Source organism: Aeromonas sp. BIGb0405 (assembly GCF_024807335.1).
GTDB lineage: Bacteria > Pseudomonadota > Gammaproteobacteria > Enterobacterales > Aeromonadaceae > Aeromonas > Aeromonas rivuli.
In genome coordinates, this window is the sequence record NZ_JANUEP010000003.1 from 230,687 (window position 1) to 346,029 (window position 115,343).

Consider the following 115,343-nt stretch of genomic DNA (forward strand, 5'->3'; position numbering starts at 1 on the left):
ATTGGAAAGATCGGCATGGGGCGCGCAGTGGGCCAGCAGCCGGAAGTGGCGCTGGGCATCGATGCGTCCCTGGGGAATATGCAACTCTTCCCGGGCTATCCCGGCAGCAAGGAGGAGCGAGGCGGGATCCCGGCCCTGGGCCTGCCAGCGGGCGAGGCAGTGCAGGGCAATCCGGTTGGAAACACTTTTCACGGCTGAACTCCTTGTCGGCGGTACCTGTTCATCATGGCCCGCCATCATCCCCGGTTGGGGATCCATTGCCGTGATCCCGGCGCAATTTCTCGTCCTGCTTGTGTAACCAAAGGTAACCCTGCAAGGCTTTTCACACTTTTGCAACCTGCTCCCAACCGTCAAGTTCCTGCACCCGGCGGGCAAGTGTGGGCGGCGGCCTTTGCATAGAGTGGCCAGACTCATACACACAAGGAAGGTCACAATAATGAAATACCCTGGTCTCGCCCTGACAATCAGCGCCCTGCTGCTGACGGGCTGTAACGACAATGACTCCTCCCCCAAGCCCAGCCAACCCGAATTGGGCCACCGTACCGCGAGTCTGATTGAACAAGATGGCCTGCAATTCAAGGATCTGGATGGCAGCGGCACCTTGACCCCTTACGAGGATTGGCGTCTGGGCGCCGCCGAGCGCGCCCAGGATCTACTGAGCCGACTGAGCCTGGCTCAGAAGGCCGGCCTGATGATGCATGGCACCCTGGTGCTCGACGACAAGGGGCGGGTCAATCTGAGTGCCATGGACAAGATGCTGCGCATCGATGGGGTCAACACCTACATCACCCGGATGGCCGGGGATCCGGCGGCCATCGCCGAGGACAACAACAAGCTGCAGGCGGTGCTGGAAGGGGTGGGGTTGGGCATTCCCCTGACCATCAGTACGGATCCCCGCAACCACTTCACCCACGATCCCAACGCGACCAGCATCGGTGCTGGTGCCTTCTCCCAGTGGCCGGAGACCCTGGGGCTCGCCGCCATCGGGGATGCGGCACTGGTGCAGCACTTTGGTGACATCGCCCGCCAGGAGTACAGGGCGGTCGGCATCCACGAAGCCCTCTCCCCTCAGGCTGACTTGGCGACCGAGCCACGTTGGGGTCGCATCAATGGCACCTTTGGCGAAAACAACCTGCTCGCCAAGTCACTGGTACGCGCCTACATCGAGGGCTTCCAGCACGGCAGCGAGGGAATAGGCAAAGATAGCGTGATCACCGTCGTCAAGCACTTCGCTGGCGCAGGCCCCCAGAAGGATGGACTGGATGCCCACAACCCCTGGGGCAAGGAGCAGGTCTATCCGGGGGATCAGTTTGCCTATCACCTGGTGCCGTTTGAAGGGGCCTTCGAGGCCAAGGTCGGCGCTGTCATGCCTTACTATGCCAAGCCGGAGGGATTGACCTATGCAGGGCAGCCCATCGAAGAGGTGGGCTTTGGCTTCAACCGCCAGATCCTCACCGACCTGCTGCGCGGCCACTTTGGTTTTGACGGCGTGGTGCTCAGCGACTGGGGCATCGTCAATGACTGCGACACCACCTGCGAGGATGGCCTGACCGCGGAGCAGCTCACCGCAGGGGTGAGTCCCTGGACGGTGCCCTTTGGCATGTCCTGGGGGGTCGAGAACCTGACCAAGGCCGAGCGTTACGCCAAGGCGATTGACGCCGGGGTGGATCAGTTTGGCGGCGTCGAGGATCCCGCGCCCTTGTTGGCGGCGGTGCAGGCGGGGCTGGTGACGGAAGCGGCGCTCTCGACCTCTGCCCTGCGCATTCTGGTGCAAAAGTTCGAGTTGGGACTGTTTGAAAACCCCTATGTCGATGCCCAGGCCGCGGTGGCGCTGGTGGGCAAGGCCGAGTTCCAGGACGCGGCTCAGGCGGCCCAGGCGGCGGCCCACGTGCTGCTGAAAAATGAGGGCAAGATGCTGCCACTCCAGGCACAGGGCAAGCGGGTCTATCTCTATCAGGTCAATGAGGCGGTGGCGACGGCCAACGGCTTCACCGTCGTGACCGATCTGGCCCAGGCCGATCTCGCCATCGCCCGGGTCAACACCCCGAATGAGCAAGATCCGCGCTTCCCCTTTGGCAACATCCACTTCGGTCAGCTTGGCTTTGCCAGTGCGGGCCAGGCGGAGCAGGAGACGGCCCATGAGGGGGTCTACCATGGCAGCGAGGATCTGGCCGCCATCCAGGCCATACAGCAGGCCGGCGTGCCCCTGGTACTCTCCGTCTATCTGGACAGGCCTGCCATCCTGACCGAGGTGGCTCCGGCCGCCCAGGTGCTGTTGGCCAACTTCGGCGCCCTGGATCAGGCCCTGTTTGACGTCATCAGCGGCAAGGCCAAGGCGCGGGGCAAGTTGCCCTTCGAGCTCCCTTCCAACTGGCAGGCGGTATTGAACCAGCACCCGGATGTGGCGAGCGACTCAGTCAATCCGCTCTATCCCTATGGGGCGGGTCTGGCCTATTAAGTCCAGCAACAGAGACCTTCAAGGCGCCTGCGGGCGCCTTTTCTATGGCCGCTATCGACAAAGCCGGTTTGGCGCGGCTGGGCCTCTTGGGCATAATGTCCCCCTATCTCGGAGATGCCATGACATCCACCAACTAGGCCCTGCTGTGCCGGGGCGCACTGGTGTTGCATGATGAGAATCCACAGAACAGAGGAGATTCAATGAAGTATATCGGAGCCCATGTCAGTGCCGCTGGCGGCGTAGAGAACACCATAGCCCGCGCCAAGGCCATCGGGGCCAACGCCTTCGCCCTGTTCACCAAGAATCAGCGTCAGTGGCAGGCCGCCCCCCTGACCGCCAAATCCATCGATGCGTTCAAGCTCGCCTGCGAGCGGGAGGGCTTTGGCCCAACGCAGATCCTGCCCCATGACAGCTACCTCATCAACCTGGGCCACCCGGATCCCGATGCGCTGGCCAAATCCCGTGATGCATTTTTGGATGAGCTCAAACGCTGCGAGCAGCTCGGGCTCTGTTATCTGAACTTCCACCCCGGCAGCCACTTGAAGCAGATACCCGAAGCGGTCAGCCTGAAGCTGGTGAGCGAGTCCATCAACTGGGCGCTGGAACGCAGCCAGGGGGTAACGGCGGTGATCGAGAACACGGCGGGGCAGGGTACCAACCTCGGCTGGTCCTTCGAGCATCTGGCCACCATCATCGAGGGCGTCGAGGACAAGAGCCGGGTCGGCATCTGCTTCGACACCTGCCACGCCTTTGCCGCCGGTTACGATCTGCGCACCCCCGAGGGCTGTGCCCAGGTATTCGGGGACTTTGACCGTCAGGTGGGTTTTCAATATCTCAAGGGGATGCACATCAACGGCGCCAAGAGCAGCTTCGGCAGCCGGGTCGACAGGCACCATAGCCTGCAGCAGGGCAATCTGGGGGAGGCGGTGTTCCATCACATCATGAAGGACGCCCACTTCGACGGTATCCCCTTGATCCTGGAGACCATCGACGAGTCTATCTGGGCTGACGAGATCCGCTGGCTGCGCAGCCTGGCCGCCTGATCCCGAGGCCAGCGGCCTCTGGCGAGTGCTCAAAAACGTCGGCGACGCATCCGAAACAGAGGCCCCAATCCGGGGCCTCTTGTTATGGTGCAATCTTGATGACTGGCGGACAACCGCGAGCGAGGAGGCCTGCTCAGCCTGAGTGCGCGGCCAGATCCTTTAGCAGGCCTTCCACCCGCTGCAAGCGGGTGACTCTGTCCTGGGTCGGTACCTGGAAGCGCAAGCGGGTCGGCCCGTCCATCTTGAACACTCGGGGCTGCTCGGAGAGCAGCTTGACCAGGTAGCCGGGGTTGACCCGGGTATCCTGATTGAAGTCCAGGTAGCCGCCGCGCTCGCTCATCTCCAGACGCTTGATGCCAAGCGCCGCCGCCTGCTGGCGGAAGCTGGCAATGTCGAACAGCGTCTTGGCGGCATCGGGCAGCAGACCGAATCGGTCGATAAGCTCCACCTTCAGCTCGCGCAGCTCAGCCTCATCACTGGCACTGGCTATGCGCTTGTACATGGAGAGCCGCATGTTGACGTCCGGGATATAGCCTTCTGGCAGGAGGGCGGGCAGGCGCAGCTCCACCTCGGTGTGGTCGCTCATCAGCTGCTCGAGGGAGGGCTCCTTGCCACTCTTGAGTGCCTCGACCGCCTGCTCCAGCATCTCCATATAGAGGGTGAAGCCGACCGACTCTATCTGGCCGCTCTGATCGTCTCCCAAGAGCTCGCCCGCGCCACGGATCTCCAGATCATGGGTGGCCAGGGCGAAACCGGCGCCGAGATCTTCCAGGGATGCAATGGCATCGAGCCGCTTGGCTGCATCCTTGGTCATCAGCTTGGGGGGCGGGGTGAGCAGATAGGCATAGGCCTGATGGTGGGAGCGCCCGACCCGGCCCCGCAGCTGGTGCAACTGGGCCAGGCCAAGGTGATCGGCCCTGTCCATGATGATGGTGTTGGCGCTCGGCACGTCTATGCCGGTCTCGATGATGGTGGTGCAGACCAGCAGGTTGAAACGCTGGTGATAAAAGTCCGACATGATCCGTTCGAGATTGCGCTCCGGCATCTGGCCATGGGCGATGCCGATGCGCGCCTCCGGGATGAGCTCGGCAAGATCGTTGGCACACTTGTCGATGCTGGCCACGTCGTTGTGCAGGTAGTAGATCTGGCCGCCCCGTTTGAGCTCACGCAACACCGCCTCGCGGGTGACCGCGGGCTCTTGCTGGCGCACGAAGGTCTTGATGGCGAGCCGCTTGGCAGGGGGGGTCGCGATGATCGACAGATCCCGCATCCCGGCCATGGCCATGTTGAGGGTGCGCGGGATAGGCGTGGCGGTGAGGGTGAGGATATCCACGTCGGCGCGCAGTGCCTTGATCTTCTCTTTTTGACGCACCCCGAATCTGTGCTCCTCATCGACGATCAGCAGCCCCAGATCCTTGAAAGTGAGATCGGAGCCGAGCAGCTTGTGGGTGCCGATGATGATGTCCACCTTGCCATCGGCCAGCTCCTTCAAGACGCTGGTCTGCTCCTTGGCGGAGCGGAAGCGGCTCAGCACCTCGACCCGCACCGGCCAGTTGGCGAAGCGATCCCGGAAGTTGTCATAGTGCTGCTGGGCCAGCAGGGTGGTGGGCACCAGCACGGCCACCTGCTTGCCGCCATGGACCGCCACGAAGGCGGCGCGCATCGCCACTTCCGTCTTGCCAAAGCCCACGTCGCCGCACACCAGCCGGTCCATGCTCTTGGCCTGGCACATGTCGCCGAGCACCGCATTGATGGCATTGAGCTGATCGTCGGTCTCCTCGAACGGGAAACCGGCGGCGAACTGGCGGTAGTTCTCCTTGTCGTGCTTGAAGGCAAAGCCGCTGCGTGCCGCGCGCAGGGCATAGACATCGAGCAGCTCGGCCGCCACGTCGCGCACCTTCTCGGCCGCCTTGCGCCTGGCCTTGACCCAGGCCTCGCCGCCGAGCTTGTGGCTGGGGGGATTGTCGGAGCCGGTGTAACGGCTGATCAGGTGCAAGTTGGTGACGGGGACGAACAGCTTGTCGCCACCGGCGTACTCCAGGGTCAGAAATTCGGTGGGCAGGCCACCGGCGTCCAGGGTCTCCAGGCCCAGGTAGCGGCCGACCCCGTGATCCAGATGCACCACCGGCTGACCCTGGGTCAGCTCGCCGAGGTTGCGGATCACCGCATCGGAGCTGAGGTTTTTGCTCTTGTCTCGCTGGCGCTTGCTGCGGATCTTGCCGCCGAGCAGCTCGCCTTCGGTGATGAAGGCAAGGGGGGCCAGCTTCGGCTCGCGCAGCAAGAAGCCACGCTCGAGGGGCCCGACCAGAATACCCTGCTCGCTGTGGCTTGCGAGAAACGCGGCCAGGCTGGCAAATTCCGGCGGATTGAGACCGATACGGGCCAGCAAGTCGCGCAATACCTCGCGGCGCCCCTCGGTTTCGACCGCAAAGAGGGTTCGCCCCGCAAAGTCTTGCAGGAACTGCTCCAGGGCGAGCAGGGGGCGCTCCTTGCTGTTGTCGAGTTGCAGCTCGGGCAGGGGCTCGACCGGCAGATTGATCTGGCCGGCGCCCTGGGGAGTCGGCTCTTCTTGCAGGCGCACGGCGCCATATTGGCCGAGGGCCTGGAACAGCTGCTCCACCGGCAGATAGAGACGGGCGGGCTCGAGCAGGGGGCGGCTGGTGTCCCAGCGCCGCTCTTCAAAGCGTTGACCTATGTCGTTCCAAAACCCCTGGGCGGCGGGGTAGATGTCGCCGACCGTGATGAGCTGGGTCTGGGCGGGCAGGTAGTCAAACAGGCTGGCGGTCTGCTCGAAGAAGAGCGGCAGATAATATTCGATGCCGGCCGGCCAGCGCCCCTTGCTCACCTCCTGATAGATGGATCCGTCGGCCCGCGACAGCTCGAACAGCTCGCGGAATTGGCCGCGAAACAGCTCGATGGCTCCTTCGTCGGTGGGGAACTCCCGGGCGGGCAACAGGCTGACGCTCTTGACCGGTTCGCTGGAGCGCTGGGTCTCGGGGTCGAAGGGACGGATGGAGTCCACTTCATCATCGAAGAAATCGATGCGATAGGGCGCTGTGCTGCCCATGGGGAAGAGATCGAGCAGGGAGCCGCGGGCGGCAAACTCCCCATGCTCCAGTACCTGCTCCACCGCCACATAACCGGCCTCGGCCAAACGGCCGCGCAGTTGTTGCAAATTGAGGCGCTGACCCGCCTTGACCATCAGGCTGTACTTGTCGAGATAGACCCGGGGAGCACAGCGCAGCATCAGGGTCGAGATAGGGACTATCAGGGCGCCGCGTTGCATCTGCGGTAGCTTGTAGAGGGTCTCGAGCCGCTGGGAGATGATGTCCTGATGGGGAGAGAAGGTGTCGTAGGGCAGGGTCTCCCAGTCCGGGAACAGCAGCACCGGGCAAACTGGTTCGTCGGGTTCGACCTGGCTGAGCAGATAGCGCAGCTCCTGCTCTAGGCGCAGGGCGCTCGGGGTATCGGCGGTCACCAGCAGGGTGGGGCCATCGTTTGACCGGGTGAGTTCGGCGGCCACCAGGGCCAGGGCGCTGCCATGCAGTTGGCCCAAGGTGCTCTTCTGGCCCGCTTTGGCGGGCAGTACGGGTAGGGTTAGGGATCTCATCACTCTGTCTTTAGCCTTGGCCCGTGCGGGCTCGGTGTCTGGTCGACTCGAAAGATGTCACATCGTTCGGGCCACATACTGGCGCGCAGGTTAACGAAGTCGCTCCTGGGCGCGTGCCTTGAGCTGGCGGGACTGGACATGGAGGCTGGCTCGTACCAGCAGTTCGCGATCTTCCTCACGTATGCGGGCGTAGTCGAGGGCGACATGCTGGCCATGCTCGCCGGTCGTGACTTCGCGTACTCTGGCGTAGCAGTAGACGGCGGAGGCCTCGTCACGCAAAAAAATCTTGAGGCGCACCAGCTGCGCCTTGGCGGGCGCCTGGCCATGCCCCTGGGCCGGGTGCAGATAGGTGAGCTGACCCGCGCCAAAGGTGAGGGTGTGGAAGCGCTGCTCGGGGTGATCCTGGGCGGCCAGCACATAGCTCATGATCATGTCGATCTTGTGGGACTGCTGGTTGATGATCTCGACCAGATCCTGCATGGCGTCATTCTGGCTGCGAATGAGCCGGGTGGTCGCCATGTCGATGGAGCTGATGGCGGCGGCGATGCGAAAGGGCTCGGGCAGCTCGGCCTCCAGCGCCTGTTCGCTCGGTAAAAGATAATCATCCGGCAGGAGGATAACATTGACCGGCGTGGCATGGGTGACGCTGAAGAACTGTTCCTGCATGGAGGCTATCCCTTGTTGTCATGGACGGTTTCCCTTTATTATCCGGTATCTTATTTTGTTGGCAACGTGCATATCCTTGAAGACCGGACTTTTTCAGCCCCTTTCGCTGGCCATTGGCCTGCGATATGCAGGGTCACGGCGCAGTAATCGCTTCGTCTCTTTCATCTCTCTGTTTTCCACCTTTGGCATCGCCATCGGGGTCGCGGCCCTGATGGTGGTCATCTCCGTCATGAATGGCTTCGAGGGGCAGCTCAAGGGCCGCATCCTGGGGGTGATCCCCCATGTGGTGCTGACCAGCGAGGCCGGGCGCATCGATGCCGCCCCCGAGGGGCTGCCTGATCTGGCCAAATTGCCCCATGTGGTGGCGGTGGCCCCCATGCTCGATAGCGAGGGCATGCTGCAGAGCCCGGGTCAGCTGACCGGGGTGAGCGTGCAAGGCATCGATCCCGCCCATTGGCCCAAAGATGACATTCTGCACTCCCAGATGCTGGGGGGGCGGCTCGCCTCCCTCAAGGGCGGTGAGTACCAGATTGTCTTGGGTCAGGGGGTAGCGCGTCGCCTCGGCGTCGGTCTGGGGGATGAGGTGCGACTCATCCTGACCGAAGGCACCCGCTTCACGCCCTTTGGCCGGGTACCCGCGCAGCGGCTCTTTACCGTGTCGGGCATCTTTGGCGTCGGCGCCGATGTGGATGACCAGATAGCCCTGATCGCCATTCAGGATGCCCAGCGCCTGCTGCGTCTGCCGAGCAATCAGGTGGGCGGTCTGCGGCTCTGGCTCGATGATCCCTTCGCGGCCGACGCCGTGATCAAGACGCCACTGCCGGACGGTTACCAGTGGCAAGATTGGCGACGGGAGCGTGGCGAGCTGTTCCAGGCGGTGGCCATGGAAAAACGGATGATGGGACTGATGCTGGTGCTCATCATCGCGGTGGCGACCTTCAATATCCTCTCTGCCCTGGTCATGGTGGTCACCGACAAGGAAGGGGAGGTGGCCATCTTGCGTACCATGGGCATGAACGAGTCTGGGATCATCAAGATCTTCATGGTGCTGGGGGCGTCCAGCGGGGTGATTGGTGCCCTGTTCGGTGCCCTGGCGGGCCTTGGCCTCTGCCTGGGCCTCAATCCGTTGCTCAACGGGCTGGGACTCAACCTCTATATGGCGGCGGGGGGCAGTGGCCTGCCCGTCATCGTCGAGCCGATGCAGGTGGTCACCATACTCGGTGGCGCCGTCTTGCTGAGCTTTGCTGCCACCCTGTATCCTGCTGCCCGCGCGGCACGGGTGCGTCCGGCCGAGGCACTGCGTTATGAATAATTCATCTTCTGTATCTACCCCCGATGTGAGTGGAGTCCCTGTTATGAATGAGCCCTTGTTGCAAGAACCCCTGCTGCGTTGCCAGGGGCTCAATCACGTCTATCAAGAGGGGGAGCTGGAGACCCAGGTGCTCAAGGGGATCGATCTCTGCGTCGCCCCCGGCGAGATGCTGGCCGTGGTGGGCAGCTCGGGCTCGGGCAAGACCACCTTGCTGCACCTGATGGGCGCCCTTGACAACCCATCGAGCGGCTCAGTGCAGTTCAAGGGGCAGGATATTCATCACTGGGACAGCCATACCCAGGCGAAATTCCGCAATCAGGAGCTGGGCTTCGTCTACCAGTTCCACCACCTGCTTGCCGAGTTCACGGCCCTGGAGAACGCCGCCATGCCGCTGCTCATCGCCGGTGAATCCGTTGCCACGGCCAGTGACAAGGCGAGCAAGATGCTGGCCCGGGTCGGGCTCTCCCATCGTCTGCATCACAGACCCTCCGAGCTGTCGGGTGGTGAGCGCCAACGGGTGGCCATCGCCCGTGCCCTGGTCAATGAGCCCAGCCTGGTGTTGGCGGATGAGCCGACCGGCAACCTGGATCACGCCAGTGCCACCGCCGTCTATGAGCTCTTGTGCGAGTTGAACCGCGAACTCGGCACCGCCTTTGTGGTGGTGACCCATGATCTCAGCCTGGCGGCCAAGTTGCACCGCCGGGTGGATCTGGTGAACGGTGTCATGGCGGAGGTCGCCTGATGTTCAAGCCGCTGCCCCTGTTTCTGGGCCTGCGCTACAGTCGCTCCCGCCGTCGTAACGGTTTTATTGCCTTTATCTCCGCCTCGTCACTCATCGGCATCGCCCTGGGGGTGATGGCGCTGATCCTGGGGCTCTCGGCCATGAACGGCTTCGAGCGTGAGCTCAAAGACCGGGTACTGGCCGTCATTCCCCATGGGGAGCTGGATGCGGTGGAGACACCGCTGCCCGACTGGCCCAGGCTGCGCGATTATCTGCTGGCTCAGCCCGGCATCGAGGCCGCAGCCCCGGTCATTCGCCTCAACGGCCTGCTCGAACATGGCAGTGCCCTCAAGGGGGTGCAGCTGCGCGCCGTGCTGCCCGAGCTCGAAGCCAATCTCTCCGATGCGGGCAACTTCATGACAGGGCGGGGTTTTCGCGAACTCAAGGCCGGTGAGCGTGGGGTCATCCTCGGCAAGACCATCGCGGACAAGCTGGGGGTCGGCATCGGCGATCAGGTGGCCATCTTGCTGCCCCAGGGCGGCGACGCCGCCGGCATCAAGAACCCGAGGCGCGAAGCGTTGCACGTGGTCGGCCTGCTCGAACTCGGCGGTCAGCTCGACGGCCTGCTCGGCTTCATGCACCTCAATGATGCCCAGGCCATCTCCGGCATGGGCACGAACGTAGAGGGCTTCAGCCTCAAGGTGGATGATGTGCTCAAGGCGCAGTCCATCACGGTGGCGGCGGCCCAGCGTTTCCCCCATCACGTCTATATCCGCAGCTGGATGAACAGCCAGGGCTATCTCTATCAGGACATCCAGATGGTGCGCACCGTCATGTATGTGGTGATGTTGATGGTGGTGGCGGTGGCCTGCTTCAATATCGTCTCCACCCTGGTGATGGCGGTGAACGAGAAGCGCAGCGAGATTGCCATCCTCAAGACCATGGGGGCGAGCCCCGGCCAGATCCGGCTCACCTTCGTCATCCAGGGCATGGTGAACGGGGTGCTGGGGGCGCTGTTGGGGGCGCTGCTGGGTGGCCTGCTGTCGAGCAAGCTGACCCAGATCCTGAGTGCCATCGAGGGAGTGATCGGCCATCGCTTCCTCAACCCCGATATCTATTTCATCGATTTTCTGCCCACCGAGCTGCATTGGCAGGACATGGCCATCGTCACCGGGGCGGCCATCTTGATGAGCCTGTTGGCGACCCTCTATCCGGCCTGGCGGGCGAGCGCTCTGGTGCCGTCCCGGGAGCTGGGGCACTGATCGAACGATACGTGATAAACCGCGTTGCTCACGAATAGCAATGGCGGAAATGAAGAAGGGCCCGGCAGGGCCCTTCTTCTATTTGCAGCGCAGGCGGGTCAGTGACCGCTGAGTTCATCGAGAGGAAGGGAGAAGCTGGGCACGAACACATCGATAAAGTAGCGCATGGCCGGGCTCATGCGCTGCTCAAGCATCTGTTCCAGGCGTTTTCTGGCGGGCTCAAATTCCCGGTTGCCGGCGTTGATCTCCTCCAGGCACTTGGTATAGGCACAGAGGGTATCGGCATCCTTGACCAGCCGACCGAGCGCGCTGTCCTGGGCGGCGGAATCGAGCAGGGGACGAAAATCCTCGACCAGTTCGGGGGGTAAAAGAGCCAGCAGTCTCTGCTCGGCGGCCAGCTCTATCTTCTTGTATTCCTTGGCTATCTGCGGGTTGAAGTACTTGACTGGCGTGGGCAGGTCCCCGGTCAACACCTCGCTGCTGTCGTGATAGAGCGCCATGACGGCGGCGCTGTTGGCATCGAACTGACCGTCGAACAGGCGGTTATGGATGAGCCCCAGCGCATGGGCCACCATGGCGACCTGCAAGCTGTGCTCGGCGATGTTCTCCGGCTGTATGTTGCGCATCAAGGGCCAGCGATATATGAGTTTCATGCGGGAGAGATTGGCAAAGAAGTGGCTGGGCAGCATGGATGACCTCGAGCTATGGCAATAAAAAAGGGCAGACCTTAGTCTGCCCTTTTTTTACCCCGCAGGCATCGCCTGCATGGTGATTCTTCATCAGCGAATATAACGACCGGATTCCGCTTCCTGGTTGGTGACCACCATCTGGCCTATGGGGGCCAGGGCAATCAGTGCCAGCTTCAGATGCTGTATGCCAAAGGGAATGCCGATGATGGTCACGAAGCACGCCAGCGCCGAGGCGATGTGGCCGATGGCGAGCCAGATGCCGATCACCAGGAACCAGATGATGTTGCCAATGAGGCCGAGCGTCCCGGTGCCTATGTCTCCCTGGCCCATCATGCTCTTGCGGCTCACGGCCTGCTTGCCGAAGGGGAAGAAGGTAAAGGTGCCGATCACGAAGCAGGAGCGGCCCCAAGGAATGCCGATGAGCGAGATAAAGCAGATCAATCCCGCCAGCCACCAGGCCAGTCCCATGATGACACCACCGAGCAAGAACCACAGCAGGTTGAACACAACGCGAAAAAAGCCCATCAGTTTGACTCCAAATCCAGATTGGCTGCCACCATAGCTGCGCGGGGCGGGGGACGCAATATGTGAATAGGCGCCTCGCCATACTGAACGGTCAATTAGAGTCGCAGCCTGTGGCGCAGCGGGGGCATTTTCGTTAGATTTATCGAAGAAAAAGTGAGCCAGTGCAAATTCTTCTACCCTTTACCCTTGAAGTTGGCCCCAGCTTGCCCCATATCCACCACAGAATTGCACTCATTGCCGCTTCAGGGGCAGGGATGTGGGGCTCTGCGGCTCGACGTGACCAAAGTGCGCCGCTATAATGTCGCGTCATATTTTCTCATCACAAAGACAGTCGTTGTCTTTATAAACAGGAAGACTCCGGGTCTCGACCCAGGGGCAATAAAGGGTCAGCACACAGTGCTGAGTTGAACGAGGTAAAAGAATGCAAGTTTCTGTAGAGACAACCCAAGGTCTGGAACGCCGTCTTACCATCACTGTACCGGCTGCCGCTGTTGATGCCGCCGTGCGTAAAGAGTTGAATGGCCTGGCCAAGACTCGTCGCATCGACGGTTTCCGTCCTGGCAAGGCTCCGGTAGCCATCATCAAGAAGATGTTCGGTGCCATGGCTCATGCCCGCGTTGCCGATGAGATGATGCAGAACAACTTCATCAAAGCCATCATCGAGAGCAAATTGAGCCCGGCCGGTGCCCCGACCATGGATCCGAAAGAGATCAAGGAAGGCGAAGATTTCGAATTCACCGCCACCTTCGAAGTCTACCCGGAATTCGAAGTTGCCGGTCTGGAAGCCATCAAGGTTGAGAAGCCGGTTGCCTCCGTCAAGGACGCCGACCTGGCCAACATGATCGAGACCCTGCGCAAGCAGCACGCCACCTGGGCTGATGTTGACGCAGCGGCCGCCAGCGGCATGCGTGTCACCATGGACTTCGTCGGTTCCATCGACGGTGAAGAGTTCGACGGTGGCAAGGCTGAAGGCTTCACCCTGGAGCTGGGCGCTGGCCGCATGATCCCGGGCTTCGAAGACGCCATCCTTGGCAAGAAAGCGGGCGACGAGTTCACCATCGAGGTGACTTTCCCGGCTGACTACCACGCTGAAAACCTCAAAGGCAAGGCGGCCAAGTTTGCCTCCAAGCTTAACAAGGTTGAAGAGCAGGTGCTGCCTGAGCTGACTGAAGAGTTCGTCAAGCGTTTCGGTATCGAAAGCGGTTCCGTGGACGACCTGAAAGCCGAAGTGCGTAAAAACATGGAACGCGAACTGACTCAAGCCCTGAAAAACAGCGTGAAAGAGCAAGTGCTGAACGGCCTGGTTGAAGCCAACCAGATCGATCTGCCTAAAGCAGCTGTCGAGCAAGAGATCGATGCCCTGCGTGAGCAGGCACTGAAGCGTTTCGGTGGTTTCCAGGGTGGTCAAGCCCCCGAGCTGCCGGCTGAGCTGTTCCAGGCTCAGGCTGAGCGCCGCGTGCGCGTCGGTCTGCTGCTGGGTGATGTCATCCGCACCAACGAGATCAAGGCTGATGACGCACGCGTTACCGCACTGATCGAGTCCATGGCCACCGCCTACGAAGATCCGAAGGAAGTGATCGAGTACTACCAGAAGAATGAGCAGATGCTGAATGGCGTTCGCAACCTGGCAGTAGAAGATCAAGCCATCGACCTGATCCTCTCCAAGGCGCAAGTGACCGAAAAAGAAGTGGCCTTTGACGACGTGATCAACAAGTCTGGCGCCGCTGCCTAAGAAGATTTGACTTAAGGTCAACACTGTTAAGTATAATGGCTCGTGTGATGTCCACTCGGGCCATTTTATTTTAGGGACAATGCCTTATGTACAAAAACTATAACGACGTGACAGATTCTCCCCGCAATGCCCTGATCCCCATGGTGGTCGAGCAGACTGCCAAGGGCGAGCGTTCGTATGATATCTACTCCCGTCTGCTCAAGGAGCGGGTCATCTTCCTGACCGGTCCGGTTGAAGATCACATGGCCAATCTGGTCGTAGCCCAGCTCTTGTTCCTCGAGTCCGAGAGCCCGGATAAAGACATCTCCATCTATATCAACTCTCCAGGCGGCGCGGTGACGGCAGGCATGTCTATCTATGACACCATGCAGTTCATCAAGCCGGATGTGAGCACCGTCTGTATGGGGCAAGCCTGCTCCATGGGCGCCTTCCTGCTGGCGGGGGGTGCCAAGGGCAAGCGTTTCTGCCTGCCCAATGCCCGGGTGATGATCCATCAACCGCTGGGCGGTTTCCAGGGCCAGGCATCGGACATCCAGATCCATGCCCAGGAGATCCTCAAGATCAAGAATACCCTGAACGAGCGGTTGGCTTTCCACACCGGCCAGGACATGGCGACCATAGAGCGTGACACCGACCGTGACAATTTCATGTCGGCAGAGCAGGCAATGGCCTATGGCCTGGTGGATGGCGTGTTTAACCAGCGCGCCTAAAGCAGGGTACACCGGTCTGTTGTAAACTCAGCAGACTGATCATCCTCTATTGATACAACGAGGTTGCTGAATGACAGAGAAACGCAAGGGTGAAGGTGACAAGCTGCTCTACTGCTCTTTTTGCGGCAAAAGCCAGCATGAAGTGCGCAAGCTGATCGCTGGCCCTTCCGTCTACGTTTGCGATGAGTGCGTCGAGCTGTGCAATGACATCATCCGTGAAGAGATCCGCGAGATCTCTCCCAAGCGTGATGGCGATGCCCTGCCGACCCCTCACGAAATTCGTGCGCACCTGGATGACTATGTCATCGGTCAGGAGTATGCCAAGAAGGTATTGGCGGTCGCCGTCTACAACCACTACAAGCGTCTGCGTAACAGCGGCGATGGCAGTGGTGTCGAACTCGGCAAGTCCAACATCCTGCTGATTGGCCCGACCGGTAGCGGCAAGACCCTGCTGGCCGAGACCCTGGCCCGCCTGCTGGATGTGCCTTTCACCATGGCCGATGCCACCACACTGACCGAAGCCGGTTATGTGGGGGAGGACGTGGAGAACATCATCCAGAAGCTGCTGCAAAAGTGCGACTATGACGTGGAGAAGGCCCAGCGTGGCATCGTCTACATCGACGAGATCGACAAGATCTCCCGCAAGTCGGACAACCCCTCCATCACCCGCGACGTGTCCGGGGAAGGGGTACAGCAGGCCCTGCTCAAGCTGATCGAAGGCACCGTTGCCTCTGTTCCGCCGCAAGGGGGCCGCAAGCATCCGCAGCAGGAGTTCCTGCAGGTTGATACCTCCAAGATCCTCTTCATCTGTGGCGGCGCCTTTGCCGGCCTGGACAAGGTGATCGAGCAGCGCTCCCACAAGGGCGCGGGTATCGGCTTTGGCGCCGAGGTCAAATCCAAGGATGCCAAGGCTTCCTTGAGCGAGACCTTTGCCAAGGTGGAGCCGGAAGATCTGATCAAGTACGGTCTCATCCCCGAGTTCATCGGCCGTCTGCCGGTAGTGGCGACCCTGACCGAACTGGATGAAGCGGCCCTGATCCAGATCCTCAAAGAGCCGAAGAACGCGCTGACCAAACAGTACGCGGCCCTGTTCGATCTGGAAGGGGTGGAACTGGAGTTTCGTGACGATGCCTTGAACGCCATTGCGCGCAAGGCAATGGAGCGTAAAACCGGTGCCCGGGGTCTGCGGTCTATCGTCGAAGCCGTGTTGCTCGATACCATGTATGACTTGCCGTCCCTGGACGGGATCAGCAAGGTGGTGATCGACGAGACGGTGATCAAGGGGGATTCTGCGCCCCTGATGATCTACGAAAATAACGATACCCAGGCGGCTGCATCAGAGTAACAGACTGATTTTTAATCAGATGAAAGGGGCATTTAGCCCCTTTCTTGCTTTTTACGGCCAAGGCGATTGAATCTCATCTTTACGCCCCCATATACTCAGCCAAGCGCTTTGCCAACGGTATAACAAGCCGAGAGGACATATATGAACCTAGAGCGTTCAGAACGCATCAAGATTCCCGTCCTGCCTCTTCGTGACGTGGTGGTTTACCCCCACATGGTCATTCCACTCTTCGTGGGGCGGGAAAAATCCATTCGCTGTCTTGAAGCGGCCATGGAGCAAGACAAGAAAGTCCTGCTCATAGCCCAGAAAGATGCGTCAACCGATGAGCCAACCGTCGAGGAGATCTTCTCGGTCGGGACTGTGGCCAACATATTGCAGATGCTCAAGCTGCCGGACGGTACCGTCAAGGTACTGGTCGAAGGCGGCCAGCGTGCGCGTCTCGAGCAGATGATCGATGATCAGGACTTCTTCGTGGGGGAGGCCGAATACATCGCTTCCACACCTATCGAAGAGCAGGATCAGGAAGTGCTGGTGCGCTCCGCTATCGGTCAGTTCGAAGGCTATATCAAGCTCAACAAGAAGATCCCGCCCGAGGTGCTCACCTCGATCTCGGCGATCGACGATGCGGCGCGCCTGGCCGATACCATGGCTGCCCACATGCCGCTCAAGCTGGAAGACAAGCAGAAGGTGCTGGAAATCGCCTCTGTGTCCGAGCGCATCGAGTTTCTGATGGCCATGATGGAGTCGGAGATTGACCTCTTGCAGGTCGAGAAACGCATCCGCTCCCGGGTCAAGAAGCAGATGGAGAAGAGCCAGCGCGAGTACTATCTGAACGAGCAGATGAAGGCCATCCAGAAAGAGCTGGGTGAGCTGGAAGACTCGCCGGATGAGTTCGAGGCGCTCAGTCGCAAGATTGAAGAGGCGGGGATGCCTGCCGATGCCCATGACAAGGCTCAGGCAGAACTTGCCAAGCTGAGAATGATGTCGCCGATGTCGGCCGAAGCCACCGTAGTGCGCAGTTATGTGGACTGGATGGTGCAGGTGCCCTGGCGTACCCGCTCCAAGGTCAAGAAAGACCTTGGCAAGGCGCAAGAGGTGCTGGATGCGGATCATTATGGCCTGGAGAAGGTCAAGGATCGCATCCTCGAATATCTGGCGGTACAGGCGAGAGTCAACAAGCTCAAGGGTCCCATCCTTTGCCTGGTTGGGCCTCCCGGTGTGGGCAAGACCTCGCTTGGTCAATCCATTGCCAGGGCGACCGGCCGCAAATATGTGCGCATGGCGCTCGGCGGCGTGCGAGACGAGGCCGAGATCCGCGGTCACCGTCGCACCTATATCGGCTCCATGCCCGGCAAGCTCATCCAGAAGATGGCGAAAGTCGGCGTGAAGAACCCGCTGTTCCTGCTCGATGAAATCGACAAGATGAGCTCGGACATGCGCGGTGATCCCGCTTCCGCCTTGCTGGAAGTGCTGGATCCCGAGCAGAACAACAGCTTCAACGATCACTATCTGGAAGTGGATTATGACCTGTCGGACGTGATGTTCGTGGCCACCTCCAACTCCATGAACATCCCGGGTCCCTTGCTGGATCGGATGGAAGTGATCCGTCTGTCCGGTTACACCGAGGACGAGAAGCTCAATATTGCCAAGCAGCATCTGGTGGCCAAGCAGATCCAGCGCAATGGCCTGAAACCGGCGGAGATCACCATAGAGGATTCCGCGCTGGTCGGTGTCATTCGCTACTATACCCGCGAAGCCGGGGTACGTAGCCTGGAGCGCGAGATCTCCAAGATCTGCCGCAAGGCGGTCAAACGCATCCTGCTGGACAAGAGCATCAAGCATATTCTGGTCAATCAGGACAACCTCAAGGAGTACCTGGGGGTGCAGCGTTTCGATTACGGCAAGGCCGCCGATCAGAACCAGATTGGTCAGGTATGTGGTCTGGCATGGACCGAAGTGGGCGGCGATCTGCTCACCATCGAGACCACCAATGTGCCAGGCAAGGGCAAGCTCACTTACACAGGTTCCCTGGGTGATGTGATGCAAGAGTCCATCCAGGCCGCCATGACGGTGGTGCGGGCTCGCGCCGAGAAGTTGCGTATCAACGCCGACTTCCACGAGAAGCGCGACATCCATGTGCACGTACCCGAGGGGGCAACCCCGAAAGATGGTCCGAGCGCCGGTATCGCCATGTGCACGGCGCTGGTTTCCAGCCTGACCGGCAACCCGGTCCGTGCCGACGTGGCCATGACGGGGGAGATCACCCTGCGCGGCGAAGTGTTGCCCATCGGTGGCCTCAAAGAGAAGCTGCTGGCAGCCCATCGCGGTGGCATCAAGCGGGTGCTGATCCCGAAAGATAACGAACGAGACCTGGAAGAGATCCCGGCCAACGTCAAACAAGATCTTGAAATCTATCCGGTTCGCTGGATTGATGAGGTGTTGGAACTGGCGTTGCAGGACAATCCACAGGGTTTCGAACGCGTTTCTGTCGTATAAAAGTTGATGCGCCGCAAACTTGGCGCACGTGCTCGGGGGTTAAGGCTTGCAAGCGCCGGATAACGGCAGTAGCCTTGACCCCCGATCCGGTACTCATGATCAGTCGCAATGCGTGATGTGGCGCGGGTTTGCGCCATATTGTCACTTGCAACTGGCCAGGAGGCTTGCTATAAAACCTCCACTTGTTGTGGCCAGGGAAATCACTGCCGCAGCGATGTTCGATAAAAGGGGAATATAAGAGTGAATAAATCTCAACTGATTGACAAAATTGCAGACGGCGCTGATATCTCCAAAGCCGCCGCTGGCCGTGCGCTGGATGCTTTCATTGATGCCGTAGGCGAAGCCCTGAAAGAGGGTGACCAGGTTGCTCTGGTTGGTTTCGGTACTTTCGCTGTTCGTGAGCGTGCTGCCCGTTCTGGCCGCAACCCGCAAACTGGTGCGACCATCGAGATCGCTGCAGGCAAAGTGCCTGCTTTCAAGGCCGGTAAGGCTCTGAAAGACGCTGTTAACTGAGTCGGTTGCTGATCCTGTCGGCTCCGTCCTTGGTCGCAGACCAGACAAAGTTAGAGGGCTCTCCCTCATACTGATTGACCAAGGCGCATCGCAATCGGTGCGCCTTTTCATTATTCATGCCCATCGAGTTCGGGAGCATAAGTACACACATGATGTTGGACAAACTACGCGAAGGCGCGCAGGGTACGGTCGCCAAGGTAATCCTGGGCCTGATCATCCTCTCCTTCGCCTTGGCCGGGGTAGGCAGCTACCTCAATGGCCCTGCTCGTACCGCACCCGCTATCGTCAACGGGACTGAAATCAGCCAGCAGGCGCTGGAAAATGCCTATCGCAACGAGCGGGCCCGCATGGAATCCCAGATGGGAGAAGCCTTCAACCAGCTGGCCGCCAACCCTGACTACATGAAACAGTTCCGCCGCAGCGTGCTCGATCGCCTGATCGATCAGGCGCTGGTCGATACCAAGGCCCATGAGCTGGGTTTGCGAGTCAGTGACGAACAGATCAAGCAGGCCATTGTCGCCATGCCGGAATTTGCCAAAGAGGGCAAGTTCGATAACGACCTCTATCTGCAACTCATCCGCCGCGCCAACATGACGCCCGAGATGTTCCGCGACTCCCTGCGCCAGGACATGGTACGCCAGCAACTGGTCGGCGCCCTGTTGGGCACTGAATTCGCCCTCAAGAGTGAAGCCGAGCAGCTCGACAAACTCTATAACCAGACCCGGGATCTGCGTCTGGTGCGCCTGGCCGCCGACAAGTATCTGGGCGAGGTCAAGGTGAGCGATGAAGAGGTGGCACAGTTCTACAAGAGCAACAGCACCCGCTTCATGAGCGATGAGAAGGTCAAGGTCGATTATCTGCTGCTCGATGCCGCCAGCTTGAGTAAAGAGATCAAGGTGACCGAGCAGGAAGCCAAGGATTACTACGATCAGCATCAGGACTTGTTCCAGCGTGCCGAGCGTCGCCATGTGGCTCATATCCTGATCCCCCTTGGCAAGGATGAGAAAGCCGCCGAGCAGAAAGCCGCGGGCTTGCTGACCGAGCTCAAGGGCGGGGCCGATTTTGCAGCCCTGGCCAAGGCCAACTCCTCTGACACCTTCTCCGCCAAACAGGGCGGCGAACTGGATTGGTTCGAGAAGGGCGTCATGGATCCGGCCTTCGAGCAAGCCGCCTTCGCCCTGAACAAGGCAGGGGATCTCTCCAACCTGGTCAAGAGCCCGTTTGGCTTCCACATCATCAAGCTGCTGGGCGTGCAAGCCGCACAGACCAAGCCGTTTGAGGATGTGATGAGCGACACCATCGCTCGTCTGCAGGCAGACAAGTCGAAGGAGCAGTTCTTCAATCTGCAGCAGAAGATGGCCGATACCAGCTTCGAGAACCCGGACTCGCTGGACATGACAGCCGATGCCCTGGGTCTCAAGGTGCAGTCGGTTGACTACTTCAGCCAGGCCGATGCCCCGGCGCCGCTCAATGATGGCAAGGCGCTCAATACCGCCTTCTCCGAACAGCTGCGCGAGGAGAACACCAACTCGGACGTGATCGAGCTGGCCGATGGCAAAGCGCTGGTGCTGCATGTGACCGGTCATCAGCCCAAGGCTGCCAAGCCGCTGGCCGAGGTGAAGGATCTGGTCGTTGCTGCCATCACCCACGACAAGGCGAGCGAGATTGCCCGTGGCAAGGCCCAGGGTCTGCTCGAGCAGATCAAGGCCGGGGAAGAGATCAGTGCCAAACTGACGGCGCTGGGTTTGAAGTCTGAAACCCACAAGGGTGTCGCCCGTTTCGCTCAGGATCTGGATCAGAACCTGCTGGCCGATGCCTTCCGTCTGCCCCATCCGACCGACGGCAAGCCGAGTGTGGATCTGGTGACCGAGGCCAATGGTGACCGTGTCATCGTTGCTCTGGACCAGGTCAACGTACCTGCCGAGGCGTCCCAGATGCTGACCATGCTGCAAGGGCAGCTCGGTCAGGGCAAGGCGCAGGCGAGCTACAAGTCTCTGGTCGATGGGCTGCGCAAGTCCGCCAAGATTGAGTACTTCACTGATGTGGAGTCTGCGGTAGAGTAATCACCCGCCTCGGACAACATGAAAAGGGCCCGCAATAGCGGGCCCTTTTTTATGCTGACAGATACTGCGGGGCAGAACCAAAAAAGGGAGCCTGATAGCGGATCAGGCTCCCTTTTGACAGGTTGTGACGGGGGTTAGACTGCCTGGTATTCCAGCTCGACCTTGCCCAGGGCCTTGAGCACCGATCTGGCCGCATCTTGCTGGCTGATCTGGCCCTTGCTGTTCTCCACCAGGACGGCCCGGCGCACCTCAGCGAGATCGGCGCCATTGAGCACCGCATGGGCGCAGGCCATCTGCATGGGGGGCAGACTGGGGTTGAAGGCGGCGTTCTCGGCATAGCGACCACAGAAGATGCGTCCGTCATTGAACTCCAGTGCGACGGCGGCGTAGCCCTGGCTGTAGGGAGCATAACTCTGGCGGGCGGCGGTCAGGGCGGCGAGCACCAGGGCATCGTCACTGCAGAGGGACAGATCATGATGCTGGGGGCTCATCAGGGCATCGCTGATCTCGAGATCTGCCGGGCCGAAGGAGTGGGGCAGGAAGGCCTGCAGGGTGCTGATGGCATCGGGCAGAGAAACTTTCATCTCCTTGGCGGTGCTCAGCTCGTTCATGAACTGGCGGCAGTGGCCGCAGGGGGTGTAGTTGACCGTGATCTCGCTGATCCCGGTCTCGCCACCTAACCAGGCATTGGAGATAGCGGACTGCTCGGCGTGGACCGAGTGGAACAGCCCTTGCCCTGCAAACTCCATGTTGGCACCCAGATACCAGCGACCGCTGAGGCCACAGGCGATGGCGCCGACGAAAAAGCGGGAGATGGGAGCCACCGAACAGGCGGCGGCCAGCGGCAACAGGGCCAGGCGCAGCTCGCGCTCGGCCAGCTGGCTGGCTGCTAATAACTGCTGGATCTGCGCCGGGCTGAAGCTGGCGGTAAAGTCATCCCCAAGCATGGGGGTCACGGCGTCTCTCAGAGAGGTCGGCAGCTGGTCGAGTATCTTGGCAAAGCGGGGATGCATCTATCTGTCCTCATGGGCCAATTGGGAGGACATTGTAGGGAGTGGTTGAGGTCATTTGTGTGAACTAACTCACAGCTTGCTCGTGCTGCCAGGGTTACGGGGAAGGGGAAACGTTTGCTTTGCCAGTGGTTTGTCGGCGGCCAGGGTTAACGTGCCTCTAAAGCGTGCTAAGAGTGGGGCAGACAAGTCTGGACAGAATGACGGGGGGAGAGCCGCCGCGACTCATTGGGGGTTATGGAACAGCGATGGCGGCCTGGCAAGCCGCCATCAGATTTAAGGGATCAGCCAGTGATAGAGGGCGAACAGCAGCGGCGCCACGGCGGCAGTCAGAATGCCGCACATCACCATGGCGAGGGAGGCGAAGGCACCCTGGCTAATGCCCTGCTCGGCGGATGCGGCGGTGCCGATGGCATGGGCGCAGGCCCCCATGGCGAGTCCCTGAGCCTCGGGATCCGTAACGCGCAGCAGTTTGAGCAGGGGATAGCCGATGAGGGCACCTATGATGCCGACCACCACCACCACGGCGGCGGCGATGGCCGGTATGCCCCCCAAGGATTGGCTGACGCTCATGGCCAGGGGGGTGGTGATCGATTTGGTGGCCAGCGACGCCAGCAGGGCCGGCTCTGCCCCCATGCAGTAACCGATCCCTAAGGTGGTACACACCGAGATCAAGACCGAGGCCAGGGTGCAGATCAGAATGGGCTTGAGCCTGGCCTGGATCTGGCGTGCCTGTTGATAGAGCGGCAGGGCAAGGGCCACCACGGCGGGCTCGAGCAGGGCCGTGATGGGGCGGGTGCCTTGCTGATAGTCGCTGAAGGGGAGGTCGAATCCGAGGATGATCCCCATGATCACCAGGGTCGGGATCAGCACAGGGTTGATGATGGGCCAGGGCAGACGGCGATAGAGGACCCGGGTCAGAAAGTAGAGCGCGAGGGTCAGGGGCAGGGCCAGCCAGATCATGAGTCCACCCCCTGTTTGATTTTTTGATTCATCTGTCGATTCATGTGCTGATAGAGGCGTCCCACCACGGCCAGGATCAGCACGATGCCAACCACGACGCACAGCAAGATAAGTTCGATGGACTGACTCAGTGGCGCTAGCCAGGCGACCAGACCGACGGCCACGGGCACGAACAGGACGCCCATATGACGCAGCAGCAGGCCGGCACCCTGCTCGACCCAGCCTAGTTTGACGATTTGCAGGGAGAGCAGCACGAACAGGATCAGCAGCCCCAGTATGCTGCCGGGGAAGGCGAAGGGCAGCAGGGCCGCCAGGGCTTTGCCTGTCAGCAGGCAGGCGATGATGACCATGAAGTCGCGAAGGTAGATCAAGGCGCGTTGGGCTAGCACTTGAGCCTCATTGGATAGCTGTGAGCGAGGTCGCAGTTTAGCAGAGTGCAGGGGCCGCAGGACAGGGCCAACTGACCCACTTATGGTACAAGCAGGGTTGGGCTCTCACGCCGCGCATGCTGAACGACCTTTGGCGCAGCACCATGAGTGCCACTCCCTGCACTTATCCAAGGAAACCGCCATGTCATCATCACTCCTCGCCCGGTTACGGGCGCTGCCCGCGGATCTGGCCCAATCCGGCAGCATGCTGCAGACCCGGCAGTGGGAGGGGCCCCTGTGCCGGGTACGGCTGGATAACCTGGGGCCTGAGCCTGCGGCAGTCGATGAGTGGTTGTTGTTTGATGGCTCGCTCGGCATCTCGCTGGATGCGGCCATCTATGGTGAGGGGTTCCAGATGCTGGCCCAGACGATGGGTCGCTGGCAGTCGCCCGAGCCGGTGGGGCGCTGCCCGGATGCCGATGTCTATCGCATCACCCAGGATGACGGCTTTCACACCATTCACAATCTCTTGCTGGTTGCCCATCCCGAGGGGTGGCTGCTGCTGGCCTTTACCAGCTGCATGCAATTTGGTGGCGAATTTCGCCTCTACCCCGACGGTCGCCTGCAGATCTTGATGCGGACCGAGGGGCGGGCGCTGGGGCCCGGCCAGCACTGGCAGAGTGAGGGGCTGCTCTGCCTGACGGGGCCGGATCGCGAACGGCTGCTGGCGGAGCTGGCCGACAGGATCTGCGCCGAGCATGGCACCCTGGTTTCGCCGATGCAGGCGCGGCCAACGGGTTGGTGCTCCTGGTATCACTACTACAGCGAGGTGGGTGCCGAGGACATCCGCGAGAACCTGGCGGTGCGGGGCGCGCGCTTCCCTGCGTTGAAATACGTGCAGATCGACGACGGCTATCAGGCCCGGATGGGAGACTGGCTGATACCTTCTGCCAAGTTCGAACAAGGGGTTGCCCCCTTGGCGGCAGAGATCCGCGCCAGCGGCTGTGAGCCGGCGCTCTGGGTCGCCCCTTTTATCGCCGAGCCAGGCTCCCGGGTGTTTCAAGAGCACCCTGAGTGGTTCGTGCAAGGAGACGATGGGCGACCGCTCCCTGCCGAGCGGGTGACCTATGGCGGCTGGCGTTGTACCCCCTGGTATGTACTCGATGGCACTCACCCCGAGGTACAGGCTCATCTCCAGCACCTCTTTCGCACCCTGCGCGAGCAGTGGGGGATCCAGTATTTCAAGCTGGATGCCAACTTCTGGGGGGCCATTCATGGCGGCCATTTCTTTGACCAGGCAGCGACCCGTATCCAGGCCTATCGCCGTGGCATGACAGCCATACTGGCGGGTGCCGGGGAGGGAGCCTTCCTGCTTGGCTGCAATGCGCCGCTGTGGCCGAGCCTGGGGCTGGTGCATGGCATGCGGGTGGGCGATGACGTGGAGCGCAGTGGTCACCGTTTTCGCCAGATAGCCAGGGAGAGCTTCTGCCGTGGCTGGCAAAATGACAGGTTGTGGGCACTGGATCCCGACTGCGTCTGTCTGCGGGATCTGCCGGGGCAGCAGGCAAAGCCCCATGACTATGAATTCCACCTGGCGGCCCTGGTGGCCAGCGGTGGCCTGGTGCTGGCTGGCGACCGGTTACAGGATCTTGCCCAGCAACAAGCGGCAGCCCTGCAAAAACTGTTGGCGCTGAGCGCGATGCGCGCCCCCGGCGCTTGCTTCGACACCATGGCATTTCGCCGCGGCTGGGTCGCCTTGCCCGGGGGAGGCAGATTGCTCTGTCTGTTCAACTGGCGCGATAAACCAGAGAGGGTGACTGTGCCGGCAGGGGGCGTGGATTTCTGGCAAGTGAGCGGGGTGGATGAGTGGCTTATTCTGGAGGCCGGTCGGGGGAGAGTGATCCGCTACGCCTGAACCCGCGCCAGGATGACATCAGGCTCCCGTGGGAGCCTGATTGTTGAGCGGTATTCGACTCAGTAGCGCCACTCGATGCCGAGGGCGTAGTTGGCTTGACCGTAACCTGGGATCTGATTGGTGGAGGCGAGGGCCTTGACGGTGAGCATGGGGCTGAGCGGGACCCCCAGACCCATGCCAACGGCCATCTGATCGTTCGGGTTGCCTATCATATCTGCCCGCAGCATGCGATAGAGAGACATGTCCTGGCTCATGTGCACATAACTTTGAGAGGCGAGGTTATAGAGCTGGCCAAACACTTCCAGCTGAAAACCGGCCTGGGGGGTGATGGCCAGGGGCACCCCGACAAACTTGTAGAGATCCGAATAGTTGAAGTAACTGTTGGTGATGGAGGGCGTGAAGTTGGTCTGCTGGTAGAGGGAGCTGAAACTCTGCTGTATCAACTGATAGCTCTGGCGTGGTAACTGCAACAGGTATTCGGGCACCTCGAAGCGAGGGGCAGCGAAGACGGTGGGCGTCAGCAGTGTCAGGCCAAACAGGCTGGCAGTAAGCAGGTTAGCGCGCATCTTGTTATGGGGTATCCCTCTGGGTGGATCTGGTTGCCCTGTCATCAAGGCCTGTTGCCATTATGGCGTGAGCAGGGCTGGGCGACAGGGCTTTAACTGTGAAACTAGTCACAAGTTACAGATTTTCAAGGTAATGGTAGAGGGACTTCAGGATGATAAAGTTCCGTTCGTTACCCTGATTCTGCTCCGCCAGCGCCTCTAGCCTGGGCAGATAGTCCGGCAGTTGGGATTCAAAATAGTCGCTGCAATGCTGGCGCCAGCGTTTGAGTTCAGGCTCGCTCAGGGTCTGTGGCCAGTTACGGGCACGATAGCGGAACAGCAGCTCGGGCAGGCGCTTGTCGCTGAAGGAAAATTCCCGTTCCCCAAGCAGCTCCGGGGCCGTGGCGCGCACCATGTCCATGGCCGCTTTGTCACCCTGGCCGAAGAAACCGGCGTAGAGCTGGGTGTCGGGGTCGAGGTCGCGGCTCCCCTCAAACTCCTGATTGAAGACCTCGACCAGCTTCTCGCGCACTTGTGGGTGAGCACGCAGCAGGTCAAGGCTCTTGCGGCACTGTTCCCTGTCAATCCCCAGTGCGTCGGCCCGCTCCGGGGTCAGGGTGGCCGCGGGGGCCAGCACCGGGCACTTGTTGATGTGCACCAGCTTGACCGGAATGCCTGCCAACTCTCCCAGCTCATCCTTGCGGGTATAGAGCCGTTCGCGGATCTCCTCGCTGCTGAGTGTGATGAGGGGGGTGGGATCCCGGGTCAAATCGACCATGATGACGGCGTTCTGGTTATGGGGATGCCATGCCAGGGGGGATACCCAGCTCACGCAGCCCTGCCAGGGGGAAAACATGCCCGAGACGTGCACCAGGGGTTTCATGGTGACCAGATCGAGGAGCGCCTTCACCTTGTTCTTGTTGCGCAGGGCAAACAGGTAATCGAACAGCTTGGGCTGCGCCTCCTTCACCTTCTTGGTCATGGCGATGGTGGCCAGTACATCCGAAAGGGCATCGTGAGCATTGGCATGGCTGATGCCATTGGCTTCGGTCAGCTTCTCCAGGCGAAAACTCGGTTTGCCCTCCTCATCGAAGGCCCACTCAATCCCTTCTGGCCGCAGCGCGTAGCAGGCGCGCAGCATGTCGAGGATGTCCCAGCGAGAGTTGCCGTTTTGCCAAGCATAGGCGTAAGGGTCATAGAAGTTGCGATACAGGGTGTAGCGCGTCACCTCGTCATCGAAACGGATGCTGTTGTAGCCGAGAATGCAGGTGTCCGGCTTGGCGAATTCGGCGTGGATCTGGGCGATGAAGTCCGCCTCGCACAGGCCATCTTTCATCGCCTTTTGCGGCGTGATCCCCGTGATGAGGCAGGCTTCCGGGCTTGGCAGGTAATCGGCTGGCGGCTTGCAGTAGATGACCAGGGGATCGCCAATCAGATTGAAATCCGCATCGGTGCGCACCCCGGCAAATTGCGCCGGTCGATCCCGGGCCGGGCTTATCCCGAATGTCTCGTAATCGTGGAAGTAAAATGTTGGCTGTGTCATGGGTCTCTACTGGTGCTGCACGGTGAAACATGGCCCCTGAGGCCTTGGGCCGCCAATGCTGGCACAGATGGGGAACCCACTGCAACGCTGGCGGGGCAAGGGGAGGGCGTCTGCTGCATTATTGGTCGCCGTTCTCTCTCATTCGAGACGCTGATTGCCATTCGACTATGGTTTACTATAAGTTGAAATATCAAATCGATAGGGTGTGTTCAGGCTCGGAGGAAACCGCATGATCGGAGGAAACCGCATGATGAGCAGAGTCGCACGCAGGGGGGCTGTGGGCGGGACACGGGCGCAGGCAAGGAGCGAGCCAGGGGCACCAGGAGCAGGAGATGAGCATCATGCTCAGTGACGAGAGCGGCCGCGCGCGCGGTCGCGGTGCAGTGTTTGGCCAGGGCCTTGGCAAGACTGCCTCAGATGAACACCGGGGGCGGGCCCCTCGCGACGCGGGGCAAGGAGGACGATGGGCACCTCTTGCTCAAGACTCGCAGGCTGGCCCCGCGCCTGGCAAGCACCCCTGCCATCGTCAGAGAGGGCGGCAAATGACTCAGCGCGAGACCCAATAGCATGGTGCGCGGCAAGTTTGCCTCCCTGGCCCTGATCCTGGTGGCCTTTCTCGGGGTCACTATCTGGTCGGCCTGGAGCAATGATCGCGCCTTCACCCTGCTGGTGCGCTACACCCAGCTCTCTGCTTGGTCGTTGGCCCAGCTGGAGTTTGAAATGCAGAGCTTCCAGGAGGGGGTAATCCTCTATCAGAGCGGGGATCTGGATGAGCGCGAGCTGAACAAGCGTTACGATCTGGCCTGGAATCGGCTGGAGATTTTTCTCAATGGGGACGAATCGAGTATCATCCGCCAGCACTTTGACGCACAAAGCAAGGTGGGACGCATCTTCACGCTGATCAAGGCCCATGAGCAGGATGTGCTGGATCCCCATCCGGGGTCTGCGGGCCTTGATAAGCTGGCACTGGGACTCAAGGAGATGATGCCGGACATTCGCGGCCTCATGGTGGAGAACTTCACCGGCCCGAGCGCCATTCGTCAGCGAGTCTCATTATTGCAATCCAAACAGAGCAATTTCTGGTTGCTGAGTGGCCTGTTGCTGGTGGGCCTGGTGATGCTCTACATGCTTTTCCGGGAAACCCGCCGCCATCAATTCCTGGCCTGGAACGATCCTCTTACTCGATTGCCCAATCGCGCCGCCTTTATCCGGGAGCTGGAGCAGGCTGCGCGACGCGATGTCAATCAGCAGCGCCCGCTGACGCTCTGCCTGCTCGAACTCAATCACTTCAAGGAGGTCAATGACAGCCTGGGTTATGCGGCGGGGGATGCCCTGCTGATGACGGTGGCCCGGGCCATCGAGGAGTTCGTCGCAGGCAGGGCCTTCGTGGCGCGTATTGGCGGTGATGAGTTTGCCCTGTCGTACTTCGGTGAACAGGAGCCGGATTACCCGGATCGCCTGCTGGCTCACCTGCAGCAACTGGTGTTTCAGGCCGATCCGGCCCACAGAGTCAAGGTGAGCATGGGGATCAGCCAGGGCCTGACTGCCAGCCACCAGGTTGAAGAGATCATGCTGTTTGCCGACATTGCGCTGGACAATGCCCGCCAGCAAGGAGTCCGCAGCCAGCTGTTCAATCAGGCCATGCTGAGCCGTTATGAGCGCAGCCGTCAACTCGCGGCCGAGTTGCGTGATCATCTGGATGGGGATGGGAGTGATCAACTCAGTCTCTACTATCAACCCATCATCAAGCGGGAGGGGCGTCACCTGCTCGGCGCCGAGGCCCTGCTTCGCTGGCAACATCCTCAATACGGCTTCATCAGCCCGCCGGATATCATCAGCCTGGCCGAAGACAATGGCCTGGGAGAGCGCCTCGGCGACTGGATCTTCAATCAGGTCAGCCAGGACTTGGCACCACTGCCGCCCAGCAAGATGATGAAGCTGGAGATCTCCATCAACCTTTCCAGCTCCATGTTCAATGAGGAGTTGCCCTCGCGGGTGGCGCGCATGCTGCTGACGAGTCCACTGTGTGCCGATCAGTTGATTTTGGAGTTGACCGAAACCATAGCCCTGGACGATCTCGAGCTCAGCCAGCGTATTCTGACCGCTTTGCAGCAGCTGACGGTGCGCATTGCCCTCGATGATTTTGGCACCGGCTGGTCCTCCTTTGCCTACCTCAAAGAGCTCAACTTCAACAAGATCAAGATAGACAAGTCCTTCATATGCGATATCGACAGCCACGCCCGCCAACAGCTGTTCGTCAGCAGCATCACGGATCTGGCCCACAAGCTGGCGGTGCCCGTGGTGGCCGAAGGGGTGGAGACGGCGGCTGAGCTGGCGGTGGTCTACGATCTCGGCGTCGATGAGATCCAGGGGTTCTTCTACGCCAAGCCGATGCCCGCTGCCGATTTTCGTGCCTTCTGCCAACGCTACCTTGCCCATCAACCACATGCTGTCTCACTCATGGGCTGACGCCCGTCCCCGCCTCGGGTATAGTCCTGCGCCAGGAAACGCCTTGAGGAGTGCGAGATGAAATTCAGTCCCCTGCTGGACGACATGATGAAGGCCTTGCAGGTTCTGCCCGGGGTCGGCCCCAAGTCTGCTCAGCGCATGGCTTTTACCTTGCTCGAACGCGAGCGCAGCGGTGGCCTGCGTCTGGCCCAGCTGTTGACCCGCGCCCTGACCGAGATTGGTCATTGCAGCCAGTGCCGCACCTTTACCGAGCAGGAGCGCTGCGAGATTTGTCAGAGCCCCAAACGGGCCGAGAGTGGTCTGCTGTGCGTGGTGGAGAGTCCGGCGGACGTGGCCGCCATCGAACACACCGGCCAGTTCTCCGGTCGTTACTTTGTCTTGATGGGGCATCTCTCCCCCCTCGATGGCATAGGCCCGGAAGAGCTGGGGCTCGAGATCCTGGAGCGCCGCCTGAAGGATGAGTCCATCAGCGAACTGATCCTCGCCACCAACCCCACCATCGAGGGGGACGCCACCGCCTGGTACATCGCCGACATGGCGCGCAGCGCCGGGGTCGAGGTGAGCCGCATCGCCCACGGCGTGCCGGTGGGCGGCGAGCTCGAATTGGTGGATGGCACCACGCTTTCCCACTCCCTGATGGGGCGCCAGCGCCTGAAGTAGCGCCTCGGCGTGACCCGGGTCTTGGCGCTCACCAGCGCCGACACCCGACAATGTGACCGCCACGACCAGGGGCGAGTGTGCAAGATTGCACACTCGCCCCTTGATATTTGCAAGGCCAGCCCCATCTAGGTTGGGTAACCGTTCAACCGATGTTTTGAGGACTGGTCGATGACCCAAAGTGTTCATGCCGAAACCCACGGCTTTCAAACCGAAGTCAAACAACTGCTGAGCCTGATGGCTCACAGCCTCTACTCCAACAAAGAAGTGTTCCTGCGCGAGCTTATCTCCAACGCCTCCGATGCGGCGGACAAGCTGCGCTTCAAGGCGCTTTCCGATGCCTCTTTGTTCGAAAACGACGGCCAGCTGCGCGTGCGCCTGGTGGTGGACAAAGAGAACAAGACCCTGACCATCTCGGATAACGGCATCGGTATGACCCGGGATCAGGTGATCGAGCACCTTGGCACCATTGCCAAGTCCGGCACCGCCGATTTCTTCAAGCACCTGTCCGGCGATCAGGGCAAAGACTCCCAGCTGATCGGCCAGTTCGGGGTGGGCTTCTACTCTGCCTTCATCGTCGCCGACAAGGTGACCGTGATCTCCCGCGCCGCCGGCACCGAGCCGAGCCAGGGCGTGCAGTGGGAATCGGAAGGTGAAGGCTCCTTCACCGTCGCCGACGTGACCAAGGCCGGTCGCGGTACCGACGTCATCTTGCACCTGCGCGCCGAGGAAGAGGAGTTCCTCGACGACTGGCGCCTGCGCGCCGTGGTCGCCAAGTATTCCGACCATATCAGCGTGCCGGTGGAGATGTTCAAAGAGGGCACCCCGGACCGTGAAAAGGATGGTGAAACCATCGTCGGTGCCGATGCTGAAACTACGGGGGGCGAGTGGGAGCAGGTCAACCGCGCCACCGCACTCTGGACTCGCAATCCGAAAGAGATCAAGGACGAGGAGTATCAGGAGTTCTACAAGCACGTCGCCCACGATTTCGAAGATCCGCTGCTGTGGGGTCACAACCGGGTGGAAGGCAGCCAGGAGTACACCAGCCTGCTCTACATCCCGGCCCGCGCCCCCTTCGATCTTTACAACCGCGAGCAGAAGCATGGCCTGAAGCTCTACGTGCAGCGCGTCTTCATCATGGATGACGCCGAGCAGTTTATGCCGACCTACCTGCGCTTCGTCAAAGGGGTGCTGGATTCCAACGATCTGCCCCTCAACGTCAGCCGCGAAATTTTGCAGGACAACAAGGTCACCGCCTCCTTGCGCAAGGCTTGCTCCAAGCGCGTCCTGACCATGCTGAACAAATTGGCCAAGGACGATAGCGAGAAGTACGCCAAGTTCTGGAGCGAGTTCGGCAACGTGCTCAAAGAGGGGCCTGCCGAGGATTATGCCAACCGGGAAGAGATCGCCAAGCTGTTGCGCTTTGCCAGCACGGCGGGCGAGGGTGAAGCCCAGACCGTCTCCCTGGAAGAGTATGTTGGCCGCATGAAGGAAGGCCAGCAGAAGATTTACTACATCACCGCCGACAGCTTCGCCGCTGCCAAGAACAGCCCGCACCTCGAGATCTTCCGCAAGAAAGGTGTCGAAGTGCTGCTGATGTGGGAGCGGGTCGACGAGTGGCTGATGAGCCACCTCGACGAGTTCGATGGCAAGCAGCTGGTCTCCGTCACCCGTGGCGAGCTGGACTTGGGGGATCTGGAAGATGAGGCATCCAAGCAGGCGCAAGAGGAGGCCGAAAAGGCCAACGCCGGTCTGGTTGAGCGCGTCAAGAGCAGCCTCGGCGAGGCGGTGAAAGAGGTACGGGTCACCCATCGGCTGACCGACTCACCCTCTTGCATCGTCACCGATGACAGCGGCATGAGCACCCAGATGATCAAGCTGATGCGCGCCGCCGGCCAGCCGGTACCGGAACAGAAGTACATCCTGGAGCTCAACCCCGACCATGCGCTGGTGAAGAAGTTGGGCGCCATCACCGACGACAACCTGTTCGGCGAGTGGGTCAGCCTGCTGCACGAACAGGCCCAGCTGGCGGAGCAGGGCGGCCTCAATGATCCGGCCAGCTTCGTCTCCCGTATCAACCGGCTGTTGCTTCAGTCCTGATGAGTTGGCCCACTCTGGCGAGTGGGCCTCTTTTTTGCCGATCCCTTGGCAGCTGTCGTGCCGGACAGCTACGACAGCTACGACAGCTGCTGCATTTTCACTCACTTCCGGTTTCCATCTGCCTCTCCTCACCCTAAGGGGAGTGTGGGGATACTGGTGGTAAAATCGGCACTCGCTCGCGGTTTGCTTGTTAAAAAGCGGGAAACCGTGTAGTTTTTTGCCTTCTCAAGATTTGAATAACCAATCAATAGGAGCGTGTATGCGCATTGTTCTGTTGGGGGCTCCGGGTGCCGGTAAAGGCACCCAGGCTCAGTTCATCATGGAAAAACACGGTATTCCCCAGATCTCCACCGGCGACATGCTGCGGGCGGCGATCAAGGCGGGCACCGAGTTGGGCCTCAAGGCCAAGGCTGTGATGGATGCAGGTCAGCTCGTCTCCGACGACATCATCATCGGTCTGGTCAAGGAGCGTATTGCTCAGGCTGATTGCGCCAACGGTTTCCTGCTGGACGGCTTCCCCCGCACCATTCCTCAGGCACAAGCCATGAAGGATGCTGGCGTCGTTGTTGATTTCGTGCTCGAATTCGCCGTGCCGGACGAAGAGATCGTCAAGCGCATGAGCGGCCGTCGTGTGCACTCCGGCTCCGGCCGAACCTACCACGTGGTGTTCAACCCGCCGAAAGTGGAAGGCAAGGATGACGTGACCGGCGAGGATCTGGTGATCCGTGCCGATGACGAAGAGACCACGGTGCGCAAGCGTCTGGATGTGTACCATCAGCAGACTGCGCCGCTGATCGGTTTCTACGGCAAAGAGGCCGAAGCCGGCCACACCCGTTACGTCAAGATCGACGGCACTCAGCCCGTTGATCAGGTGAGCCAGCAGCTGGCCGCCATTCTGGCCTGATCCCGCCATCGGGATCATTGCCATATAAATAGGGCCCATACTGGGCCCTCTTTGCATGTGACAGGAAGCAAACGTGACCACCAAAACCGGGATCCTGCTTGTCAATCTGGGCACCCCAGCCGCTCCGACCCCCGCCGGCGTCAGGGCTTTTCTCCGCCAATTTTTACAAGACCCTCGGGTGGTAGAACTGCCGCGCCTGCTGTGGTCGCCCCTGCTCAATCTCGCCATTTTACCCATTCGCGCCCCCAGGGTGGCCAAGCTCTACCAGCAGATCTGGACCGAGCAGGGCTCGCCCTTGATGGCCATCAGTCAGCGTCAGCGCGCGGCCCTTGAACAAGAGCTCAAGCGCGAAGGCGTCGATGTGCCCGTGGTATTGGCGATGACCTATGGCAAGCCTTCCCTGAGCGACGGCTGGCAGGCGCTCAAGGCGCAAGGGGTCAACCGGGTGATATTGCTGCCGCTTTACCCCCAATATAGCGCCAGCACCACGGCGGCCGTGTTTGATGGCTGGGCCAAGGTGATGAGGGGCGAGCGTCACTTGCCGGTGATGCGCCTCATCCGCGACTATCACAACCACCCGGAATACATTCAGGCGCTGGCCATGAGCGTGCGCCGCCAGTGGGAGCAGCAGGGCCAGGGTGAGCACCTGTTGATCTCTTTCCACGGCATCCCCCAGCGCTGTGAAGATGAGGGAGACCCTTATGGTCACCAGTGCCGCCGCACCGCGACTCTGCTGGCCGAGGCGCTGGGTCTTGCGCCTGAGCAGTGGAGCGCCAGCTTCCAGTCGCGCTTTGGCAAGCAGGAGTGGCTCAAGCCTTACACCGACGTCACCATAGCCCAGCTCGCCGAGCAGGGGGTCAAGCGGCTCGATGTGATCTGTCCGGCCTTCTCGGCCGATTGCCTCGAGACCCTGGAAGAGATCCAGGTCGAGAACCGCGCCGTCTTCCTTGAGGCGGGAGGGGAGCAGTTCCACTATATTCCGGCCCTCAACAGCGATCAGGCCCACATCCGCATGATGGTGTCGCTGATCTGCCGCGAGCTGGCCTGAGTGGGCCAGGCGCTGCCCTGATATTCAGGGGCAGAGCCTGGCTGTTTTCACATCCTGATACCCGATCCACGCCAGAGGGACACGCCCATGCTGTTACCCATCACCCTGACCTACGCCGGCCTGCTCGGCTTGCTGTTTCTGCTGCTCTCCATCTGGGTTGTCAAGCGCCGTGCCCAGTTCAAAGTGATGATAGGAGAAGGGGAGGCCCCGCAAATGCTGGCGGCTATTCGTGCCCACGGCAACTTTGCCGAGTACGTGCCACTGACGCTGTTGCTGCTGGCGCTGTGTGAATTGGCGGGCTCGGCGCCGCTCTGGCTGCATCTGGGCGGGGGCATGCTGCTGCTCGGACGGATACTGCATGCCATCGGCATTCAGCAGCCCAAGGCGCCCAATCCGGCACGACTCTTCGGCACGCTGCTGTTCTGGGGGTCGCTGGCGCTGCTGAGTCTGCTGGCCTTGCAGGCGGGGATCTTGGCGCGCTAGTCCTGACGCCAGCCATTTTCTCCTGGCGACCGACAGAGACTATCGGTTAGCCCCAGCGCACGGGCCGGATTGTTAATGACCACCCCATGGCCGGGTGGTTTTTTTGCATGCATGGCAAACGTTTTCGCTCTGCAAGCCTTGTCTATACTGACTTCATATTTTAAATGTGCGTCTATTCGCCGCTTCGGATTGTGTTAAAATCCCGCCCCTCGTTCATCCCAGAGTCAAGGCCACAGCCATGAAATTTCCCGGTCAGCGCAAGTCAAAACACTATTTTCCGGTCGACAGGCGCGATCCCCTCATCACCCAGAATCCGCAGATGACCGAGCTGGGTCAGGCTTATGTGGTGGGGATAGATCAGACCCTGGTGGACATTGAAGCCCATGTTGATGAGGCCTTTCTGACCCGCTACGGCCTGAGCAAGGGTCACTCAGTGGTGATCAGCGACGATGTGGCCGAGCGCGTCTATGAGGAACTCAAGACCAACAACATGGTGGTGAGCGAATTCGCCGGTGGCACCATAGGCAATACCATGCACAACTACTCGGTGCTGGCCGATTCCCACTCTATCCTGCTCGGCGTCATGAGCCAGGACATCCGCATCGGCAGCTACGCCTACCGTTATCTGTGCAACACCTCGTCGCGGGTCAATCTTGATTACCTGCAGCCGGTCAGTGGCCCGGTCGGGCGCTGCTTCACCTTCATTACCGAATGCGGTGAGCGCAGCTTTGGCATCAATGCCGGCAAGATGGATCACCTGGACGTGGCCCATATCCCGGAGGAGGTGATCAAGGGGGCTTCAGCCCTGGTGATCACCGCCTATCTGGTGCGTGGCGAAGATGGCACGCCGATGAAGGAGGCCGCCATGGCCGCCGTGCGTTATGCCCGAGAGTCCAATGTGCCTGTGGTGCTGACCCTGGGCACCCGCTTCGTCATCGATGAAAACCCCCAGTGGTGGCGTGACTTTATTGCCGAGAACGTGACCGTGCTTGCCATGAACGAAGATGAGGGGGAGGCGCTGACCGGTTTCTCCGATCCGCTGATGGCTGCCGACAAGGCGCTGGATTGGGCCGACATGGTGCTCTGCACCGCGGGCCCTATCGGCCTCTACATGGCGAGCTACACCGACGAGGACCATAAGCGCGAGACCACTCATACCCTGCTGCCGGGCCAGATCCCCGAGTTCAACATGTATGAGTTCAGTCGTCCCATGGCTCGGCACAGTTGCCGCAATCCGGCACGGATCTACTCCCATATCTCCCCCTACATGGGCGGTCCGGAGAAGATCAAGAACACCAACGGTGCCGGTGACGGTGCCCTGTCTGCCGTGTTGCACGACATGGTGGCCAACGCCTACCACCGCATGAATGTGCCCAACTCCGCCAAGCATGCCTCCGAGTTTCTGACCTATTCCTCCCTGGCCCAGGTGTGCAAGTACGCCAACCGGGTGAGCTACGAGGTGCTGGCCCAGAGCAGCCCGCGCCTGTCCCGAGGCTTGCCCGAGAAAGAAGACAGTCTGGAAGAGGTGTACTGGGAGCGTTGATCCTGCGTTGTTGAAAACTTTAGGCGCCTGCGGGCGCCTTTTTGCATTCTCTGGTCTGGATCATGTTTTTGGTGCCCCATTTGGCTCATGAATAGACAGCGTCAACGGAGCCGTCATACCTTGGTCATCAAGTGTTTTCAGGGCAAGGATGAAGGAATGTTGAGACGATGGACCATAGGCCGGCGCTTGTTGCTGGTGACCCTGAGCGTATTGTTGATCCTGGCGTTGCTGCTCGCCAGCAGCCTGCACCTCTATTTTGATGGCCTGATGGCGGAGAAGAGTCGCCAGACCCGGGCTCAGGTTGAAACCGCTTACACCCTGGTGGCGAGCTTCGAGGCACAGGTGCGCAGCGGCAAGCTTGAGCAAGCCCAGGCCCAGGCTCAGGCACTGGCTGCCCTCAAGGGGCTGCGATACGGCGACAACGACTACTTCTGGGTCAATGACAGTCACCCGACCATGGTGATGCACCCCATGAAGCCCGAGCTGGACGGCAAGGATCTCTCCGGAGTGGAGGATCAGCAAGGACTCAAGCTCTTCGTCGCCTTTGTCGACGTGGTCAAGCAGCAGCCGGAGGGGGGCGAGCAGGCTTACTACTGGCCCAAGCCGGGGGTCGATGCGCCGGTGCGCAAGATCTCTTACGTCAAGCGTTTCGCCCCCTGGGACTGGATCATCGGCACCGGCGTCTATGTGGACGACGTCGAGGCCCAATATCAGGGGGTGCTGAAGACCCAGCTCGCCATCGGCCTGGTACTGGCCCTGCTGCTCATCGCCCTGGTGAGCCTGATAGTGCGCAGCATAGTGGCGCCGCTGACCCAGTCGGTCACGGCCCTTGGCAACATAGCGCGGGGAGAGGGGGATCTGCGATTTCGTCTCCCGGCCGAGGGCCATGACGAGTTGGCCCAGCTCTCGACCAATTTCAATGACTTTGCCAATCAGATGGCCCTGCTGGTCGGACGCACCCAGCAGATCGCCAGCCAGAACCGGCAAGGGGCGAGCCAGCTTGGTCAGGTGGTGGAACGCACCAGCCAGATAGTGACCAGCCAGGAGCAGGACACCCTGCGGGTGGCGAGCGCCATGGAGCAGATGACGGTGAGCAGTCGCGAGGTGGGAGATCATGCGGCCCAGGCGGCGGTCGCCGCCGATGAGGCCAAACGCCTGGCCGGTGATGGCTGCCAGGTGGTGGAGCAGACCATAGGCACCATAGCCCGATTGGCCGATGAGATGCAGGAGACGGTGCGTGCCGTCACTCACCTGGAGCAGGAGACCCTGAAGATAGGTTCAGTGCTGGATGTGATCCGTGGCATCGCCGAACAGACCAATCTGTTGGCGCTCAACGCAGCCATTGAGGCCGCCCGGGCCGGTGAGCAGGGCCGAGGCTTTGCGGTGGTGGCCGATGAGGTGCGAACGTTGGCTAATCGCACCCACAGTTCGACCGACGAGATCCGCCAGATGATATCGCGGTTGCAGGCAGGGGTGAGTACGGTGACGGGGGGGATTGACCAGTTGCAACAGTTGTCGCGGGCGACCGCCGATCAGGCCACCGATGCGGGGGGCGCCATCCATGCCATCACCAGGGTGGTCGACACCATCACCGAGATGAATGCCCAGATAGCCAATGCCGCCAACGAGCAGAGCAAGGCGGCCGATGAGATAAATCACCGCCTGGTCTCCATCTCCCAACAGGCGGGGGAAGCCCAGGCCCAGAACCGCCAGACGGAGCAGGCGACACGCGCGCTGGCACAGTCGAGCGATGAGTTGAGTGCGCTGGTCAGTCAGTACCGCACCTGATCTCCAATGGGGCGGGATCTTGGCCGGTCGTGCGTCATCAGGGTGTGGATCTGCACGTTACCTGGCCTCAGTGGCGGGGTTCGGGCCCGGATCCCCCCTTTTTAGGGATTTGACTTGAGTCCGCTGCGCTTTTGGGACACCATTTGCCCAACCTGGCCAGTACTGGCCCCGGCAGCCCGAAAGAGAGAGCACCATGAGCAAGCTAACTGACAACCTTGACGCCAATTTCCAACTGTTTATCGAAGAGGTCCGTGAGTCGGGTCAGCTATGGGGCTTGCGCTACGGTGAGGATTGGGTGGTGTGCCGCTCAGCCGAATTTGAAGATGCCGATGTGATGCCACTCTGGTCTGCAGAAGGGGATGCCCGTCTGCATTGTGTCGATGAGTGGGCCGACTATGAGCCTGAGCTGATCGATCTGGAAGAGTTTCTCGATATCTGGATTGGCGATCTGGACGAAGATGATGTCCTGGTCGGACCGAACTGGAATGCGGAGCTGGAAGGCCAGGAGCTTGAGCCTATCGAGCTGGCCAAGGTACTGGTTGAACTGGACGCCTGAAGGTTAGCGACCCCCTCACCTTACCTGCATTGAACCTGCGATCCGTCGCAGGTTTTTTTATGGGCGTTTTGCCTTTGCAGCGCTGCCTCCTATGGTTCATCATGAACGTTTTGCCAAGGGAAGCGCCATGTTTGTATTCGAGGTGACGGGAGTGGAGGGGGAGTGCGGCGAGATCCGGGTGCAGGCGCTGGATTGGAGCCAGAGTGGCCCGGTCAGCTTCACGTGTACCGACAACAATCTGGCCATTCTGCTACTGACTGAGTGCCGCTGCGATGCCGTGGGCTTCTTCAATCTGCTGGCTGGCTGCAAGCCGCTCTATGTTGAGCAGTGGCTCGGCTATTTGCAGGAGAGTGGCCGTCTTGCCAAGGTCGTGTGTCAGCAGCGCAGCCCCGCCGAGGCAGATTATCTTGCCAGCGCCGGGTTGAGCAACGAGGAGCTCAATGCCTTGCTCGGTCAGATCTACCGGGTCGCCGGGTTCAACCGATTGCAGATCAACCGCTACCTCAAGCATCGCCACAATCCCACCCTGCTGGCGACGCGTTACGATCAGAAAGAGCTGGAGCGCTATCGTCAGCTCAACGATGTCATTCTCACCTTGTTGCGTTTGAAACACACTCAGTGAGCCGTGCCGACTGGCGCGGGCATCGGGTGGGCAATGAGGTAACCCTGCAACCCATCCACGTACATGCTTGCCAGCAGTTTTTTCTGACTCGACTGTTCGACCCCTTCGGCGATGACCTGGCTCCCCATGCGGTGCGCCACTTCCACTATCATGCGCACAAATTTCTGATTGGTACTGTCCTGCTCCAGATCGAGTAGCAGCGCCGGATCCAGCTTCAGATAGTCAGGTTTGATCTCCTGGAAAAGAGAGAAGGAGCGTATTCCCTGGCCGAAGTTGCAGATGGCCGAGCGGCTGCCACAGCGGCGTAGCAGCTCAAACAGCCGGCGAGCCCCGGTCAGTTGCCGAGACAGGTGCTCCTCATCAAGCTCGAAGACCAGATGGGCACTGATATCGGGCTCCATGCTGAGTTGACGCTCCAGCCAAATGAGAAACGCGCTGTTATGGAGCAGATGGGGGGACAGTTTGATGCCCCAGCGACTCTGCTGCGCCCCCAGGGTTCTGTGCTCGCGGATCAGGTGCAGGATCATCAGCTGGCTCATGCGCATCAGCAGATCCAGACGCTGGGCCATGGCAAAGAGGCTATCCGAGGCCAGCACAGCCCCATCTTCCCCATAAAACTGGGGGTAGAGACTGTAATAGGCCGGATGATTGCCATTGAGCAACTCGATGGGCTGGTAGGAGAGCGAAATGCGCTCCTGTTGCAAGATCTGCTCGAGCACCTGGCGCCACTGCTGCTGCCCCAGCCCCTCCTCATACTCGTCTTCCAACTGAATGGACCAGCCATTGATCTCCTGGGTCTGGGCACGAGCCAGGGCCAGATCGGCTCTGGCCAATATGGCCTCGATACGCTGGCCACTGCAGATGGTGGTGATACCGCAGCACGCCACGCTCTCTATCTTCTGGCTGTTTTGGTAGAGATCGAATGCCAGCTTGAGATCCCGGCCGAGCAGGGGCAGGGGGGTGTTGTTGATGGCATGGATCTGCACGGCGAAGTCGGCACCTGAGATGCGATAAATTCTGTGCTCCGGCCAGCGCTGGGCCGCCTGTTGAATGAGGGTCGCCACGTCTTTGAGGTAGGTATCGCCGGACACAAATCCGCGCTGGCGATTGAGGCTCTCCAGTGCCGTGGCCCGGATCAGCACCAGGATGGCGGTGCGGGTGCCTTGGTCTTCCTGCAACAGATGGGTGATATCGTGACGAAAGCGCTGGCGATTGGCGAGCTGGGTGAGGGGGTCTTTCTCGGTGCGGTGCTTGAGATCGCTGAGTTGTAGACGCAGCTGCTCTTGCTCAAGGTGCTGGCGATTGAAGAGCTGTTGCAGGGCCTGACGCTCCGGTGAGAGGGGAAGTGGCTCCGCCGAGCCTTGCTCGAGCGCCTGGATGAGGGCCACCCGTCTCGCCTCATCGGCCTTATGGCGGCGATAGCGGCCATAGGCAAGGGCAAGCAAGGTACAAGCGAGCAGCGCCAGGGTCGACAAGAAGGGGTGATCGGCAGGGAGCAGGCTCCACTGTGCCAGCAGGATCAGCCCCGTCATCAGGGGATAGGGTGTAATGCTCTTGGACGGTTTTAAATGCATCCTATGATCCCGCGCTTGGTTCGCTTAGAGTAAAGTATGCAGTCAGTATGGATGCTGTATTAAGTTCGAGCATATGCCTTCTCATAAGGGGAATTGGGATCCCGTAAATGTGAGTGAAACCACTTTCACGATCCCCGAAAAGAGGGAGTATGGGATGGAAACAGAGACAGAGACGTCGAGGTGAATATGTCGTTAGAGCCCATGAATACTGCCAAGGCACGGCAGCTGTTAAACCAGAGTATGGCCTTGGTCTTGGCAGGGGGGCGAGGAAGTCGTCTCAAGCAATTGACCGATAATCGCGCCAAGCCGGCAGTCCATTTCGGTGGCCGGTTCAGGATCATCGATTTTGTATTGTCCAACTGCATCAACTCGGGAATAAAGCGAGTGGGGGTGGTCACCCAGTACAAGTCCCACAGCTTGTTGCGTCACCTGCAATCGGGTTGGTCTTTCCTGCGCTATCAGATGAATGAATTCATCGATCTGCTGCCTGCCCAACAACGGGTGGATGAGGTGCACTGGTACAGAGGCACCGCCGATGCCATCTATCAAAACGTCGACATCATCCGGGATTACGGCCCCAAATACATAGTGGTGCTGGCGGGGGATCACATCTACAAGATGGATTACGCCGCCATGCTGCTCGATCACGTGCGGCTGGAGGCCAAGGTGACCGTGGCCTGCATCGAAGTACCGCGCAGCGAGGCATCCGCCTTCGGGGTCATGGACATAGACGAGCAGCGCAAGATCCTCGACTTTGTGGAAAAACCGGCCAATCCCCCCGCCATGCCCGGTTGCGATGACACCTCCCTTGCCTCCATGGGGATCTATATCTTCGATGCCGAGTACCTCTATCAACTGCTGGAGGAGGACATCAACAACCTGGACTCCAAGCACGACTTCGGCATGGATGTGATCCCGCGCATCGTCGGCGAGGGGATGGCTTATGCCCACCCCTTCAGCATGTCGTGCGTCGGGGCGCGTGAGGGGCAAAAACCCTATTGGCGTGACGTGGGTACCCTGGACTCTTTCTGGGAGGCGAACATGGACTTGGCCTCAGTGGTGCCTGATCTCGATATCTATGATCAGAACTGGCCTATCTGGACCAGCCAGATCATGACGCCACCGGCCAAGTTCGTGCAGGACAGAAATGGTCAGCATGGCATGACCATCAACTCGATCTTTGCCGGGGGCTCCATCGTCAGCGGCTCCTTCGTGCTGAACTCGGTGCTCTTTACCAACGTGCGGGTCCACTCCTTCTGTACCCTGGATCAGTCGATCATCTTCCCTGGGGTCGAAATAGGCAGTGGCTGTCGTCTGCGCCGTGTGGTGGTCGATAAGGGCTGTCAGCTGCCTGATGGCATGGTGATAGGGGAGAATGCCGATGAAGATGCCCGTCGTTTTTATCGTTCTGAAAACGGTATCGTGCTGGTGACCAAGCCGATGTTGCAGGCCCTTGCCAAGAAGTAGGTCGAGGTTAACAACCCCCAATAGAGAAGGGAGCGCAATGCGCTCCCTTCTCGTTACTCGGCTAAGGGGATCTGCTATTCGCTGATGCGCGCCTTGGCCGCCATCACCATGGCAGTGCCGTGCTGACCACCGGCGGCAGTCACCTGGGGCACACCATCTTCATCGGTGTCGCTGCCAGCGCCCTGGATGATGTTCTCGCCAGAGTCACCCACCCATTCGGCCATCTGCATGCCGCCGTTGACGGTGCCACGGAACCAGCTCACATAACGCTGGGTCAGCTGGGCCAGCTCCAGGGCGGGGGCTTTCTCGGAGCCGGTATTGCGCAGGTTCAGCATGGCCGAGCGCAATCCCCCCGAGATGGCAGCCTGGGTCCAGGGAGTATATTCCCCCTGCTTGCCCACCAGCCAGGTACCCGCCTTGGCATTGAAGTAAGCCTTGTCGGTGGCGATAAACAGTTCACGGGCGGCAGTGCGGTACTTGGTGTCCTGGGTCGCCAGGAAGGCGGCACTGAGGCCACGCACTGCGGCAAACTGGGCATCCACGGATTGCCCTGCATCAGGCTTGCCACCGAGGGTCAGACCGTCATAGACCAGGCCGTTCTTGCCCATCAGCTGGTTCAGGATGAAGTCGGCCTGCTTGCGGACAAGTACCAGGGCTGCTTTGCCTTGGGGGGTCTTGAGGTTCAACTCACCATTGTCACCGGCGGCATAACCGACCGGCAGGGCGTCCTGGGCGCGCTGGAAGATTTGCAGGGCGACCAGGGCGTAGGCGGCATCGAAGGTGGTGACATGCTGACCCTGTTTACCACCCTGCCAGCTGTCGACCAGGGTGCCTGCCTTGCTATTGAAATGCAGGGTATCGAGGTTCTTGAACACCATGTTGGAGAGGTTCAGGGCCAGGGAGAAGGCATCCTGACCGGCGCTGGCCTTGCTCAGATCCCCGCTCTGATTGGCAACCGGGGCCGCGGCGAAGGGTTGACCATCGAACACGGCGTGGAAGGCCGGATTCTGATTGCTGTTGGCGCTGCGCTGATCGCTGTAGGCGAAGAATTCAGACAGTGGCCACAGCAGCATCCAGCTGTCGCGCAACTGGGCCGACGCATCGACCACGTCAAGCTTGCCGATGGCGCCGACGTCATGCTTGGCGGTCTCGGTGACTTTCACCTGATGAGGGAAGTAGACAACGCCCTTGGCAGGATCGTATTGCGGGGTAATGGCGGCGCCCAACTGCTTGCCGTCATAGCCAAGCTGGCCTTGCAAGATGGCGAGCTTGTCGATGGATTGCTCGGTCAGCATCATGCCATTGAAGCCATCGGCGGCAGAGACGCCGAGCTTGTGTTTGCCATCCTGATCCAGGGTGGCGGAGCTGGCCTCGACCTCTTCATCGGTGGCGGCGACGTGCATGCCGCCGAGGAAGTCCTGGGACCACATCACTTCCTTGAGCAGGATGCCGCCGACGGCGGCCGGATTGAGCAGATTGTCCGAGCCGCTCCAGCGCAGGCTGGTGTAATCACGGAAGTAGGCCGGTATTTGCGTCTTGACGCTCTTCTCGACGCCCTTGGCGGTCTTGATGGTCAGCTCGTCGCCATTGACCGGGCTGGCATTGACGGCGCCAGCAAACTGCGGCTTGGCAGATGAGTAGGGCAGGGAGAGGGGATACATGCCTTGTGGCACTTCATCTGCCGGGAAGCCCACGGCATCGGCCATGGCCAGTACCCGTTTGCCAAGGTCGGCCAGAGTGCCACCCCGGGCCTGGTTCTGCGGGCCATTGACCAGGTGGGGACCCATGCCGGACTGGTAGTTGAGGGCGTACATCGCCTCTTCGGAATACTCGTAGGATTCGATACCTGCGGCGAAGTCGAAGGGGGTCGGCTCATCGGCACGATTGGGATCCAGCACATCCAGATCCAGTCCCAGGGCTTCGGCCAGGGGCTCGCCGGAGAGTTCGAATTCGGTGTAGGCCAGCATGCTGGCGGCGGTATTGAAGCTAGCATCTTCAACCTTGACGGCGGCATGGGCAGCACTGCCCAGCAGCGCCAGGGTGATCCCCTGTACCAGTGCGGTTTTTTTCATGTGTCCCTTCTTCTTATCTGTGATGTTGCGGTGACGCTTCTCATCAATCTAAATGAGAATGGTGTGCATTATGCGACATGGTCTCAGCCATGAGAAGAAAAAAGCCGCTCTAAGGAGCGGCCGAATTAATCACAACAATTTGAAGGGGATGACCAGGCGTCCCGGCTCGACCTTGAGCGCTTCCACCTTGTCCTTGATGCGCGCCTCGTTCTGGCGATTGCCATCCAGGCGATAGATGGGGGTCTGGTTCAGGAAGAGACCGAGGGATTGATTGAAGGTCGGCAGCACCGGGCTCAGGGCCGCGCCAATATCGGCGGGCTCGGTCTTGACCGAGAGCAGCTCAAGGTCACGCAGATAGATGGCACCCTGCTCGGCCACGTAGTCGGGGCGTGCGCTCAGGGTGAGGCGGATCTTCATCTGCTGGCTGCCCAGCGGGCTGGAGACCTGCAGATCCCCTGCGGCATCGAGCTCCACTCTGTCGGCTTTGCTGCGGCCGATGCGGCTGTGCATCTCGTCCAGGCGGATCTTGCTCGACATGATGCCCGGTATGCCGAGTTGCTTCTCGAAGGCCACCTGGTTTTTCAGATAGTCATTGATCTCGCCCTCACTGACGCTGTATTGCGTCAGTGAGCAGGCGCCAAGCAGCAGGGTCAATGGCAGTAATAACAGGGTGCGGAACAGGCTGATTGACATGGGGTATCCAGAGATGGTCGTTAGAGGCTGCCATCTTACGGTTAAACGCCGATCTCGCCAACTCGGGAGGCCAACGCTGTGTAGGGGAGATGCGGGATGGCAGGCTGGCCCGTCAGAGGGGGGCAGGGGCGCCCGGCCGAGGCCATCGGGGGACCGATGAGGCAGGTTCAAAGGGCCTCTTGAGGCCAGCAAATAGCAGGGAAGTGTCGTCACCTAGAGGGGATCGTGATGAATTAACTGGTATAACCTGTCAGTCGCTTTACAATAAGTGTCCCCCCACTCTTTGATCCGTTTCATGTCTGTGTCAGATCCTGTTTTCGATACTTCATTTCAAGCTCGCCTGCTCAGTCCCCGCTACTGGTTCAGCTGGTTGGCACTTGGCCTGCTCTTCGTTCTGGCCTTCGTCCCAGTGTGCCTGCGTGACAAACTGGCAGATTGGCTGACTCCCCTGGTGCTGCGTGTTTCCAAAAAGCAGGTCTATATCGCCAATACCAACCTCGATATCTGTTTTCCCGAGTTGAGCCAGGCCGAGCGCCAGGTCATCTTGCGAACATCGGTACGTATCGGGCTCAAGAGCCTGCTCGGCTTTGGCGAGTTCACGGTGCGCAGCCCCGCCTACCTGATGAAACGCATCCAGGTCAGTGGTTGGCATCATATCGAGGCGGAGCAGGCCGAGGGGCGTCCCGTCATCCTGGTGGTGCCTCACAGCTGGCCGGTGGATGCGGCCGGTTACTACTTTGCCCAGCGTGGCATCGAGATGTGCACCATGATGAAGAGCGCCCGCAATCCGGTGTTTGACTGGCACATCAATCGTGAACGCGCCAAGAGCGGTTGTCGGGTCTATGAGCGTCAGGCTGGCATCAAGCCGGTCATCAAGGCGGTCAAAGCGGGGCGCAGCTTCTTCTATCTGCCGGATCAGGATCATGGTCGCGAGGCCAGTATCTTCGTCCCCTTCTTCGGTCGTGCCAAGGCCACACTGCCCGCCTTGCCCAGACTGGTGAAGCTGACCGGCGCCAAGGCCGTGCCGCTGCTTGCCTGCTATGACGAGGCGCAGCACTGCTATCGCCTCGAGATAGAGGCCCCCTTCGTTGACTACCCGAGCGGTGATCTGCACGCCGACACCCTGCATATGAACCAGGCGGTGGAGCAGCAGCTCAGACGTCATCCCGGCCAATACATGTGGTTCCTCAAGATCTTCGAGACCCTGGAGCACCCGGTGGACAAGCACGGCCTCTACGAGGCGGGGATCAAACGCATTCGCCGTGGTCTCTCCCCTCATCCTTGAGGAAGAGGCGCTGTATCTCTGCTAGCCAATGGCCCCTAGGGGCCATTTTTCATGGCGTGAGTCGAGAGCAAGGCTGGTCCGGAACCTGAACAGGATCTGATCCTCTCGCTGGTCAGGCTAGAAAAATACGTTGAGATAACTACAATAACCTCCTTGTTTAGATGACAAGAGCCGAAACATGGCCCCTCAAGATCCGGTGTTCGACACCTCATTTCGCCTCGCTCTGCTTCACCCAAGGCACTGGCTCAGCTGGCTCGCCCTTGCCTTGCTGAGCCTGTTGGCCTTCTTGCCCGTCCGGCTGCGCGATAGCCTGGCCAACGGCCTGGCCCCGCTCATCTTACGGGCCTCTCCAAAGCAAGCCTACATCGCCAATACCAACCTCGACATCTGCTTTCCGCGCCTTGATGAGGCGCAGCATCAGGCGCTGTTGCTCAAATCAGTGCGAGTCGGTCTCAAGACCTTTATGGGCTTTGGCGAGCTGACCTGGCGCAGCAACCGCTACCTGGCATCCCGGGTCCAGGTGAGCGGTTGGGAACACATTGCCGAGCAGCAGGCACAGGGGCGCCCCTTGATCCTGGTGGTGCCGCACACCTGGGCGGTGGATGTGATAGGCCGCCTGCTCACGCTGCGTGGTTTGCCGCTGTGCACCATGATGAAGAGCCCGAAGGATCCGCTGTTTGACTGGTATATCAACCGCGAGCGCGCCAAGGGCGGCCGGGTATACGAACGCAGTGTCGGCATCAAGCCCGCCATCAAGGCGATCCGCAGCGGCGACAGTTTTTTCTATTTACCGGATCAGGACCATGGCCGCGAGGCCAGCATTTTTGTACCCTTCTTCGGCCACCCCAAGGCAACCCTGCCAGCCCTGCCCAAGTTGGTGAAGCTGACCGGTGCCAAAGCTGTGCCCATCCTGGGCAGTTATGACGAGGATCAAGGCTGCTATCGCCTGGAGATAGCGCCTCCCTTCGACCCTTATCCCACCCCGGATCTGGAGGCCGATGTGTTGCGTATGAACAATATGGTGGAACAGCAGATAGACCGGCGCCCCGAACAGTACATGTGGTTTCTCAAGATTTTTGAGACCCAGCCCGATGGCGGCCGTCATCAGGGTCTGTATGAGAACGGGATCCGCCGCATTCGCCAGGGATTGCCGCCCGAGCCTTGAACCGGGTGCGCTGGCGAAAGGGGTTATACGGGGCCAGCCTTGGCTGCAATCTGAACGCGCGTCGGCGATGACGTGAGCAGCCATGCAGTCAAGCCCCCCAAAACTGACAGGAATGCACGGCACCACTGGCGCCGGGTGCGCAAATAGGGTAAAAGTTCGGCCATGAAAATACCAAATCGAATCCAGCCTCTGGTGGACGACGGCCTCGTCGACGAGGTCATCAGTCGGCTGATGAGCGGCAAAGAAGCCGACGTCTATGTGGTGCGTTGCGGCGAACACGTTCGCTGCGCGAAAGTCTATAAAGAAGCGGCCAAACGCAGCTTCAAACAGGCCGTGGTCTATCAGGAAGGGCGCAAGGTGCGCAACAGCCGTAGCCAGCGTGCGATGGAGAAAGGCTCGCGCTACGGGCGCCGCCAGCATGAAGAGGTGTGGCAGAACACCGAGGTCGACGCCCTGTTCAAGCTGGCCGCCGCCGGTGTGCGCGTGCCGACGCCCTATGTCTGCCTGGATGGTGTGCTGCTGATGGAGCTCATCACCGATGATGAGGGCAATGTTGCCCCCCGTCTCAACGACGTGGCCCTGAGCCCCGAGCAGGCGCTGGCGGACCATGACAAGGTGATAGGCTACGTGGTGCGCATGCTATGCACGGGTCTGATCCATGGGGATCTCTCCGAGTTCAACGTCCTGGTCGATGATCAGGGGCCCGTCATCATCGACTTGCCCCAGGTGATCGATGCCGCCGCCAACAACCAGGCCAAGGCCATGCTGGTGCGCGATGTGGAGAACATGCGCAACTACTACGGCATGTACGCCCCGGAGCTGCTCAAGACCCGTTATGCCCAGGAGATGTGGGCCCTCTATGAAGAGGGGGAGTTGACGCCGGAGAGCCGCCTCACGGGTCAATTTGCCGAGAGCACCGCCATCATCGACATCGATGCCGTTCTGCACGAGATAGAGAGTGCTGAGGAGGAGGCCATGGCTCGCCAGGCCAGAGCCAAGGCCGAGCAGGAAGATGAGTACTAGCCAGTGGCTGGCTATGTCAAACAGGGCGCCTCGGGGCGCCCTGTTTGTTGATGTGCGGTGATGGGGTTGCCGGGGGCGTCAGAACATATAGCCCAACAGGTCGATGGGCCTGTCCGGCCAGGGCGCGTCACCGACCGCCTTGATCAATATATCGTCCAGCAGCTCCACCGCGACACCGTAATTCTTGAAGTCGTTGATCCTGAGCCAGCTGCAGTACTGGGTTATCTGCACGAAACCGTTGGCCAGATAGAGGCTGGGATCCTCGGCGATGAGAAACAGGTAGTCGAGCGCCTTGCTGCGCGCGAATACCTGCAACTCGGCCAGCATGGCACTGGCCAGCCCCTGACCGCGCAGCTGGGGGGCCACACAGAGATCGATCAGCCCCAGTATCGCCACGGGCTGATCGCCCACCGCAATCATGCGCTGATCCAGTCCGACATGGCCGACCAACTGATCTCCTTGCCACACCAGCCCCCTCAAATGAGGTCGCTGCTTGAAATAGGATCGCGGCAGGGCATAGGCGGGAAAGCAGGTATTGCGCAGGGCCGTGATCCCCTCATGCTGATGGGGCGAGAGATCGATCTCGGCGACCAGCTCCATCAGCAAGGGGGGCTGGGCCCCGCTCACCGCACCAGGGGCGCTGGGCTGAAGGGAGAGGAGGAGCGTCATGGGCACTGGCTCAGAGCCCGGCCAGAGAGGGGGCGGTCAGTCGGGCCCCGACATAGCCTGCCACCTCGCCAAAGCGTGGATCCCCTGACTGCCAATCCTGGGCCGCGATGCGAATAGCCTCCTTGTCGAAGCTGACGAAGTTCCACCAGATCTGCAGCGGTTTGGCCAGGGGTTCGCCACCGATGAGCAGCAAGCGGGCGCCAGCACTCAGGGAGATGATCACCTCACTGGTACCTGGCGCCAGATAGGCCAGCTGCTCGGCGGCCAGCGTCTGGCCTGCCACCGTCACCTCACCGGCCAGGGCGAGCAGGCCATGCTCGAACTCGGGGGCCAGGGGCAGGGTCAGGGTGCATGGGGCGTCGGCCTGCAGATCCAGACCCAGTATGGGGGCGAAGCTGAGGGTGGGGGCCTGCCTGTCCTGATAGGTGCCAATTAGCAGGGTGAACCAAGCCCCATGCTGCTGCCAGCGTGGCAAGTCCGGGTAGTGATCGAAGCGGGGCCGGGTCGTCTGATGGGTCTCCGGCAAGGCTATCCAGAGCTGGGCGGCATGCACGCTGGGGTGGCCGGGCACCGACTCCTCTGTGTGGGCTATCCCCTGGCCTGCGGTCATCAGATTGACCTGGCCCGGGCGGATCACCTGCTCGCTGCCCAGGCTGTCGCGGTGCAATATCTCCCCCTCCAGCATCCAGGTGAAGGTCTGCAACCCAATGTGGGGATGGGGGCCGACGTTCAGTCCCGGCTCACCCGGGGCAAAGCGGGCCGGGCCTATGTGATCGAGAAAGCACCAGGGACCTATGGTGCGCCGCTCCTTGACCGGGATGGCGCGAGCGACCGGTATGCCACCCACGTCCGTGGTGCGCGAATCGATCAGTTGCAGCTTGTCTGTCATAGGTCTCTCCTTGAACGGTGGGTCATCTGATCAGCGGCGCCGGATCACCGGCATGTTCATCATGGTGGCGGGGCGAGCCATGGGCCTGGTCATCGGCTGCATGGGGCGCGTCGCCGGCAGGGTAGCGGGTCTGGTCGCAGGCAGCGTCGCCGGCCGGAGTGGCTTGTCCAGCCCCCCACCGTCCAGATTGAGTCTGCGGGCGGCCTCGGTGGCGTCTGGCAACGAGAGGCTGCCCGCATCGGCCGGGTGTATCTTGCGCAGCACCTGCTGGCGCTCGCGCAGGGTGTTCTTCTGCTCCGGGCTCAGGGCATTCCAGCGATTGGAAAAATCGGTGCGCAGCGCCTCCACATCCGGTTTGCCACGTTCGCCCTGCCAATCCTGGAACTTGTTCTTGATGTCGTCACGCTTGCCCTCATCCAGATCCTGCCACCAGTGCTGGATCAAGTCATCGAACTCGCCATCGTTATTGCAACACCAGGGGTAGTAACGGTCCCAATAGTAGAAGTAGTCGTCATACCACCAGGGGTAGGGGGCCGCGCCATAGTAGCTGCCATACCCCATGCCGACACTGGCGCCGGGGCTGGTATTGCTGCAACCACCCAGGCCGAGGGCGGCCAGGATGAGCATGAGGGAAGGGGAAACGCGCATGAAAGCTCCTTGTCATGGACAGGCGAGGGCGAATCGCCAGCCGGGCACAGATCCGGGTGCACAGTGGGATGGGAGCCATGCATGCTGCGCCGCAACCCACTCAATGAGCCACTATAAGCCAAATCCCGGGCGGGGGGCAGCCCCGGCTGGCCCTGCATGCAGCAGCATTGCGAGCCACTACTGTATGAACGTACAATAGCTTATCTTCCCTTTGTCCCTTGCCTCGACCATGACCCCAGCGCTCGCTCCCACCGACGGTTTTATCCTGACTCGCCACAGCCGGGACGTGCGCGGGCGCGGCAACGGGCGCGATGGCACCGAGATCGTGTTCTGGCTGTGGAGTGAGCAGGGGCCGGTGCGGCTGGTGGTGGCAGATCAGGAGCCACTCTTCTTCCTGCCCCAGGCGAAGATGGAGGAGGCCGTGACCCTGTTCAAGGGAGCCGGGGTGCGTGGCCGCTTTCGTCGTCTGCCCATGCACACCTTCGATGGGGAGGCGGTGGTTGGCTGTTATTTTTCCACCCTGAGCGCCTATCACAGGGCCATCGAGCTGCTGCTCATCCGTGGCCTGGCGCACTTCGAATCGGATATTCGCCTGCCTGAGCGTTACTTGATGGAGCGCTTCATCACGGCGGGCATGCGCTTTGGCGGCAAGACGGTCAAACGCGGTGATCACTGGTCGGTCAGCGAGGCACGCTGCGCGCCCCAGGCCGTGACACCGACCCTCTCCTGGGTCTCCCTCGACGTGGAGTGCGCCATGGACGGCGCCCTCTTCTCCATAGGGCTCTATAGCGAGCAAGATGCCCGGGTCATCATGATAGGGACGGCCCCCGATGACGCCGCTAACTGGGAGACCCAGGTTGAGTGGGTGGCGGATGAGCCCGCGCTGCTTGGCGCCCTCGAGAGCTGGTTTGCGCGCCATGACCCGGATCTGGTGCTCGGCTGGAACGTGGTCAACTTCGACTTTCGCCTGCTGTTGCGTCGGGCCGAGCTGCACAAGCGGCGATTGCGGCTCGGCCGTGGCCGTGAACTGGCATTCTGGCGCGCCTCCCGGGGCGATCCCCAGACCGGCAGCGTCATCTTGCCGGGGCGGATGGTGCTCGACGGCATCGACACCCTCAAGAGTGCGACCTGGCAGTTTGCCAGTTACAGCCTGGATGCGGTGGCGAGCGAGCTGCTTGGCCGTGGCAAAGACATTGAAGACGTGGCGAACCGGGGTGAGAAGATCACCGAGCTGTTTCACTCCGACAAAGAGGCGCTGGCCCGCTACAACCTCGAAGATTGCAAGCTGGTATGGGAGATAGTCGAACACTGCGCCCTGATCCCCTTTGCCATCGAGCGAGCCAATCTCACCGGGCTGGAGCTTGACCGGGTCGGCGGCTCGGTGGCGGCCTTTACCAATCTCTATCTGCCGCGCTTGCACCGCGGCGGCTATGTGGCCCCCAACCTGCCCGCCGATGGGGGGCTGGCGAGCCCCGGCGGCTATGTGATGGACTCCAAGCCCGGCCTCTATCGCCAGGTGCTGGTCCTGGACTTCAAGAGCCTCTATCCCAGCATCATTCGCACCTTCTGCATCGATCCCATGGGACTGATCGAAGGGCTCAAGGCCCCCGATGACGCCATTCCCGGTTATCGCGGTGCCTTCTTCTCCCGGGACAAGCACTTCCTGCCAGATCTTATCGCCACCCTGTGGGCGGCGCGGGACAGGGCCAAGGCGGCCAATAACAAGGCGCTCTCCCAGGCCATCAAGATCATCATGAACTCCTTTTATGGGGTGTTGGGTTCGGGGGGCTGCCGCTTCTACGATCCCAGGCTGGCCTCCTCCATCACACTGCGCGGTCACAGCATCATGCAGCAGACCCGGGAGTGGATAGAGGCGCGGGGCTACAGCGTCATCTACGGGGATACCGACTCCACCTTCGTGCATCTGCCCGAAGAGATGAGCCCGGCCCAGGCGGACGAGATAGGCCGCTCACTGGCCCAGGAGATCAACCACAACTGGACCCAGTTGATCAGGGCTGAGTTTGATTTGCCCTGTCACCTCGAGATCGAATACGAGACCCACTACCGCCGTTTCCTGATGCCCACCATCCGCGGCCTGGAGAAGGGCAGCAAGAAGCGTTACGCCGGGCTGGTGGGGCAGGGGGAGTCGGAGCATCTGGTGTTCAAGGGGCTGGAGACGGTTCGCACCGACTGGACCATGCTGGCCAAGCAGTTCCAGACCCGGCTCTACGAGCTGGTGTTCCACGATGAGGATCCTTGCGACTACGTGCGCACCATGGTGGATGAGACCCGCAGCGGGCGCCACGACGAGCTGCTCATCTATCGCAAGCGGCTGCGCCAGAAGCTGGAGGAGTACCAGAAAAATGTGCCACCCCATGTGCGGGCGGCGCGCCTCGCCGATGAGGAGAACCTGCGCCGCGGCTTGCCTCAGCGTTACCAGCATCGCGGCAGCATTGCTTATCTGATGACGCTCGCAGGCCCGGAACCCCTCGAATACAGGCGCAGTGCCATCGACTATGAGCACTACATCGACAAGCAGCTCAAACCCATTGCCGATGCCATCTTGCCCTTCATCGGTGAATCTTTCGAGCGGATCTGCGGCCAGCAACTGGATCTCTTCTAACCGCTCTGCCGCCGGGCCCTGTGCCATCCTTAAAGTCCTTGAAAACGGTGCGGCGCTCAATGTGCCGCCCTTCCTACGCTGGAGGCCTTATGGCTTTGACGCTTCGAGAGGTGACCCTGGTGGCCGCCATGGTACTGAGTAGTGGGGCCCTGGCCCATACCCTGAAACCCGGTTTATGGGAAATGCAGACCAAGATGGAGGCCGGATCCGGCGAGTTGGGCCAGGCCATGGCCGCCATGCAACAACAGTTGGCGGCCCTGCCCGAGGGACAGCGCAAGATGATGGAGGAGATGTTGGCAAAGCAGGGTGTTGGCATTCAGGGCCTGGACGCCGCCGGGGTGCGAGTGCGTCACTGCCTCAGTGCGCAGATGGTGGCCCAGGATAGGCTGCCTTTCGAGAAAGGCGAGGGCTGCCAGCGTCAGTTACGCAAGCGCAGCGAGACCTTGATGCAGTTCACCTTCAGTTGCAGCGACCCCAAGGCCCAGGGGGAAGGTGAGGTGAACTTTATCAGCCCCACCGCCTATCACAGCCGCTTTAGCCTCGACATCGAACATGAGGGCAAGATGGAAAAACTCACCGGCACCAGTCAGAGCCAGTGGTTGAGCGACGACTGCGGTGATATCAAGGCGGTGGAATAAGAGGCCAGCGCAGCACTGAGCGCCTGGTTCCCAATCAGCGGCACAAACCAACGAGGAAACATGGCCAGACAGAGGACGCTGGATAACGCCATGGGCGATCTGTTCGAGCAGGAGACGCAGTCTCGCTGGCTGGCCCCCGGCGCCCTGCATCTGCCAGGGGGCCTCGATAGCCTGGGGCCTGGGTCAGCCTGGTTATTGGCCTGGATTGGGGCGGTAAGCAGTCAGGCACCCTTTCGCCACCTCACGACGCCGGGAGGGCAGAGCATGTCGGTGGCCATGACCAATGCCGGTCCCTGTGGCTGGGTGTCGGATCGGCGTGGCTATCGCTATAGTCCCCTCGACCCCCTCAGTCAGCAGCCCTGGCCCCCCTTGCCGAGGGAGCTGCTCACCCTGGCCAGCGACGCGGCACAGGCGGCAGGTTTCGCGGATTTTGAACCCGATGCCTGCCTCATCAACCGTTACCTCCCCGGGGCGCGCATGTCCCTGCATCAGGACAGGGATGAGGCCAGTTTTGCCCATCCGATCGTCTCTGTCTCCCTGGGGTTGGCCGCCGAGTTTCTGCTGGGGGGGCTGACGCGAGGGGATACGGTGCAGCGGCAGAGGTTGCGCAGCGGCGACCTGCTGGTATTGGGCGGCGAGGCGCGACTGCGTTTCCATGGGGTGGCCCCCGTCAAAGCGGGCGCCGAAGGTGAGCTGCGTTTCAATCTCACCCTGAGACGGGCCCAGTGAACCTTGGAGTCTGGAGGCAGGCGAGTGGGTCGGATTGCCGGTTTGCATGAACCGCCATTGCCTGCGGAACACACATAAAAAACCCTCCGGCTGGAGGGTTTTTTCAGATAACGGCTGTCATCAGAACAGGGTGGTGGAGAGGTCGTACAGCTCCTGATTGAAGGGGCGCTTCAGATTCTCGATGCAGTCGATGATGTCGTGGTGCACCATCTCGTTGCCCTGGATACCGACGCAGCGGCCACCTTGACCGGCCAGCAACTGCTCAACGGCGAAGGCGCCCATGCGGCTGGACATGATGCGATCACGAGCGGTCGGCGAGCCGCCGCGCTGGATGTGACCCAGGATGGTGGCGCGGGTCTCGCGGCCCGTCATGGCTTCAATGTCCTTGGCCAGGGTGTTGACGTCGGTGACGTGCTCACAGATGGTGATGATGGCGTGCTTCTTGCCTTTGGCTTCGCCTTCCCGGATCTGGGTCAGCAGCTTCTCTTTGTCAAACGCCACTTCCGGCACTATCACGTACTCGGCGCCACCGGCCACGGCGGCCGACATGGCCAGATCGCCACAGTGGCGCCCCATGATCTCGACCACAGAGATACGGTGGTGGGAGCTGCAGGTATCGCGCAGACGGTCAATGGCATCCACCACCACGTTCAGGGCGGTATCAAAGCCGATGGTAAAATCGGTGCCGGCGATGTCGTTGTCTATGGTGCCCGGCAGACCTATGCAGGGGAAACCCTCTTCGGTCAGCTTCTTGGCGCCCATGTAGGAGCCGTCACCGCCGATCACCACCAGGGCGTCGATGCCGTGGGACTTGAGATTCTCAATCGCCTCGGCGCGTACCTTGGGATCTTTGAAGGCCGGGAAACGGGCGGAGCCCAGGAAGGTGCCGCCGCGGTTCACCACGTCGGAGACGCTGTGACGCTCGAGTTTGACGATACGATTCTGGTGCAGACCGAGGTAGCCATCATAGATGCCATAGACTTCCAGGCCATGGTGCAGACCGGCGCGCACCACGGCGCGAATGGCTGCGTTCATACCCGGTGCATCGCCACCACTGGTCAAAACACCAATACGTTTGATTTGCTTGGTCATGAGTGCCTCTGGATCTCAAGTTATCGAATGGATAAGCCTGTTTGACTATATCGGCTTTCGTATCGGCTTGTCGGTACCGCCAAGGGTTCGCCATACGAAAACCGGCAAAGGAGGGGGCCTGGGGCCCCCTCTGGGCTCATTACTTGGCAGCGCCAGCAATGATCTGGGAGAAGTCGTCCACTTTCAGGGACGCGCCACCCACCAGGCCACCGTCGATGTCCGGCTGACCGAACAGATCGCTGGCGGTCGCGCCAGTGACGGAACCACCGTACAGGATCTGTACCTTGGCAGCCACAGCGCCATCAAACCCGGCCAGGTACTGGCGGATGTGGGCGTGAACGGCCTGAGCGATTTCCGGGGTGGCAGTCTTGCCGGTGCCGATGGCCCATACCGGCTCGTAAGCCACGACGGCGTTGGCGAAGGAGGCGATGCCGCAACGGTCGATGACCGCTTTGAGCTGGGTCTCGACCACGTTCTTGGTCACGCCGGCTTCGAACTGCGCCAGGGTCTCACCGATGCAGAGTACGGGGATGAGGCCCGCTTTCTGGATGACTTCGTACTTGGCAGCCACCAGGTCGTCGGTCTCGGCGTGCAGGGTACGGCGCTCGCTGTGGCCGACCAGGGAGTAGGTGCAACCGAAGGCTTTGAGCATGGAGGGGGCGTTCTCGCCGGTGAAGGCGCCAGACTCGTGCAGATCGGCGTTCTGGGCACCGTAAGCAATCTTGCTGCCGGCAGTCAGCTGCTCAACTTGACCCAAAAAGATAACCGGTGGGCAGACGGCGACTTGAACGGAAGGGTGCGCGGCGGCAGCCGGGATCAGACCCTTGATCAGCGCTTCGACAGAAGCTTTGGTGCCGTTCAGTTTCCAGTTACCCATTACCAGGTGCTGTCTCATCTTTTAATACTCCTAGGCGTTTGATTGCGCGTCATTATATGAATTGAACCGAGCCCAAGATAGCTGACCCGGCGGCAAATGACGTAATTTTTTTTCCCTTTCCTGATCCAAATCAGGAAAGCTCCTCCCGACTGTTCACTCGTTGACCTGACCACGCAGCCGGGCCCAGAGCCGACCTATCCACTCGTGGATGGCCGCTTCCGAGTACATCAGGTAGCGCCCCTTGGGCAGGTAGCTATAGAGCGGCTGAGGCTGCTGGCTCTGCTTGGCGGTGTAGTCGGTGGGGGCGGGCAGCGCATTCAGGCCCTGCTGGCGATAGAGTGCCAGGGCCCGGGGCAAATGGGTGGCCGAGCTCACCAGCGCCACCCGCTTGCCCTTGAGGTGGGCACTGATGCTGACCGCCTCGTCATGGGTGTCTTTGTTGTTTTCAAACAACGTCATTCGGGATCTCGCTATCCCGAGGCTCGCCGCCATGCGGGCGTTGACCTCGGCATTGGACAGGGGATCCCCGGACACATAACCGGAGAAGATGAGCTCCGCTTCTGGGTAGGCCTGGGCCAGCCGCACCCCTTCCAGGGTGCGGGCGAGGGCTATGTTGTTCTGCCAGGAACGCTCGGGCACCGCCGGATCGCTGACATGGCCGTTGCCGAGCACCACTATGGCCTCGATGCCCGGATGTTGGCTCACGTCGAAGGGCGGATAAGTCTGCTCCAAGCCTCTGGCCAGCTCATAGCTCACCGGCCGCATCCCCATCAGGGCGATGAGCAGCAGCGAGCAGGTCGCCAGCAGCTTGCCGCTTTTTTGAAAACGGGTGAACCAGAGCAGCAAGAGAGCCAGCAGCAAGAGGGAGAGAGAGAAGGGGAGCGGCATCAGCAACTGGCCCAGCCACTTTTTGAGTTCAAACATGGAGTTCTCCAATTTTTCCTGACACAGAGGCAAGTGACGCTGAGAGTAAGGGGGGCGGGGCAAATTGCCAAATGATGCCGAACTCGCACAGGCCACAGCATGCTGGAGAGAGCGGTTATTCGAGCCATTTGCCTAGCGCCAGCGACGCCAGATCAATGAAAGCTCGCAATCTGGGAGGCATAAAACGTTGCCGTGGGTAGACGATGTGGATGGGATCCGCCTTGCCATGCCATTCGGGCAGGACAGGCACCAGTCTCCCCTCTTCGCAGGCCTGGCGACACAGGTAGGAGGGCAACAGTGCCACCCCGCCGCCCGCCTGCACCATGGTCATGATCAGGCCGACATCGTTGATCAGTGTCTGCCGGCCCAGAGAGACGGTCACACTGTTGGCGGCCCCGTCGTGAAGTACCCAGGCCTCCTTGCCCAGTGGCGTAAACTGCAGGCAGGCATGCTGCCGCAGCGCCTGAGGTGCTTCTGGCACCCCGGCGCTGGCAAGGTAATCCGGGCTTGCGAACAGGGCCCAGCGCGCGATGCCCACCTGCTTGGCGATCAGGGTCGAGTCCTTGAGAGGGCCGGTACGAATGGCGACATCGACCCCCTCGGCGACCAGATCCACGTAGCGGTTCATCAACACCAGCTCCACATCGACCTTGGGCCACTGGCTGCGCATCTGGCCCAGGATGGACGACAGGATCTGGTTGCCGACATCCACCGGAGCCGTGATGCGCAGCAGCCCGCAGGGCTCTTCCCGCGCCTCGGTCACCGCCACCTCGGCGTCAAGCACATGCACCAGGCCGGCCGAGGCGTGGTCGAAATAGACCTGTCCGGCATCGGTCAGGTGCAACCTGCGGGTGGTTCGCTGCAAGAGGGTGACGCCCAGACGCTTCTCCAGCATGGCCACCCGATGGCTGACGGTGGAGGTCGGCAAGCCCAGCAGACGCGCCGCGGCGCTGAAGCTGCCCGCTTGCACGACCTTGACGAATACGACGACCTGATTGAAGTCCATTTTCCAACTCATTAGAAAGTGTTTTCTCATTTAACCATCTAGTCCGGTAAATGACTACTTTCTACACTGTCTCCATTGATTCAACGGAGAGACTGAGATGAAAGAACTGGCATTTATCAAGCGCAGCAACGAGAGGCATTGGGTCGGCGATGGCTTCCCGGTCAGGAGCATCTTCTCCTACAACGACATCGCCGAAGAGATGTCCCCCTTCCTGCTGATGGACCATGCGGGCCCGGCCAATTTCCCGGCCACCTCCCATAAACTCGGCGTCGGCCAGCACCCTCACCGCGGGTTCGAAACCGTGACTATCGTCTATGAGGGCGGCGTCTCCCACAGAGACTCCTCGGGGGGCGGCGGCACCATAGGTCCGGGTGACGTGCAGTGGATGACGGCCGCATCCGGCCTTATCCACGAGGAGTACCACAGCCCGGCATTCGCCAGGACGGGCGGCGCCTTCGAGATGGTGCAGCTGTGGGTGAACTTGCCCGCCAAAGAGAAGATGACGGCCCCTGGCTACCAGGGCATCACCGCCGACGAGATCCCTCGGGTGACACTGCCAGAGGGCGCAGGGGAGGCTCGCATCATCGCCGGGCAGCTCGGCGATACCTGCGGCCCTGCCCGCACCTTCACCCCGATGAACGTCTGGGACATGCGTCTGAAGGCTCATCACCAGGTGACGCTCGAACTGCCGGAAGGACACACCACGGCGCTGTTTGTGCTCAAAGGCGCCATTCGCCTCGGCAACCGCCACCCTGTCCGCACCGCCGAGCTGGCAGTCATGGAGCGCCGCGGCAGCCAGCTGGTGATCGATGTCGAGGAAGATACGACGCTGCTGCTGCTCAATGGCGCCCCCCTCGATGAACCCATCGTCGGTCACGGCCCCTTCGTGATGAACACCCAGGACGAGATAGTGCAGGCCATCAATGACTACAACAGTGGCCGTTTCGGCCAGATAGGACGCTGAACCTCAGCCCCAACAAATGGAGAAAATCATGAGCAACCCAGCCAATTTCGACGGCGCCAGACCCGTCCTCAACCCAGATGACGTAGCTATGCTGCTGATCGACCATCAGAGCGGCCTGTTCCAGACAGTGGGCGACATGCCGATGCCGGAACTGCGCCTGCGCGCGGCCGCCCTCGCCAGCATGGCGACGCTGGCCAATATTCCGGTGATCACCACGGCATCTGTCCCGCAAGGACCGAATGGCCCGCTGATACCGGAGATCCACGAGAATGCGCCGCACGCACAGTATGTGGCGCGCAAGGGCGAGATCAACGCCTGGGACAACCCCGATTTCGTCGCGGCGGTCAACGCCACCGGCAAGAAGCAACTGATCATCGCAGGCACCATCACCAGCGTCTGCATGGCCTTCCCTGCCATCAGCGCCGTCAACGCGGGCTATCAGGTGTTTGCGGTTGTCGATGCCTCGGGCACCTACTCCAAGATGGCCCAGGAGATCACCCTGGCTCGCGTGGTTCAGGCGGGCGTGGTTCCCATGGACACCGCGGCAGTGGCTTCCGAGCTGCAAGGCAGCTGGAACCGGGCAGATGCGATGGAGTGGGCGGCTATCTACACCAAGATCTTCCCCGCCTACCAGTTGCTGATCGAGAGCTACGGCAAGGCACAAGCCGTGGCGAAAAACAACGAAGTGCTGGATTCCCAGCGCTGATACCCGCAACAACCAAGGAGAGTCATCATGGCTAAACCCTACGTCAAACTCGACAAGAACAATGCTGCCGTACTGCTGGTGGATCACCAGGCAGGGCTCTCTTCGCTGGTGCGTGACATAGAGCCGGACAAGTTTCGCAACAACGTGCTGGCGCTGGCCGCGCTGGCCAAGTACTTCGAGCTGCCGACCATACTGACCACCAGTTTCGAAAACGGGCCCAACGGCCCGCTGATGACAGAGCTCAAGGAGACCTTCCCGGACGCCCCTTACATTGCCCGCCCAGGACAGATCAACGCCTGGGATAACGAGGAGTTCGTCAAGGCGGTCAAGGCCACCGGCAAGAAGCAGCTGATCATCGCCGGCATCGTCACCGAGGTGTGCGTGGCCTTCCCGACCCTGTCCGCCCTCGAGGAGGGGTACGAGGTGTTTGTCATCACCGATGCCTCGGGAACCTTCAATGAGATCACCCGTCACTCGGCCTGGGATCGGATGTCATCCGCCGGGGCGCAGCTGATGACCTGGTTTGGGGCCGCCTGTGAGCTGCACCGCGACTGGCGCAATGATGTGGAGGGCCTGGGTACCCTGTTCGCCAACCACATCCCCGACTATCGCAATCTGATCAACAGCTACACCACAGCCCAGAGCAGCAAGTAACCTGAACCAGCAACCTGAATAAGACCCCGGGCAACCGGGGTCTTCTGCTTGACGCCATCCATCATCCCTCCCGTTAAATGGCTCCCCACCGCGCTTCTCAGAGTGGTTTGCTCGCGCGAGTCGCTCTGGCATCCCCATCCAAGAGGTGCAGGGGGTCGGACTCTTGTCTGCGACAGGTCGAGCAAACCGGAGTTGCCACAAGGTGTGGTGACCCGATCCAGGCTGTCACGACACTCTTCCTTGAGTTTTCAGGCAATCCGGGATGTGACAGAATACCCCTCTTTTTTTCGTATGGCCCATCCCAGAGTGGCCCATGCCTGTATCGACAAGGCTGAGTTTGTCTTGAAGCAAGATCAGAGTTTTGACGGCCGCGCCGACAAGTTTGCCCGCAACATTTATGACTCCAGCAAGGGGCGCATTCGCACCACTGTGGTGTGGAGCGACATCGAAGCCTGCCTGGCGCGCCTTGGCAATAGGCCCTTGCGCATTCTGGATGCCGGTGGCGGCTTCGGTTATTTCGCCCAGAAGCTGGCGGCCATGGGCCATCAGGTGGAATTGTGCGATCTCTCCGAGGAGATGCTGGCCCTGGCCCGGGTTCAGATCGCCGAGAAGGGGCTGGAAGACAGAATTCGTCTCATCCAGTGCCCCATTCAGGATCTCAAGGCCCATGTGAGCGGCAGCTTCGATCTGGTGCTCTGTCACGCCGTGTTAGAGTGGCTGGCCGAGCCACGTCAGACCCTGTTAGGTCTGTTTCCTTTCGTCCATGCAGGGGGCATACTGTCGCTGCTTTTTTACAACCGTCATGGCTTGCTGTTTCAGAGTCTGGTGGTGGGTAATTTCGACTATGTGCGCCAGGGGCTGAACAAGAAGCGTCAGACCGCCTTGACCCCCACCAATCCACAGTTGCCTGAGCAGGTCTATGACTGGATTGGGCGAGGGGGGCTCAAGATCATCGGCAAGACCGGGGTGCGAGTCATTCATGACTACATGCGCCACAAGCAGGATCAGGTCGAGAAGTTTGACGATCTGCTGGCCATGGAGCAGCACTATTGCCGCCAGGAGCCCTTCGTCGCCCTCGGCCGTTACATCCATGTGATGGCGCAAAAGCCAGCCAGTTGATGTCAGTTTTTATGCTAGCGGGATCTAGCCGCCCGGGGTCATCGACAGTGCCCCGTGGCCCATACCACAGCGAGGGAGTGCGCCATGCACCAGGTGCAGGTCGCTCCCTCGGATATAACAACGAGATGATAACGTCATGATGAGTACATCCCGTACCCTGCCGGAAACGGTGGCATGGGTCAGGCAGGAGGGATTGGCCTTGAGCCTGCCCACCGACAGGTTGGCCTTTCTGATTGCGATAAAGACCTTGTCCGAAGATGAGTCGGACTTGTCGGAAGCGGCGCTGCACGATGCCTTTGGCTATGTAAGCAACGCCTTCGGTCAGATGGATGAGACCCTGACCGGTCGCGCCAACAACGCCATCAACGATCTCATTCGCCAGCAACTGCTGTCGCGTTTCAACACCGACATGGTGGCCGGCGAGAGCCTCTATCGCCTGTCGCGCCTTGGCATGAGCATCGTCGACTTCTTCCTCGACCAGCGTCAGGTCGATAGCATCAAGCTCTCCATCCTGCTCGAACACCTGGCATCCGAGCTCGACACTGCCCGCAAGGCGGCCCTCGAACTCGATACCCGTGAGCAGTGGGATGCCGAGGTGCTGCCCAGGCTGAGTTTCTCTTTGGAAGAGACCCTGGGTCGCATCGACTTGACCCAGCGCGCCATGGATGAGCAGCAGAATCAGGTCAAGAGCGAGATAGCCGCGCTGCTGACCCAGAACTGGATCGATGCCATTCACAACTGTGAAAAGCTGCTGCGCGAGACGGGCCAGACCCTGCGCGAGTTGCAAGACACCCTGGACGCCGCCGGCCACCGCCTGCAGGCGGGGCTGCTCAATATTCAAGAGGCCGCTCAGGGGAGGGACGACTTGTTCCACGTCGAGGAGCTGACCCACGCCCTGCAGGGGCGGCTCGATGTCATTACCAGCTGGGGTCAGCAGTGCATCGAGCTCTGGTCCCGCTACGACAGACATGTTCACAAGTTCATCCGCAACGCCATCGACATGGACAAGAACCGTGCCTTCAGTCAGCGACTGCGCGAATCCATCCGCAACTTCGAGCAGCACAACTTCTTGCTCAGAGTCGCCGAGGAGCCCCGTCTGCTGGAGCTGCGCGACGAAACCATCACCATCCATGATGACGATGTGACCGGCGAAGTGCCGCTGGAGATGGAGTACATGGAGATGGTGGACATCAACCAGGCGCTGGCCGAGCGCATCGAGCGCTATCTTGCCCGTTATCCCGAACAGGGCCATCAGCTGGACTTGGCCGATGTGCTGCGGGAATATCTGCTCGATTTCCCGGCCCACGCCCACTTCGACGTGGCGCGTCTTCTGATCGACCAGGCCGTGCGCCTGGGCCATGCCAGCGGTGAGCACATGCTGCACCGTCAACCCGCATGGAAACCCATCAACCAAGCTGGATCCAAGGTTCAGGCCTATGTCATTGATCAATTCTGAGTTTCCTTTGCCGCTGCGGCTCGCAGAGGCCATCGCCAACCCCTTGTTTCCGCGCATCGACACCGCCTTGCGATCGGGTCGCCACCTCAGTGCCGATGAGTTCGAACAGCACGCCATGCTGGTGGAGTTTCACGGCGAGCTGGAGAATTTCTACGGCCGCTATCAGGTCGAGCTCATCAAGGCGCCGGAAGGCTTCTTCTACCTGCGGCCACGGCCGAGTGCCGACATCGGCACCACAGTGCTCTCCGAGCTCGATATGCTGGTGGGCAAGGTGCTCTGTTATCTGTTCCTGAGCCCGGACCGCCTCGCCTCGGAGGGGGTGTTCACCATGAGCGAACTGCAGGAGGAGGTGCTGAGTCTGGCGGACGAGAAGCAGCTGCTGCGCATGGTCAACAGCCGCTCCGGTGGCACCGATCTGGACAAGAAGAAGCTGCTGGAAAAAATTCGTACCGCCATGCGCCGTCTCAAGCGTTTGGGGATGGTGAGCTCCCTGGGTAACAGCGACAAATTCCGGGTCAACGAGACCGTGTTTCGCTTCGCCGCCGACGTGCGCTCCGACGAGGATCCCCGCGCCGTGCAGCTGCGCATGATCCAGGAGGGAGAGGCCATCTTCCACGACGACGAGATGCCAAGCAGCGATTCGTTGTTCGAGGATGTCGAGGGGGATCTCGACGAAGAGCAGCTTGAGCTGGAGGTGGAAGATGATCTGCAATCCTAAATTCCGGGCTCTGACGGAGCCTGCCGGTGTGATGGTGCTTATTGGTGTGATGGAGCGTGTGGCGTGAGAGGCAAATTCAAATCCCTGACCATGGTCAACTGGAACGGCTTCTTCGCCCGCACCTTCGATCTCGACCAGCTGGTGACCACCCTCTCCGGCGGCAACGGGGCGGGCAAGTCCACCACCATGGCGGCCTTTATCGCGGCCCTCATTCCGGATCAATCCCTGCTCCATTTCCGCAACACCACGGAAGCGGGCTCCAGCAGCGCCTCCCGTGACAAGGGGCTCTACGGCAAGCTGCAGCGCGGTCACTGTTATTCGCTGCTGGAAGTGATGAACAGCCGCGAGCAGCGGATCTGGGTCGGCGTCCACCTGGAGCAGGTGGCGAATCGCGACAACAAGGTCAACATCACCCCCTTCGCGCTGGTGGATGTGCCGGAGCAGCTGCAACCCACCGATCTGCTGCTGGAAAAACTCGAGGATGGCAAGGGACGGGTGCGCGCCTTTGCCGATCTGAAGGGGGCCGCCGCCGAGCTGGGGGCCATGAAGGTCGCCAAGTTCAATACGGTGACCGACTATCACAACTTCATGTTCGAGTTCGGCATCACCCCGAAAAAACTGCGCGACCAAAAAGATCGCGGCAAGTTCTATCGGCTGATCGAAGCCTCCCTCTACGGCGGCATCTCTTCGTCCATCAGCCGATCCCTGCGGGAATACCTGCTGCCGGAGAACTCAGGGGTGCGCAAGGCGTTCCAGGACATGGAGGCGGCCATCTACGAGAACCGCCGTACCCTGGAGGCCATCAAGGAGACCCAGGGGCAGCGGGATCTGTTCAAGAACCTCATTACCGAGACCACCCACTATGTGGCGGCCGAGTATGTGCGGGGCGCCGCCGAGAAGAGCCGTCTCTCCGAGCTGGCCCTCAAGGCGCGCGCCGAGCTGGCCGGCAAGCGTCGCCTCTTGGCCGAAGAGAAGCAGCGCGCCATCTATCTGGCGGACGAGGCGGAACAGCTCACCCACCGCGAGAAGCTGTTGACCGACGAGCTGGAGTCCGCCGCCGAGCACCTGGCCAAGGTGATGGCTGCGGTCAGTTTGCAAAAGAAAATCGATGTGTATCGCGCCGATCTGGCGGAGCTGGTCGACAAGCTTGAGCAACAGCAAGCGATTGTGGAGGAGATCCACGGCCAGCTGCTGGAAGTGGAAGAGCGCAAGGAGCTGGCCCAGGGGGAGGTTGACAGCCTCAAGACCCAGCTCGCCGACTATCAGCAGGCGCTGGATATCCAGCAGACCCGTGCCATCCAGTACCGTCAGGCGGTGCAGGCGCTGGACAATGCCCGCACGCAGTGCGAACTGCCCGAGTTGACCATGGAGCAGGCGAATGAAAGCCTGCATCAGTTCCGCGCCGCCGAGCAGAGCTTAACCCGCCGAATGCTGGGGGCCGAGCAGCAGCTGGCGCTGGCCAAGGCGGCGGTGGCCGAGCATCAGGCCGCGCTGACGCTGCTTTTGAGCATCGCCCCCGAGACCGCCCGCGAGGCCGCCTGGCCCACGGCCCAGGCCCTGCTCAAGCGTCATATCGAAGACAAGGCCCGCATTGCGCAGGGGCAGGGGCTGCGCGCCGCCCTGGCTCGCCTCGAGAAAGAGCGCGACAGCCAGCAGGCACTGCTGCGCTTGCGTGACGAGCTGGCCCAGATTTGCGGCCAGCAGATCGCGAGCCAGGACGAGCTGGAGCTGTTTCTTGAGGCCCAGCGCAACCGTCAGGAGGAGCTCGCCGATCAGCAGGCGGAGGCGAACCAGCGCCGCGCCAGCCTGGAGCATCAGGGCGTCCAGCTGGGCCGCGATATCAGCGATCTCACCAAGCTGGCGCCGCGCTGGCTGAAATCCTTCGAGAAGCTCGAACAGCTGCGCGAGCAGAGCGGATTGCCGCTGGCCACCGCCGAGGCGCTCTCGGCCGGCATGCAGAGCGTGCTCGACAAGGAGCGCGAATTCGAGCAGCAGAGCAACCGCATCCAGGGCCAGAAGCAGGCCCTGGAGCTGCAAATTCGCAACCTGCAGCTGGGTGCCGGCGAGGCGGATCCGCGCCTGGCCCGCGTCGCCGAGCAGGTGGGGGGCGTGCTGCTCTCCGACGTCTATGACGACATCTCCATCGACGATGCCCCTTACTACTCGGCGCTCTACGGCCCGGCTCGTAGCGCCCTGGTGGTGCTCGACCTTGAGGGCGCCATAGAGCGACTGAAGAAGCTGGAAGATTGCCCGGAAGATATCTACCTCATTCAGGGCAACCCCGACTCCTTTGACGAGGATCTGGTGGAAGCCGACGAGCTCGGTGACGCCGTGCTGGTGCGCACCAGCAAGCGTCAGGTGCGCTTCTCCCGCTACCCCGAGCTGCCGCTGTTTGGCCGCGCCGCCCGGGAAAAACGCATAGAGCAGCTCGACCTTGAGCGGGAAAATCTTATCGAGGGCTACGCCAAGGCCGCCTTTGAGCAGCAGAAGTACCACCGCCTCTACGGGCATTTTCGCGACTTTATCGGCCAGCATCTGGATATCGCCTTCCGCCCCGATCCGGAAGCCGAAGTGCAGGCCAAACAGGCCGAGCTGCGCACCCTGCAAGGGGCCATCGCCGAGTGCGACAAGCAGCTGGCCGAGGCCAAGGCGGCCACCGCCCAGCTGACCCGATATATCCAGCTGGTGCAGGGGATGCTGCCCTTCGCCCACCTCTTTGCCGAGACAGACCTGGCGGCCCGTCTCGAGGCGGCCCGCGCCGATGTGGAGGCCCTTAAAACAGCCGAAGCCTTTATCGCCCAACACGGCAAGGGGCTGGAAAGACTGGAAACCCTGGTGCAGGTGCTGCGCCAGGATCCCCAGGATCTCGCCGCCCTGCAGGCCGCGTTCGACGAGGCGAGCGAACTGCTGGCCGAACAGAAGCGCCGTTGCTATGCCCTCGATCAGTTGGTGGCCCGTCTGCCGCACTTTGCCTATCAGGACGCCCAAGACCTGCTCGGCAAGGCCTCGGAGATGAGCGAGCGCCTCAAAGAGAAGCTCAAAGCCGCCGAGCTGGCGGCCCGCACCGCCGGTGAGCAGCACAAGCAGATTGCCCTGCGCCACACCGAGGCGTTGCAGCTGCGCACCGCGCTGAACTCGAGTGTGGAGGCCAAGGGCCAGACCCTGGCGGAGTTCGAGCAGGAGCTGGGGGCCATGGGGCTCACCCTGTCGGACGACATGGAGGAGAAATCCCGCGCCCACAAGAAAGAGATCGAAGAGCTGCTCATTCGCACCCGCTCCCGTCGCACCAGCGCCGAGGCCCAGTTGCAGGTGACCAAGCGCGAGATTGAATCCCTCGGCGGTCGTCTCAAGCTCGAAGGCAAGGACTACTTCGGCGCCCGTAAATCTCTGGTGGGTCACAAGGCGAGCTGGTCGCGGGTGGTGCGGCTGGCGCGGGAGACAGATGTCGAGAAGCGTCTGAACAAGCGCGAGCTGGCATATCTCGATAGCGACGAGCTGCGCTCCATGTCGGACAAGGCCCTCGGCGCCTTGCGGGTGGCGGTGGCCCACGACGAGGCCCTGCGCGATGCGCTGCGCCTCTCCGAGGGCAACCGCAGCACGGAGCAGAAGGTCGCCTTCTACGTGCAGGTCTACCGATATCTGAAAGATCGCATCCGCAACGACATCATCCGCTCGGACGATCCTGTGGAGGCCATCGAGGAGATGGAGATCGAGCTGGCGCGGCTTGCCGACGAGCTCAAGCAGCGGGAGAACCATCTGTCCCTCTCCTCCCACGAGGTGGCGGCCAAGATAACCAACATCATCCGCCGGGAGCAGAACCGCATCCGGGTGCTCAACCAGGGCTTGCAGAACATCGCCTTCGGCCTGGTGCGGGGGGTGCGCCTCAACGTCAACATCCGCGAGGCCCACACTCGCCTGCTGACCGCGCTGGCCGATCAGAGCGCCATGCACAACGACTTGTTCGCCGACAAGGAGCTCAGCTTCTCCGAGGCCATGGCCAAGCTGTTCCAGCGCCTCAACCCGCAGATAGAGCAGGGAGAGCGCAACTATCAGGTGATGGGGGACGTACTGCTGGACTATCGCAACTACCTGGAGCTCGAAATCGAGGTGCAGCGTGGTGCCGATGGCTGGCTGCGTGCCGAGAGCGGCGCCCTCTCTACCGGTGAGGCGATCGGTACAGGTCAGGCCATCCTGTTGATGGTGCTGATCAGCTGGGAGGAGGAGTCCCGCCGCCTGCGCGGCAAGGACATAGCCCCCTGCCGTCTCTTGTTCCTCGACGAAGCGGCGCGGCTGGATGGCAAGTCCATCGCCACCCTGTTCGAGCTGTGCGAGCGCCAGGACATGCAACTGCTTATCGCGGCGCCGGAGAACATCAGTCCCGAGAAGGGCACCACCTACAAGCTCATCCGCAAGGTGCAGGGCAAGCACGAGCACGTGCATGTGGTGGGGCTGCGGGGCTTCGGTTTCGCCGATGACAAGCTGATCGCCTGAGTCCTTCCCCTGACAGGGGCTGACGGAGCAATACGCAAAACGGGAGGCCTGGCCTCCCGTTTTATATGGGAAGTATGCGAGAGTGGCGGCCTGTGATGGGAGCCTGACCGGCTATGAAGGGTTGGTCGCTGTGGCAGGTCTGCCGGACATCGGATCGAGGAGTCAAGAATGAAGTGGAATGTGCAAAGAGGGTTGCTGTTGTCGTGCTGCCTGCTGCTCGCGGCCTGCAGCAGTCAGCCAGAGGCGGGCAAGAGCGGCAACTGGCGGGGTTATACCCAGACGGGGCTGGCCTCCTACTATGCCGATCGTTATCACAACAAGAAAACCGCCAGTGGTGAACTCTACAAGAGCAATGCCAACACGGCGGCCCATATGGCGCTGCCCTTCGGCGCCATGGTGCGGGTGACCAACCTTGCCAATGGCAAGAGTGTGGTGGTCAAGGTCAATGACAGGGGCAACTTCCCCAGAGGCCGGATCATCGATCTCTCAAGAGCGGCATTTAGCAGCATAGGCAACACCCGATCCGGCCTTATCAAGGTCAAGCTCGAAGTCATGTAGGGGCTGCAGGGTCAATCAGCGCTGCCCATTGCAGCGCTGGCAGAAACGCCGGTTAGGCCTCATGTCACGACGCTTCGCATTGACAGAAACTAAAGCCGGACTCTAACTGTGGGGTGAGCGATGGCCGAGTCTGTGACTCGGCTTGTCGGTAACCCTTGCCAGCGCACAGAGACGGAGGAATCGAGATGGCTGACCACAGGCCCGTTCACCTAACCCAGATCCCGGTACAGGGGGCCAAGTCCCTCTATCCAGAACCCTTCGCCTCCCTAGTCAGGCACCGCACCAGGCGCAGATTGGGGGATCACTTCGGTCTCACCAACTTTGGCGTCAACTTTACGACCCTGGCGCCGGGGGCCATCTCGGCGCTCAAGCATCATCACTCCAGACAGGATGAGTTCATCTACATCCTCTCGGGGACCCCCACGCTAGTCCATGGTGATGAGGAGTTCCCGATGTCGCCGGGGGATTGCATCGGTTTCAAGGCCAGCAGTGGCCTGGCTCACCAGCTGTTGAACAGATCCTCCGCAGACGTAACCTACCTTGAAGTCGGCGACAGACTGCCTGCCGATACGGTCGAATACCCCGATGACGATCTGGCCCTGGTACAAGGCGCCGATGGCGCCTGGTCTGCCCTGCATAAAGACGGCACGCCTTACTGAGGGCGGCATAGAGAGCCAGGAGACTGGGTGTGGGCCCAGATTACCGAACCGATGGGCAACGGCGCCGCTCGTGCCTGTGAAGACTGCAGGCCAGGGAGTTGAATGCGCGAGTCGGTGATCAGCGGCTGGCTCTGGTGCGAAAGCCTCGATGGCTCGGTCGCAGGCTTCCCTTCAGGAGGCTTGGGTGCACTCACCAGTCCCGGGACCTGCCTTCCGTGTTGCTCTCGGATTTGTTAAATAGAGCGAACAGTCTGTCCATATTGTCTGTCTATACGCATCAATAGCCTGCTCTTACACTGCGTCTCATGTCGAAGGATGCGCCCTTGGCTCGCTGACAAGCCGCTGTGATGGGCATCCTTTGCCAATGAATTTCTTGATAACGGAGTGTGATGATGAAGATGGAAGCGGACAAACTGGTGTCGATAGCGGTACTCAAGGCCAAAGCGGGCATGGGGGAGGTGCTGCGGCGTGAGTTGCTCGAGCTGATCGAGCCCACGCGCCTTGAACCGGGCAATCTCGATTACGTGCTGTTCGAGCTGCGCGACGAGCCTGAAACTTTTTATATGCGGGAGGCCTTCGTCAATCAGGCCGCTCTGGATGCTCACTGTGCCACCGACTATTTTCAGGCCTTTGCCGGCCAGGCCGAGGAGTTGCTGGCGGAGCCCCTGCGGCTGATCTTGATGGAAGAGGTGAGCCCATAACTCGTCCCCTTGGCCAAGTGAGACCTTTCATTGGCCATCCCCGGGTGGCTTTCGCCCAGAGCCCTCGCGGCGATTCGCCATCAGCGGGTGTCACTGAGCGACGGACTGAGCCATGCTTGCCCTCAACAGAGGATGGCGATACGAAAGCCATCGGGGAGGGACAATGGAGAGAGTGCTGTTGCTGGTGCGCCATGCCAAGTCGAGCTGGGAGGAGGTTGCCCTGCCTGACAGGGCACGGCCGCTCGCCGAGCGTGGCCTGCGCGACGCCCCCCTGATGGGCAGACGGCTGGCGCACGATAAGGTGCGACCCGACCTTATACTGTCGAGCCCCGCCTGCCGGGCCTTGTCGACGGCCCATATCATCGCCGAGACGCTCGGTTACCGGCCAGAGGAGATAGTCACGGACGAGCGGCTCTATGGCGCAGATGTGAGGACCCTGCTTGAGGTGATGGGGGAGCTGGGTGACGAGTTAAGATGCGTCATGCTCTTTGGTCACGATCCCGAGTTCACCGACCTTGCCCACCGCTTTTCCGGCAAGATCACCCGGATGCCGACCTGCGCCGTCGCCCGCTTCACCTTTGACGCCCCCTCCTGGTCGGCCGCTGTGTCGCAAACGCCGCTGACGGCCGTGCTCGACTATCCGAAAAAGGGGTAAGTGAATGGCAAGAGGAAGCGCAGGGTAGTCGCTCACCGGGTTGGTGAAGAAGCTGGCAAGAGATCAAACAAGAAGGGGAGCCCAGGCTCCCCTTCACATTCCCGTCATGTCGCCTATTTGGCGGCGATCGGCCCCTTGGTGCCCGCATCGTTATCGACCCAGCCATCTTCACCCTGGATGCGACGATCCCCCTGTATGGTATAGATGACCATGCCCTCCTTGAACACCAGGGCCCCGTCAGATTTCTTGGCACTGACCTGCTTGTCGTTGACCCACACCTGATCCTTGTCATCGATGCGGATGGTGGCCACGGTGGCGCCCGTCTCGGGGAAGGTGGCGACCCAGTTGCCGGCGTAGGGGCTGGCGCTGGTGGCCGCCGCCGGAGCATCACCGAACCCGGCGGCCGCGTTCTCGGCCTTGGTCTTGTGAATGTCGCAGCCCTGGGCCTCGCTCACCTGGGTGCAGCCGGAGCGCTCCAGCTGCTGGGCATATTTTGCGTTGATGGCGTGAGCCGGGGCCATGCCAAGCAGGGACAGGGTGACGATCAGAGCAGCATTCCTGGACATAGTGGATCCCTCAAATGTGAGTCTTGCCGGTTCATCGCAGCCTTGACTGCCATGAGCAACAGCCTGGGTTCGCGGTAATATCCTGGGTGCGAGGTGGCAGGCCCCTCTCACGTTAGCACCTGAAACAGGGCTCGAACAGGTAGTCGACAAACAGATGCGATCCACGGGGAGCCACTGAACTGCGGGATCAACTCTGGGTTCGCCGCATTCCGGTGTCGAGATAGAGGCTGCTATGGTGGACGCTGTGGCTGACGAACATCACCTGATGACGGCTCTGATCCGACAGTATTATGATGTCGCCAGCACAGACCGGGCAGCTGAACGCCATCTCGTGTTCGGGGGCCGCCAATTGATCGGCCTGCTCCTTGAAATCCAGGGTGTAAGAAAACATATGGCTCTCCAACTCGCACATATACAGACACGGCTCCCCAACTCTAGACCCTGGAATAGCCCTTCGCGGCGCCCGTTCGGCGCCAATGGCAGGGTTATTTACCGCGCAAGCAGGTGCCCTGCCTGGTTTTTACCCATTGGGAACCGTTTTGCAGCTGTCCCAGCTTGCTCGCTCCCCCGTATCAATGGACACAAGGAGTTGTCATGACGCAACCCGAGCACCCGGCCCAGGCGGACGGGGTTATCACCACTGAGTTGACCCGCATCGCGGCCTTTGCCGATGGCGAGCAAGGTGGCAATCCAGCAGGAGTCTGGATTGGCGCAAGCTTGCCTGCGGCGAGCGAGATGCAGCGTATCGCCGCCGAGGTGGGATTCTCGGAAACCGCATTCGCGGCGCCCCTCTCTGCACACCCGTCGTCCGGGGGAGCACACCCCGCACCGCGGGAGTGGCGGGTGCGCTACTTCTCCCCCGAGGCAGAGGTACCCTTCTGTGGTCATGCCACCATAGCCCTGGGGGTTGCCCTGGCACGGCGCTTCGGGGCCGGGGATGTTGGATTGAGCCTCAGCCAGGCCGCAATCCGGGTGTCGGGCTGGCAGGATGAGGCGGGACAATGGCTCGCGGCCTTGCAATCCCCTTTGACTCGCAGCCAGCCGGCACCTGCCGATGTGGTGCGCGAGGCCCTGGCGCTGTTTGGTTATCACGCGGCAGATCTCGATCCGCGCATTCCCCCTGCACTTATCCATGGCGGTGCCGATCATCTGGTGCTGGCCTTGAACAGCCGTGAGGCGCTCAGGGCCATGGACTATGAATTTGCCCAGGGCCAGATCCTGATGCGCCGTGAAGGTTGGGTGACCATATTGTTGAGCCACGCAGAGAGTCATCAGCTGTTTCATACCCGTAACCCCTTTGCCTATGGTGGTGTCTATGAAGACGCGGCAACTGGGGCGGCCACCGCGGCCTTTGCCGGGTACCTGCGTGATCTCCGGTGGCCCCACGGTGGCATGATTGATCTGATCCAGGGGGAAGACATGGGCATGAGATCGCGGCTGCATGCCGAGATCCCGGCCGAGCCAGGCAGTTCGATCCGGGTATCCGGCAAGGCCCGGCTGATGTGAGCCCACCGCCCTATATCCAAGCAACGAGGGGAAAGCCGATGACATTTTTCGAGCGCGTCGAGATCCGGGCATTGAGTGAACGTCTGCTGGCGTTGGCGGCGGGGCAGGGGATCTTGCTCACCAGCCGTGCGGGTCGCGAGCTGGAGGAGATGTTGAAAAATGTCAGGGGGGTGCAGCCGATAGGGCGGGGTGAGCGGCGTCAGTTGACCGAGCGGGGGCGTGAATTCTTGATAGGAAAGCTCGCGCAAACAGCAGGCGAGTCGCCCTGGTCGGGTGAGGCGGTATTGGCGGCGTTAGGGGGGCAGTTACCCGCGAGTATTAACAGTGCGACCCTGAGTGGGCTCTGGTTGCAAGATTGTAAAGCCATCTTGTCTCCTGCCCACTTGGCGCGGGCTGAGGCGCTGGGGGTGAGGGTATTCAATGATGAAGTGATCCGGCTTCGCAGTGCTTCATCGCTATCTCTGTTATGGAAAGATGGCAGCCGTTATTGCGCAGATGAAAGCCTGAATATGTTGGGTGAGATGGCCTTACCAGAGCGCGCCTTGGCCAGATTGCAAGGCGTCGAGTGGCAAGGTAAGCAGATTATCACGGTGGAGAACAAAGGTGCCTTTGTGGATTACCCCCTGCAACAGGGGGAGTTGCTGCTCTATGTGCCGGGTCGCAATACGGTGTTGGCCAAACAAGTGATCCCTTTACTGCCTGCTGCTATTGCCTGGGCTCACTTTGGCGATCTGGATCAGCGTGGCGTGGATATTGCCAGCGGGCTGGCCGTCGCCATGAACAGGCCTCTAGCACTCTGGTTGCCAGAGGATCTCATGGAATATGCATGCCGCTACGCTCGCCCCTTGATCCGCCAGTTGGAAGGGCAGAAAAGCAGCAGAGGGAAGATCCCTTGGCGACTCGCTAGCGTTCAGTCGAGTGGGGTGTTGATAGAAGCCTTGACTCATCTGATAACCCATAAAGCATGGCTGGAACAGGAAGTCCTGGTGTCGGCCAGACGTTGGACGTCATGGTCTCTTCGTGAAACCCCGATGTCATTACACGGTAAAAACTGACTTCTTTCGGGGGCATCCATTACCGCGACTTTTCAAAGGCGTCGCCACGGAAATGGCTCCAGTGATCGACGTCTTGGGAAATACCCAGAGACATGTTCTGTGGTGGTTGCCGGGTTCAGGCTGGGACTAGGTAAGGACCAGAGAGGATGGACACAACCTCAAGGCCGCCCGCTCAGCAAGATGGCGCCACCGAGAGTGATAAAGATCCCACCGCTAAGGCGGGTAAAGAGTCGTTGACTGCGGGCCGGGTTGAAATAGCGACCGGCCCGTCTGGCCAGGGCGACATAGCTCAGATGCACCAGGCTGACGATGAGGCAGATGGTCAGATACATGACAGAAAACTGCAGCGGCAGCGGGCTCTGATGGTCGAGGAACTGGGGCAGCAGAGCACAGAGGAAAATAATGGTCTTGGGGTTGCTGGCAGAGACCAGAAAGGCCTCACGCCACAGGGAAAAGTGCTGTCTGGGTCTGCTCGCCGAGCCGGTCAGCACCACACCCTGTTGAGTCGAGCCGGCGGCCCGCAGCGCCTTGTAACCGAGATAGATGAGGTAGCCGCCACCCGCCAGCTTGAGGGCGAGGAACAGAGGAGGCAGGGTCTGCAACAGGGCGCCAACGCCCATGGCGACCAGCAAGATAAGGATGGCCTGACAGAGCAGATTCGCGCTGATGGTGAGCAGCGCCGCGCGCCAACCGAGTTGCAGGCCATTTTTGACGACCAGCAAGACATTGGGGCCCGGGGTCAGCGTTGCCAGCAGATAGGCAAGCAGGAACAACATCCATGTATCCAGGTTCATATTTATCCCTTGTAAAAAATGCATCATGCCTCTGTGCCAAGGGGATAGTCCAGCAAGATAGGTGGCGGCTCGATCCGGGCCGCACCTGGGCACTTCCAACTCTCGTCTGCCACACAAATATTGTCTGGCACCTGGCCTTGGGGCGGGGTGATGCGAGCTGAGGTCCGGGCGATGAAACGCCGAATAGAAAAAACCGCCTGAGGGCGGTTTTTCATCATGGCAGCCCTTATTTCAGGGCTTTCTTCAGCTTCTTGATCTTACCTTCGTGCTTGGCGATCTTGGCCTGACGAGCTTCAATTTTCTTCTTGATGTCTTTCTTGGATGCCTTAGCCATATTCCATTCTTCCTTAATGTCGGCACAGGGTGCCCTGGGTTGTCTCTCCATCGACGACTTGACTGATGATGAGGGTTAATTATCGTCTTGCTGTGAGCGAATATATTGCCGAATGAAGCGGCGGATCTCTCGGGAGGCCGAGCTGTCTTGCTGCTCACAAAGGTCGATAAATTGATCCCGCTCCTCGCCCGAGAGGCGGATGATTAATTGGGCGTCCTTCTTGGGCTTGCTGGCCCGCTTGCGTGGCACCTGTTCCATCTGGTTTCTCGCGTATCGCCAATGTATATACACTGTAGTGCAAATATCCGCCATGTCAAGCCTGAACGATGAGCCAAGTGGCGCTGGCTTTCCGACGATGTGGAGGGTGTGTCGCAAACCACTATGGCACTGGTCACTGATCCTCGGTGAGGAGGACAATAAAAAAGCGCCCGGAGGGCGCTGTTTATTCTCGATGTAACAGTATGGTTTATCAGGCTTTCTTCAGGTAGGCCGCGACCAGTACTATCTGCACGCCATTGACCTTGCCTTCGATATGCAGGGGATTGTTGGTCAGGCGTATGCCCTTGACCAGGGTGCCGCGTTTGGCGGTAAAGCCACCCCCTTTGACCTCCAGATCCTTGATCAGAGTGACTGCATCCCCCTCGACCAGCACGGCGCCGTTGGAGTCGACGGTCGCGACGCTATCGTCATCTTCCGCGCTGCTGCCGGCTTCGGCCCAGCTCTTGGTCTCTTCTTCCATGTACATCATGTCGACCAGGTCCTGGGCCCAGACTTCGCCTTGGCCAGCCAGATGCTTGAGCTGGCGCCATGCCAGTACCTGCACAGCCGGGACCTGGCTCCACATGCTGTCACCCAGGCAGCGCCAATGGTTGACGACTGTGGTGTCAGGTTGCGTCAGCTGGTCATGACAGGTCGCGCACAGGGCGGCACTGTGATCATCATCTTGTGCAGGAGAGTGGGGAACCTGATAGGCAGTCAGGGCCTGTTCGGCACTGCACAGTTCACATTTGGCGCCAGCGCGCGCCTGCAAGATGGCATTGATGGTCATATCAAGGAGTCCCGGATGATGAGAGGCCCGCTGGGCCTGATAAGTGATTCGAGGCGCGCCTTGGGCGAGCGCCATAACAGGGGCCGTAATATAGCATAAATCCCCTCTGTTTGTCAGGGAAAAGCGTCGGGGCTATGCCGCCGACGGGACCCTATATGGGGGGAGGGGATTGCAATCGCCATCCAAGCTGGATAAGGCGCGATATGAATGGTTATTTATACCCCATGAAGGAGGATGACCTGCTGGGATTTTCCTGCGTGCTGTCGACAATATATCCAGGGAACATGGAGCCCCCTTTCCCGGGTGATGGTGCGTCATGTTTTGACGGTTATTTTCCCGCATCACAAGGAGGTGTGGAATACGCATCGGCTCGTTTGTGATTGTCATGAAAATAGCCGACAGGTATCGTTAAAAACGCCAAGACAATATGTATCTATCTGTTTTTATTTGAATTTAAATCTTCCCTCTTATCCATGGGCTGGCGGTCTTTGCCCAGTGATACATGGATGCCAGCCTGTGCTCCCATGCTATCCATCACGCTTATTCCTGACGTTGTCGATTTATTCAACGTTATTTCACTCGGTCACTGCCTGCTCTGTCACTGATGCGCAACAAAATCCTGTAATTGTTAACCAGCTCGCGGCATGAAGGGAGCCAAACTGGCACATTAGCGCGGTATTTGGCTCAGCCAATACAGCTGAAATAAGGTGCTGCCCGCCTGGCGGGTCATTAACAAATTTACCAATAAAAAAGGAATACTGGCTTATGTCTGGACGACATTCACTGATAGCGGCGGCCGTTGGCTTGGCCCTGTCAGGGCAAACCCATGCCCAATTGCTCATCACCGAGTACCTGGAAGGAACCGGTAACAACAAGGCAATCGAGCTGAGCAACCTGGGTAGCACGGCGCTGAACCTCGCCGACTACCGCCTCGCCCTCTATGCCAATGGTCGCACCCTGGCCCAGGGCCCGACCAACAGCCTGACCCTGCAAGGGCAGCTTGCCCCGGGGGCGAGTCTGGTACTGGCCCACCCGAGCGCCAGTGCCGATATCCTCGCCAAGGCCAACCAGACCAGTGGCAATCTTACCTTCAACGGTGACGACGGCCTAGTGCTCTATCGTGGCGACGACCTGGCCGACAGCCTGGGACAGATTGGGGTCGATCCTGGCAGCGCCTGGCAATCGGGCTCGGTCAGCACCCTGGACATGACCCTGCGCCGCAAGGCCACCGTCAATCAGGGCCGTGTGGATGCCGGATCCCCCTTCGATCCCGCCCTGGAGTTCAGCGCCTTTACCAAGGATGACGCCAGCGGCCTGGGTTGCAACGGCGAGTCGGCCTGCGATGACAGCACACCCCCCAATGCCTTTGTCTGCCCGGTCGATGGGCTGACCCCCATTCCGGCCATTCAGGGCAGTGGCGCCACCAGTCCGCTGGTGCCCGCCGGTCGCTTCGAATCCGATATCACCTATACCACCCGTGGCCGGGTGACCCAGGTGGTCAATGGCCTCTACAAAGGCTTCTTCATCCAGGAAATGCAAGGGGATGGCGATGAGCGCACCTCGGATGGCCTCTTCGTCCATAGCACCCAGAGCAACCCCGCCATCAAGCCCGGGGTCGAGGTCTGTGTGCAAGGCAAGGTGGCCGAGTACTATAACCAGACCCAGATAGGTGCAACCGATCTGGTGGTGACCGATACCAATGTGCAGCCGCTGGCAGCGGTGGATCTGCTGCCCGATGGGGGCGAATCCCTGCAGGCACTGCTCGAGCGCCATGAAGGGATGCGGGTGCGGCTGGTGCCAGCCTCCAGCCTGGTGGTGACCCGTAACTTCAGCTTCGATTACGACGGCAAACGCAACAACCTGGTGCTGGCCTATGGGGCGCCGCTCATCAAGTCGACCCAGAAGTTCCCGGCCATGAGCCAGGAGGCGAGCGACTGGGCCGCGCGCAACCTTGCCAACCAGCTGGTGGTCGAGACCGATGCCAAGGCGCCGGATGGCGTTCTGCCCTGGTACCCGGGCTTCCATCCGGAGCAGGGTTATCTGCGTATCGGCGACAAGCTCAACAACCTCGAAGGGGCCATCGGTTACTCCTACAGCCAGTACCGTCTGGTGGCCGATAACCAGATTGGCAGTGCCGACGTGGACCATGGCGGTTGGGACAGGAGTGACACCCCAGAACTTGCCATGACCGGCGATCTGCGCATTGCCAGCTTCAACGTGCTCAACTTCTTCACCAGCGTGGTGGGGGGCGATGCCAACCCGACCGGCAGCAACCGCGGCGCCCTGACGGTCCCTGAGTTCGAGTTGCAGCGCACCAAGATAGTCAGCGCCATCACCCGCCTCAACGCCGATGTGGTGGGGTTGATGGAGATAGAGAACAACGGTTATGGCGAACACTCGGCCATCGCCAATCTGGTGGCGGCGCTCAACGGGGCCTTGCCCGACGAGGCGGATCACTATGCCTGGGTAGCCTCTCCGGATGGCCAGCCTATCGGCACCGATGCCATCACAGTCGGCCTTATCTACAAACCGGCCAAGGTGCAACTTGCCGGTGGCGCCGAGCTGATCCCGCTGCCGGTACAAGTCGCCGAGACCCAGGACGCGGCGGGCAAACCGGTGACCATTCGCCAGGGCATGCGGGAATCCCTGCTGCAACGCTTCACCTCACCCAAGGGGGATGCGCCGCTGACCCTGGTGGTCAACCACCTCAAGTCCAAGGGGTCGGCCTGCTTTGAAGATTATCCGGATTACGCCAGCGCCGATCCCCTCGATGGTCAGGGCCACTGCAATGCCCTGCGGGTCTCCGCCGCCAAGGTGCTCGGCGAGCAGCTGGCCACTGAGAGCGGCGATCTGCTGCTGCTCGGCGACCTGAATGCCTATGGGCTGGAAGATCCCATCCGGGTGCTGACCGATTATGATCCGGCGGCGCAAGCGCGCCAGATCCTGAGCGCCTCCTTCACCACGCTGGCGGGGCAGCCTTATGAAGAGCAAGGCAGTGCCCTTGGCAAGGGGGCCGGGCTTGTCAACCTCAATACCCAGTTCCACGGCACCGACACTTACTCCTACAGCTACGAAGGGGAGCTGGGCAATCTGGATCACGCCCTGGCAAATGCCTCCCTGGCCAGCAAGGTGGTGGGCATAGAGGATTGGCACATCAACTCGGCGGAGAGCAATTTCTTCGAGTACGGGGTCAAGTACAGCGGCCAGTTGGCCAAGTCGGAAGGTCCCTTCAGCGCCTCGGATCACGATCCCGTGCTGATTGCCATCGACTATCCCGAGCCGCCTGCCGGGGTCATTGCCCTCGACAGTGCCGTGGCCCAGGTGGAAGAGGGTCAGACCCTGACTCTGACCGTGAGCCGCAAGGATGGCAGCCATGGGGCGGCCAGCGTCGACTACCGTCTGGTGTTTGGCAGCGCAGGGGCCACCGATGTGGCCCCGGTTTCCGGAACCCTCAACTGGTTAGCGGGCGACGAAGAGAGCAAGACCATCAGCATCCCGGTCTTTAGCGATGGCCTGCATGAAGGGGATGAGCAGTTCACCCTGATGTTGCAGGATGCCAGCGGCGCCACCTTGGGTGAGCAGAGTCAGACCCTGGTCACCATCAAGGACAAGGCGATGGCGGCCACCATCGCCATGGCACAAGGGGAGATGCGAGTCAGCGAGGGGCAGTGGTTCGCCGAGATCCCGCTGGTACGCAGCGGCGACCTGAGTCAACCTGCCCGGGCCCAGCTTGCCTTCCAGGGCCAGAGTGCTTACTGGGGTCTGGACTTCCTGCCCTGGCTCAGCCCTTCCGTGAGCTGGGCGGCGGGCGAGGGCGGCAGCAAATCGGTCAAGGTGCTGATCCTGGATGACTGGTTCGTCGAGGGGACTGAACAGTTCACCGCCACCCTGCGTCAGGTGCGCGGCGCCGTGGCGGGAGAGCAACGCCAGACCCGGGTACAGATAGAAGACAACGACAAACCCTGGTGGCCCTTTGGCCGCAAAAATAGTTAAGTTAGCTAATTGATAAAGGGGAGCCTTGGCTCCCCTTTTTATTGAGAGATTAAACTTATTTTAATTTCGCGACTTGCCAGCTTTATTTCGCAACTTGTTAAGATTGAGGGTCGATAGATGAGTACTATTGTCTGATTAAACGAGCGCTCAGGGAGACGGATATGTCATCGCAGGTCTTGAAATTGTCGATATGTCAGATATTTATCGAACTGTATACCTATGCTGAGTTCTGGTTTGGCAACAGAGTGCGCGTCGAAGGTACTGTAACCCAATTGTTCAAAGAGTATTATCATACTAGCGATAAAGATTATCGAGAGTTTCGTTTGTGTGCCATCAAGCATATGGTGGCACTATCTGCTCAGGAAGATAGCCACTGTAGTAAACAAGAAAGTAATAGAAAAAGTGTAAAAGAGAGTGTGAAAAACCTTCCGATGAAGTACAAAATACCCTTGCTGCTGCAGATAAAAGGGAGGTTTTGTCGTGCAGATATTGCAAATATTTTGAATATCTCCCAGATGGAAGTTGACGAGCGATTATTTATTGGGAAAACAATTTTAAGAAACAAAAAAATTGACTCTAAAATGTAATCATGTAGTTTTAAGTTATGTATACATTTTTGAATGTAAACCCTGTGATTCCATTAAAAGGCATATTGGCACAAGTGTTTGCTACTTGTTCAGTTGTGGCTAGCTATGGAAAGCTGCTGATGAATCTAACCTTCAGGAAATTGTTGATTTTTCCATTGTTGAGGGGACATTCCCGTCCACTTTTTAAACTCCCGACTAAATGCAGAGGGGTCAGAGAATCCTAATTCAAATGCAATATTGGTAATGTTTTCTTGCCCCTGTGAAAGGTGGAAGCAGGCCTGTTGAAATCGGCACTCTTTCAACATAATTGTGTAGCTGGTATTAAGTTTTTTTAACGCCGCCTGTAGATTTCTGATAGATATTCCCAGTGTGGATGCCAATCGCCCAACACTACATTCTCCCGCTTTAAGAAGTTCTATCATAGTATGCTTGCATTTTGTTTCAAAGTTATCAGGATAGGATGACACCATTTTACTTAATACGTTATCTACGAGTGAGTTGACATCTTCCTCATAAATAACTGGAGAGCTGTCGGCATATTTCATTGGGAAGCTAACCCCATTAAAACCGGATGAAAACTGAATGTGTTTATGATGTTCATCACTATACTCTTCTGGAGAAGACATCATAACATTCATGTGCAGATCTTTTTTTGGTATACCCAATCTTGTATTGAGTAATTTATATAATGACTGCGTTTGACAGAGAGATAGCTGTTGCATCATGCGCCCATCTGGGTCAGCAAGGTTGATGATACTGATTATCCCAAGCGCTTTACTATCAGAGAAATCAAATACAAGACTATTGTTGTGCACATAAAATTTATCTTTTAATAGCGCAATTATTTCCTGCATGCTCTTACGAGTGGTTAAGGCCACGGATAGGGCACCCAGCCTTGACCTATAATCAATCAGCGCATAATGCATGCCAAACAATGGCATTTTTAACTCTTTGGCGGTGAGAGAAAATAGGTCTGCTACCGATACTACAGGGATGTAGTTATCAGGGTTTCTGATCTGGGCCGGGGTCAAACCGACCTGCTTCATCAATGTAACAGGATTCCCGTTATGGGATCTGACGAAGTGCTCAAAGTGAAATAAACATTCCGCCCTTACGATGAATTTCCGTTTCATCAGCATATCCAGAGGTAGCATCTATATGCGCCTAGTCTGATGCAACTGAAGCCATTACTCAAGCCTCTTCCTGTCTGTCACAAAATCAAGTGAAACTAAAATTCTTCAACATAAAATCATTTAAAATCATATTGTTATGCCTATGTGTGGGTCGTTCGAAGCCCTTTCCGTCATTGGTCATGTGAATTTCGCTATTGGTCAAGCATGCCTCGCAACCTTGCTGCTAGACTTTCCACCATAGAAATTGAGTGGACAAGCGCTTGAGTAGTTAACCTCTGTAAAGCCTATGAAAACCACCTTAATCCACCGCTATCTCTGCACATGAATAAATCAGTGCGGAGTGAGCGTGGTTTACTTTATAAGCGCGTCTTTGCGCATTTAATAGTTTTAATGCAACGCGGTTTTTGCATGTGCATGGAGAAAAATAGCGATGCAGTTCATCAAGGTGACAGTGTTAAGAGACTTTAAGGCATTGTGTAGTCATTACAAAATTGATCACTACTCAATGTTGGATGCGGTTGGGATAGAACCTAACTTACTTAAAGATACAGCAGAGGGAGTGATCCCATTTATAGCCTATGTCAGACTACTGGATCTGTCTGCAGAAGTGGCTAATGCCCCTTTGTTTGGCTTTTGGTTGGCGAAAGCTACAGGTGTTAATTTCACCGGCCCCCTGGCCCTTGGATTCAGACTGCAAAGCAGTTTGTCCAATGCCCTGAGTTTTTTGAAAGAGAACATCAGCATTTATGTCTCTGGCGCTTATATCTCACAGGAGAGTGCGCGTGATGGTTACTGTGCCATCTCGATTGGTTGTGATTACTCGGACAGTATTCAATACCCCGGTATCTGCCAGGCCATATCGACATATTTATACAATTACATCCAGCTGTCATCATTAGGTGATAGTCATCTATGCAGAATAGTGTTGGAGCAACCAGCACCACACAATCTCAAGGAGAAAAACATTCCCATCGACTTTGGCGGTATGTTCAATGGCGTTTGCTTTCCACAGACATGGCTGGAGCGAGGATTTGAGATAGAAAAACATGAGGTGTTGGATTATATCAACCACAAGGTTGAGGAGTTAAGAAATGATAAAGTGATTACTATCTGGGAGCAAACAGAGGAAGTCATCAGAAACACCCTTCGCTTTGGTAGTGGATCTATCTATACCGTTGCGAACAGTCTCAACATCAGTGTGAGAACGTTACAAAACAGGCTGAAAGCAGAAGGGAAGTCCTATTCTGAGCTCCTCAAATCAGTTCGGTATGAGATGGCCGTACGAGCCCTTGAAGGAAATGAATCTATTACTCAGATTGCATTCCATTTGGGGTTTTCTGATGTATCCGTATTCAGTCGGTGCTTTAAGGGCTGGACGGGTATGTCGCCAAATCAGTGGCGAGGAAAAATGGTAAAGCCGTTAAAGAGAGCTGGTTAGCCATTTTACGCGGATAGCGTCATGATTATTAATTAGAGCAGCACTGAATTGCAGTTTACCTTGCGCATTATGCACGCATTGGTGCATCGATTGTACGGGATGATCTCACATGGATCTGTATCATGTGATGACTGCCTGACAACAAAGATTGAATGAACGATTTAGTCCATGGATTTATACATTCTGTTATGGGCGGTTAGTTGCTTTACCGTCGGGTGGATATTGGGCCTTTTTGTTACTTGAGGCTTTTTTACTGTTTAATTTTTCTTGTATTTATGGAGCAATAAAATGATGAAGAAAACAATCCTGGTTTCGGCCACTGCTGTTGCACTGTTTGGTCAAGTAGGTATCGCCAATGCGGCATCCACTGGCACCATCACATTCAATGGTGAGTTAACTGCGACCACTTGCGATGTGAGTATTGATGGTCAAGGTGCCGATGCGACGGTAATACTGCCAACCGTAAGTGCAAACACTTTGGCTGCGGCAAATGACACCACTGGGACTACTGCATTCAATATGGCCCTGAGTAACTGTGCTGGCACATTGCAAACGGCATCTGCCTTCTTTGAAGCAGGCACCTCAGTTGACCTGGCGAGCGGCCTGCTCAATAACATGGGCGGTACAGCCACCAATGTGAGCTTGCAGCTGCGTGATGGTTCGAGTGCATCTCAGGATGTGATCCAGGTGGGCAATAGCAGCCAGGTGACCAATACCACCATGGTCGATACGTCCAGCGGCAGTGCCGTGCTTCCATACCTGGTTGAATATATCACCCCGGCCGGTGGCGCAACACCAGGTACTGTCACCAGCAATGTTACCTATTCAATTCAATACAAATAATTCATTACAGAGAGAGGCCTCCTCTCTCTGTATCTTTTGAGAGGAATATATGAGAACGATTTATCCCGGTTCGATAGGGTTGATTTGCATGCTTTTTTTAACAACATTTAGCATGAACACTTCAGCGAGTGTCGTTATAAAAGGGACGCGAGTAATATACAAATCTGATCGTCAGGAAGTATCCGTCAAGCTGGAGAATATGGGAGCAATACCCGTGCTGATCCAAAGCTGGGTTGATGAGGGCGATATTGATGCCAGGCCTGATGATATCAAGAGCCCATTTATCTTAACTCCGCCGATAAATCGCCTCGACCCAGGCAAGGGGCAGACTTTGCGATTACGCTACGTTGGCAGTCAGTTGCCGATGGATAAGGAGAGTGTCTTTTGGCTGAACGTGTTGGAGATCCCAGCAAAGAAAAAGTTGGCAAAAGATAACAACTCTCTTCAAATGGCATTTCGTTCACGCCTGAAGATATTTTATCGTCCTGCCAGTTTGTCTGGTTTACCCCACGAGGCGGTAAAGTTTGTTAGCTGGCAGAAGAGACAAAATGGCGTCGAAGCGAAAAATAGCAGCCCCTATTATATCTCTTTTGCGAGTCTGTCGCTGGCGGGTAACTCTATCGATGGCGATATGATTCCCCCCAAGAGTAGTAAGTTATTCAAGCTTAAAGGCAGTGCCAATCAGGTCAAGGGAACCTATGTGAATGACTATGGTGCCATCATCCCTTTTGAGTCGGTCTTGAATTAATTATTTCCTCTAGTCAGGCGTTATTTTGTAACTCCCTTGACCTAGCATATTCCTATGGGCGATAACATGAATATATGTACTGTCACTTTCATGAGAAACTTGACATCTTATAAAACACGCATCTCGAAATTGTCCATGGTGTTATTTTATGCTTATTCGTCAATGGTATTGGCGGGTCAGGATGATACAGATCGTGATTATAATACTGACTCAGAAGAGGTAGAATTCGATCCCTCTTTCTTGCATGTAATTGGCGGCAAGAGTATTGACCTGCATCAATTTGGCAAGGGAGCTATGGCACTACCCGGTCATTATACGGCAGATCTGTACATCAATGATGTTGTCTCAATGAGGAAAGAGATTGAAGTTATACGCGGGGATAATGGCGAGAGTTTCCCCTGCGTCGATTTGACGATCATTAAAAATATAAATTTTGACTATCAGTCATTGCCCAAAGAGTTCCTCGATGAACTGGATGGTAGATCGACATGTATCAATATTGCCAATTTTATTCCTGCTTCTGCGGTGAACTTTGACAGCAATGAGCAGCGCCTGGATATCAGTATTCCGCAACGCTATTTACTGAAGGTGGCTCGTGGTGCTGTCAACGAGAACCTATGGGAAAGTGGTATACCTGCGCTGTTATTGGGCTATGGTATTAATGGCTATAGTAGTGCATCTCATGGTGTGAGAAACAATTCCATCTATGCTGGTATTGATGCGGGACTAAACATAGGATCTTGGTACTTCAGACATAAAGGATCATATAATTGGGCCGATTATGGTCTGAGTGATTACAGCATGATCAGTAATTATGTTCGTCATGATTCAGCAAACATCGGCGGCACCATCACCATAGGGCAATCAAACACCACAGGCCAAATATTTGACAGCCTGCCTTATCGCGGTATCAGTGTTGCCAGTAATGACAGCATGCTGCCCTCCTCATTAAGAGGTTATGCTCCTGAGGTGAGAGGGGTTGCGCGCACGAATGCGAGAGTCATCATACGGCAAAATAACCAGACCATTTATGACACTACGGTGTCTCCAGGTGAGTTTGTCATTGATGACCTCTATCCGACGGGCTATGGCGGCGACCTGGATGTGAGTGTCAATGAGGCTGACGGCTCAGAACATCATTTCAAGGTACCCTATAACGCAGTATCTGAATTGCTGCGTCCTGGTACGGCCAAATATTCATTTACGGCCGGGAAATATTATTCGACCAGCCTCATCAGCTCACCATCGTTATTGGAAATGACTTACCAGTTTGGTTTGACTAACTATCTCTCCCTCTATAGCGGAGGACAGGCGAGCGATCACTATTACACCGGTTTGCTTGGCTCTGCCATGGGAACCCCTGTAGGCGCGTTCTCTTTTGACATCTCCTATGCCAAGACGGAATTGGGAGAGGAGGGCGGCGTGATGGGCAATGAACTGAGCGGACAGAGTTATCGAGTCAGTTACAGCAAAGATTTTCAGGCAACGGGCAGCAATCTTGCCATTGCCGCAAACCGTTTCTCCTCGGACGGTTTCATGGACTTTCAAACAGCCATGCAGACGAGAGACGTCATAGATCGTGGTGGTAAAAGTGATCAGGTTTTTCGAGCAAAAAATCGCTTCACCGTGTCGGCCAGCCAGAGTCTCCCTGTTGGCTGGGGCCATGTGTATGTCAGCAGTTCGGTACAAAACTATTGGAACCGAAGTGAAACCGATAAACAGTATCAGGCTGGTTATAGCAATCAATATCGAACCTTGTCATATGGACTTAGCCTGAATCGCAGTTACAACCAGAATAATGATGCTGAAGATACCGTATTGCTGAATTTCAGTATGCCCTTAGGAGTAGGTGCCAATACACCTCAGTTGCGTCTTGATCTCTCTCGTGACAGCAGTGGTCATTTGGCACAACAGGCCACGCTTTCCGGATCCGCCGGGGAAGATAACCAAATGAGTTATGGCCTTTCAATGCTGCATGATTACCGAGGTCGAAACAGTGTCACAACTTACGGCCAATATCGGACCCCGGTTACCAACCTCAGTGGGAGTATCAATTCGGGTTATTACTATAACAGCGAAACAATTGGCCTGACGGGCACCCTGGTTGCCCATGAGGGGGGTATTACTGCGACGCCTTATAACGCTAACACCTTTGCCTTGGTGGAGGCCAAAGGGGCCGAAGGGGCCTCCGTCTCGTCATACCCAGGGGTGCGGGTCGATGGCAATGGATATGCATTGGTGCCGAACTTGACCGCCTATCAGATCAATAATATCGAGTTGGATCCCAATGGCATCGCAGCGGATGTCGGTCTGGAAAACACCCTGCTGAAAGTCGTTCCCAGGGCGGGAGCCGTGGTGAAAGCGCAATACCAGACCAGGCAAGGAACTCCCTTGCTGATCAATGCCCGCTACCAGGGCAAGCCGGTGCCCTTTGGTGCCAAGGTGCGGGATGAAACAGGAGATTACGTCGGAGCCGTCGGTCAGGGAGGACAGCTCTATGCCAGGGTGGCGCAGTCTGCGGGCTCTTTGGTGCTGAGCTGGGGCGAGGGAAAGAACAAGGAGTGTCGACTCGAGTATGCATTGACCCCCTCCCTGACGGGAGACCAACCTTTCGCGATTGCGCGTCTCGAGGCCGAGTGCCTCCCGTTATAAGCGATGAAAATGATATTGGCTACCCGTTGATGGGTGCAAACAAGAGATGAACATGAAGATGACAAGCTGTAATTTCAAGATGATGATCCAACGAGGCGCTGTTGCGCTGCTGCTCTATACAGGCGTGCCGCTCTTTGCCCAGGCAGCGCCGTTGTGCACCATAGATGCGGCAACCCCGGTCATCAACTACACGGCTGTTTTGCAAGGCGGCAACCTGACGGTGGGGCCGGATACGCCGGATGGCACCATCATTTTTCGCCAATATTTCAAGCCCTCCTACAACGTCAGATACGTGTGCGCCAGCTCGCCGACCCCTTATAGCCTGCATGAATACGACGATTACCAGAGCCTGCCATTGCCTCTCTCTTCTTGGGGAGGCTCCCCCTTCGGGGGCCAGGTCTATGAGACAGGGGTGCCGGGTATAGGGGTAGTCGCCTGGTATTCTGGCACCGCCTTCCCCTTGTCGAAGAACCCAGCCGATGTCAATGCCCTTTCCGTCTTTACAAAGGCGTTTATCCCGGAGTTTGATATCAGCTTCATCAAGACGGGTCCCATCAGCCCTGGCACCATACAGGGGGGGCAGTTGCCCACCCTGCGGGCCGACATGGTCATGGACGATGGCACCCATTACCCCATCATCAGGGCGGCGATGAGCGGCAGCATCAACATCGTCTCCCAGTCGTGCACCACCCCGGATGTCAGTGTCGATCTGGGCAGCCATGATATTGCCAGCAACTTTAGCGGTCAGGGTAGTGCCACCCCCTGGGTTCCCTTCCAGCTTCGGATGGAAAATTGTCCGACCTTTTATGGCACCATCAACGATGGTCAGAACAACTTCTACAGCAACGATGGCAGCAGCGGGGTCGGTGCTGTGAGCCCCAACTCCATCACGGTGAGCCTCACCCCCAATACCGCCATCATCGATGATGCCCAAGCGATCATGGGCTTGGCCGACACCGGCAGCCAGGCTAGCGGGGTGGGGATCCAGATTGCGGCTTATCAGGAGAGTAGGCCCGCGACCTTCAGCAAGCCCACCATTTTTTACCAGGGTTCGGATGGTTCCCCCTCTCGGACGGTGAACTATTTTGCCCGTTATATACAGACGGAGACGACTGTCACCCCGGGGGATGCCAATGGCACTGTCTCTTTCCTGATTGAATATAAATAACGAGGTGAACAGGCAGGGCGATGGGAGACCCCTTAACCGATAGAGATACCAAAAGAGCGTTATTTAAGACGTCGGTACTCATCATATAAAAAAGGAAATATCAGCATGGGATATGCAGATGTTATCAAAGGGCCCCTTCAAATAGGGGGGGCTGGTTTTTTTGCGCTCTATCTGGGCATTGTCCAACCGGCCATGGCGGCCCCCAAGTGCACAGTACGGCCAGAGAATCCGGTGGTGGATACCACCTCGGTATTGCAAGGGGGAAACTTGACGGTGGGGCCCGATACGCCGGATGGCACCATTATTTTTCGTCAATATTTCAAGGCAACCCATTGGGCATACTATGACTGTGAGCCGTCACCGACGCCTTACAGCTATAGCGAGGTCGATGACTTTTTGGTGCTGCCGCTGCCACTCTCCTCCTGGAGTGGTACTCCCTTCGGCGGACGAGTCTATGAGACAGGGGTGCCGGGTATAGGGGTAGCCGCCTGGTATTCGGGGACAGCGTTTCCATGGACCAGGGTGACGAGAAATGTGGCTGAAAATAGTTACTACTCCATAAATTTCGATCCCTCCTTTGATATTAACTTTATTAAAATTGGTCCCATTTCAGCGGGTACCATAAGTGGCAATATGTTGCCGACGATTAAAACCGAATTTGTCATGGATGATGGTACCCGCTATCCGGTGGAAACGGTGTCATTCAGTGGTGCCATCAATATTGTCTCTCAATCTTGCATGACACCGGATGTTTATGTTGAGCTGGGGCGTCATGATATCGCTGCTTTTAAAGGGGTGGGCAGTGGGATGCCTTGGGTGCCATTCAACATTGAGTTGCAACAGTGCCCAACCTTTCATGGCACCCTTAACGATGGGCAGAATACTTTCTACAGCAATGATGGCAGTGCCGGGGTGGGGGCAAGATCCCCCAATATCATCAAAGCAAGTTTGATGCCCAATACCACCATCATCGATGATGGCCTGGCCATCATGGGCCTGGCAGATACCGGCCGCCAGGCTGAGGGGATCGGAATACAGATAGCGATTCAGCAGGGAAGCCGCCTGGCCAGCTTCAACCAGCCGATAGACTTCATTGCCGGCATGGATGGCAGCCCGACCCGGTACTTGCCCTATTTAGCCCGCTATATTCAGACCGAAGCCGAGGTGACGCCTGGCGATGCCAACGGCACCATGGCGTTTCTTATCGAATACCAATAACCCCCTTGAGAGATAAAGGGTCATATTGCAGCCCATGTCATGACTCAGGCCCAACAAAAAGCCCATCAATCGATGGGCTTTTTGTTGGGCCTGAGCTGGCGTTGCGCTTAGCTCTGGCTGTCGATGACCAGCTTGCCATCCTTGACGGGGATGGTTTTTCCCGGCTCGCGATCCATGCGGATCACCCCTTCCTGACCGGCCAGCTTGTAGCTGACGTCATAGCCCAGGGTGCGGGTGCTGCTGTCTTGCACCGTCTTGCAGCGCTGCTCGGTGGTGGTGTAGGTGTCATTGTTTTGCATGTTGCCTTGCACCTGATTACCGGCGTAGCCGCCCGCCGCCGCCCCGGCGACCGTGGCCACCGTCTTGCCGCTGCCACCGCCAAATTGATGACCGAGTACGCCCCCCAAGGCGCCGCCGACCACGGTGCCGAGGATCTTGTGCTGATCCTGTACCGCTTTGCGGTGGGTCACCGTGACGTTGCGACACTCCTGGCGAGGCGTCTTGATGGTCTCGGTGACAGGCTTGCTGGCCAGCACTTCGGCGAACTGGGGCTTGGACTCAAACAGTGAGCCGCTTGCCACCGCCGAGAGGGTCACTGCCGAGGCTATACCGATGCCGAGACCGGCTAACAGGGACTTGTTCATCTCTCTCTCCTTACAGTCTGTTGCTGCCTGCGATGAGGCTTGCCGCTATCTTGGCAGTTTACGCAATAGTCTCAAGGCAAAGGCCCCCCGATTGCGACAAGGATTGACTGCGCCAAAAACCGCCGCCTGCAAAGGGTGTCTGTAAATAGCGACAAGTCAGGCCCGGATAGCTGCAACATCCGGCGGAGTGGGGCCGGTGGCGGGCGATGAAAGAGGGGGCGTTGACGAGCCGGGACTGCTACCTCGACCGGCCAGGGTTGAGACACCAGATGGTTTCTCTTGTGCAGAGGCAAGGAGGCGGCGGCCAACTCTGGGGGAAGAGTGTTTGCGGATAGTATAAAGAGAGCGATGAACGGGGCCCTGTCGCCATGGCCCCGGCAAGCGGGTTCAGCGGGGCGACTTGGTGCCCCTGACCCACTTGTTCAGCGCCTCCCACAGGCCGCTGATGAAGTAGTAGAGTCCCCCCGCTTCGGTCGCCTTGGTGTACTCCTCCAGAGGTTCAATCATGCCGCTTCGGAATTTTTCGAGGGCCTCCTGGTCACTGTCTGCCTGTATGTAATCCCCCACCACCTCGAACTCCTGGGCCAGCAGTTGTTCCTTTTCCGGCAAAAAGGACGGCGATGACATCAGCAAGAAGGTGACACTGGCGGGATCCTGCCCCTGACGGAAGAACTGGTATTTGCTCATACAACCTCTGGATTTGGATAGCATGGCGGCATTATCCCCGCAGGGAGCCCGCCTTGGCAGGCCCCATCTGTGGCGTCAAACGGAGTCGGTTGTTCAGGTTGACTTCAGGCTGCGGGTGAATGGCTGCGGGGTTGTGTTGCTCTGCGCTAAGGCGCGCGCACTCAGCCTTGGCGCGGTTTTTTCTTGCCAAATAGCCGGGGGGCATGGAGCAGCAAATAGATGAAGGCGCCGTGGGCGGTGGGGGCACCATAGGGGCGGCTGGGTTCTGCCATGTTGAGCTGGTGGGATTGCACCGCCGACCGGGGATCGGGGGCCAATATGGGTTCCCCGATAACCTCGAAGCCCTGGGACAGCAGTGCCTGCTTGTCCCTGAAAAAGTCGGCGGCGGCCATGTCGAGCAAGGTGAAGGCTTCGGGTGCTTCCTGGGTGGCAAAAACCTGGTATTTGTTCATGGAGTCTGGGGCTGAGTGGCAAGGGAGAGTGGCCATTATCGTCGCGAGCTCATTGAGAGGCGACTCCCTGTCTAGGGGGGGCCGCCAGCCTTGGTATTCCGGCCCGATCGGGGGCGCAGAGTCCCCTGAGGCGGCTTGACAATGGTAACTCCCGCGAAGAGGGCGCAGGCGCATAAAAACGGGCCCATCAGGGCCCGTTTTGTCTATCGGTGCAAAGACTACCTGTTGTGGCGCTCATGGAGGCGCTGTACCACATCTTTCAGGCCCAGCCCCTCGTTTTGCAGCAGCACCGTCAGGTGATAGCGCTGGGTCAACATGGATCCGTTGATCACTTGTTGTGGCGCTCATGGAGGCGCTGTACCACATCTTTCAGGCCCAGCCCCTCGTTTTGCAGCAGCACTGTCAGGTGATAGAGCAGGTCAGCGGATTCGTTGATCAGCTCTTCTCTGTCTTTCGCCATGGCTGCCAGCGCCACTTCGACACCCTCTTCCCCGACCTTCTGGGCGATGCGCTTGGTGCCCTTGGCATAGAGGCTGGCGGTGTAGCTGGTAGCAGGGTCGGCCCCCTTGCGCGCCGCCAGGATCTGCTCAAGCTCGGCGAGAAAACCAAGGGGCGGCAGCGGGTGGCCATCGAAGCAGGAGGGGGTGCCAAGGTGGCAGGTGGGGCCGACCGGGTCTGCGGCAATCAGCAGGGAATCGCTGTCGCAGTCAGTGCTGATGGCGACCAGCTTCAAGACATGGCCCGAGCTCTCGCCCTTGGTCCAGAGACGCTGCTTGCTGCGGCTAAAGAAGGTGACCTGGCCGCTGGCCAGGGTCTTTGCCAGGGCCTCGCGGGTCATGAAGCCTTGCATCAGCAGCTGACCGCTGGCGGCGTGCTGCACCATGGCGGGGATCATCTGATCGCACTTGGCCCAGTCGAGCCGGTCGATGAGGGAGGGATCAATCAATGGATTATTCACGGATAGCGACTCCTTGGGTGCTAAGCCAACGCTTCAATTCGGGTATGGGAATGAAACCTTTGTGGAACACAGAGGCGGCCAGGGCCCCGTCCACATCGGCATCGATAAAGGCATCGCGAAAATGCGCCATGGTACCGGCGCCGCCCGAGGCGATGAGGGGCACCTTGCACTGGGCGCGCACCAGCTTGAGCTGGTCAAGATCATAACCCTGGCGCATGCCGTCCTGATTCATGACGTTGAGCACTATCTCACCTGCGCCGCGCTGTTGCACCTCTTTCACCCAGTCGAGGGTATTCCAGGCGGTAGTGCGGGTGCGGCTCTCGTCGCCGGTGAACTGCTTGACCTGATACTGGCGGCTCTGTTCATCAAAATAGGAGTCGATGCCGACCACGACACACTGGACCCCAAAGCGTTCGGCCAGGCGGGTGATCAGGGTCGGATCGGCCAGGGCTGGGGAGTTGATGGAGACCTTGTCGGCGCCAAACTCCAGGATGCGCTTGGCATCGTCGACACTCTTGATGCCACCGGCGACGCAGAAGGGGATGTCGATCACCTCCGCCACCCGGCTCACCCAGCTCTTGTCGACCACCCGGTCATCGCTTGAGGCGGTGATGTCATAGAACACCAGCTCGTCGGCGCCCTGCTGGGCATAGCGACGGGCGAGATCAACGATACCGCCCATCACCTCGTGATTGCGAAACTGCACCCCCTTGACCACGACGCCATCTTTGACGTCCAGACAGGGGATAATGCGTCTTGCCAGCATCAGTAGCCTCCTTCTTGTGGCGACAGGGTTTCCCCCTGGTTGGCCCAGCAATTGATGGCGTCGCTCACGCTGAACTTGCCCTCCAGCAGGGCGCGGCCGAGGATGATGCCCTTGACCCCCGAGCCCTTGAGCGCCTCTATGTCCTCAATGCCGCCGATGCCGCCCGAGGCTTGAAACGCCACGCTCGGGTAGCGGGCGCAGAGATCGCGATAAAGCTCGACGTTGCACCCTTTGAGCGTGCCATCCCGGCTGATGTCGGTGCAGAGCACATGCTTGAGCCCGGCGGGGAGGAAGCGCTCGATCAGCGCCTCTATGGTGATGCCGCTGTCTTCCTGCCAGCCTGCCACCGCTATCTTGCGATTGCCTTGCGGGTCTATGTTGACGTCCAGGGCGAGCACTATCTGCTCGGGGCCGTATTTTTCCATCCAGCTCGCCACCAGCTCGGGGGACTTGACCGCGGTGGAGCCAATCACCACCCGGTTGGCGCCGGCGGCCAGCAAGTCGGCCACATCCTGTTCGCAGCGCACGCCGCCACCGACCTGCACCGGTGCCTCGGTGGCCGAGAGCAGCTGCGCGATGAGGGCGAGCTGACGGGCCTTGGCGTCTTTGGCGCCATCGAGGTCGACCAGGTGCAGCTGCACCGCGCCCTGGGAGACATATTCATCGAAGCGCGCCTGGGGGGCACTGGCGTATTCGGTCTTCTGGTCGTAATCGCCCTGATAGAGGCGCACCACCTGGCCGTTAATCAAATCAATTGCCGGAATAATCATCCTTGTCATAGCTCCAGGAAGTTTTGCAGTAAACGGGCACCGGCGGCGCCGGAGCGCTCCGGGTGGAACTGGGCACCAAACACATTGTCCTGATGGGCGATGGCGGTGAAGGGTACCCCATAGTCGCAGCGGGCCAGGGTCGCCTCGGTCACTTCCAGGGCGTAGGAGTGGACAAAGTAGAAGTAGCTGCCGCTGGGGATCCCCTTGAGCAGAGGGTGTGTCTCATCGTGCTCTATCTGGTTCCAGCCCATGTGGGGCAGACGCAGGGTGCCCACCTCCATCAGTTTGATCTTGCCGGGAATGATGCCGAGACAGGGGAGCTCGGCGCTCTCATTCATGGTCTCTTCCGAGGCTTGTGCCAGCATCTGCATGCCCAGACAAAAGCCGAGCAGGGGCTGGCGGGCTTCGCGGATGAGCGGCACCAGCTCGCGCTCGTTCAAGTTGCTCATGGCCGCTACCGCCGTGCCCACCCCGGGCAGGATCAACTTGTCGGCGGCGCGGATATCGCGGGCGTCGCAACTCACCTTGGGGCTGACCCCGAGTCGCTCGAAGGCCATGCGCACCGAGGCCAGATTGGCGCAGCCAGTATCGATAATGACCAGATTTTGTGTGCTCATCAGCAGATCCTTCTTGTGGGCAGGCCCCTGTTTGGCACTGTCGCGGCGCTATCGATAACGGTCAGGTTGCACGCGCCCATCACAGCACCCCCTTGCTGGAGGGGAGATCCGTGCCTTCCACCCGGATGGCCTGGCGCAGGGCGCGGCCGAAGCCCTTGAACAGCGCCTCCACCTGGTGGTGACTGTTACCTGCATCCACCGAGAGGTGCAGGGTGATGGCCATGGCGTCCGACAGGGAGCGGAAGAAGTGGGGCACCATCTCGGTGGCCATCTCGCCCACGCTGTCGCGGCCAAAACCGGATTCGCAGCGGAACACGAAGTAGGGGCGACCACTCAGGTCCAGGGCGGCGCTCACCTTGGCGTCGAGCAGGGAACTCTGGGCTGGCAGGCGAGGCTGGGCATCGATCAGTGCCTCGACCTCGTCCATCGCCAGCACGAAGCCAAAACGGCCAATGCCGCGTTTGTTGCCAAGGGCCTCGCGCAGGGCCTGACCCAGGGCCAAGCCGACATCCTCCACCGTGTGGTGATCGTCAATGTGCAGATCGCCGCTCACCGCCAGTTGCAGACTGAAACCGGCGTGGGTCGCTATCTGATCGAGCATGTGATCGAAGAAGCCGATGCCGGTGCTGATCTGGTTGCCGCCGCTCTTGTCCAGGTCCAGTGCAACCCGGATGCGGGTCTCCTTGGTGTTGCGCTCCACCAGGGCGGTGCGCCCCTTGCTGAGCAGCTGATCGCGGATGGCGAGCCAGTTGTGATCGCCTGGCTGATAGCGAATGCCGCCAATGCCCATGTTCTCGGCCAGCTGGATATCGGTCTGCCGGTCGCCAATCACAAAGGAGTTGGCAAAATCGATGCGACCCGAGGCGAGATACTCCTTCACCAGCCCCAGATGGGGTTTGCGGCAGCTGCAGCCATCGGTGGGGAAGTGGGGGCAGATGAGCACCTTCTCCCAGTGCACGCCCTGGGACTCGAAGATGTGCATCATCAGATCCTGGGGCGGCTGGAAGTTTTCAAGGGGCAGGCTGGCAGTGCCCAGCCCATCTTGATTGGTGACCATCACCAGCACATAGCCGGCGGCCTGCAGCTCGCGCAGCACCGGGATCACCATGGGCTCAAAGCGCAGCTTGGCGAGGCTGTCCACCTGCTTGTCGGTGACCGGCTCTTCAATCAGGGTGCCGTCACGGTCGATAAATAAAAATGGGGTCTTCATCTCTCTACATCCTTATAAGCGGCTGACGGGGGCAGTGTCGTCCGCACTGTTGCTGGCAGACATCGTGTTGGCAGTGAGGTCCCGCAATACCTTGAGCACGGCATCCATCTCATCCTGATAGCCGACCGTGATGCGAATGCTCTCTCCCAGGCCCGGTTTGTTGGAGAAGTCCCGCAAGATGATGCCGGCGGCCTTCATGGCGGCGAAGACGCGCGCGCCATCATGGAAGCGCACCAGGATGAAGTTGCCCTTGTCTTCGAAGATCTCGCGCACGCAGGGCAGGGTGGTCAGGGCGCGCTTGAGCGCCGCCTTCTGCTCATTGAGGTCCATGACGCGGGCCTGCATCAGCGCAAGACCGGCCGGGGTCAGGGCCTGGGCGGCAATCTGCGCCACCGGATCGGGGATGGGGTAGGGGGCGATCACCTTGGCGAGCAGGGCGATCACTTGCGGCGATGCGAGGGTAAAGCCGCAGCGGATCCCGGCCAGGGCGAACGCCTTGGAGAGGGTGCGGGTCACCACCAGATTGGGGAAGCGGGCCAACAGATCCACCACAGAGGCGTCCGGGCAGAACTCGATATAGGCCTCGTCCACCACGACAATGGCGCTATCCCGGGCGGCTTCCAGCAACGCGATGAGGCCATCGCGCCCGACCAGATCCCCGGTCGGATTGTTGGGGGAGCAGAGGAACACCAGTTTGACCTCGGAGAGGGCATCGCGAATGGCGGGCCAGTCCGGCTGACGATCCGTGGTAAGCGGTTGTTCGACGATGCCCACGCCGCAGGTCTCGGCGCTGATGGCGTACATGCCATAGGTGGGCGGGCAGATGAGGATCTGATCCTGACCCGCCTCGCAGAAGGTGCGAATGAGCAGCTCGATGGCCTCATCGGCACCGCGGCTCACCAGCACCTGATCGGCGTTGACCCCGGCATAGGCCGCGTAGCCATCGACCACCTGGGCTGGCTGGCATTCGGGATAACGGTTGAACTTGTTGCTCTGCACCGTGAAGGCGGGGGAGAGCGGAGCCTCGTTGGCATTGAGCCAGACGTGGCCGCTGCCGCCGATGCGGCGGGCGGACTGATAGGGGGTGAGGGCGCGCACCACACGGCGAGCCAGCTTGGCGATGCTCATGACAGATCCTTTTGTTGCAGCTTGGTGGCGAGGGCGTTCAGCCTGAGGGTGACGGCCTGCTTGTGGGCATCGAGCCCTTCCGCCTGGGCAATGCGCTGGACGATGGGGCCCAGATCGCGCATGCCCTGCTCGCTCAGCTCCTGCACCGTGAAGCGGCGCTGATAATCGGCCAATCCCAGGCTGGAGCAGGTGCGGGCATAGCCGTAGGTGGGCAGGGTGTGATTGGTGCCGCTGGCATAATCCCCCACCGATTCGGGGGTCCATTGTCCCAGGAAGATGGAGCCTGCGTTTTCGAGCCGGTCGAGCAGCTCCCGGGGGCTGCGGGTCTGCACTATCAGGTGCTCAGGGGCGTAGGCATTGGAGATGGCACAGGCCTCCTCCAGGTTGTCACACAGGAGGGTGAGACTGCTTGCCAGGGCCTGAACGGCGATGTCCCGGCGGCTGAGCTGCGCCAGCTGGCTTGCCAGCTCGATGTTGACGGCCTCGGCCAGGGCGGCGCTGGTGGTGACCAGTACCACCTGGCTGTCCGGGCCGTGTTCGGCCTGGGAGAGCAGATCCGAGGCGACGAAGGCGGCATTGGCACTCTCGTCGGCAATCACCAGCACCTCGGAGGGGCCAGCCGGCATGTCGATGGCCGCGCCGCGCCAGTCCCGGGAGACCTGGCCCTTGGCCTCGGTCACATAGCTGTTGCCCGGGCCGAAGATCTTGTCCACCTTGGGGATGGACGCAGTGCCGTAGGCCATGGCGGCGATGGCCTGGGCGCCGCCGATGGCGAACACCTTCTCGACCCCGCAGGCGCGGGCGGCGAACAGGATCTCGTCGCTGGCTGGCGACGGCGTGCAGAGCACCACCTCGCGGCAACCGGCAATGGCGGCGGGAATGGCCAGCATCATCACGGTGGAAGGGAGGGGCGCGCTGCCCCCCGGCACATAGAGACCGACCCGGTTGATGGGTTGAGTACGCAGCTCGCACAGGACGCCGGGCTGGGTTTCGACCCGCAGCACAGGCTGCACCTGCGCGCGGTGGAAGGTGCGAATGTTCGTGGCGGCGGCCAGGATGGCGGCCTGGATGTCGTCATCGAGCCGGGCGCAGGCGGCATCGATTTCCGCTTCGCTCACCCGCAACTGTTCACGGGGGGCGCGCTCGAAACGCTGGCTCAGTTCGCGCAGGGCGTCATCGCCCCGGGTTTTGACCGCGGAGATGATCTCCGTCACCACGGCGCCGACATTGGCTTCATCGTCCAGGGCCGGGCGGGTCAAGGCCTCGGCTTGCTGGGCGGGGGTGAGCTGGTTCCAGATGAGGGTCTGCATGGTGCCCGCCCTTATTCCATCATCTTTTCGATGGGCAGCACCAGAATGGAGCTGGCGCCGAGGGCCTTGAGCTGCTCCATGGTCTCCCAGAACAGGGTTTCGCTGGAGACGACGTGCAGGGCGACCTGATTGGTGTCACCGGCCAGCTGCATGATGGTGGGGCGCTCGGCGCCGGGCAGCAGATCGGTGATGGCATTGAGCTTGTCTTTGGGGGCGTGCAGCATGATGTACTTGCTCTCGCGCGCCTGCTGCATGCCCTGGATGCGGGGCAACAGCTTGTCGATGATGGCTTGCTTGGCGGCGTTCAAGGGATTGGGGGCCTGCACCAGTGCCGCCTTGGAGCGGTAGATGACCTCCACCTCTTTCAGGCCATTGGCCTCCAGGGTGGCGCCGGTGGAGACGAGATCGCAGATGGCATCGGCGAGCCCTGCGCGGGGGGCGACTTCCACCGATCCCCCCAGCATGACGCTCTTGAACCCGAGACCTTGCTCGTCGAAGAAGCGCTTGAGCAGGCCGGGGTAGGAGGTGGCGATACGCTTGCCAGCCAAGCTTTGGGGACCTGTGTAGCTGGCATCTTCCGGCACGGCCAGGGAGAGACGGCAACCGCCGAAATCGAGCTGTTTGAGGGTCTTGACCTCGAAGGGCAGGCCCTGGGATTGGCGAATGAGCTGCACCTCTTCCAGCACGTTCTCACCTATGATGCCAAGGTCGACCACCCCCTCCATCACCAGACCCGGAATGTCGTCATCGCGCACCCGCAGAATGTCGATGGGCATGTTTTCGACGTGGGCGATGAGGCGCTGTTCACGCAGATTGATCTTGAGGCCGCAGCTCTTGAACAGGGCCTGGGAGTCCTGGCTCAGGCGACCGGATTTTTGCATGGCGATGCGCAGACGTTGTGTTTCCATTGCTCGATTTCCTTCTAGTCAAAAACGAAAAAACCCTCGGAAGTGTGTGCTTCCGAGGGTTTATGAATCTTGCGGTCCTTTTGGAAGTCACCTGTTAAGTGTCTTCCAGCAGCCAACCTCCTGAAAGACTATTCGGGATGATGATGGTGGTGATGAGTCTTCAGTGAGGTGAACTTCATGTAAACAATCCTTTACAAATAAGATGTCGTAACTGACGCCCGGTTTACATTACCGACCTTGACGAAAATTGCAACCCGGGATTGTAAATTTCAAGAAGAAAGTAAGGAAAGGTCGCCGCTGGTCGATAATAAGACAATGCTAATACGGAGGATATCCCATGCCCAATCAGGATCTGCTCTTCCCCATCTTGCCGAGGGCCCCGGCCACCCCGGGCAGTGATGCCATTCGCCGTGAGGTGAATCCCATCGATCACAAGCACAGTGCCCACGAGATAGGCACCGAGCGGGATGGCGGCCAGGGCACCCCTCAGGAGCCGCCGCGTCCCAGGACGCCACCGCCAGTCAGTCAGGGCGATGCCGATGAGCCAGGGGGACACAAGCCGGATCCTGACCACAAGATCGACTTGTTCGTCTGAGCGTTTGGCTTGCCCCCGCTTTTGGCTATAATCGCCCCCTTTGCTTGCGGGAAACCTCCTTGACCATCCAGACCCTGTTCTCAGAAGGCGGCCCTCTTGCCCGTCATATCGACGGTTTCCTGGCCCGTGCCCCTCAGTTGGAGATGGCTGAGGCGGTGGCAAACACCATCAAGGACCACGACCGTCTGCTGGTCGAAGCGGGAACGGGCACCGGCAAGACCTACGCCTACCTGGTACCTGCCCTGGCATCGGGCAAGCGGGTGGTGATCAGCACCGGCTCCAAAAACCTGCAGGAGCAGCTCTTTTACCGGGACTTGCCCACCATCACGGGGGCGCTCGATTATCACCAGCCCGTGGCCCTGCTCAAGGGGCGCAGCAACTACCTCTGTGTCGAGCGCATGAACCGCTTGATGAGCGAATCCCATCTGCAAAAGCCGGAGGTGATGAGCGACCTGGTCAGGGTTAAATCCTGGTCGAGCACCACCAATACCGGCGATGTGGGGGACATTCCCGGCCTGCAGGAGAACGCCGAAATATTGCCCCAGATCACCAGCACCAATGACAACTGCCTCGGTCGGGATTGCCCCTATTACGACGATTGTCACCTGGTGATCGCCCGGCGCCGCGCCATGGATGCGCAAGTGGTGGTGATCAATCACCATCTCTTCTTCGCCGATATGGCGGTGAAAGACACGGGATTTGGCGAGTTGGTGCCGGAAGCTCAGGTCTATGTGTTCGACGAGGCGCACCAGCTCGGCGAGATAGCCACCAACTACTTTGGCAAGTCGGTATCGAGCCGTACCATCCAGGATCTGGCTCAGGATATCCAGCTTGCCTACCGGGCCGAGGCCCATGACATGGCCCAGCTCGGCAAGGCGGCGGATCGGCTCAGTATTGCCAGTCAGGATCTGCGCCTCGCCTTCGGGGTCGATGGCGGGCGGGGCAACAGCCGGGATCTGCTGCGCCAGCCCCAATGGTGCCAGGCCCTGGCCCGGCTCAATGATGCCATCGAGTTCTGCTATGAAGTGCTCAAACTCGCCTTGGGGCGCGGCGAGCAGCTCGATCACTGCTTCGAGCGACTCTGTGAGCTCAGGACGCGACTCGGGGAGGTGCTGGCCATCAACCAGACCGGTTACTCCTACTGGTACGAGTGTACCCGGCTCCATTTCTCCCTCAATCTGACCCCCTTGTCGGTGGCCGAGCGGTTTGGAGCCGAGGTGATGCGCCCCGAGGTGGCCTGGATTTTTACCTCGGCCACTTTGACGGTGGACATGGGATTCGATCACTTCAAGGCGGAGCTGGGACTGGCGGGCAGCCGTGAGCTTATGCTCGACAGCCCCTTCGATTATAGCGAGCAGGCGCGCTTGTGCGTGCCGCGCCAGCTACCCGAGCCCAATGCCTTTGGTCGGGGCGAGATGCTGGCACTGCGGCTCATCCCCCTCATCAACAAGACGCCGGGGGGCTGCTTCTTCCTCTGCACCAGCCATCAGGTGATGCGTCAGGTGGCCGAGGTGCTGCGCCGGGAGATAGGACGCACCGTCTTGCTGCAAGGGGAAGACAACAAACAGCGACTGCTGTCGACCTTTGTCGAGAATGGCCGCGCCGTGCTGGTGGCGACCAGCAGCTTCTGGGAGGGGATAGACGTCAGGGGGGCGGCACTCTCCTGTGTTATCATCGACAAGCTGCCGTTTGCTAGCCCCGACGACCCCCTCCTCAAGGCGCGGGTCGACGACTGCAAGCTCAAGGGGGGGGATCCCTTCGCCGATATCCAGCTACCCAAGGCCGTGATCGCCCTCAAGCAGGGGGTGGGGCGGCTGATACGTGATCGCCGTGATCATGGCGTCCTGGTCATCTGTGATCCCCGCATGGTCAACAAGCCCTATGGCGCCACCTTTATCAAGAGCCTGCCAGCCATACCGCGCACCCGGGACCTGGATTGCCTTGGCGAATTCTTTAGCGGTTTGGCCGAGGCGGCGCGCCCGGACTTGGCCCAGACCGATCTGTTTCAATGATGCCTTTTAGAGAAGAGTTGCGAATGAACGAGTTGAAGATCCTGGCCCTCGATACCGCCACCGAAGCCTGCTCCGCCGCCTTGCAGGTCGGAGAGTCCATCTATGTGCGCTGGGAAGAGGCGCCGCGCGATCACACCAAGAAGATATTGCCCATGGTACAGGCCTTGCTCGATGAGGCCGGGATCACCCTGAGCGAGCTCGACGCCATTGCCTTTGGCCGTGGTCCAGGCTCTTTCACCGGGGTGCGGATCGGGGTTGGCGTGGCTCAAGGCCTGGCGTTTGGGGCCGGGGTGCCGCTGATTGGCATCTCGACCCTGGCGGCCATGGCCCAGGGGGCCCACCGCCTGGAGGGGGCCGAGCGGGTAGTCAGCGCCATCGATGCCCGCATGGGGGAGATCTATATCGGCCGCTATCTGTTGCAAGATGGTCTCATGGTATTGGACGGCGAAGAGCGGGTCACGGCCCCCGAGGCCGTGGCGCAAGAAGAGACCCTTTCCGGTCTCTGGTTTAGCACGGGTACAGGATTCGAGACCTATGCTGATCTCCTGAACGGTCTGGCCGATGACCTGAGACCCTGCCCGGCGGCTCGTCTGCCGGCTGCCCAGGACATGTTGCCACTGGCCAAGGCCGCCTGGCTGGCTGGCAGTGCGGTGGCCCCGGAGCAGGCGACCCCCGTATATCTGAGAGACAAGGTCACCTGGAAGAAGCTGCCCGGACGGGAGTGAGCCGGTTTTGCAGTCGAACCAGAGCAAAGGAGAGGGATATGAACACATGCCATCTGTTTACAAAGAGCCTGCTGCTGGGCCTGGCCGGTCTGCTGCTGGCCGGGTGCAGTTCAGTGCCCAAGGAGCTGGCCTATGAGCCGCAGGGGGACTTGGTTGCCTATCAACCTGCCCTGACGGGCCAGGAGGGCAAGCCGGCCCGCTGGAGTGGAGTCATTGCCGCTGTCCATAACGAGCAGACGCGCAGCCTCATCGAGGTGGTCTATCTGCCCCTCAAGAGCAATGGCGTGCCCGAGCAGACGGAGCAGAGCCCTGGCCGCTTCCTGGCGGTGATGCAGGGTTTTGTCGATCCGACCCTCTATGCCAAGGGGCGCAGCCTGACGGTGCTTGGCACCCTGGACAAGCCGGTTGAGAGCAAGATTGGCGATCACAAGTATGAGTTTTCGGTGATCAGGGTAACCGGCAGCAAGCTGTGGCCCCCCATCAAAGAGGTGGAGGTTCGCTACATGGATCCCTACTTCAATGACCCTTTCTACGATCCCTTCTGGCCGCGCCGGTCGATGCGCCACTGGTGATACCGCGCCATGAATGAGAGAGCCGCGCTGGGAAATCTGATGAGAGAGGGGCAGTTGCGGCTGGCCGATGGGCGCCTGATCGCCTATCTGGAGTCCGGCCAGCCGGGACAGCCTCTGCTGCTGGCACTGCATGGCTGGCTCGACAATGCCGCCAGTTTTTTGCCTCTTGCCCCCCATCTGGCTGGTTTTCATCTCATCTGCGTCGATCTGCCGGGCCATGGTCAGTCGGATCACAAGTCTTCTCCCTATGTCTTTATCGACTGGCTCGACGATCTGCACCAGATCATCGATGCGGGAGGCTGGCAACAGATCACCCTGCTCGGTCACTCCCTGGGGGCCTTGATCGCCTCGGCCTATGCCGGGGTCTTCCCGGAGCGGGTCGCGCGGCTGATCATGCTGGAGGGGCTGGGGCCCCTTAGCCAGTCCGATGACGCCGTTCCCGAGCAGATCCGACGTGCCATTCTCAACCGCTCTCGTACTCGGGAGCGAGCCAGTCAGGGTTTTACCAGCCTGGAGGAGGCGGTGGCGGCCCGTTGCAAGGTGGCCGATATCTCCCCCGAGGCGGCGCGGCTCATCTGTGCCCGGCAACTCGTTGCGCGAGCTGCCAGGCTGCATTGGCGCAGCGATCCCAGATTGCGGGATCTCTCGCCGCTGCGCATGAGTGAGGGGCAGGCGAGGGCGCTGATGGCGGCGATTGCCTGCCCTGTATTGTTCATTCAGGGTGAGCAAGGCTTTGCCCAGCTGACGGCGCAATGGCAAGCCCGCCAGGGATGCTTCGCTGACATTCAGCGGCGCTGGGTGGCGGGAAATCACCACTTTCATATGGATAATCCCGTGCAAACCGCTGTTGCTATCGAAAAATTCTGTCAAATTCGCTAGAATCCCCCGCTTTCAATCTTTCAGGTTTGCCTCGTCCCTCACATTTCACGCTTGTTAAGTGGCTGTTAATTTCTATTGTCGTATGTAAAGATGTCCGGCATTAGAGCTCGAGCTCAAAACAAATGATTAAAAATGAACGTGGACAGGGATGGAGGCAACACAGTGAGCGCACAGGTGCGAGTTATGCATGAGCATAAAGATGAGCATGAGAACATCATGCCGCAGCAGTCCGACTTGACCACAGGGTCAGTCGATATGGATGAGCATGAGCAAGCCATGTTGCAGCCGCAGGGCGATCCGACCGTCACACCGGCCGAGAAAATCTGGCTAACACGCTACCCGGACGGTGTGCCTGCCGAGATCAATCCCGATATCTACGGCTCTCTGGTCGAGATGTTCGAAGCCTCGGTGAGCGAGTTTGCCGACCAGCCCGCCTTCGTCAACATGGGCCAGACCATCACCTATCGCCGGCTCGAGGAGCAGTCCCGCGCCTTCGCCGCCTACCTGCAAAACGAACTTAAACTGGAGAAAGGTGACAGGGTCGCGGTCATGATGCCGAACCTGTTGCAGTACCCTATTGCGGTGTTTGGCATACTGCGTGCCGGCATGATAGTGGTCAACGTCAACCCCCTCTATACCCCGCGCGAGCTGGAACACCAGCTCAAGGATTCGGGTGCCAAGGCCATCGTCATCGTCTCCAACTTCGCCCATACCCTGGAGAAGGTGGTCTACGACACCCCCATCAAGCATGTGATCTTGACCCGGATGGGGGACAACCTGGGGCTGGCCAAGGGGACCCTGGTCAACTTCGTGGTGAAATACGTCAAGAAGCTGGTGCCGAAATACAATCTGCCCCACGCCAGCACCATGCGCCATGCCCTGGCCAAGGGCCGCTTCCTGCAGTACATCAAGCCCGAGATCCATGGGGAGGAGATCGCCTTCCTGCAGTACACGGGAGGGACGACCGGCCTCTCCAAGGGGGCCATGCTGACCCACCGCAACATGATTGCCAACGTCGAACAGTGCCTCGGGGTCTATGGCCCCGTGCTGCAGCGGGGCAAGGAGTTCGTGGTCACGGCTCTGCCGCTCTATCACGTCTTCGCGCTCACGGTGAACTGCCTGCTGTTCATGCGCCTCGGGGGTTACAACCTGCTGATCAGCAACCCGCGCGATATCCCGGGGTTCGTCAAAGAGATCAAGAAGTACCCCTTCACCTGCATCACCGGGGTCAACACCCTGTTCAATGCCCTGGTCAACAATGACGAGTTCCAGAGCATGGATTTCAGCAAGCTGACCCTGACCATCGGCGGCGGCATGGCGGTGCAGCGGGCGGTGGCCGAGCAGTGGAAGACCATGACGGAGACGCCGCTGCTGGAGGGGTACGGCCTGACCGAATGCTCCCCGCTGGTCAGCGTCTGTCCCTACGACTTGACCGATTACAACGGCTCCATCGGCCTGCCGGTCTGCTCCACCGATATTCGTCTGGTGAATGATGCCGGTGAGCCCATTCATTCCCTGAATACACCCGGGGAGATGCAGGTCCGTGGTCCCCAGGTGATGACTGGCTACTGGCAGCGTCCCGAGGCCACCGCCGAGGTGATGCAAGATGGCTGGCTCTGCACCGGGGACATTGCCGTGTGCGACGAGCAGGGTTTCTTCAAGATCGTCGATCGCAAGAAGGACATGATCCTGGTGTCGGGCTTCAACGTCTATCCCAACGAGATTGAAGACGTGGTAGCGCTCCATCCCAAGGTGCTGGAAGTGGCGGCGGTCGGGGTGCCTCACAAGGTGTCCGGCGAGCTGGTGAAGGTATTTGTGGTCAGAAAGGATCCAGGCTTGACCGAAGAGGAAGTTATTGCCCATTGCCGTCAACATCTTACTGCCTATAAGGTGCCTAAGCTGGTAGAATTTCGCGACGAACTGCCCAAGACCAATGTGGGCAAGATCCTGCGCCGCGTGCTGCGCGACGAGGAGATCGCCAAGCAGTAACCTATCCAGGGCGATGCGAAACCGTGGGTCACGCCACGGTTTTTTCTTTTGGGCCAACCGACAAGATGCAGGCAAAGATGCAATATCAACTCATTTCACAGCAAGCCGAGCTGGAAGCCTACCTCGCCACTCTGGCCCAGGTGCCACTGGCCATCGATACCGAATTCGTGCGCACTCGCACCTATTATCCCCAACTTGGTCTCTTTCAAATCTTTGATGGCCATCAGCTGGCCCTGCTCGATCCCCTGACCCTGGATCTCGCGCCCCTGTGGGAGCGTCTGGGCCAGGATGGCCAGATCTCCATCCTCCATGCCGCCGGGGAAGATCTCGAACTCATTCAGCACCAGGCGGGTCATCTGCCCAACCGCGTCCATGACACCCAGCTTGCCACCGCTTTCCTGGGCTATGGGGTCTCCGTTGGATTTGGCGCCATGGCCAAGGATTTTCTCGGGGTGGAACTGGTCAAGGATCAGGCCCGTACCGACTGGTTGGCCCGTCCCCTGACCGATCGTCAGCTCGAGTACGCGGCGGCGGATGTGCTCTATCTGATGCCGCTCTACGACACCGTCATGGCCAAGCTGCACGAGAGCGGCAAGTTTGCCTGGTTCGAGGAGGAGTGTCAGAACCACTGCGCCCGCCGGAGCCAGGGGAGCGATCCTTATCAGGCCTATCTCGAGATCATCAACGGCTGGCAGCTGGGTCGGCGCGAGCTGGCCATCTTGCGCGAGCTGGCCGCCTGGCGGCAAAAAGAAGCGGTGCGCCGGGACTTGGCCCTCAATTTCGTGGTCAAGGAGTTGCACCTGTTCAAGGTCGCCGAGCGCCGTCCGACCTCACTGCGCGAACTCAACGAGCTGGATCTCTCTCCCATCGAGATCAAGATCCACGGCAAGCGGCTGCTCGACATCGTCGCATCGGCTCAGCAGAGCGACCCTGAAGGGTGGCCCGAACCCATCCGTCGTCTGGTGGATTACCCCCAGTACAAGGCGGAGCTCAAGCGCATCAAGGCGCTGGTGGAAGAGAAGGCCAAGGCCAGCAATATTCCCCCTGAGCTGGTGGCCAGCAAGAAGACCATTCACCAGTACTTTACCTGGAGCTGGCGGATGAGCGCAGAGGAGCGGGCTCGCGGGCCCAAGCCCATGTTGCTGCAAGGCTGGCGTCATGAGCTGGTCGGTCACCTGCTGGCCCAGTGATGGGCGCAGGGATGGCCGAGTCTGCTCGCGCCCTCTGCCGGGTTTGTCGCGATCGGCATGAATAGAAAACGGGCCCCTGTCTTGGCAGGGGCCCGTTTTGTTTGACGCTGGTGGGGTGTGTCGTTCGAACACTTTGGTCGATACGACAGGCGGGGTTGGGACCCGCAGCGGGCAGTGATGCCCCTACAACTCGTGGCCGTGAAAGCCCTTGCGATAGCGCAGTTCGCAGCGCGGACAACGTTGTTGGGTGGGATCTTGCTCCAGCTTGGTCAGGTTTAGCGGCTCCTCGCAATCGGAGCAGAGGCCAAACAGTCCCAACTCTATCTGGCAGAGGGTCGCGTCGATCCGCTTGAGCGCCGTCACGTTTTGTTCTACTTGCGGCAGATCCAGCCGACTCGTCAGATCCACCAGCTGATCCCGTTCACAATGGCTGGCCCGTTCGGCCCAGTCTCCCTGGCGACTTGCCTTGAGCTGACCTATCAGCTCCTCTCGAATTCGTGCCCAGTCGGCAAGCAGGCGATCTCGCCAGCCCGCTAGCTGATCTTGCGTCATTTCACACACGGATGCCCCCAACAGACGGTTATAGAGTCAGGGCAGTATAGGGAGTCGATAGGAGAGTCAAGATGACATGCGTCAAGTAAATGACGGGTTCTGGCCCCTATTCCCGCCTGTGGGGGCAGGCAGGAGAGGGGAATGACCTACAGGGGAGGGCTCAGGGGTGGCGGTCGCTCTCTTGCAGCAGACGAGCGCGGATCTCCTCTGCGCTCTTGAGTACCCGGATATCGGTGAACAGCACGTCGGCCTGGGGATATTCGCGTTTGAGGTAGGAGAACCACTGCTTGATGCGGCTCGGGTAGTAGTCCGCCTTCTCGCCGGCGAGATCCTGCTCCGTGTAGCTCACCATGAGCCGCAGTGCCTCGGCCCAGCTCATGTGGGCGCAGCCTGTCTTCATGACGTTGGCCAGATTTGGCAGGGAGATGGCGCCGCGTCCGACCATCAGGCTGTCACAGCCGGAGACCCGGGCGCAGGTGAGGGCATCCTGCCTGTCCCAGATCTCGCCGTTGGCGGTCACCGGAATGGGCAGGGCGCGGCGGATGGCATCCACGTACTCCCAGTGGGCGGGGGGACGATAGCCTTCGCGCTTGGTGCGGGCGTGGACCGCCAGCTCATTGGCCCCAGCCTGGTAGACCGCCTGGGCATTCTCGAGATAGAGCGCCTTGTCATCGTAACCGAGTCTTATCTTGGCGCTGACCGGCAGATGGGCGGGCACCGCCTCACGCACCGCCTTGACGATGCGGTAGACGGCTTCCGGCTCCTTGAGCAGCACGGCGCCGCCCTTGCTCTTGTTGACCGTGGGCGCGGGGCAGCCGAAGTTGAGATCCACCCCGGGGGAGCCGAGGCTGACGGCACGCAGTGCGTTTTCGGCCAACCATTCGGGATGCTGACCCAGCAGCTGTACCCGAACCGGCGTGCCGGCGCGGGTCTTGCCCCCCTGCTTGAGCTCGGGGGCGAGCCGATGGAACACCTTGGCCGGCAGCAGCTGATCGACCACGCGCACAAATTCGCTGACGCAGAGGTCATAGTCGTTGACCGAGGTGAGCACCTCCCGCATCAGGTGATCGAGCACCCCCTGCATGGGGGCCAAAATTACGCGCATAACCGGTTTTCCGAAGGCAAGGGCTGAAAAGGACGCCAGATTGTAGTGGGAACGCCTGCGGCTGTCAGCTTCGACATGGTCGCAGGCACCTCGCTGGCGCACAAAAGCAGCAGCCAGGGGCGGCGAGTCAGCGGATGGCTCTGGTGAAGGGGGTTTGCCAGGGCGCCGCTTGGCAGCAGAGGGCCACCTCGCGCGGGATGGCCTATCTGTCTAGGGGGCGGGTCTGCTAGGATGGACCCTCGAGTCAAGATCCCATGGTAGCGAGGCGAGCGCGCATGAAATCCTGGTTGTTGTTTTGCCTGGGGTGGCTCAGTTTTGTCACTGGCCTGCTTGGTCTGGTATTGCCCCTGTTGCCCTGCACCCCCTTTATGCTGCTGGCGGCGGCCCTGTTTGCCCGCTCGTCCCCGCGTTTTCACCACTGGCTGCTCTATCATCCCTGGTTTGGCCCGCCCATCCGGGACTGGCAGGAACACAGAGGGATCCGCCGGGATGCGAGGCGGCGCGCCATTATCTTCATCCTGATAAGCTTCGCCATCTCCCTGGCCCTCACCCCCATGATGTGGGTGCGTGGATTATTGCTCGCCATCCTGGCGATACTGCTTGGCTGGTTAATGCGCCTGCCCGTGCTGGAGCCAGTTGCAATGGAGAAGTGAAGTGCCTAAGCTACTGCGGCAATCATGCTATGGAGTTGGCCTGTCGTTTTTGCACTTTGGGTGTCTCACCTTGAACTGCACGATGGGCCTTTTTGTTTTCCCGAGGGCCAGGTCTCACGTACCGGACCCGGGTCAAAAATAAGCGGTCAAATAATGAATCCGGATATTCTGAAATTTATCGAAGCTAGCATCAAGACCATCCCCGACTATCCGAAGCCGGGCATCCTGTTTCGCGATATCACCAGCCTGATAGAGAACGCTGAGGCCTTCAAGGCCACCATCGATCTGTTGGCTGAACATTACCGCGATCAGGGGATCACCAAGATTGTCGGCACCGAGGCCCGCGGCTTCATCTTCGGTGCACCGGTCGCCTTCGCCATGGGCCTGGGGTTTGTCCCTGTTCGCAAACCGGGCAAGTTGCCCCGCGCCGTGATCGAGGAGTCCTACTCGCTGGAGTACGGTACCGATACCTTGCAACTGCATACCGATGCCATCGTGCCCGGTGACAAGGTGCTGGTCGTGGACGATCTGCTGGCCACCGGCGGCACCGTCGATGCCACCGTCAAACTGATCCGCCGTGCCGGTGGTGAAGTCGCCGATGCGGCCTTCATCATCTCGCTGCCCTCCCTGGGGGGCGATGCCCGCCTGACGGCGGCCGGTATCAAGGTCGTCTCGCTGGTCGAACTGGCTGGCGAATAAGCGGCGTTAACCGCTTGCATGAAACAGGGAGCCGCGCCGAGTCGGGCTCCCTGTTTTTATGAGGGGTTGTGGGATAACCCCGATCGCCAGGCGCCATGGGCGCGGGCAGGTTGAACCCTGCAAGATAGCCTGCTCCCTCGTCTATCGGGTTGAATTTCAGTCAGTTATCCCAGGCTTTGCCGCAACTTGGGCCATCGCCGTGACAGCACCCCCGCCATTTGTGTTAGCATTCTGCCTCAATGCCTTGTCTTCCCCGCATCCAAAGGTTCTATGAGCTATCAGGTTCTGGCGCGTAAATGGCGCCCCCATACATTCGAGCAAGTGGTGGGCCAGCAACATGTGCTGACCGCCCTGACCAATGCCCTGGATCAGGGCCGCCTGCACCATGCCTATCTGCTCAGCGGTACCCGTGGCGTCGGCAAGACCACCATCGCCCGCATCCTGGCCAAGAGTCTCAACTGCGAACAAGGGATCAGCAGCACCCCTTGCGGGGTCTGCGGCACCTGCAAAGAGATCGATCAGGGCAACTTCGTCGATCTGCTGGAGATAGATGCGGCGTCGCGCACCAAGGTGGAAGACACCCGCGAGCTGCTCGACAACGTGCAATATCGTCCGGCCCGCGGCCGCTTCAAGGTCTACCTCATCGATGAGGTACACATGTTGTCGCGTCACAGTTTCAACGCCCTGCTCAAAACCCTGGAAGAGCCGCCCCCCTATGTGAAGTTCCTGCTGGCCACCACGGATCCGCAGAAGCTGCCGATCACCATCCTCTCCCGCTGCTTGCAGTTCCACTTGAAGAGTCTGGATCAGAGCCAGATCGCCAAGCAGCTGGAGTGGGTATTGGGGGAGGAGGGGCAGCCGTTCGAACCCCGCGCCTTGCTGGCATTGGCCAAGGCGGCCGATGGCAGCATGCGCGATGCCCTGAGCCTGACCGATCAGGCGCTGGCCCATGGCAACGGCAGCGTGGGGCTCGCGAGCGTGCTGACCATGCTGGGTACCCTCGACCATCATCATCTGCACCAGCTGCTGGAGGCCATCCTGCGCCAGGATGCCCCGGCCACCATGGCCAAGATCACCGAGATCGCCACCCTGGGGCCCGATTTCGACCAGCTCCACGCCGAGCTGGAAGCCCTGCTTCATCGCGTTGCCATGGCCCAGCTGCTGCCAGCCAGCGTGCAGGAGCAGGGGGCGGATGCCGATGCCTTGCTGCAACTGGCCGGGGCCATGAGCCCGGAAGAGGTACAGCTCTGCTACCAGATCGTGCTGGGGGGGCGCAAGGACTTGCCATGGGCCCCGGATGGTCGCACCGCCCTCGAGATGACCTGCCTGCGGATGCTCGCCTTCTCGCCGCGCAGAGCCCAGCTCCACCCGGCGAGCCTGGCCCCCTTGCCAAGCCAGGCGGGGCAGGGGGCCGCTCCTCTGGGGTTGGGAAAGTCCCAGGGGGTGACCGCTTCGCCGACGCTAGCCCCCCAGGGCACTGAATCAACATCGACCCCCCTGGGTGACCAGGCAGAGGCTGCCACCGAGTCTGTGGCGGATCTCCGCCAGGCTGGCATCACCGCCGAGAACGATACTGAACATCAGGCTGACCTGAGCCCCTCTTCGGCGGCACTGGTCAAGCAGGATGGCGATGATGAATCGTTTGAGCCCGCCCTCTCTCCGCTCTTTGCCGAGCAGGAGGCGTTGCTGCAGGCGGCGGATCAGATGGGCTATCAGCCATCTCCTGCCCCTGTGGCAGAGGATCCGGCCCCGGATCCCGGCTTGGATGAGATCAGCGCCTCGGGGGCGATGGCCAGCCCGGACATCCCTGTTCCGGCCCATGGGGAGCCTGCGATGCTTCATCCCGCGGCCAATCAGGACGCGGAGCCTGTGTCCATGGCGCAACCGGTGCCGCAACCCATGGCACAGCCCCCGGAGGCAGCGACGGGCAGTGATGGCAGTGGTGGCATCCTGAGCCTGCTCGGTACGCGCAACATGCTGCGCAGCCGCTTGCGCGCCTCTGATACCGATGCTGCGCCGCGCACCGCTAGAACACCGAGTGCTCCCAAGGCCGGGGCGGGGCAGACGGCTGTCGCCCCATCCCCCGTCAGCCCACCTGCGGCGCAGCAGGCCGGGCCTGGCTCCGCCCAGACGGCCATGGTGGCGCCTGCCTCTTCTGTTCCGGACGATTGGTCCTACGACGAGTTGCCGAGCCATGATGACGAAGAGGACAATCAGCAGGATTATCAGGAGTACCTGGCCCAGGGGGAACAGGGGGTTGTTACACCTCCGAGCCAGGCCGAGCGCGGCAGGGCACCAGCCCCGGCGCTGAGCCAACGGACTCCTGAGGAGGCAGCGCCCCCCTGGGATCCCCAAGGACCCTCGACCGGTATCCAGCAGCCCATTGTCCGTGACGCGGCGGCGGCTTCCCCCGCCGCCGCAGGGCAGCCCGCTCACCCCGCCGCAGCGCACACCGCGCTTGAGCCAAGCCGGGCGGTACCGGCACAGATGGAGGCTACGGCCCCGGTGCTGGAGACCATCGACTGGGACTCTATTGATAGCGATCAAGCGCAAGAGGAGCCGGGGGACGAACCCAGTAAGCTGCTCCCTGCCAGCCTGCTCGATAATTGTGGCGATCCCTGGGGCGAGCTGATTGCGCGCACTCGGATGGGGGGCCGTCTGCGGCAGCTCGCCATCAATGGGGTGATGGTGCAAGAGGGATCCCGGGTGCTGCTGACCCTCAAGCCCGAGCAGCGCCACCTGGTCAGCGATCGTGCCCTGATGGAGCTTGCCGCCATCATAGGGCCAGCACTCGGTGGCGAGGTGCTGGTCGAGGTGACGCTTGGGACAGTGCCCGATCGTGAGACGCCCCTTGAGATAGAGCAGCGCCTCTATCTTGGGGTGCGCGAGCAGGTGAAACGGGATCTTGAGCAGGATCCCAACATACAGTTTTTACGTCAGCGGTTTGGTGCGGAGCTCCATATGGACAGTATTGAGCCCCTCAATCGCTGAATCTGGTGCGGGGAGCCCGGCTCCCCGCTTGAAATGCCGCTCGGCCGTCCCCATCTAGGACAGACGAGCCTAACGCCCGGCCAGGTCGCCGGATTTCAACGCGAGAGACGACATATGTTTGGTAAAGGTGGAATGGGTAACCTGATGAAACAGGCCCAACAGATGCAAGAGCGCATGCAGAAGATGCAAGAGCAGCTGGCCCTGCTGGAAGTGACAGGGGAAGCGGGCGCTGGCATGGTCAAGGTCACCATGACCGGCAGCCACAGCGTGCGTCGCATCGAGATCGACCCTTCCTTGATGGAAGATGACAAGGAGCTGCTCGAAGATCTGGTCGCGGCCGCCTGCAACGACGCCGTGCGCCGGGTCGAAGAGCAGAACAAGAGCAAGATGGGCGAGATCACCGGTGGCATGCAGTTGCCCCCAGGTATGAAGTTGCCGTTCTAAGCGAACCACTAAGCAAGCAAGAAGAGGGGCCCTGGGCCCCTCTTTCGTTGTGAACGCGCCCCTATGATGGCGGGTGCAATTTCTGGCAAGGCCGTTACAATGGCGCCCTCTTTTCGCCTCCCGACTCCCGAGACTCCTGTGCTGGCCCAACGCTTCGAACGCCTCGATCACCTGCTGACCGCTTCCCGTGCCTGGTGGCAATATCAGCCCTATCATCACCTGACCCTGGCGTTTGCCGGGCAGGCACCCGATCTGGCCGCCTTGCTCAATGGTTTGAGTCTCGAGGAGATCAATGGGCTCGATGGTGACATGGGGGCACTGGCCACGCTGCTGGCACCCTGGATCCCGGGGGGGGCCGAGTTGCACCGCTTGAGCGAGCTGGTGAGATTCGAACCCGAGCCCATCGATTGCGGCAAAGGGATGGCGCTGCACATGCCGGGGCGAAAACAGGCCCAGATAGAGGCCTTTACCGGTTGTCTGCCACCCCATCAGGGGCCCTATCTGGAGTGGTGCGCCGGCAAGGGACACCTTGGGCGGCTGGTTTCTGTCCATCGCAGTGCCGAGATAACCAGCCTGGAGCTGCAGGGGCCGCTGTGTGAGGCGGGACGCATCCTGGCGCTGCGCGATGGGGCCCGGATGCACTTCATCGAGGCCGATGCCTTCGCCGCCGAGTCGGCCGCGCTGATCGCC

Annotated in this window: 100 protein-coding genes, 1 pseudogene and 1 other annotated feature (2 of these 102 running past the window's edge); of the genes and pseudogenes, 62 read left to right on the top strand and 39 right to left on the bottom strand. The window is 59.9% G+C overall.

From position 1 onward, the window contains the following. Window positions 1-192 carry the 5' end (the start) of an AraC family transcriptional regulator gene (locus M2366_RS09385; protein WP_042043114.1) on the bottom strand. Its footprint begins 819 nt before the window's first position, so only the first 192 of its 1,011 coding nucleotides appear in the window; its start codon is at window positions 190-192; the stop codon falls past the left edge of the window. Window positions 193-436: 244 nt separating this feature from the next. Between M2366_RS09385 and M2366_RS09390 the strand changes: the two genes are divergently transcribed. Beyond that, entirely contained in the window at window positions 437-2,458 is a 2,022-nt protein-coding gene (locus M2366_RS09390) for a glycoside hydrolase family 3 protein (RefSeq protein ID WP_259269559.1), read from the top strand. Between the two features lie 200 nt (window positions 2,459-2,658). Further along, window positions 2,659-3,501, top strand: a complete 843-nt coding sequence (gene nfo, locus M2366_RS09395; RefSeq protein WP_224430538.1) for a deoxyribonuclease IV — start codon at window positions 2,659-2,661, stop codon at window positions 3,499-3,501. A gap of 133 nt (window positions 3,502-3,634) precedes the next feature. On the opposite strand, the gene mfd is transcribed toward nfo, so the two are convergent. Both mfd and M2366_RS09405 read right to left on the bottom strand, forming a co-directional pair. Continuing rightward, window positions 3,635-7,111: a transcription-repair coupling factor gene (mfd, locus tag M2366_RS09400; RefSeq protein WP_259269560.1), complete on the bottom strand. Its 3,477-nt coding sequence runs from the start codon at window positions 7,109-7,111 to the stop codon at window positions 3,635-3,637. Between the two features lie 90 nt (window positions 7,112-7,201). Beyond that, window positions 7,202-7,777: a PilZ domain-containing protein gene (locus M2366_RS09405; protein ID WP_042043118.1), complete on the bottom strand. Its 576-nt coding sequence runs from the start codon at window positions 7,775-7,777 to the stop codon at window positions 7,202-7,204. A gap of 76 nt (window positions 7,778-7,853) precedes the next feature. Here M2366_RS09405 and M2366_RS09410 point away from each other — a divergent pair, with 76 nt between their 5' ends. From M2366_RS09410 to lolE, 3 genes are read left to right on the top strand one after another with little or no spacing between them, the layout of a single operon-like run. Continuing rightward, window positions 7,854-9,089, top strand: a complete 1,236-nt coding sequence (locus M2366_RS09410; RefSeq protein ID WP_042043119.1) for a lipoprotein-releasing ABC transporter permease subunit — start codon at window positions 7,854-7,856, stop codon at window positions 9,087-9,089. Between the two features lie 43 nt (window positions 9,090-9,132). Continuing rightward, window positions 9,133-9,831 carry a lipoprotein-releasing ABC transporter ATP-binding protein LolD gene (gene lolD, locus M2366_RS09415; RefSeq protein WP_259269561.1) on the top strand — a complete coding sequence of 233 codons (699 nt, stop codon included), beginning with the start codon at window positions 9,133-9,135 and terminating at the stop codon, window positions 9,829-9,831. Then, a complete protein-coding gene (gene lolE / locus M2366_RS09420; protein WP_224430535.1) occupies window positions 9,831-11,072 on the top strand; it encodes a lipoprotein-releasing ABC transporter permease subunit LolE in 1,242 nt (413 codons plus the stop codon). Before lolD ends, lolE begins: the two co-directional genes overlap by 1 nt. Window positions 11,073-11,170: 98 nt before the next feature. On the opposite strand, the gene yfbR is transcribed toward lolE, so the two are convergent. Both yfbR and M2366_RS09430 read right to left on the bottom strand, forming a co-directional pair. Continuing rightward, a complete protein-coding gene (gene yfbR / locus M2366_RS09425; RefSeq protein ID WP_042043124.1) occupies window positions 11,171-11,761 on the bottom strand; it encodes a 5'-deoxynucleotidase in 591 nt (196 codons plus the stop codon). A gap of 90 nt (window positions 11,762-11,851) precedes the next feature. Next, entirely contained in the window at window positions 11,852-12,286 is a 435-nt protein-coding gene (locus M2366_RS09430; RefSeq protein ID WP_042043125.1) for a YccF domain-containing protein, read from the bottom strand. Window positions 12,287-12,746: 460 nt separating this feature from the next. Between M2366_RS09430 and tig the strand changes: the two are divergent. From tig to ppiD, 6 genes and pseudogenes are all read left to right on the top strand, one after another. Then, a pseudogene (gene tig / locus M2366_RS09435) lies at window positions 12,747-14,018 on the top strand (trigger factor); the annotation flags it as partial. 86 nt (window positions 14,019-14,104) lie between these two features. After that, entirely contained in the window at window positions 14,105-14,728 is a 624-nt protein-coding gene (gene clpP, locus M2366_RS09440; protein WP_042043127.1) for an ATP-dependent Clp endopeptidase proteolytic subunit ClpP, read from the top strand. Between the two features lie 70 nt (window positions 14,729-14,798). Then, a complete protein-coding gene (gene clpX / locus M2366_RS09445) occupies window positions 14,799-16,073 on the top strand; it encodes an ATP-dependent protease ATP-binding subunit ClpX (RefSeq protein ID WP_042043128.1) in 1,275 nt (424 codons plus the stop codon). Between the two features lie 141 nt (window positions 16,074-16,214). Then, window positions 16,215-18,569, top strand: coding sequence for an endopeptidase La (gene lon, locus M2366_RS09450; RefSeq protein ID WP_042043129.1), 2,355 nt, complete (start codon window positions 16,215-16,217; stop codon window positions 18,567-18,569). Window positions 18,570-18,809: 240 nt separating this feature from the next. After that, window positions 18,810-19,082: a nucleoid-associated protein HU-beta gene (gene hupB, locus M2366_RS09455; protein ID WP_005315375.1), complete on the top strand. Its 273-nt coding sequence runs from the start codon at window positions 18,810-18,812 to the stop codon at window positions 19,080-19,082. Between the two features lie 149 nt (window positions 19,083-19,231). Next, window positions 19,232-21,145 carry a peptidylprolyl isomerase gene (gene ppiD / locus M2366_RS09460; protein WP_259269562.1) on the top strand — a complete coding sequence of 638 codons (1,914 nt, stop codon included), beginning with the start codon at window positions 19,232-19,234 and terminating at the stop codon, window positions 21,143-21,145. 134 nt (window positions 21,146-21,279) lie between these two features. Here the strand turns inward: ppiD and cdd are convergent, their stop codons facing one another. From cdd to M2366_RS09475, 3 genes are all read right to left on the bottom strand, one after another. Further along, the gene (gene cdd, locus M2366_RS09465) at window positions 21,280-22,158 is read right to left on the bottom strand and encodes a cytidine deaminase (RefSeq protein WP_259269563.1); all 879 of its coding nucleotides are present in this window, start codon (window positions 22,156-22,158) and stop codon (window positions 21,280-21,282) included. 273 nt (window positions 22,159-22,431) lie between these two features. After that, window positions 22,432-23,118, bottom strand: a complete 687-nt coding sequence (locus M2366_RS09470) for an LrgB family protein (protein ID WP_224430531.1) — start codon at window positions 23,116-23,118, stop codon at window positions 22,432-22,434. Beyond that, a complete protein-coding gene (locus tag M2366_RS09475; RefSeq protein ID WP_042043133.1) occupies window positions 23,115-23,507 on the bottom strand; it encodes a CidA/LrgA family protein in 393 nt (130 codons plus the stop codon). Before M2366_RS09475 ends, M2366_RS09470 begins: the two co-directional genes overlap by 4 nt. 181 nt (window positions 23,508-23,688) lie before the next feature. Between M2366_RS09475 and M2366_RS09480 the strand changes: the two genes are divergently transcribed. Continuing rightward, entirely contained in the window at window positions 23,689-25,401 is a 1,713-nt protein-coding gene (locus M2366_RS09480) for a glycoside hydrolase family 36 protein (protein WP_259269564.1), read from the top strand. A gap of 59 nt (window positions 25,402-25,460) precedes the next feature. On the opposite strand, the gene M2366_RS09485 is transcribed toward M2366_RS09480, so the two are convergent. Together M2366_RS09485 and sbcB are read right to left on the bottom strand one after the other, a co-directional pair. Beyond that, window positions 25,461-25,967, bottom strand: coding sequence for a hypothetical protein (locus tag M2366_RS09485; RefSeq protein WP_042043135.1), 507 nt, complete (start codon window positions 25,965-25,967; stop codon window positions 25,461-25,463). A 115-nt stretch (window positions 25,968-26,082) separates the two neighbouring features. After that, entirely contained in the window at window positions 26,083-27,489 is a 1,407-nt protein-coding gene (sbcB, locus tag M2366_RS09490; protein ID WP_259269565.1) for an exodeoxyribonuclease I, read from the bottom strand. 567 nt (window positions 27,490-28,056) lie between these two features. On the opposite strand from sbcB, the gene M2366_RS09495 reads away from it, so the two are divergent. From M2366_RS09495 to M2366_RS09540, 10 genes are all read left to right on the top strand, one after another. Further along, window positions 28,057-29,958 carry a bifunctional diguanylate cyclase/phosphodiesterase gene (locus M2366_RS09495; RefSeq protein ID WP_224430528.1) on the top strand — a complete coding sequence of 634 codons (1,902 nt, stop codon included), beginning with the start codon at window positions 28,057-28,059 and terminating at the stop codon, window positions 29,956-29,958. 57 nt (window positions 29,959-30,015) lie between these two features. Continuing rightward, window positions 30,016-30,618, top strand: coding sequence for a recombination mediator RecR (gene recR / locus M2366_RS09500; protein WP_042043139.1), 603 nt, complete (start codon window positions 30,016-30,018; stop codon window positions 30,616-30,618). A 168-nt stretch (window positions 30,619-30,786) separates the two neighbouring features. Further along, complete coding sequence (gene htpG, locus M2366_RS09505; RefSeq protein WP_259269566.1) at window positions 30,787-32,715, top strand: molecular chaperone HtpG; 1,929 nt, start codon at window positions 30,787-30,789, stop codon at window positions 32,713-32,715. A gap of 259 nt (window positions 32,716-32,974) precedes the next feature. Beyond that, a complete protein-coding gene (gene adk / locus M2366_RS09510; RefSeq protein ID WP_042043142.1) occupies window positions 32,975-33,619 on the top strand; it encodes an adenylate kinase in 645 nt (214 codons plus the stop codon). Window positions 33,620-33,692: 73 nt separating this feature from the next. Continuing rightward, the gene (hemH, locus tag M2366_RS09515) at window positions 33,693-34,667 is read left to right on the top strand and encodes a ferrochelatase (protein ID WP_259269567.1); all 975 of its coding nucleotides are present in this window, start codon (window positions 33,693-33,695) and stop codon (window positions 34,665-34,667) included. Window positions 34,668-34,757: 90 nt separating this feature from the next. Continuing rightward, the gene (locus M2366_RS09520; protein WP_259269736.1) at window positions 34,758-35,150 is read left to right on the top strand and encodes an MAPEG family protein; all 393 of its coding nucleotides are present in this window, start codon (window positions 34,758-34,760) and stop codon (window positions 35,148-35,150) included. 238 nt (window positions 35,151-35,388) lie between these two features. Further along, window positions 35,389-36,693, top strand: coding sequence for an inosine/guanosine kinase (locus M2366_RS09525; RefSeq protein ID WP_259269568.1), 1,305 nt, complete (start codon window positions 35,389-35,391; stop codon window positions 36,691-36,693). A gap of 156 nt (window positions 36,694-36,849) precedes the next feature. Beyond that, window positions 36,850-38,481 carry a methyl-accepting chemotaxis protein gene (locus tag M2366_RS09530; RefSeq protein ID WP_259269569.1) on the top strand — a complete coding sequence of 544 codons (1,632 nt, stop codon included), beginning with the start codon at window positions 36,850-36,852 and terminating at the stop codon, window positions 38,479-38,481. Window positions 38,482-38,674: 193 nt separating this feature from the next. Beyond that, the gene (locus tag M2366_RS09535; RefSeq protein WP_042043146.1) at window positions 38,675-39,037 is read left to right on the top strand and encodes a DUF2750 domain-containing protein; all 363 of its coding nucleotides are present in this window, start codon (window positions 38,675-38,677) and stop codon (window positions 39,035-39,037) included. A 127-nt stretch (window positions 39,038-39,164) separates the two neighbouring features. Then, the gene (locus M2366_RS09540) at window positions 39,165-39,659 is read left to right on the top strand and encodes a hypothetical protein (protein ID WP_259269570.1); all 495 of its coding nucleotides are present in this window, start codon (window positions 39,165-39,167) and stop codon (window positions 39,657-39,659) included. On the opposite strand, the gene M2366_RS09545 is transcribed toward M2366_RS09540, so the two are convergent. Next, entirely contained in the window at window positions 39,653-41,233 is a 1,581-nt protein-coding gene (locus M2366_RS09545) for an EAL domain-containing protein (RefSeq protein WP_224430523.1), read from the bottom strand. The two genes, M2366_RS09540 and M2366_RS09545, sit on opposite strands and share 7 nt — an antisense overlap. A 186-nt stretch (window positions 41,234-41,419) precedes the next feature. Between M2366_RS09545 and glgC the strand changes: the two genes are divergently transcribed. Continuing rightward, entirely contained in the window at window positions 41,420-42,700 is a 1,281-nt protein-coding gene (glgC, locus tag M2366_RS09550; protein ID WP_042043149.1) for a glucose-1-phosphate adenylyltransferase, read from the top strand. Window positions 42,701-42,774: 74 nt separating this feature from the next. Here the strand turns inward: glgC and M2366_RS09555 are convergent, their stop codons facing one another. Together M2366_RS09555 and M2366_RS09560 are read right to left on the bottom strand one after the other, a co-directional pair. Beyond that, the gene (locus tag M2366_RS09555) at window positions 42,775-44,772 is read right to left on the bottom strand and encodes a hypothetical protein (protein WP_259269571.1); all 1,998 of its coding nucleotides are present in this window, start codon (window positions 44,770-44,772) and stop codon (window positions 42,775-42,777) included. A 129-nt stretch (window positions 44,773-44,901) separates the two neighbouring features. Further along, complete coding sequence (locus M2366_RS09560; protein ID WP_259269737.1) at window positions 44,902-45,453, bottom strand: lipoprotein; 552 nt, start codon at window positions 45,451-45,453, stop codon at window positions 44,902-44,904. A gap of 307 nt (window positions 45,454-45,760) precedes the next feature. Here M2366_RS09560 and M2366_RS09565 point away from each other — a divergent pair, with 307 nt between their 5' ends. From M2366_RS09565 to M2366_RS09575, 3 genes are all read left to right on the top strand, one after another. Further along, the gene (locus M2366_RS09565; protein ID WP_259269572.1) at window positions 45,761-46,750 is read left to right on the top strand and encodes a lipid A biosynthesis (KDO)2-(lauroyl)-lipid IVA acyltransferase; all 990 of its coding nucleotides are present in this window, start codon (window positions 45,761-45,763) and stop codon (window positions 46,748-46,750) included. A gap of 178 nt (window positions 46,751-46,928) precedes the next feature. Then, entirely contained in the window at window positions 46,929-47,915 is a 987-nt protein-coding gene (locus M2366_RS09570) for a lauroyl-Kdo(2)-lipid IV(A) myristoyltransferase (RefSeq protein WP_259269573.1), read from the top strand. A gap of 162 nt (window positions 47,916-48,077) precedes the next feature. Further along, complete coding sequence (locus M2366_RS09575; protein WP_042043156.1) at window positions 48,078-48,938, top strand: PA4780 family RIO1-like protein kinase; 861 nt, start codon at window positions 48,078-48,080, stop codon at window positions 48,936-48,938. A gap of 78 nt (window positions 48,939-49,016) precedes the next feature. Here M2366_RS09575 and M2366_RS09580 read toward each other — a convergent pair whose 3' ends face one another. Genes M2366_RS09580 through M2366_RS09590 form a run of 3 tightly spaced genes read right to left on the bottom strand, consistent with a single transcriptional unit; the run spans window position 49,017 to window position 51,144 of the window. Beyond that, window positions 49,017-49,607: a GNAT family N-acetyltransferase gene (locus M2366_RS09580; protein WP_259269574.1), complete on the bottom strand. Its 591-nt coding sequence runs from the start codon at window positions 49,605-49,607 to the stop codon at window positions 49,017-49,019. A 10-nt stretch (window positions 49,608-49,617) separates the two neighbouring features. Beyond that, window positions 49,618-50,496, bottom strand: a complete 879-nt coding sequence (locus tag M2366_RS09585; RefSeq protein ID WP_259269575.1) for a pirin family protein — start codon at window positions 50,494-50,496, stop codon at window positions 49,618-49,620. A gap of 30 nt (window positions 50,497-50,526) precedes the next feature. Next, a complete protein-coding gene (locus M2366_RS09590; protein WP_259269576.1) occupies window positions 50,527-51,144 on the bottom strand; it encodes a hypothetical protein in 618 nt (205 codons plus the stop codon). A gap of 229 nt (window positions 51,145-51,373) precedes the next feature. On the opposite strand from M2366_RS09590, the gene M2366_RS09595 reads away from it, so the two are divergent. From M2366_RS09595 to alkB, 3 genes are all read left to right on the top strand, one after another. Then, the gene (locus M2366_RS09595) at window positions 51,374-53,767 is read left to right on the top strand and encodes a DNA polymerase II (RefSeq protein ID WP_259269577.1); all 2,394 of its coding nucleotides are present in this window, start codon (window positions 51,374-51,376) and stop codon (window positions 53,765-53,767) included. Window positions 53,768-53,856: 89 nt separating this feature from the next. After that, entirely contained in the window at window positions 53,857-54,405 is a 549-nt protein-coding gene (locus tag M2366_RS09600) for a DUF3617 domain-containing protein (protein WP_042043162.1), read from the top strand. Between the two features lie 60 nt (window positions 54,406-54,465). Then, a complete protein-coding gene (alkB, locus tag M2366_RS09605) occupies window positions 54,466-55,134 on the top strand; it encodes a DNA oxidative demethylase AlkB (protein ID WP_259269578.1) in 669 nt (222 codons plus the stop codon). Between the two features lie 120 nt (window positions 55,135-55,254). Here alkB and pfkA read toward each other — a convergent pair whose 3' ends face one another. The 4 genes from pfkA to M2366_RS09625 all read right to left on the bottom strand — a co-directional run bounded on the left by pfkA (window position 55,255) and on the right by M2366_RS09625 (window position 59,033). After that, window positions 55,255-56,226 (bottom strand): 6-phosphofructokinase, encoded by a 972-nt coding sequence (gene pfkA / locus M2366_RS09610; protein ID WP_259269579.1) that lies wholly within the window; start codon window positions 56,224-56,226, stop codon window positions 55,255-55,257. Between the two features lie 139 nt (window positions 56,227-56,365). Beyond that, window positions 56,366-57,121: a triose-phosphate isomerase gene (tpiA, locus tag M2366_RS09615; RefSeq protein ID WP_259269580.1), complete on the bottom strand. Its 756-nt coding sequence runs from the start codon at window positions 57,119-57,121 to the stop codon at window positions 56,366-56,368. 135 nt (window positions 57,122-57,256) lie between these two features. After that, entirely contained in the window at window positions 57,257-58,027 is a 771-nt protein-coding gene (gene elyC / locus M2366_RS09620) for an envelope biogenesis factor ElyC (RefSeq protein ID WP_259236064.1), read from the bottom strand. Window positions 58,028-58,142: 115 nt separating this feature from the next. After that, entirely contained in the window at window positions 58,143-59,033 is an 891-nt protein-coding gene (locus M2366_RS09625; protein ID WP_259269581.1) for a LysR family transcriptional regulator, read from the bottom strand. A gap of 97 nt (window positions 59,034-59,130) precedes the next feature. On the opposite strand from M2366_RS09625, the gene M2366_RS09630 reads away from it, so the two are divergent. The 11 genes from M2366_RS09630 to M2366_RS09680 all read left to right on the top strand — a co-directional run bounded on the left by M2366_RS09630 (window position 59,131) and on the right by M2366_RS09680 (window position 71,714). Continuing rightward, window positions 59,131-59,997, top strand: a complete 867-nt coding sequence (locus M2366_RS09630; protein WP_259269582.1) for a pirin family protein — start codon at window positions 59,131-59,133, stop codon at window positions 59,995-59,997. Window positions 59,998-60,025: 28 nt separating this feature from the next. Next, window positions 60,026-60,703 (top strand): hydrolase, encoded by a 678-nt coding sequence (locus tag M2366_RS09635; protein ID WP_042043172.1) that lies wholly within the window; start codon window positions 60,026-60,028, stop codon window positions 60,701-60,703. Window positions 60,704-60,730: 27 nt separating this feature from the next. After that, on the top strand, window positions 60,731-61,357 hold the full coding sequence (ycaC, locus tag M2366_RS09640) for an isochorismate family cysteine hydrolase YcaC (protein ID WP_259269583.1): 627 nt from the start codon (window positions 60,731-60,733) through the stop codon (window positions 61,355-61,357). Window positions 61,358-61,699: 342 nt separating this feature from the next. After that, the gene (gene cmoM, locus M2366_RS09645; protein ID WP_042043267.1) at window positions 61,700-62,476 is read left to right on the top strand and encodes a tRNA uridine 5-oxyacetic acid(34) methyltransferase CmoM; all 777 of its coding nucleotides are present in this window, start codon (window positions 61,700-61,702) and stop codon (window positions 62,474-62,476) included. A 136-nt stretch (window positions 62,477-62,612) separates the two neighbouring features. After that, window positions 62,613-63,932 (top strand): chromosome partition protein MukF, encoded by a 1,320-nt coding sequence (mukF, locus tag M2366_RS09650; protein WP_042043177.1) that lies wholly within the window; start codon window positions 62,613-62,615, stop codon window positions 63,930-63,932. Next, entirely contained in the window at window positions 63,913-64,650 is a 738-nt protein-coding gene (mukE, locus tag M2366_RS09655; RefSeq protein WP_042043179.1) for a chromosome partition protein MukE, read from the top strand. The genes mukF and mukE overlap by 20 nt, the downstream gene beginning before the upstream one ends. A 63-nt stretch (window positions 64,651-64,713) precedes the next feature. Continuing rightward, window positions 64,714-69,141: a chromosome partition protein MukB gene (mukB, locus tag M2366_RS09660; protein ID WP_259269584.1), complete on the top strand. Its 4,428-nt coding sequence runs from the start codon at window positions 64,714-64,716 to the stop codon at window positions 69,139-69,141. Window positions 69,142-69,309: 168 nt separating this feature from the next. Next, entirely contained in the window at window positions 69,310-69,699 is a 390-nt protein-coding gene (locus tag M2366_RS09665) for a septal ring lytic transglycosylase RlpA family protein (protein WP_259269585.1), read from the top strand. A gap of 185 nt (window positions 69,700-69,884) precedes the next feature. Further along, on the top strand, window positions 69,885-70,358 hold the full coding sequence (locus M2366_RS09670; RefSeq protein ID WP_042652248.1) for a cupin domain-containing protein: 474 nt from the start codon (window positions 69,885-69,887) through the stop codon (window positions 70,356-70,358). 392 nt (window positions 70,359-70,750) lie between these two features. Beyond that, window positions 70,751-71,059, top strand: a complete 309-nt coding sequence (locus M2366_RS09675; RefSeq protein ID WP_259269738.1) for a putative quinol monooxygenase — start codon at window positions 70,751-70,753, stop codon at window positions 71,057-71,059. A 163-nt stretch (window positions 71,060-71,222) separates the two neighbouring features. Then, complete coding sequence (locus M2366_RS09680) at window positions 71,223-71,714, top strand: histidine phosphatase family protein (RefSeq protein WP_259269586.1); 492 nt, start codon at window positions 71,223-71,225, stop codon at window positions 71,712-71,714. 113 nt (window positions 71,715-71,827) lie between these two features. Here the strand turns inward: M2366_RS09680 and M2366_RS09685 are convergent, their stop codons facing one another. Continuing rightward, the gene (locus tag M2366_RS09685) at window positions 71,828-72,280 is read right to left on the bottom strand and encodes a hypothetical protein (protein WP_259269587.1); all 453 of its coding nucleotides are present in this window, start codon (window positions 72,278-72,280) and stop codon (window positions 71,828-71,830) included. A gap of 187 nt (window positions 72,281-72,467) precedes the next feature. Continuing rightward, window positions 72,468-72,671: a hypothetical protein gene (locus M2366_RS09690; RefSeq protein WP_042043189.1), complete on the bottom strand. Its 204-nt coding sequence runs from the start codon at window positions 72,669-72,671 to the stop codon at window positions 72,468-72,470. Window positions 72,672-72,874: 203 nt separating this feature from the next. Between M2366_RS09690 and M2366_RS09695 the strand changes: the two genes are divergently transcribed. Together M2366_RS09695 and M2366_RS09700 are read left to right on the top strand one after the other, a co-directional pair. Next, on the top strand, window positions 72,875-73,786 hold the full coding sequence (locus tag M2366_RS09695; RefSeq protein ID WP_259269588.1) for a PhzF family phenazine biosynthesis protein: 912 nt from the start codon (window positions 72,875-72,877) through the stop codon (window positions 73,784-73,786). Window positions 73,787-73,824: 38 nt separating this feature from the next. Then, a complete protein-coding gene (locus M2366_RS09700) occupies window positions 73,825-74,841 on the top strand; it encodes a Wadjet anti-phage system protein JetD domain-containing protein (RefSeq protein WP_259269589.1) in 1,017 nt (338 codons plus the stop codon). A 158-nt stretch (window positions 74,842-74,999) separates the two neighbouring features. On the opposite strand, the gene M2366_RS09705 is transcribed toward M2366_RS09700, so the two are convergent. The 3 genes from M2366_RS09705 to M2366_RS09715 all read right to left on the bottom strand — a co-directional run bounded on the left by M2366_RS09705 (window position 75,000) and on the right by M2366_RS09715 (window position 77,017). Continuing rightward, complete coding sequence (locus M2366_RS09705; RefSeq protein WP_259269590.1) at window positions 75,000-75,635, bottom strand: LysE family translocator; 636 nt, start codon at window positions 75,633-75,635, stop codon at window positions 75,000-75,002. Window positions 75,636-76,044: 409 nt separating this feature from the next. Beyond that, window positions 76,045-76,227 carry a hypothetical protein gene (locus tag M2366_RS09710; protein ID WP_042043195.1) on the bottom strand — a complete coding sequence of 61 codons (183 nt, stop codon included), beginning with the start codon at window positions 76,225-76,227 and terminating at the stop codon, window positions 76,045-76,047. Between the two features lie 211 nt (window positions 76,228-76,438). Further along, window positions 76,439-77,017 (bottom strand): PhnA domain-containing protein, encoded by a 579-nt coding sequence (locus M2366_RS09715; protein WP_259269591.1) that lies wholly within the window; start codon window positions 77,015-77,017, stop codon window positions 76,439-76,441. Window positions 77,018-77,782: 765 nt separating this feature from the next. On the opposite strand from M2366_RS09715, the gene M2366_RS09720 reads away from it, so the two are divergent. Together M2366_RS09720 and M2366_RS09725 are read left to right on the top strand one after the other, a co-directional pair. Continuing rightward, entirely contained in the window at window positions 77,783-81,010 is a 3,228-nt protein-coding gene (locus M2366_RS09720) for an ExeM/NucH family extracellular endonuclease (RefSeq protein ID WP_259269592.1), read from the top strand. A 161-nt stretch (window positions 81,011-81,171) separates the two neighbouring features. Next, window positions 81,172-81,597 carry a hypothetical protein gene (locus M2366_RS09725; protein ID WP_259236074.1) on the top strand — a complete coding sequence of 142 codons (426 nt, stop codon included), beginning with the start codon at window positions 81,172-81,174 and terminating at the stop codon, window positions 81,595-81,597. A gap of 125 nt (window positions 81,598-81,722) precedes the next feature. On the opposite strand, the gene M2366_RS09730 is transcribed toward M2366_RS09725, so the two are convergent. Beyond that, a complete protein-coding gene (locus M2366_RS09730; protein WP_259236075.1) occupies window positions 81,723-82,730 on the bottom strand; it encodes an AraC family transcriptional regulator in 1,008 nt (335 codons plus the stop codon). Window positions 82,731-83,160: 430 nt separating this feature from the next. Here M2366_RS09730 and M2366_RS09735 point away from each other — a divergent pair, with 430 nt between their 5' ends. The 6 genes from M2366_RS09735 (at window position 83,161) to M2366_RS09760 (ending at window position 90,797) form a co-directional block, all read left to right on the top strand. Then, entirely contained in the window at window positions 83,161-84,168 is a 1,008-nt protein-coding gene (locus M2366_RS09735; RefSeq protein ID WP_259236076.1) for a helix-turn-helix domain-containing protein, read from the top strand. Window positions 84,169-84,456: 288 nt separating this feature from the next. Further along, the gene (locus M2366_RS09740; protein ID WP_224430496.1) at window positions 84,457-85,011 is read left to right on the top strand and encodes a fimbrial protein; all 555 of its coding nucleotides are present in this window, start codon (window positions 84,457-84,459) and stop codon (window positions 85,009-85,011) included. Window positions 85,012-85,060: 49 nt separating this feature from the next. Then, on the top strand, window positions 85,061-85,759 hold the full coding sequence (locus tag M2366_RS09745) for a molecular chaperone (RefSeq protein WP_259236077.1): 699 nt from the start codon (window positions 85,061-85,063) through the stop codon (window positions 85,757-85,759). Window positions 85,760-85,894: 135 nt separating this feature from the next. Continuing rightward, window positions 85,895-88,411 carry a fimbria/pilus outer membrane usher protein gene (locus M2366_RS09750; protein ID WP_259236078.1) on the top strand — a complete coding sequence of 839 codons (2,517 nt, stop codon included), beginning with the start codon at window positions 85,895-85,897 and terminating at the stop codon, window positions 88,409-88,411. A 58-nt stretch (window positions 88,412-88,469) separates the two neighbouring features. After that, the gene (locus M2366_RS09755) at window positions 88,470-89,579 is read left to right on the top strand and encodes a fimbrial protein (RefSeq protein ID WP_259236079.1); all 1,110 of its coding nucleotides are present in this window, start codon (window positions 88,470-88,472) and stop codon (window positions 89,577-89,579) included. 105 nt (window positions 89,580-89,684) lie between these two features. Continuing rightward, on the top strand, window positions 89,685-90,797 hold the full coding sequence (locus M2366_RS09760; protein WP_259236080.1) for a fimbrial protein: 1,113 nt from the start codon (window positions 89,685-89,687) through the stop codon (window positions 90,795-90,797). 107 nt (window positions 90,798-90,904) lie between these two features. Here M2366_RS09760 and M2366_RS09765 read toward each other — a convergent pair whose 3' ends face one another. The 11 genes from M2366_RS09765 to hisG all read right to left on the bottom strand — a co-directional run bounded on the left by M2366_RS09765 (window position 90,905) and on the right by hisG (window position 100,247). Further along, complete coding sequence (locus M2366_RS09765) at window positions 90,905-91,441, bottom strand: glycine zipper 2TM domain-containing protein (protein ID WP_042043201.1); 537 nt, start codon at window positions 91,439-91,441, stop codon at window positions 90,905-90,907. A gap of 387 nt (window positions 91,442-91,828) precedes the next feature. Continuing rightward, the gene (locus tag M2366_RS09770; RefSeq protein ID WP_259236081.1) at window positions 91,829-92,128 is read right to left on the bottom strand and encodes a hypothetical protein; all 300 of its coding nucleotides are present in this window, start codon (window positions 92,126-92,128) and stop codon (window positions 91,829-91,831) included. Between the two features lie 161 nt (window positions 92,129-92,289). Further along, window positions 92,290-92,580, bottom strand: coding sequence for a hypothetical protein (locus tag M2366_RS09775; protein WP_259236082.1), 291 nt, complete (start codon window positions 92,578-92,580; stop codon window positions 92,290-92,292). 328 nt (window positions 92,581-92,908) lie between these two features. Beyond that, entirely contained in the window at window positions 92,909-93,538 is a 630-nt protein-coding gene (gene hisIE, locus M2366_RS09785; RefSeq protein WP_259269593.1) for a bifunctional phosphoribosyl-AMP cyclohydrolase/phosphoribosyl-ATP diphosphatase HisIE, read from the bottom strand. Further along, window positions 93,531-94,304 (bottom strand): imidazole glycerol phosphate synthase subunit HisF, encoded by a 774-nt coding sequence (gene hisF, locus M2366_RS09790; RefSeq protein WP_259269594.1) that lies wholly within the window; start codon window positions 94,302-94,304, stop codon window positions 93,531-93,533. Before hisF ends, hisIE begins: the two co-directional genes overlap by 8 nt. After that, complete coding sequence (hisA, locus tag M2366_RS09795) at window positions 94,304-95,074, bottom strand: 1-(5-phosphoribosyl)-5-[(5-phosphoribosylamino)methylideneamino]imidazole-4-carboxamide isomerase (RefSeq protein WP_259269595.1); 771 nt, start codon at window positions 95,072-95,074, stop codon at window positions 94,304-94,306. Before hisA ends, hisF begins: the two co-directional genes overlap by 1 nt. Window positions 95,075-95,079: 5 nt before the next feature. Then, window positions 95,080-95,691, bottom strand: coding sequence for an imidazole glycerol phosphate synthase subunit HisH (gene hisH / locus M2366_RS09800; protein WP_042043208.1), 612 nt, complete (start codon window positions 95,689-95,691; stop codon window positions 95,080-95,082). A gap of 79 nt (window positions 95,692-95,770) precedes the next feature. Then, window positions 95,771-96,901 carry a bifunctional histidinol-phosphatase/imidazoleglycerol-phosphate dehydratase HisB gene (hisB, locus tag M2366_RS09805; RefSeq protein WP_224430487.1) on the bottom strand — a complete coding sequence of 377 codons (1,131 nt, stop codon included), beginning with the start codon at window positions 96,899-96,901 and terminating at the stop codon, window positions 95,771-95,773. Window positions 96,902-96,913: 12 nt separating this feature from the next. Beyond that, the gene (gene hisC, locus M2366_RS09810) at window positions 96,914-98,029 is read right to left on the bottom strand and encodes a histidinol-phosphate transaminase (protein WP_259269596.1); all 1,116 of its coding nucleotides are present in this window, start codon (window positions 98,027-98,029) and stop codon (window positions 96,914-96,916) included. Then, window positions 98,026-99,339 carry a histidinol dehydrogenase gene (gene hisD / locus M2366_RS09815; RefSeq protein WP_259269597.1) on the bottom strand — a complete coding sequence of 438 codons (1,314 nt, stop codon included), beginning with the start codon at window positions 99,337-99,339 and terminating at the stop codon, window positions 98,026-98,028. Before hisD ends, hisC begins: the two co-directional genes overlap by 4 nt. 11 nt (window positions 99,340-99,350) lie before the next feature. Beyond that, window positions 99,351-100,247, bottom strand: coding sequence for an ATP phosphoribosyltransferase (gene hisG / locus M2366_RS09820; protein ID WP_042043215.1), 897 nt, complete (start codon window positions 100,245-100,247; stop codon window positions 99,351-99,353). A gap of 28 nt (window positions 100,248-100,275) precedes the next feature. Next, window positions 100,276-100,400, bottom strand: a sequence feature (His leader region). Between the two features lie 184 nt (window positions 100,401-100,584). Here hisG and M2366_RS09825 point away from each other — a divergent pair. From M2366_RS09825 to rnd, 7 genes are all read left to right on the top strand, one after another. Further along, the gene (locus M2366_RS09825; protein WP_224430484.1) at window positions 100,585-100,842 is read left to right on the top strand and encodes a hypothetical protein; all 258 of its coding nucleotides are present in this window, start codon (window positions 100,585-100,587) and stop codon (window positions 100,840-100,842) included. A gap of 59 nt (window positions 100,843-100,901) precedes the next feature. Then, complete coding sequence (locus M2366_RS09830; protein WP_259269598.1) at window positions 100,902-102,854, top strand: ATP-dependent DNA helicase; 1,953 nt, start codon at window positions 100,902-100,904, stop codon at window positions 102,852-102,854. A 23-nt stretch (window positions 102,855-102,877) separates the two neighbouring features. After that, window positions 102,878-103,579 carry a tRNA (adenosine(37)-N6)-threonylcarbamoyltransferase complex dimerization subunit type 1 TsaB gene (gene tsaB / locus M2366_RS09835; RefSeq protein WP_259269599.1) on the top strand — a complete coding sequence of 234 codons (702 nt, stop codon included), beginning with the start codon at window positions 102,878-102,880 and terminating at the stop codon, window positions 103,577-103,579. A 38-nt stretch (window positions 103,580-103,617) separates the two neighbouring features. After that, complete coding sequence (locus tag M2366_RS09840; RefSeq protein ID WP_404972793.1) at window positions 103,618-104,151, top strand: Slp/YeaY family lipoprotein; 534 nt, start codon at window positions 103,618-103,620, stop codon at window positions 104,149-104,151. Window positions 104,152-104,160: 9 nt separating this feature from the next. Then, on the top strand, window positions 104,161-105,030 hold the full coding sequence (locus M2366_RS09845; RefSeq protein WP_404972794.1) for an alpha/beta fold hydrolase: 870 nt from the start codon (window positions 104,161-104,163) through the stop codon (window positions 105,028-105,030). 276 nt (window positions 105,031-105,306) lie between these two features. Next, window positions 105,307-107,019 (top strand): long-chain-fatty-acid--CoA ligase FadD, encoded by a 1,713-nt coding sequence (gene fadD, locus M2366_RS09850; RefSeq protein WP_259269739.1) that lies wholly within the window; start codon window positions 105,307-105,309, stop codon window positions 107,017-107,019. A 77-nt stretch (window positions 107,020-107,096) separates the two neighbouring features. Then, window positions 107,097-108,209: a ribonuclease D gene (gene rnd, locus M2366_RS09855; protein ID WP_224430481.1), complete on the top strand. Its 1,113-nt coding sequence runs from the start codon at window positions 107,097-107,099 to the stop codon at window positions 108,207-108,209. A gap of 183 nt (window positions 108,210-108,392) precedes the next feature. Here the strand turns inward: rnd and M2366_RS09860 are convergent, their stop codons facing one another. Both M2366_RS09860 and dusC read right to left on the bottom strand, forming a co-directional pair. Next, complete coding sequence (locus M2366_RS09860; RefSeq protein WP_259269600.1) at window positions 108,393-108,761, bottom strand: conjugal transfer protein TraR; 369 nt, start codon at window positions 108,759-108,761, stop codon at window positions 108,393-108,395. Window positions 108,762-108,921: 160 nt separating this feature from the next. Continuing rightward, entirely contained in the window at window positions 108,922-109,866 is a 945-nt protein-coding gene (gene dusC / locus M2366_RS09865; RefSeq protein WP_224430479.1) for a tRNA dihydrouridine(16) synthase DusC, read from the bottom strand. 275 nt (window positions 109,867-110,141) lie between these two features. Here dusC and M2366_RS09870 point away from each other — a divergent pair, with 275 nt between their 5' ends. The 5 genes from M2366_RS09870 to M2366_RS09890 all read left to right on the top strand — a co-directional run. Further along, on the top strand, window positions 110,142-110,519 hold the full coding sequence (locus tag M2366_RS09870) for a DUF454 family protein (RefSeq protein WP_042043224.1): 378 nt from the start codon (window positions 110,142-110,144) through the stop codon (window positions 110,517-110,519). 153 nt (window positions 110,520-110,672) lie between these two features. Beyond that, window positions 110,673-111,218: an adenine phosphoribosyltransferase gene (apt, locus tag M2366_RS09875; protein ID WP_042043225.1), complete on the top strand. Its 546-nt coding sequence runs from the start codon at window positions 110,673-110,675 to the stop codon at window positions 111,216-111,218. 270 nt (window positions 111,219-111,488) lie between these two features. Next, complete coding sequence (dnaX, locus tag M2366_RS09880) at window positions 111,489-114,209, top strand: DNA polymerase III subunit gamma/tau (RefSeq protein ID WP_259269601.1); 2,721 nt, start codon at window positions 111,489-111,491, stop codon at window positions 114,207-114,209. A gap of 114 nt (window positions 114,210-114,323) precedes the next feature. Next, on the top strand, window positions 114,324-114,653 hold the full coding sequence (locus M2366_RS09885) for a YbaB/EbfC family nucleoid-associated protein (RefSeq protein ID WP_005898824.1): 330 nt from the start codon (window positions 114,324-114,326) through the stop codon (window positions 114,651-114,653). Between the two features lie 99 nt (window positions 114,654-114,752). Continuing rightward, window positions 114,753-115,343, top strand: partial view of an SAM-dependent methyltransferase gene (locus tag M2366_RS09890; protein ID WP_259269602.1) — the 5' end (the start) only. The gene runs 639 nt beyond the window's last position; 591 of the gene's 1,230 nt are visible here — the first part of the coding sequence; its start codon is at window positions 114,753-114,755; the stop codon falls past the right edge of the window.

Excerpts from the sequence above, each read along its gene's own strand:
- M2366_RS09390 (WP_259269559.1), top strand. The coding sequence starts at position 437 with ATGAAATACCCTGGTCTCGCCCTGACAATCAGCGCCCTGCTGCTGACG.
- nfo (WP_224430538.1), top strand. The coding sequence starts at position 2,659 with ATGAAGTATATCGGAGCCCATGTCAGTGCCGCTGGCGGCGTAGAGAAC.
- mfd (WP_259269560.1), bottom strand. The coding sequence starts at position 7,111 with ATGAGATCCCTAACCCTACCCGTACTGCCCGCCAAAGCGGGCCAGAAG.
- M2366_RS09405 (WP_042043118.1), bottom strand. The coding sequence starts at position 7,777 with ATGCAGGAACAGTTCTTCAGCGTCACCCATGCCACGCCGGTCAATGTT.
- lolD (WP_259269561.1), top strand. The coding sequence starts at position 9,133 with ATGAATGAGCCCTTGTTGCAAGAACCCCTGCTGCGTTGCCAGGGGCTC.
- lolE (WP_224430535.1), top strand. The coding sequence starts at position 9,831 with ATGTTCAAGCCGCTGCCCCTGTTTCTGGGCCTGCGCTACAGTCGCTCC.
- yfbR (WP_042043124.1), bottom strand. The coding sequence starts at position 11,761 with ATGCTGCCCAGCCACTTCTTTGCCAATCTCTCCCGCATGAAACTCATA.
- M2366_RS09430 (WP_042043125.1), bottom strand. The coding sequence starts at position 12,286 with ATGGGCTTTTTTCGCGTTGTGTTCAACCTGCTGTGGTTCTTGCTCGGT.
- clpP (WP_042043127.1), top strand. The coding sequence starts at position 14,105 with ATGTACAAAAACTATAACGACGTGACAGATTCTCCCCGCAATGCCCTG.
- clpX (WP_042043128.1), top strand. The coding sequence starts at position 14,799 with ATGACAGAGAAACGCAAGGGTGAAGGTGACAAGCTGCTCTACTGCTCT.
- lon (WP_042043129.1), top strand. The coding sequence starts at position 16,215 with ATGAACCTAGAGCGTTCAGAACGCATCAAGATTCCCGTCCTGCCTCTT.
- ppiD (WP_259269562.1), top strand. The coding sequence starts at position 19,232 with ATGATGTTGGACAAACTACGCGAAGGCGCGCAGGGTACGGTCGCCAAG.
- cdd (WP_259269563.1), bottom strand. The coding sequence starts at position 22,158 with ATGCATCCCCGCTTTGCCAAGATACTCGACCAGCTGCCGACCTCTCTG.
- M2366_RS09470 (WP_224430531.1), bottom strand. The coding sequence starts at position 23,118 with ATGATCTGGCTGGCCCTGCCCCTGACCCTCGCGCTCTACTTTCTGACC.
- M2366_RS09480 (WP_259269564.1), top strand. The coding sequence starts at position 23,689 with ATGTCATCATCACTCCTCGCCCGGTTACGGGCGCTGCCCGCGGATCTG.
- M2366_RS09485 (WP_042043135.1), bottom strand. The coding sequence starts at position 25,967 with ATGCGCGCTAACCTGCTTACTGCCAGCCTGTTTGGCCTGACACTGCTG.
- sbcB (WP_259269565.1), bottom strand. The coding sequence starts at position 27,489 with ATGACACAGCCAACATTTTACTTCCACGATTACGAGACATTCGGGATA.
- M2366_RS09495 (WP_224430528.1), top strand. The coding sequence starts at position 28,057 with ATGGTGCGCGGCAAGTTTGCCTCCCTGGCCCTGATCCTGGTGGCCTTT.
- recR (WP_042043139.1), top strand. The coding sequence starts at position 30,016 with ATGAAATTCAGTCCCCTGCTGGACGACATGATGAAGGCCTTGCAGGTT.
- htpG (WP_259269566.1), top strand. The coding sequence starts at position 30,787 with ATGACCCAAAGTGTTCATGCCGAAACCCACGGCTTTCAAACCGAAGTC.
- adk (WP_042043142.1), top strand. The coding sequence starts at position 32,975 with ATGCGCATTGTTCTGTTGGGGGCTCCGGGTGCCGGTAAAGGCACCCAG.
- M2366_RS09525 (WP_259269568.1), top strand. The coding sequence starts at position 35,389 with ATGAAATTTCCCGGTCAGCGCAAGTCAAAACACTATTTTCCGGTCGAC.
- M2366_RS09530 (WP_259269569.1), top strand. The coding sequence starts at position 36,850 with ATGTTGAGACGATGGACCATAGGCCGGCGCTTGTTGCTGGTGACCCTG.
- M2366_RS09535 (WP_042043146.1), top strand. The coding sequence starts at position 38,675 with ATGAGCAAGCTAACTGACAACCTTGACGCCAATTTCCAACTGTTTATC.
- M2366_RS09540 (WP_259269570.1), top strand. The coding sequence starts at position 39,165 with ATGTTTGTATTCGAGGTGACGGGAGTGGAGGGGGAGTGCGGCGAGATC.
- M2366_RS09545 (WP_224430523.1), bottom strand. The coding sequence starts at position 41,233 with ATGCATTTAAAACCGTCCAAGAGCATTACACCCTATCCCCTGATGACG.
- glgC (WP_042043149.1), top strand. The coding sequence starts at position 41,420 with ATGTCGTTAGAGCCCATGAATACTGCCAAGGCACGGCAGCTGTTAAAC.
- M2366_RS09555 (WP_259269571.1), bottom strand. The coding sequence starts at position 44,772 with ATGAAAAAAACCGCACTGGTACAGGGGATCACCCTGGCGCTGCTGGGC.
- M2366_RS09565 (WP_259269572.1), top strand. The coding sequence starts at position 45,761 with ATGTCTGTGTCAGATCCTGTTTTCGATACTTCATTTCAAGCTCGCCTG.
- M2366_RS09570 (WP_259269573.1), top strand. The coding sequence starts at position 46,929 with ATGGCCCCTCAAGATCCGGTGTTCGACACCTCATTTCGCCTCGCTCTG.
- M2366_RS09575 (WP_042043156.1), top strand. The coding sequence starts at position 48,078 with ATGAAAATACCAAATCGAATCCAGCCTCTGGTGGACGACGGCCTCGTC.
- M2366_RS09580 (WP_259269574.1), bottom strand. The coding sequence starts at position 49,607 with ATGACGCTCCTCCTCTCCCTTCAGCCCAGCGCCCCTGGTGCGGTGAGC.
- M2366_RS09585 (WP_259269575.1), bottom strand. The coding sequence starts at position 50,496 with ATGACAGACAAGCTGCAACTGATCGATTCGCGCACCACGGACGTGGGT.
- M2366_RS09590 (WP_259269576.1), bottom strand. The coding sequence starts at position 51,144 with ATGCGCGTTTCCCCTTCCCTCATGCTCATCCTGGCCGCCCTCGGCCTG.
- M2366_RS09595 (WP_259269577.1), top strand. The coding sequence starts at position 51,374 with ATGACCCCAGCGCTCGCTCCCACCGACGGTTTTATCCTGACTCGCCAC.
- M2366_RS09600 (WP_042043162.1), top strand. The coding sequence starts at position 53,857 with ATGGCTTTGACGCTTCGAGAGGTGACCCTGGTGGCCGCCATGGTACTG.
- alkB (WP_259269578.1), top strand. The coding sequence starts at position 54,466 with ATGGCCAGACAGAGGACGCTGGATAACGCCATGGGCGATCTGTTCGAG.
- pfkA (WP_259269579.1), bottom strand. The coding sequence starts at position 56,226 with ATGACCAAGCAAATCAAACGTATTGGTGTTTTGACCAGTGGTGGCGAT.
- tpiA (WP_259269580.1), bottom strand. The coding sequence starts at position 57,121 with ATGAGACAGCACCTGGTAATGGGTAACTGGAAACTGAACGGCACCAAA.
- elyC (WP_259236064.1), bottom strand. The coding sequence starts at position 58,027 with ATGTTTGAACTCAAAAAGTGGCTGGGCCAGTTGCTGATGCCGCTCCCC.
- M2366_RS09625 (WP_259269581.1), bottom strand. The coding sequence starts at position 59,033 with ATGGACTTCAATCAGGTCGTCGTATTCGTCAAGGTCGTGCAAGCGGGC.
- M2366_RS09630 (WP_259269582.1), top strand. The coding sequence starts at position 59,131 with ATGAAAGAACTGGCATTTATCAAGCGCAGCAACGAGAGGCATTGGGTC.
- M2366_RS09635 (WP_042043172.1), top strand. The coding sequence starts at position 60,026 with ATGAGCAACCCAGCCAATTTCGACGGCGCCAGACCCGTCCTCAACCCA.
- ycaC (WP_259269583.1), top strand. The coding sequence starts at position 60,731 with ATGGCTAAACCCTACGTCAAACTCGACAAGAACAATGCTGCCGTACTG.
- mukF (WP_042043177.1), top strand. The coding sequence starts at position 62,613 with ATGATGAGTACATCCCGTACCCTGCCGGAAACGGTGGCATGGGTCAGG.
- mukE (WP_042043179.1), top strand. The coding sequence starts at position 63,913 with ATGTCATTGATCAATTCTGAGTTTCCTTTGCCGCTGCGGCTCGCAGAG.
- M2366_RS09665 (WP_259269585.1), top strand. The coding sequence starts at position 69,310 with ATGAAGTGGAATGTGCAAAGAGGGTTGCTGTTGTCGTGCTGCCTGCTG.
- M2366_RS09670 (WP_042652248.1), top strand. The coding sequence starts at position 69,885 with ATGGCTGACCACAGGCCCGTTCACCTAACCCAGATCCCGGTACAGGGG.
- M2366_RS09675 (WP_259269738.1), top strand. The coding sequence starts at position 70,751 with ATGAAGATGGAAGCGGACAAACTGGTGTCGATAGCGGTACTCAAGGCC.
- M2366_RS09680 (WP_259269586.1), top strand. The coding sequence starts at position 71,223 with ATGGAGAGAGTGCTGTTGCTGGTGCGCCATGCCAAGTCGAGCTGGGAG.
- M2366_RS09685 (WP_259269587.1), bottom strand. The coding sequence starts at position 72,280 with ATGTCCAGGAATGCTGCTCTGATCGTCACCCTGTCCCTGCTTGGCATG.
- M2366_RS09690 (WP_042043189.1), bottom strand. The coding sequence starts at position 72,671 with ATGTTTTCTTACACCCTGGATTTCAAGGAGCAGGCCGATCAATTGGCG.
- M2366_RS09695 (WP_259269588.1), top strand. The coding sequence starts at position 72,875 with ATGACGCAACCCGAGCACCCGGCCCAGGCGGACGGGGTTATCACCACT.
- M2366_RS09700 (WP_259269589.1), top strand. The coding sequence starts at position 73,825 with ATGACATTTTTCGAGCGCGTCGAGATCCGGGCATTGAGTGAACGTCTG.
- M2366_RS09705 (WP_259269590.1), bottom strand. The coding sequence starts at position 75,635 with ATGAACCTGGATACATGGATGTTGTTCCTGCTTGCCTATCTGCTGGCA.
- M2366_RS09710 (WP_042043195.1), bottom strand. The coding sequence starts at position 76,227 with ATGGAACAGGTGCCACGCAAGCGGGCCAGCAAGCCCAAGAAGGACGCC.
- M2366_RS09715 (WP_259269591.1), bottom strand. The coding sequence starts at position 77,017 with ATGACCATCAATGCCATCTTGCAGGCGCGCGCTGGCGCCAAATGTGAA.
- M2366_RS09720 (WP_259269592.1), top strand. The coding sequence starts at position 77,783 with ATGTCTGGACGACATTCACTGATAGCGGCGGCCGTTGGCTTGGCCCTG.
- M2366_RS09725 (WP_259236074.1), top strand. The coding sequence starts at position 81,172 with ATGTCATCGCAGGTCTTGAAATTGTCGATATGTCAGATATTTATCGAA.
- M2366_RS09730 (WP_259236075.1), bottom strand. The coding sequence starts at position 82,730 with ATGAAACGGAAATTCATCGTAAGGGCGGAATGTTTATTTCACTTTGAG.
- M2366_RS09735 (WP_259236076.1), top strand. The coding sequence starts at position 83,161 with ATGCAGTTCATCAAGGTGACAGTGTTAAGAGACTTTAAGGCATTGTGT.
- M2366_RS09740 (WP_224430496.1), top strand. The coding sequence starts at position 84,457 with ATGATGAAGAAAACAATCCTGGTTTCGGCCACTGCTGTTGCACTGTTT.
- M2366_RS09745 (WP_259236077.1), top strand. The coding sequence starts at position 85,061 with ATGAGAACGATTTATCCCGGTTCGATAGGGTTGATTTGCATGCTTTTT.
- M2366_RS09750 (WP_259236078.1), top strand. The coding sequence starts at position 85,895 with ATGGTGTTATTTTATGCTTATTCGTCAATGGTATTGGCGGGTCAGGAT.
- M2366_RS09755 (WP_259236079.1), top strand. The coding sequence starts at position 88,470 with ATGACAAGCTGTAATTTCAAGATGATGATCCAACGAGGCGCTGTTGCG.
- M2366_RS09760 (WP_259236080.1), top strand. The coding sequence starts at position 89,685 with ATGGGATATGCAGATGTTATCAAAGGGCCCCTTCAAATAGGGGGGGCT.
- M2366_RS09765 (WP_042043201.1), bottom strand. The coding sequence starts at position 91,441 with ATGAACAAGTCCCTGTTAGCCGGTCTCGGCATCGGTATAGCCTCGGCA.
- M2366_RS09770 (WP_259236081.1), bottom strand. The coding sequence starts at position 92,128 with ATGAGCAAATACCAGTTCTTCCGTCAGGGGCAGGATCCCGCCAGTGTC.
- M2366_RS09775 (WP_259236082.1), bottom strand. The coding sequence starts at position 92,580 with ATGAACAAATACCAGGTTTTTGCCACCCAGGAAGCACCCGAAGCCTTC.
- hisF (WP_259269594.1), bottom strand. The coding sequence starts at position 94,304 with ATGCTGGCAAGACGCATTATCCCCTGTCTGGACGTCAAAGATGGCGTC.
- hisA (WP_259269595.1), bottom strand. The coding sequence starts at position 95,074 with ATGATTATTCCGGCAATTGATTTGATTAACGGCCAGGTGGTGCGCCTC.
- hisH (WP_042043208.1), bottom strand. The coding sequence starts at position 95,691 with ATGAGCACACAAAATCTGGTCATTATCGATACTGGCTGCGCCAATCTG.
- hisB (WP_224430487.1), bottom strand. The coding sequence starts at position 96,901 with ATGAAGACCCCATTTTTATTTATCGACCGTGACGGCACCCTGATTGAA.
- hisC (WP_259269596.1), bottom strand. The coding sequence starts at position 98,029 with ATGAGCATCGCCAAGCTGGCTCGCCGTGTGGTGCGCGCCCTCACCCCC.
- hisD (WP_259269597.1), bottom strand. The coding sequence starts at position 99,339 with ATGCAGACCCTCATCTGGAACCAGCTCACCCCCGCCCAGCAAGCCGAG.
- hisG (WP_042043215.1), bottom strand. The coding sequence starts at position 100,247 with ATGGAAACACAACGTCTGCGCATCGCCATGCAAAAATCCGGTCGCCTG.
- M2366_RS09825 (WP_224430484.1), top strand. The coding sequence starts at position 100,585 with ATGCCCAATCAGGATCTGCTCTTCCCCATCTTGCCGAGGGCCCCGGCC.
- tsaB (WP_259269599.1), top strand. The coding sequence starts at position 102,878 with ATGAACGAGTTGAAGATCCTGGCCCTCGATACCGCCACCGAAGCCTGC.
- M2366_RS09840 (WP_404972793.1), top strand. The coding sequence starts at position 103,618 with ATGAACACATGCCATCTGTTTACAAAGAGCCTGCTGCTGGGCCTGGCC.
- M2366_RS09845 (WP_404972794.1), top strand. The coding sequence starts at position 104,161 with ATGAATGAGAGAGCCGCGCTGGGAAATCTGATGAGAGAGGGGCAGTTG.
- fadD (WP_259269739.1), top strand. The coding sequence starts at position 105,307 with ATGTTGCAGCCGCAGGGCGATCCGACCGTCACACCGGCCGAGAAAATC.
- rnd (WP_224430481.1), top strand. The coding sequence starts at position 107,097 with ATGCAATATCAACTCATTTCACAGCAAGCCGAGCTGGAAGCCTACCTC.
- M2366_RS09860 (WP_259269600.1), bottom strand. The coding sequence starts at position 108,761 with ATGACGCAAGATCAGCTAGCGGGCTGGCGAGATCGCCTGCTTGCCGAC.
- dusC (WP_224430479.1), bottom strand. The coding sequence starts at position 109,866 with ATGCGCGTAATTTTGGCCCCCATGCAGGGGGTGCTCGATCACCTGATG.
- M2366_RS09870 (WP_042043224.1), top strand. The coding sequence starts at position 110,142 with ATGAAATCCTGGTTGTTGTTTTGCCTGGGGTGGCTCAGTTTTGTCACT.
- apt (WP_042043225.1), top strand. The coding sequence starts at position 110,673 with ATGAATCCGGATATTCTGAAATTTATCGAAGCTAGCATCAAGACCATC.
- dnaX (WP_259269601.1), top strand. The coding sequence starts at position 111,489 with ATGAGCTATCAGGTTCTGGCGCGTAAATGGCGCCCCCATACATTCGAG.
- M2366_RS09885 (WP_005898824.1), top strand. The coding sequence starts at position 114,324 with ATGTTTGGTAAAGGTGGAATGGGTAACCTGATGAAACAGGCCCAACAG.